The sequence below is a fragment of the Jiella pacifica genome (assembly GCF_010500815.1).
Taxonomy (GTDB): domain Bacteria; phylum Pseudomonadota; class Alphaproteobacteria; order Rhizobiales; family Rhizobiaceae; genus Jiella; species Jiella pacifica.
In genome coordinates, this window is record NZ_JAAAMG010000011.1 from 1 (window position 1) to 114331 (window position 114331).

Annotated in this window: 101 protein-coding genes, 1 tRNA gene, 1 pseudogene, 1 riboswitch and 1 other annotated feature (1 of these 105 cut by a window edge); of the genes and pseudogenes, 48 read left to right on the forward strand and 55 right to left on the reverse strand. The window is 66.1% G+C overall.

What is annotated here, in order from left to right; all coding sequences use genetic code 11:
* Window positions 1–120, forward strand: a pseudogene (locus GTK09_RS14095) (IS481 family transposase); the annotation flags it as partial.
* Window positions 121–189: 69 nt separating this feature from the next.
* On the opposite strand, the gene GTK09_RS14100 reads toward GTK09_RS14095, so the two are convergent.
* The 3 genes from GTK09_RS14100 to GTK09_RS14110 form a co-directional block, all read right to left on the reverse strand.
* Window positions 190–1056, reverse strand: coding sequence for a hypothetical protein (locus GTK09_RS14100; RefSeq protein WP_163463816.1), 867 nt, complete (start codon window positions 1054–1056; stop codon window positions 190–192).
* A gap of 182 nt (window positions 1057–1238) precedes the next feature.
* Window positions 1239–1826, reverse strand: a complete 588-nt coding sequence (locus GTK09_RS14105; protein ID WP_163463817.1) for a PDDEXK family nuclease — start codon at window positions 1824–1826, stop codon at window positions 1239–1241.
* 259 nt (window positions 1827–2085) lie between these two features.
* Entirely contained in the window at window positions 2086–3759 is a 1674-nt protein-coding gene (locus tag GTK09_RS14110) for an NAD+ synthase (RefSeq protein ID WP_163463818.1), read from the reverse strand.
* Between the two features lie 126 nt (window positions 3760–3885).
* Here GTK09_RS14110 and GTK09_RS14115 point away from each other — a divergent pair, with 126 nt between their 5' ends.
* Together GTK09_RS14115 and GTK09_RS14120 are read left to right on the forward strand one after the other, a co-directional pair.
* Complete coding sequence (locus tag GTK09_RS14115; RefSeq protein ID WP_163463819.1) at window positions 3886–4449, forward strand: DUF1003 domain-containing protein; 564 nt, start codon at window positions 3886–3888, stop codon at window positions 4447–4449.
* 165 nt (window positions 4450–4614) lie between these two features.
* A complete protein-coding gene (locus GTK09_RS14120) occupies window positions 4615–5301 on the forward strand; it encodes a DedA family protein (RefSeq protein WP_163463820.1) in 687 nt (228 codons plus the stop codon).
* Here the strand turns inward: GTK09_RS14120 and GTK09_RS14125 are convergent.
* The 5 genes from GTK09_RS14125 to GTK09_RS14145 all read right to left on the reverse strand — a co-directional run bounded on the left by GTK09_RS14125 (window position 5258) and on the right by GTK09_RS14145 (window position 10104).
* Window positions 5258–5842 (reverse strand): hemerythrin domain-containing protein, encoded by a 585-nt coding sequence (locus GTK09_RS14125; protein ID WP_163463821.1) that lies wholly within the window; start codon window positions 5840–5842, stop codon window positions 5258–5260. The two genes, GTK09_RS14120 and GTK09_RS14125, sit on opposite strands and share 44 nt — an antisense overlap.
* 59 nt (window positions 5843–5901) lie before the next feature.
* Window positions 5902–6702 (reverse strand): DODA-type extradiol aromatic ring-opening family dioxygenase, encoded by an 801-nt coding sequence (locus GTK09_RS14130; protein ID WP_163463822.1) that lies wholly within the window; start codon window positions 6700–6702, stop codon window positions 5902–5904.
* Between the two features lie 125 nt (window positions 6703–6827).
* Window positions 6828–8207, reverse strand: coding sequence for a class II 3-deoxy-7-phosphoheptulonate synthase (locus tag GTK09_RS14135; RefSeq protein WP_163463823.1), 1380 nt, complete (start codon window positions 8205–8207; stop codon window positions 6828–6830).
* 225 nt (window positions 8208–8432) lie between these two features.
* A complete protein-coding gene (locus GTK09_RS14140; RefSeq protein ID WP_163463824.1) occupies window positions 8433–9242 on the reverse strand; it encodes a transglutaminase-like domain-containing protein in 810 nt (269 codons plus the stop codon).
* Window positions 9243–9462: 220 nt separating this feature from the next.
* Window positions 9463–10104 (reverse strand): gamma-glutamylcyclotransferase family protein, encoded by a 642-nt coding sequence (locus GTK09_RS14145; protein WP_163463825.1) that lies wholly within the window; start codon window positions 10102–10104, stop codon window positions 9463–9465.
* 226 nt (window positions 10105–10330) lie between these two features.
* Here GTK09_RS14145 and GTK09_RS14150 point away from each other — a divergent pair, with 226 nt between their 5' ends.
* Entirely contained in the window at window positions 10331–11245 is a 915-nt protein-coding gene (locus tag GTK09_RS14150) for an alpha/beta hydrolase family protein (RefSeq protein ID WP_163463826.1), read from the forward strand.
* Between the two features lie 73 nt (window positions 11246–11318).
* On the opposite strand, the gene GTK09_RS14155 is transcribed toward GTK09_RS14150, so the two are convergent.
* Window positions 11319–12311, reverse strand: a complete 993-nt coding sequence (locus GTK09_RS14155; protein WP_163463827.1) for a DMT family transporter — start codon at window positions 12309–12311, stop codon at window positions 11319–11321.
* A 48-nt stretch (window positions 12312–12359) separates the two neighbouring features.
* On the opposite strand from GTK09_RS14155, the gene GTK09_RS14160 reads away from it, so the two are divergent.
* Together GTK09_RS14160 and GTK09_RS14165 are read left to right on the forward strand one after the other, a co-directional pair.
* Window positions 12360–13277, forward strand: a complete 918-nt coding sequence (locus GTK09_RS14160) for a LysR substrate-binding domain-containing protein (RefSeq protein ID WP_163463828.1) — start codon at window positions 12360–12362, stop codon at window positions 13275–13277.
* Window positions 13278–13786: 509 nt separating this feature from the next.
* Window positions 13787–15250: a DUF2778 domain-containing protein gene (locus GTK09_RS14165; protein ID WP_246217910.1), complete on the forward strand. Its 1464-nt coding sequence runs from the start codon at window positions 13787–13789 to the stop codon at window positions 15248–15250.
* Window positions 15251–15564: 314 nt separating this feature from the next.
* On the opposite strand, the gene gor is transcribed toward GTK09_RS14165, so the two are convergent.
* From gor to wrbA, 4 genes are all read right to left on the reverse strand, one after another.
* Window positions 15565–16953: a glutathione-disulfide reductase gene (gene gor, locus GTK09_RS14170; protein ID WP_163463829.1), complete on the reverse strand. Its 1389-nt coding sequence runs from the start codon at window positions 16951–16953 to the stop codon at window positions 15565–15567.
* Between the two features lie 283 nt (window positions 16954–17236).
* Window positions 17237–17824, reverse strand: coding sequence for a DUF2059 domain-containing protein (locus GTK09_RS14175; protein ID WP_163463830.1), 588 nt, complete (start codon window positions 17822–17824; stop codon window positions 17237–17239).
* A 202-nt stretch (window positions 17825–18026) separates the two neighbouring features.
* Entirely contained in the window at window positions 18027–18722 is a 696-nt protein-coding gene (gene rpiA / locus GTK09_RS14180) for a ribose-5-phosphate isomerase RpiA (RefSeq protein ID WP_163463831.1), read from the reverse strand.
* Between the two features lie 173 nt (window positions 18723–18895).
* Window positions 18896–19495 (reverse strand): NAD(P)H:quinone oxidoreductase, encoded by a 600-nt coding sequence (wrbA, locus tag GTK09_RS14185; protein ID WP_163463832.1) that lies wholly within the window; start codon window positions 19493–19495, stop codon window positions 18896–18898.
* Between the two features lie 230 nt (window positions 19496–19725).
* Between wrbA and GTK09_RS14190 the strand changes: the two genes are divergently transcribed.
* Entirely contained in the window at window positions 19726–20475 is a 750-nt protein-coding gene (locus GTK09_RS14190; RefSeq protein ID WP_246217911.1) for a competence/damage-inducible protein A, read from the forward strand.
* 23 nt (window positions 20476–20498) lie between these two features.
* On the opposite strand, the gene GTK09_RS14195 is transcribed toward GTK09_RS14190, so the two are convergent.
* Entirely contained in the window at window positions 20499–21122 is a 624-nt protein-coding gene (locus GTK09_RS14195) for a TetR/AcrR family transcriptional regulator (RefSeq protein WP_163463833.1), read from the reverse strand.
* A gap of 71 nt (window positions 21123–21193) precedes the next feature.
* Between GTK09_RS14195 and bdcA the strand changes: the two genes are divergently transcribed.
* Entirely contained in the window at window positions 21194–21907 is a 714-nt protein-coding gene (gene bdcA / locus GTK09_RS14200) for an SDR family oxidoreductase (RefSeq protein ID WP_163463834.1), read from the forward strand.
* A gap of 100 nt (window positions 21908–22007) precedes the next feature.
* Here bdcA and GTK09_RS14205 read toward each other — a convergent pair whose 3' ends face one another.
* A complete protein-coding gene (locus tag GTK09_RS14205; RefSeq protein ID WP_163463835.1) occupies window positions 22008–22391 on the reverse strand; it encodes a DoxX family protein in 384 nt (127 codons plus the stop codon).
* Window positions 22392–22615: 224 nt separating this feature from the next.
* Here GTK09_RS14205 and gpt point away from each other — a divergent pair, with 224 nt between their 5' ends.
* Window positions 22616–23116 (forward strand): xanthine phosphoribosyltransferase, encoded by a 501-nt coding sequence (gene gpt / locus GTK09_RS14210; protein ID WP_163463959.1) that lies wholly within the window; start codon window positions 22616–22618, stop codon window positions 23114–23116.
* Between the two features lie 64 nt (window positions 23117–23180).
* Here gpt and GTK09_RS14215 read toward each other — a convergent pair whose 3' ends face one another.
* Window positions 23181–24317 carry a sensor histidine kinase gene (locus GTK09_RS14215; RefSeq protein ID WP_163463836.1) on the reverse strand — a complete coding sequence of 379 codons (1137 nt, stop codon included), beginning with the start codon at window positions 24315–24317 and terminating at the stop codon, window positions 23181–23183.
* A 518-nt stretch (window positions 24318–24835) separates the two neighbouring features.
* Between GTK09_RS14215 and GTK09_RS14220 the strand changes: the two genes are divergently transcribed.
* Window positions 24836–28747 carry a vitamin B12-dependent ribonucleotide reductase gene (locus GTK09_RS14220; RefSeq protein ID WP_163463960.1) on the forward strand — a complete coding sequence of 1304 codons (3912 nt, stop codon included), beginning with the start codon at window positions 24836–24838 and terminating at the stop codon, window positions 28745–28747.
* A 381-nt stretch (window positions 28748–29128) separates the two neighbouring features.
* On the opposite strand, the gene GTK09_RS14225 is transcribed toward GTK09_RS14220, so the two are convergent.
* From GTK09_RS14225 to GTK09_RS14255, 7 genes are read right to left on the reverse strand one after another with little or no spacing between them, the layout of a single operon-like run.
* Window positions 29129–30256: a protein-glutamate methylesterase/protein-glutamine glutaminase gene (locus tag GTK09_RS14225; protein WP_163463837.1), complete on the reverse strand. Its 1128-nt coding sequence runs from the start codon at window positions 30254–30256 to the stop codon at window positions 29129–29131.
* Between the two features lie 12 nt (window positions 30257–30268).
* Window positions 30269–31129 (reverse strand): CheR family methyltransferase, encoded by an 861-nt coding sequence (locus GTK09_RS14230; RefSeq protein ID WP_163463838.1) that lies wholly within the window; start codon window positions 31127–31129, stop codon window positions 30269–30271.
* 46 nt (window positions 31130–31175) lie between these two features.
* Complete coding sequence (locus tag GTK09_RS14235) at window positions 31176–31646, reverse strand: chemotaxis protein CheW (RefSeq protein WP_163463839.1); 471 nt, start codon at window positions 31644–31646, stop codon at window positions 31176–31178.
* A gap of 11 nt (window positions 31647–31657) precedes the next feature.
* Window positions 31658–33355: a methyl-accepting chemotaxis protein gene (locus GTK09_RS14240; RefSeq protein WP_163463840.1), complete on the reverse strand. Its 1698-nt coding sequence runs from the start codon at window positions 33353–33355 to the stop codon at window positions 31658–31660.
* A gap of 22 nt (window positions 33356–33377) precedes the next feature.
* Window positions 33378–33857, reverse strand: a complete 480-nt coding sequence (locus GTK09_RS14245) for a chemotaxis protein CheW (RefSeq protein WP_376768005.1) — start codon at window positions 33855–33857, stop codon at window positions 33378–33380.
* Window positions 33854–35809, reverse strand: a complete 1956-nt coding sequence (locus GTK09_RS14250; RefSeq protein ID WP_163463841.1) for a chemotaxis protein CheA — start codon at window positions 35807–35809, stop codon at window positions 33854–33856. The genes GTK09_RS14245 and GTK09_RS14250 overlap by 4 nt, the downstream gene beginning before the upstream one ends.
* On the reverse strand, window positions 35806–36153 hold the full coding sequence (locus tag GTK09_RS14255) for a response regulator (RefSeq protein WP_246217912.1): 348 nt from the start codon (window positions 36151–36153) through the stop codon (window positions 35806–35808). The genes GTK09_RS14250 and GTK09_RS14255 overlap by 4 nt, the downstream gene beginning before the upstream one ends.
* A gap of 303 nt (window positions 36154–36456) precedes the next feature.
* On the opposite strand from GTK09_RS14255, the gene GTK09_RS27805 reads away from it, so the two are divergent.
* On the forward strand, window positions 36457–36741 hold the full coding sequence (locus tag GTK09_RS27805; RefSeq protein ID WP_281353374.1) for a transposase: 285 nt from the start codon (window positions 36457–36459) through the stop codon (window positions 36739–36741).
* 210 nt (window positions 36742–36951) lie between these two features.
* On the forward strand, window positions 36952–37437 hold the full coding sequence (locus GTK09_RS14265) for a cupin domain-containing protein (RefSeq protein WP_163463843.1): 486 nt from the start codon (window positions 36952–36954) through the stop codon (window positions 37435–37437).
* 48 nt (window positions 37438–37485) lie between these two features.
* Here the strand turns inward: GTK09_RS14265 and GTK09_RS14270 are convergent, their stop codons facing one another.
* The 3 genes from GTK09_RS14270 to GTK09_RS14280 form a co-directional block, all read right to left on the reverse strand.
* Window positions 37486–37956, reverse strand: a complete 471-nt coding sequence (locus tag GTK09_RS14270) for a ribonuclease toxin HepT-like protein (RefSeq protein ID WP_163463844.1) — start codon at window positions 37954–37956, stop codon at window positions 37486–37488.
* Window positions 37953–38279: a nucleotidyltransferase family protein gene (locus GTK09_RS14275; RefSeq protein ID WP_163463845.1), complete on the reverse strand. Its 327-nt coding sequence runs from the start codon at window positions 38277–38279 to the stop codon at window positions 37953–37955. Before GTK09_RS14275 ends, GTK09_RS14270 begins: the two co-directional genes overlap by 4 nt.
* Window positions 38280–38354: 75 nt before the next feature.
* Window positions 38355–39371 (reverse strand): LLM class flavin-dependent oxidoreductase, encoded by a 1017-nt coding sequence (locus tag GTK09_RS14280; protein WP_163463846.1) that lies wholly within the window; start codon window positions 39369–39371, stop codon window positions 38355–38357.
* A gap of 189 nt (window positions 39372–39560) precedes the next feature.
* Window positions 39561–39613 (forward strand) — a sequence feature (sul1 is cis-regulatory element that is thought to sense ions involved in sulfur or methionine metabolism; They are found in Alphaproteobacteria).
* A gap of 58 nt (window positions 39614–39671) precedes the next feature.
* Between GTK09_RS14280 and GTK09_RS14285 the strand changes: the two genes are divergently transcribed.
* The 4 genes from GTK09_RS14285 to GTK09_RS14300 all read left to right on the forward strand — a co-directional run bounded on the left by GTK09_RS14285 (window position 39672) and on the right by GTK09_RS14300 (window position 44394).
* Window positions 39672–41153 carry a SulP family inorganic anion transporter gene (locus GTK09_RS14285; RefSeq protein ID WP_163463847.1) on the forward strand — a complete coding sequence of 494 codons (1482 nt, stop codon included), beginning with the start codon at window positions 39672–39674 and terminating at the stop codon, window positions 41151–41153.
* Window positions 41154–41163: 10 nt separating this feature from the next.
* The gene (locus GTK09_RS14290) at window positions 41164–42018 is read left to right on the forward strand and encodes a universal stress protein (RefSeq protein WP_163463848.1); all 855 of its coding nucleotides are present in this window, start codon (window positions 41164–41166) and stop codon (window positions 42016–42018) included.
* A gap of 118 nt (window positions 42019–42136) precedes the next feature.
* Window positions 42137–42880, forward strand: coding sequence for a TSUP family transporter (locus tag GTK09_RS14295; protein WP_163463849.1), 744 nt, complete (start codon window positions 42137–42139; stop codon window positions 42878–42880).
* Window positions 42881–42909: 29 nt separating this feature from the next.
* Window positions 42910–44394, forward strand: a complete 1485-nt coding sequence (locus tag GTK09_RS14300) for a cobyric acid synthase (protein ID WP_163463850.1) — start codon at window positions 42910–42912, stop codon at window positions 44392–44394.
* A 96-nt stretch (window positions 44395–44490) separates the two neighbouring features.
* Here GTK09_RS14300 and rcdA read toward each other — a convergent pair whose 3' ends face one another.
* Window positions 44491–45012 (reverse strand): protease adaptor protein RcdA, encoded by a 522-nt coding sequence (gene rcdA, locus GTK09_RS14305; RefSeq protein WP_163463851.1) that lies wholly within the window; start codon window positions 45010–45012, stop codon window positions 44491–44493.
* A 400-nt stretch (window positions 45013–45412) separates the two neighbouring features.
* Here rcdA and GTK09_RS14310 point away from each other — a divergent pair, with 400 nt between their 5' ends.
* Both GTK09_RS14310 and GTK09_RS14315 read left to right on the forward strand, forming a co-directional pair.
* Entirely contained in the window at window positions 45413–46420 is a 1008-nt protein-coding gene (locus GTK09_RS14310; RefSeq protein WP_163463852.1) for an NAD(P)H-quinone oxidoreductase, read from the forward strand.
* A 393-nt stretch (window positions 46421–46813) separates the two neighbouring features.
* On the forward strand, window positions 46814–47521 hold the full coding sequence (locus GTK09_RS14315) for a DUF1013 domain-containing protein (RefSeq protein ID WP_163463853.1): 708 nt from the start codon (window positions 46814–46816) through the stop codon (window positions 47519–47521).
* A gap of 136 nt (window positions 47522–47657) precedes the next feature.
* Here the strand turns inward: GTK09_RS14315 and GTK09_RS14320 are convergent, their stop codons facing one another.
* The 3 genes from GTK09_RS14320 to GTK09_RS14330 form a co-directional block, all read right to left on the reverse strand.
* Window positions 47658–48584 (reverse strand): cytochrome c, encoded by a 927-nt coding sequence (locus tag GTK09_RS14320; protein ID WP_163463854.1) that lies wholly within the window; start codon window positions 48582–48584, stop codon window positions 47658–47660.
* Between the two features lie 167 nt (window positions 48585–48751).
* Window positions 48752–48910 (reverse strand): DUF3309 family protein, encoded by a 159-nt coding sequence (locus GTK09_RS14325; RefSeq protein WP_163463855.1) that lies wholly within the window; start codon window positions 48908–48910, stop codon window positions 48752–48754.
* A gap of 105 nt (window positions 48911–49015) precedes the next feature.
* Window positions 49016–49189 carry a DUF3309 family protein gene (locus GTK09_RS14330; protein WP_163463856.1) on the reverse strand — a complete coding sequence of 58 codons (174 nt, stop codon included), beginning with the start codon at window positions 49187–49189 and terminating at the stop codon, window positions 49016–49018.
* A gap of 194 nt (window positions 49190–49383) precedes the next feature.
* Between GTK09_RS14330 and GTK09_RS14335 the strand changes: the two genes are divergently transcribed.
* From GTK09_RS14335 to GTK09_RS14360, 6 genes are all read left to right on the forward strand, one after another.
* Window positions 49384–49869, forward strand: coding sequence for a MarR family winged helix-turn-helix transcriptional regulator (locus GTK09_RS14335; protein ID WP_163463857.1), 486 nt, complete (start codon window positions 49384–49386; stop codon window positions 49867–49869).
* Complete coding sequence (locus GTK09_RS14340) at window positions 49869–51947, forward strand: FUSC family protein (protein WP_163463858.1); 2079 nt, start codon at window positions 49869–49871, stop codon at window positions 51945–51947. The genes GTK09_RS14335 and GTK09_RS14340 overlap by 1 nt, the downstream gene beginning before the upstream one ends.
* A 9-nt stretch (window positions 51948–51956) precedes the next feature.
* Window positions 51957–52166 (forward strand): DUF1656 domain-containing protein, encoded by a 210-nt coding sequence (locus tag GTK09_RS14345; protein WP_163463859.1) that lies wholly within the window; start codon window positions 51957–51959, stop codon window positions 52164–52166.
* Window positions 52151–53113 carry an efflux RND transporter periplasmic adaptor subunit gene (locus GTK09_RS14350; protein WP_163463860.1) on the forward strand — a complete coding sequence of 321 codons (963 nt, stop codon included), beginning with the start codon at window positions 52151–52153 and terminating at the stop codon, window positions 53111–53113. The genes GTK09_RS14345 and GTK09_RS14350 overlap by 16 nt, the downstream gene beginning before the upstream one ends.
* Window positions 53114–53277: 164 nt before the next feature.
* Complete coding sequence (gene ispG, locus GTK09_RS14355) at window positions 53278–54546, forward strand: flavodoxin-dependent (E)-4-hydroxy-3-methylbut-2-enyl-diphosphate synthase (RefSeq protein ID WP_163463861.1); 1269 nt, start codon at window positions 53278–53280, stop codon at window positions 54544–54546.
* A gap of 77 nt (window positions 54547–54623) precedes the next feature.
* Window positions 54624–55577 carry a lytic transglycosylase domain-containing protein gene (locus GTK09_RS14360; RefSeq protein WP_376768006.1) on the forward strand — a complete coding sequence of 318 codons (954 nt, stop codon included), beginning with the start codon at window positions 54624–54626 and terminating at the stop codon, window positions 55575–55577.
* Window positions 55578–55707: 130 nt separating this feature from the next.
* Here the strand turns inward: GTK09_RS14360 and GTK09_RS14365 are convergent, their stop codons facing one another.
* The 5 genes from GTK09_RS14365 to rfbC form a co-directional block, all read right to left on the reverse strand.
* Window positions 55708–59523, reverse strand: a complete 3816-nt coding sequence (locus GTK09_RS14365; RefSeq protein WP_163463863.1) for a glycosyltransferase — start codon at window positions 59521–59523, stop codon at window positions 55708–55710.
* A gap of 127 nt (window positions 59524–59650) precedes the next feature.
* Window positions 59651–62083 carry a glycosyltransferase gene (locus GTK09_RS14370; RefSeq protein ID WP_163463864.1) on the reverse strand — a complete coding sequence of 811 codons (2433 nt, stop codon included), beginning with the start codon at window positions 62081–62083 and terminating at the stop codon, window positions 59651–59653.
* A gap of 86 nt (window positions 62084–62169) precedes the next feature.
* Window positions 62170–63051 (reverse strand): dTDP-4-dehydrorhamnose reductase, encoded by an 882-nt coding sequence (gene rfbD, locus GTK09_RS14375; protein ID WP_163463865.1) that lies wholly within the window; start codon window positions 63049–63051, stop codon window positions 62170–62172.
* A 26-nt stretch (window positions 63052–63077) separates the two neighbouring features.
* On the reverse strand, window positions 63078–64130 hold the full coding sequence (rfbB, locus tag GTK09_RS14380) for a dTDP-glucose 4,6-dehydratase (RefSeq protein WP_163463866.1): 1053 nt from the start codon (window positions 64128–64130) through the stop codon (window positions 63078–63080).
* Window positions 64131–64138: 8 nt separating this feature from the next.
* Entirely contained in the window at window positions 64139–64705 is a 567-nt protein-coding gene (gene rfbC / locus GTK09_RS14385) for a dTDP-4-dehydrorhamnose 3,5-epimerase (RefSeq protein WP_203561039.1), read from the reverse strand.
* A 132-nt stretch (window positions 64706–64837) separates the two neighbouring features.
* Between rfbC and rfbA the strand changes: the two genes are divergently transcribed.
* Together rfbA and GTK09_RS14395 are read left to right on the forward strand one after the other, a co-directional pair.
* Entirely contained in the window at window positions 64838–65710 is an 873-nt protein-coding gene (gene rfbA, locus GTK09_RS14390; protein WP_163463867.1) for a glucose-1-phosphate thymidylyltransferase RfbA, read from the forward strand.
* 247 nt (window positions 65711–65957) lie between these two features.
* Window positions 65958–66869: a formate/nitrite transporter family protein gene (locus GTK09_RS14395; protein ID WP_163463868.1), complete on the forward strand. Its 912-nt coding sequence runs from the start codon at window positions 65958–65960 to the stop codon at window positions 66867–66869.
* Window positions 66870–67141: 272 nt separating this feature from the next.
* Here the strand turns inward: GTK09_RS14395 and eno are convergent, their stop codons facing one another.
* The 8 genes from eno to tpiA form a co-directional block, all read right to left on the reverse strand.
* Window positions 67142–68416: a phosphopyruvate hydratase gene (gene eno / locus GTK09_RS14400; protein WP_163463869.1), complete on the reverse strand. Its 1275-nt coding sequence runs from the start codon at window positions 68414–68416 to the stop codon at window positions 67142–67144.
* A 191-nt stretch (window positions 68417–68607) separates the two neighbouring features.
* Complete coding sequence (locus tag GTK09_RS14405) at window positions 68608–68931, reverse strand: protealysin inhibitor emfourin (RefSeq protein WP_163463870.1); 324 nt, start codon at window positions 68929–68931, stop codon at window positions 68608–68610.
* A 149-nt stretch (window positions 68932–69080) separates the two neighbouring features.
* Window positions 69081–70184, reverse strand: a complete 1104-nt coding sequence (locus GTK09_RS14410; protein WP_203561041.1) for a M4 family metallopeptidase — start codon at window positions 70182–70184, stop codon at window positions 69081–69083.
* Between the two features lie 178 nt (window positions 70185–70362).
* The gene (kdsA, locus tag GTK09_RS14415; RefSeq protein ID WP_163463871.1) at window positions 70363–71190 is read right to left on the reverse strand and encodes a 3-deoxy-8-phosphooctulonate synthase; all 828 of its coding nucleotides are present in this window, start codon (window positions 71188–71190) and stop codon (window positions 70363–70365) included.
* Window positions 71187–72023 (reverse strand): VOC family protein, encoded by an 837-nt coding sequence (locus GTK09_RS14420; protein ID WP_163463872.1) that lies wholly within the window; start codon window positions 72021–72023, stop codon window positions 71187–71189. The genes kdsA and GTK09_RS14420 overlap by 4 nt, the downstream gene beginning before the upstream one ends.
* A gap of 53 nt (window positions 72024–72076) precedes the next feature.
* A complete protein-coding gene (pyrG, locus tag GTK09_RS14425; protein WP_163463873.1) occupies window positions 72077–73705 on the reverse strand; it encodes a CTP synthase in 1629 nt (542 codons plus the stop codon).
* A 234-nt stretch (window positions 73706–73939) separates the two neighbouring features.
* Window positions 73940–74812, reverse strand: a complete 873-nt coding sequence (secG, locus tag GTK09_RS28020; protein WP_312869865.1) for a preprotein translocase subunit SecG — start codon at window positions 74810–74812, stop codon at window positions 73940–73942.
* 80 nt (window positions 74813–74892) lie between these two features.
* Window positions 74893–75654, reverse strand: coding sequence for a triose-phosphate isomerase (tpiA, locus tag GTK09_RS14435; protein ID WP_163463874.1), 762 nt, complete (start codon window positions 75652–75654; stop codon window positions 74893–74895).
* A 318-nt stretch (window positions 75655–75972) separates the two neighbouring features.
* Between tpiA and GTK09_RS14440 the strand changes: the two genes are divergently transcribed.
* From GTK09_RS14440 to lexA, 6 genes are all read left to right on the forward strand, one after another.
* A complete protein-coding gene (locus GTK09_RS14440) occupies window positions 75973–77859 on the forward strand; it encodes a peptidylprolyl isomerase (protein WP_163463875.1) in 1887 nt (628 codons plus the stop codon).
* Window positions 77856–78887, forward strand: coding sequence for an anthranilate phosphoribosyltransferase (trpD, locus tag GTK09_RS14445; RefSeq protein WP_163463876.1), 1032 nt, complete (start codon window positions 77856–77858; stop codon window positions 78885–78887). The genes GTK09_RS14440 and trpD overlap by 4 nt, the downstream gene beginning before the upstream one ends.
* Window positions 78884–79708, forward strand: a complete 825-nt coding sequence (gene trpC, locus GTK09_RS14450; protein WP_163463877.1) for an indole-3-glycerol phosphate synthase TrpC — start codon at window positions 78884–78886, stop codon at window positions 79706–79708. The genes trpD and trpC overlap by 4 nt, the downstream gene beginning before the upstream one ends.
* The gene (gene moaC / locus GTK09_RS14455) at window positions 79705–80217 is read left to right on the forward strand and encodes a cyclic pyranopterin monophosphate synthase MoaC (RefSeq protein ID WP_163463878.1); all 513 of its coding nucleotides are present in this window, start codon (window positions 79705–79707) and stop codon (window positions 80215–80217) included. The genes trpC and moaC overlap by 4 nt, the downstream gene beginning before the upstream one ends.
* Window positions 80214–81425 (forward strand): molybdopterin molybdotransferase MoeA, encoded by a 1212-nt coding sequence (locus tag GTK09_RS14460; RefSeq protein ID WP_163463879.1) that lies wholly within the window; start codon window positions 80214–80216, stop codon window positions 81423–81425. The genes moaC and GTK09_RS14460 overlap by 4 nt, the downstream gene beginning before the upstream one ends.
* A 103-nt stretch (window positions 81426–81528) precedes the next feature.
* Entirely contained in the window at window positions 81529–82290 is a 762-nt protein-coding gene (gene lexA, locus GTK09_RS14465) for a transcriptional repressor LexA (RefSeq protein ID WP_163463880.1), read from the forward strand.
* On the opposite strand, the gene GTK09_RS14470 is transcribed toward lexA, so the two are convergent.
* Complete coding sequence (locus tag GTK09_RS14470; RefSeq protein WP_163463881.1) at window positions 82247–84685, reverse strand: ComEC/Rec2 family competence protein; 2439 nt, start codon at window positions 84683–84685, stop codon at window positions 82247–82249. The genes lexA and GTK09_RS14470 overlap by 44 nt on opposite strands.
* Window positions 84686–84797: 112 nt before the next feature.
* On the opposite strand from GTK09_RS14470, the gene gltX reads away from it, so the two are divergent.
* The 6 genes from gltX (at window position 84798) to tolA (ending at window position 91628) form a co-directional block, all read left to right on the forward strand.
* The gene (gltX, locus tag GTK09_RS14475; RefSeq protein ID WP_163463882.1) at window positions 84798–86222 is read left to right on the forward strand and encodes a glutamate--tRNA ligase; all 1425 of its coding nucleotides are present in this window, start codon (window positions 84798–84800) and stop codon (window positions 86220–86222) included.
* A 141-nt stretch (window positions 86223–86363) separates the two neighbouring features.
* Entirely contained in the window at window positions 86364–87656 is a 1293-nt protein-coding gene (gltA, locus tag GTK09_RS14480) for a citrate synthase (RefSeq protein ID WP_163463883.1), read from the forward strand.
* A 121-nt stretch (window positions 87657–87777) separates the two neighbouring features.
* Window positions 87778–88398, forward strand: coding sequence for a glutathione S-transferase family protein (locus GTK09_RS14485; RefSeq protein WP_163463884.1), 621 nt, complete (start codon window positions 87778–87780; stop codon window positions 88396–88398).
* Between the two features lie 521 nt (window positions 88399–88919).
* Complete coding sequence (gene exbB, locus GTK09_RS14490; RefSeq protein WP_246217914.1) at window positions 88920–90083, forward strand: tonB-system energizer ExbB; 1164 nt, start codon at window positions 88920–88922, stop codon at window positions 90081–90083.
* Between the two features lie 5 nt (window positions 90084–90088).
* Window positions 90089–90568 carry a TonB system transport protein ExbD gene (gene exbD / locus GTK09_RS14495; protein WP_163463885.1) on the forward strand — a complete coding sequence of 160 codons (480 nt, stop codon included), beginning with the start codon at window positions 90089–90091 and terminating at the stop codon, window positions 90566–90568.
* 7 nt (window positions 90569–90575) lie between these two features.
* Window positions 90576–91628 carry a cell envelope integrity protein TolA gene (tolA, locus tag GTK09_RS14500; protein WP_163463886.1) on the forward strand — a complete coding sequence of 351 codons (1053 nt, stop codon included), beginning with the start codon at window positions 90576–90578 and terminating at the stop codon, window positions 91626–91628.
* Window positions 91629–92077: 449 nt separating this feature from the next.
* Here tolA and GTK09_RS14505 read toward each other — a convergent pair whose 3' ends face one another.
* The 6 genes from GTK09_RS14505 to GTK09_RS14530 form a co-directional block, all read right to left on the reverse strand.
* The gene (locus GTK09_RS14505) at window positions 92078–92668 is read right to left on the reverse strand and encodes a MerR family transcriptional regulator (RefSeq protein WP_163463887.1); all 591 of its coding nucleotides are present in this window, start codon (window positions 92666–92668) and stop codon (window positions 92078–92080) included.
* A 36-nt stretch (window positions 92669–92704) separates the two neighbouring features.
* Complete coding sequence (locus GTK09_RS14510; protein ID WP_163463888.1) at window positions 92705–93052, reverse strand: integration host factor subunit alpha; 348 nt, start codon at window positions 93050–93052, stop codon at window positions 92705–92707.
* Between the two features lie 106 nt (window positions 93053–93158).
* Entirely contained in the window at window positions 93159–94139 is a 981-nt protein-coding gene (locus GTK09_RS14515) for a beta-ketoacyl-ACP synthase III (RefSeq protein WP_163463889.1), read from the reverse strand.
* Complete coding sequence (plsX, locus tag GTK09_RS14520; RefSeq protein ID WP_281353376.1) at window positions 94136–95209, reverse strand: phosphate acyltransferase PlsX; 1074 nt, start codon at window positions 95207–95209, stop codon at window positions 94136–94138. The genes GTK09_RS14515 and plsX overlap by 4 nt, the downstream gene beginning before the upstream one ends.
* Before the next feature lie 93 nt (window positions 95210–95302).
* On the reverse strand, window positions 95303–95884 hold the full coding sequence (locus GTK09_RS14525; RefSeq protein WP_163463891.1) for a YceD family protein: 582 nt from the start codon (window positions 95882–95884) through the stop codon (window positions 95303–95305).
* Between the two features lie 17 nt (window positions 95885–95901).
* Window positions 95902–96360 (reverse strand): ubiquinol-cytochrome C chaperone family protein, encoded by a 459-nt coding sequence (locus GTK09_RS14530; protein WP_312869867.1) that lies wholly within the window; start codon window positions 96358–96360, stop codon window positions 95902–95904.
* 185 nt (window positions 96361–96545) lie between these two features.
* Between GTK09_RS14530 and GTK09_RS14535 the strand changes: the two genes are divergently transcribed.
* A complete protein-coding gene (locus tag GTK09_RS14535; protein WP_163463965.1) occupies window positions 96546–97079 on the forward strand; it encodes an outer membrane protein assembly factor BamE in 534 nt (177 codons plus the stop codon).
* A gap of 251 nt (window positions 97080–97330) precedes the next feature.
* Here GTK09_RS14535 and GTK09_RS14540 read toward each other — a convergent pair whose 3' ends face one another.
* The 3 genes from GTK09_RS14540 to GTK09_RS14550 form a co-directional block, all read right to left on the reverse strand.
* Entirely contained in the window at window positions 97331–98449 is a 1119-nt protein-coding gene (locus GTK09_RS14540) for an anhydro-N-acetylmuramic acid kinase (RefSeq protein ID WP_163463893.1), read from the reverse strand.
* 87 nt (window positions 98450–98536) lie between these two features.
* A complete protein-coding gene (locus tag GTK09_RS14545) occupies window positions 98537–100333 on the reverse strand; it encodes a TRAP transporter permease (RefSeq protein ID WP_163463894.1) in 1797 nt (598 codons plus the stop codon).
* A gap of 152 nt (window positions 100334–100485) precedes the next feature.
* On the reverse strand, window positions 100486–101448 hold the full coding sequence (locus tag GTK09_RS14550; protein WP_163463895.1) for a TAXI family TRAP transporter solute-binding subunit: 963 nt from the start codon (window positions 101446–101448) through the stop codon (window positions 100486–100488).
* A 309-nt stretch (window positions 101449–101757) separates the two neighbouring features.
* Between GTK09_RS14550 and GTK09_RS14555 the strand changes: the two genes are divergently transcribed.
* The 4 genes from GTK09_RS14555 to GTK09_RS14565 all read left to right on the forward strand — a co-directional run bounded on the left by GTK09_RS14555 (window position 101758) and on the right by GTK09_RS14565 (window position 105575).
* Window positions 101758–101834: transfer RNA gene (locus GTK09_RS14555), tRNA-Arg, on the forward strand.
* Window positions 101835–102189: 355 nt separating this feature from the next.
* Window positions 102190–102463, forward strand: a riboswitch (cobalamin riboswitch).
* A 210-nt stretch (window positions 102464–102673) separates the two neighbouring features.
* On the forward strand, window positions 102674–103693 hold the full coding sequence (locus GTK09_RS27475; RefSeq protein WP_246217915.1) for an ABC transporter substrate-binding protein: 1020 nt from the start codon (window positions 102674–102676) through the stop codon (window positions 103691–103693).
* The gene (locus GTK09_RS14560) at window positions 103690–104733 is read left to right on the forward strand and encodes a FecCD family ABC transporter permease (protein WP_312869869.1); all 1044 of its coding nucleotides are present in this window, start codon (window positions 103690–103692) and stop codon (window positions 104731–104733) included. The genes GTK09_RS27475 and GTK09_RS14560 overlap by 4 nt, the downstream gene beginning before the upstream one ends.
* Window positions 104730–105575 (forward strand): ABC transporter ATP-binding protein, encoded by an 846-nt coding sequence (locus tag GTK09_RS14565; RefSeq protein ID WP_163463897.1) that lies wholly within the window; start codon window positions 104730–104732, stop codon window positions 105573–105575. Before GTK09_RS14560 ends, GTK09_RS14565 begins: the two co-directional genes overlap by 4 nt.
* On the opposite strand, the gene GTK09_RS14570 is transcribed toward GTK09_RS14565, so the two are convergent.
* On the reverse strand, window positions 105572–106054 hold the full coding sequence (locus GTK09_RS14570; RefSeq protein ID WP_203561042.1) for an Lrp/AsnC family transcriptional regulator: 483 nt from the start codon (window positions 106052–106054) through the stop codon (window positions 105572–105574). The two genes, GTK09_RS14565 and GTK09_RS14570, sit on opposite strands and share 4 nt — an antisense overlap.
* Before the next feature lie 161 nt (window positions 106055–106215).
* On the opposite strand from GTK09_RS14570, the gene GTK09_RS14575 reads away from it, so the two are divergent.
* Window positions 106216–108549 (forward strand): thiamine pyrophosphate-binding protein, encoded by a 2334-nt coding sequence (locus GTK09_RS14575; RefSeq protein ID WP_246217926.1) that lies wholly within the window; start codon window positions 106216–106218, stop codon window positions 108547–108549.
* A 28-nt stretch (window positions 108550–108577) separates the two neighbouring features.
* Here GTK09_RS14575 and GTK09_RS14580 read toward each other — a convergent pair whose 3' ends face one another.
* Complete coding sequence (locus tag GTK09_RS14580; protein ID WP_246217917.1) at window positions 108578–109396, reverse strand: IclR family transcriptional regulator; 819 nt, start codon at window positions 109394–109396, stop codon at window positions 108578–108580.
* 148 nt (window positions 109397–109544) lie between these two features.
* Here GTK09_RS14580 and GTK09_RS14585 point away from each other — a divergent pair, with 148 nt between their 5' ends.
* The 4 genes from GTK09_RS14585 to GTK09_RS14600 all read left to right on the forward strand — a co-directional run.
* On the forward strand, window positions 109545–111056 hold the full coding sequence (locus GTK09_RS14585) for an ABC transporter substrate-binding protein (protein ID WP_163463900.1): 1512 nt from the start codon (window positions 109545–109547) through the stop codon (window positions 111054–111056).
* Between the two features lie 169 nt (window positions 111057–111225).
* The gene (locus tag GTK09_RS14590; RefSeq protein WP_163463901.1) at window positions 111226–112143 is read left to right on the forward strand and encodes an ABC transporter permease; all 918 of its coding nucleotides are present in this window, start codon (window positions 111226–111228) and stop codon (window positions 112141–112143) included.
* A gap of 2 nt (window positions 112144–112145) precedes the next feature.
* Window positions 112146–113042 (forward strand): ABC transporter permease, encoded by an 897-nt coding sequence (locus GTK09_RS14595; RefSeq protein ID WP_163463902.1) that lies wholly within the window; start codon window positions 112146–112148, stop codon window positions 113040–113042.
* Window positions 113042–114331: the 5' portion of a dipeptide ABC transporter ATP-binding protein gene (locus tag GTK09_RS14600; protein ID WP_163463903.1), read on the forward strand. 378 nt of this gene lie beyond the right edge of the window; 1290 of the gene's 1668 nt are visible here — the first part of the coding sequence; its start codon is at window positions 113042–113044; the stop codon falls past the right edge of the window. The genes GTK09_RS14595 and GTK09_RS14600 overlap by 1 nt, the downstream gene beginning before the upstream one ends.

Here is a 114331-nt window from a genome sequence, read left to right on the forward strand (position 1 = left end):
CAGGCCGATCTCGACGCCTGGCTCGTCCACTACAACACCGAACGCCCGCACCTCGGCTACCGCAACATGGGCCGTAGGCCAGTCGAAACCGTCATGTCATTCGTCAGTCAAGAAGCTTAAGTGGACATGTTGCCAGAGCGACGCTATCGGAAGCAAAAGCCACTGTCTTGATAGTTTTCGACGAGCTGATTAGCGAAGATCGGCAATCTCAATCACTTTGATCCCAAAGCTGTTTTGCAGCGTACGCAGGTGAGGGGGGAATCGCCGGCCGACAACGAGCAGCACATCGCTCGTATATCGAGAGCTAGTAAGGCCCCGCTCCGCTTCCATCACAGCGCGGTATTTCACACATTGGAAAAGACCACGAGTTAGATCAATGTCGTTCGAAACGCTAGACTTCACCTCGACAGCGATCAATCGCCGTAGAGATTTGAAGAGCACATCGATCCTGTCACCTGAGGGCAGTGGCGCCTCCTTGGTCGCGCGTGCAGTTAGAGGGAGGTCGATCAAACCTGGATTTACCACAATCCGATCTTTCAATCTCCGGTGTTCTTCGCCTTCGCCGCCGCCGCCGCCTCGTCCTGTTTTTGCTCTATCGACAATATCGCGAGCCTTGGAGGTAGCAGGCGCCAGCCCGCAGGCCTCAATTACATCTCCCCAATACGGGTACGCGTAGACCTCATGCCAGTACGCATCAAGATAAGCCCGCTTCATTGCGAGGGAGAGTTTGCGATATTCGCCCATTCTATCAGAAAGAAAGGCTTCGAACCCCTGCCCTGGAAGGCGGCGGTGCTGGTTGATCACCAATGATTGGATGTGCGGTATATCGCTCCAACCTTGTTTGCGCGACAGTTCGTCTAGCGTTGTTCCAATGCTACCGAGCACATAGTTAAGATTTCGCGGGTTGGGCATTCCCAGCTCGGCCGCAAGCGCCTCATAGTAGATCGGCTGGCGCGATTCGGCTTGCCTTACGAGGATGGGCAGTGCTTTTCGCGCATGTGATTGGTAGGACTTGCTACCAAACATATTATCGCATTGCGATGAAGTTTCCGTCACGGAATTGACCTCGAACTTGATGGCTTGTCCGCCGCGTTCATGAGAAACTGTTTACGTATAGAGCCCACTTTCGATATTCTTCGGTTGAAACGGATTCTGCTAGCACCACTCGCCGTTAGATATTATCGTTAGACAAAGGCGCTAACTTGCGGGATGTTAGAAGCGATGGGGAATAGCGGCATCTATTCCCAGCGCGCGGCAGCGGCTGCGGCGTAGGCAGCCTCGATGTGTGGCAGCATCAGCGGCACTCGGTCATGCGTTGTGACCACACCAGGACCGCCGACCATGAACGTTCTGCGAAAGCCCCCGCCAACGGCATTGGCTTGAAGCCAGTACACACCCTCGTCCCGCCGATCCTGAAGAAAACAGTATCTATTTTCCGGATCGGACAAGATCGTCGCAATTGGGACCTCAACATGCCATTGCTCAAGCGTAAGGATATTAGGCGGCTCGAAGCTAGGAGCACCAGCCGCAAGCCATACCCGCTGCCCGGGACGATCAGCGGCAAGAGTGCGGGCTCTCACACACTCTGCACTAACGATCGCATCGTTTGCCGCCTTCACTTCAAAATAAGCATCGAACTCGGGAAGGTAAAAATCCGGCAAGTAGCTCTCGCCACTTGACAAATTAATGCGACCACCTTCGTAAATGAAGGTTACATCAAGCACTGCAAAGAAGATTGCCCAGCGCGCCTCAGTCCGTGAACGATAGAACATCCCGTCGACTAACGTTTCTATGGAATCTATGCTCCGTCCGGGTGGTAATGTCATACCTATTTATCCTTGATCTACAGGATTCTCGTCTAGTTCAAAATCATTATACAACTCGCCGCCAAAATACTTCCGAGATCTTACTTGCGGCGAACATTCCTGGAACCGCCCCCCATGCGGCACGCCAACATCTTATACTGAAGACAGGCCACACAGCACTAGCAGCTACACCTTCTCTTTGCATCAATTTTTTCAGCTTTCGACAATTTTACATGTCACCCTGGATCCGAAAGACGATCCGCGGGCGCCTGCAATATCCTCAAGCCCCCTCCCGAAACCGATTCGTAATCGGATACCTCCGATCGCGCCCGAAATTCTTCCGCGTCACCTTCGTCCCCGGGGCCGACTGCCGCCGCTTGTACTCCGCGATGTAGAGGAGCCGCTCGATGTGGGCGACGGTGTCCCGGTCGAAGCCGCGCGCCACCAGCTCGTCCACCCCGCCGTCATGCTCGACGAGATGTTCGAGGATGGCGTCCAACTCATCGTAGGGCGGCAGCGAATCCTCGTCCTTCTGGCCCTCGCGCAGTTCCGCCGAGGGCGGCTTGGTGATGATCCGTTCGGGCACGACCTCGCCTGACGGGCCGAGGAGGCCCTCCGGCAGGTTCTCGTTGCGCCAGCGGGCGAGGCGGAAGACTTCCGTCTTGTAGAGGTCCTTGATCGGGTTGAAGCCGCCGTTCATGTCGCCGTAGAGCGTCGCGTAGCCGACGCTCATCTCGCTCTTGTTGCCGGTCGTCACCACCATCGCGCCGAGCTTGTTGGAGATCGCCATCAGGATGACGCCGCGGGCGCGGCTCTGGAGGTTTTCTTCGGTGATGCCCGAGGGCGTGCCCTCGAACATCGGGCCGAGCGCCGCCAGGAAGCCCTCGACGGGTTCGGCGATCGGCACGATGTCGTAGCGCACGCCGAGGGCCTTCGCGCAGGCCGCAGCATCTTCGAGGGAGGTCTCGGCGGTGTAGCGATAGGGCAGCATGATGCAGTGGACGCGGCTGGCGCCGAGCGCGTCGACGGCGAGCGCCGCGCAGATCGCCGAGTCGATGCCGCCCGAAAGCCCGAGCACCACCGAGCGGAAGCCGTTCTTGTCGACATAGTCGGCAAGGCCGAGGACAAGGGCGCGCCACATCGCCTCGTCCTCGCCGGGGATCGTCGAGACCCGGCCACCCTCGCAGCGCCAGACGCCGTCCGCCCGCACCCAGTCGGTGACGTAGACGCCGGTGCGGAACTGCGGCAGCTGGAAGGCGAGGCTGCGGTCGGCATGAAAGGCGAAGGACGCGCCGTCGAACAGAAGCTCGTCCTGGCCGCCAATCATGTTGGCATAGACCATCGGCAGATCGGTCTCGATCACCTGTCGCAATACGACCTGGTGCCGGACGTCGAGCTTGCCGCGATAGAAGGGCGAGCCGTTCGGCACCAGCAGGATTTCCGCCCCCGATTCGGCCAGCGTCTCGCAGACGCCGAGATCGCCCCAGACGTCCTCGCAGACCGGAATGCCGAGCCTGAGCCCGCGAAAATTCACCGGCCCCGGCATGGGGCCGGCCTGGAACACGCGCTTTTCGTCGAATTCGCCGTAATTCGGCAGGTCGACCTTCGAGCGCCAGGTGACGATCTCGCCGCCATCGAGGATGGCGACGGCGTTGAACAGCCCCTCTTCGGTCCGCAGCGGACAGCCGATGACGACGCCCGGCCCACCGTCGGCGGTGTCCTGCGCCAAGTCTTCCACCGCCGCCATGCAGGCGGCGACGAAGGCCGGCTTCAGGACGAGATCCTCCGGCGGATAGCCGGCGATGAACAGCTCGGTGAAGAGCACGAGATCGGCGCCGGCCTCTGCGGCCTCGGCGCGGGCCTTCCTTGCCAGCACGAGGTTGCCGTCGATGTCGCCCACGGCCGGATCGAGCTGCGCCACCGCGAGCTTGAGGCGATCGTTCAACTCGGGCATCGGACACCTCCTCGGCAACGCGCCGATTGTCTATGACTGCTGGCGGTTCAAAAGCCCGCCCGCCGCCAGATAGCAAGAGCCGATGCGGCTATCGCGGCCACGAGCGGCATGGAGAGGGATAAGATCATGGCGACCCATTCTTCCCACGACAGCGCCGAGCGCTGGTTCGGCCGCCCGGCCGACAGCCTGCCGCCGCGCGAGCGGCGCGTTCTGGAAATGATCGGGCTGCGCCGGCCGATCTCGACGGAGCTGAAGCCGCGCGGCATCGAAGCCGCCGGGCTGGGAGACCGGATCGCCGACAGGATCGCCGTGATCGGCGGCTCCTGGGGCTTCATCCTGTCGTTCCTCGCCTTCCTCGTCGTCTGGTCGGTGGTCAACACGCTGCTTTTAAAAAGCGCCGCCTTCGATCCCTATCCCTACATCTTCCTCAACCTCGTCCTGTCGATGCTGGCGGCGATCCAGGCGCCGATCATCATGATGTCGCAGAACCGGGCGGCAGCGCGCGACCGCCGCGAGGCCAGCCGCGACTACGAGGTCAATCTCAAGGCGGAGATCGAGATCCTCGGCCTGCACGACAAGCTCGATCGCCTCAAGTACCTTGAAATCTCCGACACGAGACGCCTTTTAGCGGAGATCGCCGAGCGGCTGGAGCGGATTGAACGGCGCGGCGGCGGGGATGATCCGGCTTGACGGTGCGGCGGTCCGGCGTCACAGCGCCCGTGAGCGGCTCATGCTGCCACTTTCTTGTGCCGCAAAGTTCTGAGACAAGGCGGTTTCGGAACGGCCCGCGGGTGCCGCGGTTGTTGGGTGCACCTGTCGCCTCGGGCGATGAATGCCAGTGGATACGGAGAAGACGTGTACGAAATCCTGTCCCTGATCGCGCAATTCGGCCCGGTCATCGTTTTGGCGGGTACGTTTTTCGAGGGCGAGGTCTTCGCCATCATCGGCGGGTTCCTGGCCTATCGCGGCTCCTACCCGTTCGAGATGATGATCGGGCTCGCCTTTGCCGGCTCGTTCTTCGGCGACCTCGCGGTCTTCCTGTTCGCCCGCTTCTCCTCGAACCACCGCTGGGTGCGGATCTGGCGGGAAAAGCCCCGCTTTGCCAAGGCCCTGGAGCTGGTCGAGCGCTATCAGGCCTATTTCGTCATCGTGAACCGCTACGTCTACGGCCTGCGGATGCCGGGACTCGTGGCGCTCGGCATGTCGCGCATCTCGCTGACGCGCTTCCTCATCCTCAATTTCTTCGGCGCAGCCCTGTGGGCCGGCATCTTCACGACGATCGGCTATGTCTTCGGCTATTCGATCTGGTCGGTCTTCGCCAATCTCCAGGTGTTCGAACAGGGGGCAATGGTCGTCCTCGGCATCTGCGCGGTGCTTCTGACGGGCTATCTCGGCTGGCGCCAGTGGGGCCCGCTGCTGGTCGCCTGGTGGCGCCGCCGGCGCGCGGGCGAGGAAGCACAGGAAGAGCGGCAGGGAATGCTGGGCCCGGTTCGCGTCGTCAACCCAGGGCGGCCTCTCCGCGATCGAGGATCAGAGGAATGATCAGGTCCTCCTCGTCGCCGAGATGGCGGACGAGCCGGCGAATCAATCGCTCGCTCGCGCTCTGATAGGCGTCCCGCGTCCGCCGCACGGCGTCGGAGGCCTCCCCGCCCTCCCCCATCGCCGCCAGAAAGCCGTTCGCCGTCGCCGCGACGCGTTCCAGATCGTGATGGATCGTGACGTGGTCGGCGTCGAGCAGGTCGAAGCCCCGGGCGAGTCGTGGCTCGGCTGCCTGATAGGTGGGGAAATAATAGCTGTCCTCGATCTGGTGATGGCCCTGCAATTCCTGGAGGAAGAAGCTCAGCCGCGGCACGAACCAGCGCTTGAAGGGTTCGATCGGGACCTCACCTTCCCGCTCCTGCCGCAGAGCCTCCGCCAAGGCCTGGCCGAGCTCGCGGAACATGTCGTGCCGCGACAGCCAGAAGCGCGCCGTGCCCTCGATGTTCGGGTGGCCCTGCCAGGTCTCGCGTGGATATTTCGCCAGGAGAAGCTTCAGGTCTTCGGGCAGGCCGGGCCTTGCATCGATGTCGAAGGAAACGTCCATGCGGTCCTTTCGTCGGTCTTTCGAGGATTGGAGGGTGCCCTGCCGGTCCGGCGAACGACTCACGCCGCCTGTCTGAAGGCGAAGGCCTCCATGGCGAGAACGCCGCAGTCCCGGCTTCGATGCAGCATCGCCGCCGCGGCCCCTTCCCCGGCGGCCCCGAGCGCGACGTAGAGCGGCATCAGATGCTCGTCGGTCGGATGGTTCTCGCGGGCATAGGGCGCCTTTTCGCGATAGTCGAGCAGGGCGTCCACGTCCCCCGCCTCCAGCCGCTCGCCCATCCAGTCGGCGAAGCCATCGACCCATACCGGCACCTCGGCCTCTCGCCGGCCGGCGCGAAGGTTCGGAAAGGCCTCGCGCAGATTGTGGGTCAGCGAGCCGGAGCCGACGACGAGGACGTCCCGGCCCGGCAGGCCGTCCAAGGCGCGGCCGAGCCGGTGATGATAGGCGGCATCCTTCGTCGGATCGATCGAGACCTCGACGACCGGGATGTCGGCCAGCGGATAGGCCAGGAGCAGCGGCACCCAGGCGCCATGGTCGAACCCGCGGTTCCGCGCCACCGTCGCCGGAAAGCCCGCCGAAGCCAACGCGGCGACGATGTCCCCCGCCAACGCCGGATCGCCGGGGGCGGCATAGCGCATGGCATAGAGTTCTTTGGCAAACCCGCCGAAATCGTAAATCGTCTCGGGCCGCTCGTCGCCGGTGACGGAGACCCTACCCTTCGCCTCGAAATGAGCGCTCGCGACCACGATCGCCCGGGGCCGCGGCAGGCTCCCCGCCATTTGCCGGAGAAACGCCGTCGCCGGCGTCTCGGCAATGGCGATGTCGGGCGAGCCGTGGGAGATGAACAGCGTCGGCAGCATCGGCGGATCCTTCGAAGGAACGAGTTCCCGCAGGATATGCGTTGCCGGCGATGGCGTCAGGCCCGTGGGGCCCGACGCATCGTTCACCGTTTTCCGTCGTCATCCGCCCCTGCGGAGACGATCGCTCAGCCGGCCGCCTTGACCTTCTCCTGCGTCGCCGCGTGGTCCTTCTTCAGGAGCTCGGCAACGAGAAAGGCCAGTTCCAGTGCCTGATTGGCGTTGAGCCGCGGGTCGCAGTGGGTGTGGTAGCGGTCCGACAGGTCCTCGGCGAGGATCGGACGGGCGCCGCCGGTGCATTCGGTGACGTCCTTGCCGGTCATCTCGATGTGGATACCGCCCGGATGCGTCCCCTCGGCCCGGTGCACGGCGAAGAACGCTTCCACCTCGGCGAGGATCCGCTCGAAGGGGCGGGTCTTGTAGTGGTTGAGCGTGATCGTGTTGCCATGCATCGGGTCGCAGGACCAGACGACCTTCTTGCCCTCGCGCTCGACCGCGCGGATCAGCTTCGGCAGGCATTCCTCGACCCGCTCGTGGCCGAAGCGGGTGATCAGCGTCAGCCGGCCGGCCTTGTTCTCCGGGTTCAGCCGGTCAATCAGGCGGATCAGGTCGTCCGGGTCGGAACTCGGCCCGCATTTCAGGCCGAGCGGGTTCTTGATCCCCCGGCAGAATTCGACGTGGGCGTGGTCGAGCTGGCGGGTGCGGTCGCCGATCCAGATCATGTGGCCGGAGGTCGAATACCAGTCGCCGGAGGTCGAATCGACGCGGGTCATCGCCTCCTCGTAGCCGAGCAGCAGCGCCTCGTGACTGGTGAAGAAATCGGTCTCGCGCAGCGAGGGATGGTTCTCCGCATCGATGCCGATCGCCCGCATGAAGGCCATGGTCTCGGAGATCTTGTCGGCGAGCGCGCCGTAGCGTTCGGCCTCCGGGCTGCCGGCGAGATAGCCGAGCATCCACTGGTGGACGTTGTCGAGATTGGCGTATCCGCCCTGGGCGAAGGCGCGCAGCAGGTTCAGCGTCGCCGCCGACTGCCGGTAGGCCTCGATCTGCCGTTCCGGATTGGGGATGCGCGAGGCGGCGTCGAACTCGATGCCGTTGACGATGTCGCCGCGATAGGAGGGCAGGCTCTGCCCATCCTTGGTCTCGGTGTCGGAGGAACGCGGCTTGGCGAACTGCCCGGCGATGCGGCCGACCTTCACCACCGGCTGGGCACCGGCAAAGGTGAGCACGATCGCCATCTGCAGGAAGGCGCGGAAGAAGTCGCGGATGTTGTCCGCGCCGTGCTCGGCGAAGCTCTCGGCGCAATCGCCGCCCTGGAGGAGGAACGCGCGGCCGTTTGCGACTTCGGCCAAAGAGCGCGTCAGCTTGCGCGCCTCACCGGCAAAAACCAGTGGCGGAAAGCTCGCCAGCCGCTTCTCCGTTTCGGCGAGCGCAACCGGGTCCGGATAGTCGGGCATCTGCATCACGGGCTTCGCGCGCCAGCTCGATGGTGTCCAATCCTTCGCCATTGCAATCTCTCCTGACCGGGCCAGCCGGTCACTACTCGCCTCGGGTTGTCGTGGGTTTTACCGGTGGGTCGGCCGCCAATTGGGTCCGATCCTTCCGCTGGCGGGCGTTTAAGCACTTCTTGACGAGTTTGTCATCATGGGCGGCGCGAGACGCACCCTTCGCCATCAGGCGGCGGCTGAAAGAATGCGCAGCGGAGCTGCGACGACCCTGGAGATCCGCTGAGATCAGCCTCTGATCTCGTCGGTCCAGACCTCGAATCCTGTCAGCGTGTTCTCGCCGAAGGTATGGGTCAGCGGGACGTCGGCGGCGTCGCGTCCTTGGGCGATCAGGATACGGCCGATTCGCGGCTCGTTGTTGCGCGGATCGAAGGTCCACCAGCGCCCGCCGAGATAGACCTCCATCCAGGCGGCGAAATCCATTGCCCCGAACGGCGGCGTCTGGCCGATGTCGCTGATGTATCCCGTGCAATAGCGGGTCGGGATGTTCATCGCCCGGCAGAAGGCGACGGCGAGATGGGTGAAGTCGCGGCAGACGCCGCGGCCTTCCGAATAGGCCTCGGCGGCGGTCTTGGTCGGGCGCGAATGTTCGTAGCCGAAGGTGATGTGGTTGTGGACGAAGTCGCAGATCGCCTGAACCCGCGCCCATCCCTCCGGCGTCTGGCCGAACAGCCGCCAGGCCTCGTTCGACAGGAGATCGCTCTCGCAGTAGCGGCTCGGCAAGAGGAACAGGATGGTCTCCGCCGGCAGGTCCTCGACCCGGTGCTGCATGGCGCCGAAACCCTGCTCGTCGACGAGGCCACTGTCCTGGATCACCGTGTCGGTGCCCATGACGAAGGTGCCGGCCGGGGCGACGAGGCGGTTGCACCAGTTGCCGAAGCTGTCGCGATAGCTCTCGATCGGCACGTGCGGGCTGGCCTGCAGATGATCCGGCCGCTCCAGCTGTCCGACCCTTGAATAGTGGACGTTGAGGATGACGATCATCGGCGTCGGCGCGGGGAATTCGTAAGTCAGCCGGCAACCCAGGTGAATGCGCATCTCGGCCATGCTTTCTCGGGTCGTCGACCCGTATCGAGGGCAGCCGCCCGGCTTGCCATCGCGGCCGGTGGCGGCCGTCCTGGGGCAATGCCGCGCGAAAGCGTATCACCCACCATGACAGAACGAAGTGCGAATGACGATAGAGCCTTCGTCACAAGCCTTGGTGGCCGACGAGACATCCCCAAGCGCCGGAACGAGGCGCAGACGCCGCGGCCAGCCCTCAGGGCGCGAAGGTCCGGACCCCGCGTCCTGCCACCAGGCGGTCGAACAGTTCGGCCTCGCCTCCTTCCAGCGCCACCGGCCGCGGATAGAGCGGCGCGGCGCGGTCGGCGAGGAGCCGGGTTTCGAAGCCGTGGGTTTCCTCGACGAAGCGGCTCAGCCCGCCGTCGCCATAGAGCATCCGAAATCCCTGCATCACCGCGTCGAGATAGCTCTGCAGGATCGCCGACTGCCGGTCCTCGGCCGTCGCGGTCCCCGCATCCGCCTCGTAGATATAGACCGGAATCCCCGTCAGCGGTGGATTCTCGATCGTCAGGCGGGACGGATCGACGATCCGCCTGGCATAGCCGGCCTCGCGCTCGTCGACGGCCGGCAGGTGTTCGGCGAGATCGTAGACGACGACGCCGTGGACGCCGGCGCCGTCGTCGGGTTTCACCGACAGAAGCGACATCTCCTCGTTCGCCCCCCGCGGCAGCCAGAACCGGCGCCAGCCCGCCGCCTCGGCCCGCCGAATGCCGAGAAACTTGGTGCGCAGCGTCCGCGGATTGACCAGCGAGCCGTAGCCGAAATAGGCGACGACGCGATTCTGGGCCGCGAGATCGGCGAGCTCTGGGTGGTCCTCGTGGAAGACGTCGTTCTGCATGTCCGGCCTCACTCGATGCTGCCGCAGCGCCTTTCCTCGAGAGGGTGGCTGCGGCGAAGATCGGACGCGTCCTAGCAAAGCCGCGCGATCGAGGCGAGCTTGCCGATGCCTCGGCATCCTGCGATCCGCTGCCGCGTCCCGGTCCGCCGGCTGTCCACCGCCCTCGCGCCTCGTCGCGGAGATGGCGTCATGTTGACTCGCACGTAAGCGTCGCCACCTTGCCGCCATGGCGGACTTCTCCCCTCTTCCGAACAAGGCTGCTTCCGACGCCTTCTTCCCGGTCAGCCGGCGCGAACTGACGGTCGAGGCCGGCGACGGCGTCACCCTTCCCGCCACCCTGTTCCAGGGCGAGGGCCGGGGCCCGGCCGTCCTTGTCTCCGCGGCGGCCGCGGTCGAGCGGCGCTTCTACCGTGCCTTTGCGACCCATCTCGTCGAACAGGGCGCCAGGGCGGTGCTCACCTACGACTATCGCGGCGTCGGCGAGGCGGCCAAGGCTTCGAAGGCCCGGACGTTCCGCATGAAGGACTGGGGCGTGATCGACCTTCCGGCCGCCCTCGGCCGGCTCGAAGCCGAGGCCGGGAAAGGCCCGGTCGTCGGCATCGGCCATTCCTTCGGCGGCGTCGCCCTCGGCCTGTCCGGCGCCTCGGCCCGGTTTACGCGCTATTGCCTCGTCGCCGCGATGAACGGCTATTTCCGCCGGACGGCAGAGCCGCTCAGCGTCTTTGCCCGGATGAACTTCGCCGGCGTCCCTGCCACCCGCCTGTTCGGACACGTTCCGGCGAGCGTCGGCCTCGGCACGGCCCTGACCGGTTCGATCTTCCGGGATTGGGCGCGCTGGTGCCGCAGGCCGGACTTCCTGTTCTCCGATCCCGAGGTTCCCGAGGCGGAACGGTTTTCCGACGTTCGCATCCCGCTGATGTCGATCGCCTTGACCGACGACCGCTGGGGGACCCGCGAGGCCGTGGCGAAGATGCTGGAGCGCTTCTCCAACGCCGAGATCGCCGAGGTCTGGCTTTCGCCCGAAGAGGCCGGCCGGCCGATCGGCCACATGGGCTATTTTCGCCGCGAGGTGCGCAGGACGTTGTGGCCCGTCGCCACGAAGTACCTGCTCGAAGCGGAGACACCGAGCGCCGGTCCCTGAGAGGGCCCAAGTCGGCGAAGCCGGCCGATCGCAGCGCTCGCACCGCCGCGAAGGTCGCCGTCAAGGTCGATCATCATAGCGTCGCCCCGCTGCCACGACCTGTCCCTGTCCGCGCCGCCGGGCGCCAGACCGCCACCGCGCCGGAGACGGCGATCAGGACGATGCCTGCCGATCCGGCGAGATCTGGCCACGTGCCGAAGAACGATGCGCTCCAGGCCGCGGCGAAGGCGAGATAGGCGTTGTCGAAGACGCCGACCACCGGCGTCGGCGCGATCTGATAGGCCCTCGCGACGGCGGTGGCGATCACCACCATGAAGAGCCCCAGAAGGACGATCATCCCCCATTCCGCCATGCCGAGGGGCAGCCACACGGCGGTGAGAAAAGACGGGCTGCCATGCGCGGCGGCCGCAGGCCCGAAAACGGCTAGGACGGCCAGAGCCGCGGCGGCGGTCAGCACCAGGACGAGGTGCAGGTTCAGTGCCATCGCGAAGGCCTCCTCGGCGGCGCAGCGGCTGCGGGTGACGATGGCCGCGAGCGCGTAGCAGGCGGCGGAGACGAAGGGCAGAAGCGCCGTCGGCGAAAGATCGGCGACGTCCGGCCGAAGCATGAGGAGGATGCCGACGAAGCCCAGCCCCACCGCCAACCAGCCACGGCGCCCGAACGGATCGTCCAGGAACCAGGCCGAAAACAGCGCCATCATCAACGGCGCAGTGTAGAGCGCCGCCGCCGCCGTCGGCAGGGGCGTGTCCGCCAGGGCGACGTAGCAGCAGCCCCACATGGAAGCCAGCAGCAGGCTGCGAAGCGTTACCCACCCCAGCCGTCTCGGCCTGAAGCGGCTCCCCCCGACGAAGGGCAGGAGGGCCGCAAGCGCCAGGGCTGCAACGACGGAGCGCAGAAGGATCAGTTGCGCCAGCGCCAGTCGGTCGCTCCACAGCTTCACCAGCGCGTCCGACAAGGACAGCAGCATCACCGCGCCGAGGATCGCCGCGATGCCGGCAATGGTTGCCTGGCGGCCGGAGGAAGCGAAGACGGGGGGCTTGGCGCCACTGGAGAACATGGGTGCCATTCATCATCGCATCGATCCATGGCACAAACGGCTTCTCGTCGATTTTGCATGACCGGAGGTTATGGATTGTCCCACCGTCCGCTGCCGCCCCTCGCCACCCTTCGCCCCTTCGAGGCGGCGGCGCGGCACGAGAGCTTCACGCTGGCCGCAGGCGAACTCGGCCTCACCCAGGCGGCCGTCAGCAAGCAGATCCGCCTCCTCGAGGCCGATCTCGGCACCAGACTGTTCGAGCGGCGCAACCGCGGCGTCTTCCTCACCGAGGCCGGTCGGCGCTTCGGCCGCACGGTCTCGTCGGCCTTCGGCGACGTGGCGGCCGATGCTGCCCGTCTGCGCGGCACTTCCCGCGCCGGCGAGGTCGTCCTGTTCTGCCAGCTTTGCGAGGCCTTCTACTGGCTGATGCCGCGGCTCTCGGGGTTTCATGCCCGCCATCCGGACATCGCCTTGCGGCTTCAGTCCTCGGTCCGGCCGCTGACGGAGACCTCCGAGCCCTTCGACGTGGCGATCCAGACGACGGGCCGGGCCGCCGGCGCCCATCCCCTCGCCTTCGCCGCGCGCGACACCGTGTTCCCCGTCTGCGCGCCGAATCTTCTCGGCGAGGCGACCCCGCCGCTGCCCCTGGCCGCGCTCGGCCGCTATCCGCTCCTCTCGCACCGGGTGGTGCCGCAGGACTGGCTCGACTGGGAGGACTTCTTCGCCCTCGCGGGCTCGCCGCGCCCATCGGCGGCGGGGATGAGGACCTTCGACAGCTATCCGATCGTCCTCCAGGCGGCGCTGGGCGGACATGGCGTCGCTCTCGGCTGGGCCCGCACCGTCGAGCAACTTCTCGAAAGCGGCGCGCTCATCCGGCCGTGCCGGGAAGCCGTCGAGCGGCCACAGGAACTCGGTGTCTATCTCGATCCCGCCTCTTCGAAACGGCCGGAAACACGCGCGCTCGTCGACTGGCTGCACGACCGGCTCGGTGATTGAGCCACGGTCGGCGACAATCGACGGCCGATCGGACAAATTTGCATCATCTGCCGCAATTATGCCGCCTCCGCCGGGTTACTCTTCTTGACAGTTGCTGGAGGGGTTCAGCCAACGCACCGGAATCGATCGCCGAATAGCGGTCGGCAGCGGAACGTCCGCCTTCGCATGCTGCAGCTTCGGGCGCATTTTCGGGCCACCGCAGGGCGGGCCGGAATTGGCGGATGTCACCGCGGCATCCTTCCGAAGGAGCCGCGTCGACGAAACGTGGTGAAGGAAATATCAGCGGGCGAAACGAATTGGTTACCACGTTTCGCCGATGATGAATGAACGACTGGCGGGCCGGTTCTAGAGACCGGCTCCGGGCAAAGGGGTCCCTCGCCGGTCGTCGTCACGAAACGGAATGGGGGAAGCGGTTGACCGCGGAACGCTTTGAGGGGACGCGCCCGAGTGGGCTCGTGCGCATGTCGCGCAACGCCCGACGCCGTGCTTTTTGGGTCGGCGCGGTGGCGATGTCGGTGACGCTGGGCGTTGCGGTCGTGGAAGCGCCGCAACTCGCCTCGTCCGATTCCGGCGACGGGTCTTCGCGGGGCGGCGTCGCCGCTGCCCGGCCTGCGCCGATGCCGCTGGCGGCCGAAGGCAACGCTCACCCTGTCCCGCTCGCCGCGGGGCTGCGCTCGCATGTGGCCGAAGAGGACCGCACCTCCCGCCTCTTTTCCCGAACGCTCGTCGCCACGACCGCCGTCGGCTGGCGCGCCGGCCACGAGCCGGCAGAGCGCGGCGGGCGAGTTTTTCACCCGTCTGAGCAGGTCGCCCAGCGTGACGGCGCGGATGCTTCCCGCAGCGCCGCGGGCGCGTTCGCCGTCGCGGCCCTGACCGTGCCCCGTCCCGAAGCATCGAAGACGATCTTCCGCTCGATCCCGGAGAGCCTCGAAACCGAGGTGGCGGCCGAAGCCCAACCGGCGAAGCCTGCGGCACGCCCGGCCGCCAAGGCGGCGGAGGGTTCGAGCCACGACGCCCTCGCCCGGCTCGCATCCTTCGATCCGAACCCCGCCGCGCGGCAAGGTCTCGAAGACACGGCGCTCGCCGCCTACCAGTCCGCCGACGTTCCCCGTCCATCCCTGCGCCCCGAAGTCGAAGCCGCCGCCGCCGTCGAAGCGAATGCCGAGGCAACGCTGGACGAGCCCGTCCGGGAGGCCATCGCCGCCGCCATCCCCTTGCCGGCGGCCCGCCCCGAGACGGCGGCCGGGCAGGAAGTGCGGGTCGCGAGCCTCGAGCCGACCGATGGCCCCGGCCCGCTCGGCACGGTCACCGAAGAAATGACGGCGCTCGCCGTCCCGCTGCCGGAGCGGCGCCCCGCCTATCAGCCGCCGGTCGTCGCGACGCCGCAGAGGCAGCCCGAGCCGGTCCAGCAGCCCGCCCAGCGGGCGGCCCCGCAGCGCGCCCCGGCCGTCGCCAGCACCCGGCCGACGTCGCCGGGCGACCGCGACGGCAGTGGCATCGGCGGCTTCTTCGAAAAGCTCTTCAAGGGCGGCGGCTCGGCCAAGCTTCCCCCCGCCCATCTCGGCGTCGCCGTCTACGACATCTCCGCCCAGACGGTCTATCTGCCCGGCGACGGCAAGCTGGAGGCCCATTCCGGCCTCGGCCACATGCAGGACAACCCGCGCTACGTCGCCCAGAAGATGCGCGGGCCGACACCGCCCAACGTCTATAACCTGCGGATGCGCGAGGCGCTGTTCCACGGCGTCGAGGCCATCCGCCTCCTGCCGGCGGACGGGCGCAAGAAATACAACCGCGACGGTCTCCTCGCCCACTCCTACATGTATGTCGGCGGCGGCGATCGCTCCCAGTCGAACGGCTGCGTCGTGTTCAAGAACTACGACCGCTTCCTGGCAGCCTTCAAGCGCGGTCACGTCAAGAAGATGATCGTCGTGCCGAGCCTCGACGAACTGCCGACCTATATGGCGGCCCTGTAGAGAGAAGGCCTCCGATCCCGCCAACTTTCAGGCGGTCGGCGAGGCACCTCCAGCTGTGGCCAGACGCAGCTGCCATTGACCCGAACTATCCGCCTTCAAGCAGCGGAACGGCAACGCCCTCGGCGTTGCCGCCGACAGGATTGAATCGGCCAGGCAGATTCGCAAACGACGCCTGCTGCGCCCACAGAGCATGATCCCGAAAAACGGGAACCGGTTTTCTAAAAAAGATCATGCGCAAACAGAAAGATAGAGCGCGATGATGAGCAGAGCTCATCTGATCCCGCTCTGACGCGGTGGGCCGAACGGCAATCCGTTCAGACCCTTTCGCCGCCCTTCACCCGATAGCTCGGCGTGTACATCGTGACGAGCTCCTCGGCCGCGGTCGGGTGGACGGCCATGGTCGCGTCGAAGGCGTCCTTGGTCAGTCCCGCCTTGACGGTGACGGCGAGGATCTGGGCGAGTTCGCCGGCATCGTGGCCGAGGACGTGGGCGCCGAGAACGCGGCGGCTCTTGGCGTCGACGACGAGCTTCATCAGCATCCGCCCATCGCGGCCCGAAAGCGTGTTCTTCATCGGCCGGAAGGCGGCGCGGTAGATCTCGATCTCGTCGAAGCGCTCCGCTGCGACGCATTCGGTCAGACCGACGACGCCGAGTTCCGGCTGCGAGAACACCGCCGTCGCGATGGTGTCGTAGTCGGGCTTGGTCGGCCTGTCGTGATAGATGGTCTCGATCAGGCACATCGCCTCGTGGATCGCCACCGGCGTCAGCTGCACGCGATGAGTGACGTCGCCGATAGCGTAGATGTTTTCCGCGCTGGTGCGGGAATAGTCGTCGACCTTGATCGCGCCACGCGCGTCGAGCGCGACGCCGGCCGCCTCACAGCCGAGGTTTTCGGTGTTGGCCGTCCGGCCGATCGCCAGCATCACCTGGTCGACGACGAAGACCTCGCCGCTCTTGGCGGTCGCCGCCAGCGTCCCGTCGCCGCGCATGTCGACGCGCTCGAAGGTGTCGCAGCAGTGGACGCGCAGGCCCTTCTTGTCCATCGCCTGATGCAGCTCGTGGCGCAGGTCGTCGTCGAAGCCCTGGAGGATTTCCTTGCCGCGATAGACCAGCGTCGTGTCGACCCCGAGGCCATGGAAGATGTTGGCGAATTCCACCGCGATGTAGCCGCCGCCGAGGACGGCGATGCGCTTCGGCAGTTCCTTCAGATGAAAGGCTTCCTCCGAGGTGATGCAATGCTCGGCGCCCGGCATCGCCGGGTGGCGGTTGGGCCGTCCGCCGGTGGCGATGATGATCTTGTCGGCGGTGACGCGCCGGCCATCCTCGATCAGCCGGATCTCGTGCGGCCCTTCGAGCACCGCCCGATCGGCGAAGATCTCGGCACCGGCCTTGTTCACGTTGGACTGATAGATGCCTTCGAGCCGCTCGATCTCGGCGTCCTTCGCGGCGATCAGCTTCGGCCAGTCGAAGCGGGTCTCGCCGACGGTCCAGCCGTAGCCTTGCGCATCCTCGAAGGCTTCGGCGAACTGCGAGGCGTAGACGAAGAGCTTCTTGGGCACGCAGCCGCGAATGACGCAGGTGCCGCCGAAGCGATATTCCTCGGCGATCGCCACCTTCTTGCCGAGCGACGCGGCGACGCGGGCGGCCCTGACGCCGCCGGAGCCGCCGCCGATGACGAAGAGATCGTAGTCATATGCGCTCATGGCACGCCTCGCTTGATCATCCGGCGGACATTCTTTCCGCGAAAAGCCCGCGTCCTCGGTAAATCCCGCCCCTCGAACCCGAGAGCCGGCACCGGCTATTACGATGCTCCGCCGCGAAACGTTTCGCGGCTGGACGATGGCGGCGCGTGCGCGGCGTCACTCTGCGACGGGAGCGCGGCATCACGACCCGACGAGCCGCCTGCCTTCATGCCCTTTCATCGGGCACCGGTCTTGCCGGTGGATCAGCCGTGCTGCGGACTGGCGCCGCCTCGTGCCGAACGGGTCAGTTCTGACCGGCAGGAGCACCTTCCGTCGGCGCTTGCGGCGGCTGCCCGCCATTCATCTGCCGGAATCCGTCGAAGGCGGCTTGGCGCAGGTCGCGGACGATCCCGCGGCTCCAAAGTTCGGCGGCCTGGAGCATGTTGCGCGTCGCCTGCGGCCCCTGCGCGAGAAGCTTCTTGCCCGCTTCGGAATCGTAGAAGCCGGCGATCTGGTTCAACTCGTCTTCGCTGAACAGCCGGGCGTAGATCCGCGCCACTTCCGTCTCGAGGTCGGCGCGGCGCGGTGCGAGGTTCACGGCCGCATCGTCGACCAGATCGGAGATCTTGGTTTCCATGTCGGGTCGGTTGGCGATCAGCTCCGACTTGATTTGGGTCGCGGCATTGAGAAGGATTTCGTCGAACTGGTCGGTGGCGTGGATCGCCGCCACGGCGGCACGCGCCGCCTGCAGGTGGCTCTCGCTGATGTCTTCGCCGGACTGGGTGGCGGGCTGGGCCTCGCCGGACTGTTGGGCCGAGACGGCAGCGGGGCAAAGGAAAATCGCGGCGACGGCGGCAAACGCGCTGCGGCGCATCGACTGGCTGAAGATCATCGGTTGATTGACTCCATTGGTTGATCTGCGCCCGGAGCAAACGTTTCGTCCGCCACGGCCGACGCCCCGCTTGCCTTGCGAAGCCCGGCGAAACGTCGTTCGAGCCTTCGCCAGCGACCTAGCGGCTCAGGCCGAACCGCGCAAGGCGCATCGGAAGGCGTCTCCCCCGTCCGCTCCGGACCTGCCCCAGGTTCCCGTCGTCTTACGCCTTGAGGTGGCGCACGCCATTCGCCGTCGCCACCAGGGCGTCCTTCGAAAGGCCGAGGAACAGGCCGTGTTCCACGACCCCGGGCACGTCGTGGAGCGCGCGCGACAGCGCTTCTGGATCGGGAATGCGGCCAAAGGATGCATCGAGGATCAAATGGCCGCTGTCGGTGATGAAAGGCTCCTCGCCGCTGCGCCGCAGCGTCAGATCGCAGGTGAGGCCGAGGCCCTTCGCCTTCTCCTGGATCGCCAGATAGGTGGCGATCATGCCGAAGCCGTTGATCTCGATCGGCAACGGAAAGGCGCCGAGCGTGTCGACCAGCTTGGTCTCGTCGGCGATCACGATCATCCGTTTGGCGGCGGCCGCGACGATCTTTTCGCGCAAGAGCGCGCCGCCGCCGCCCTTGATCAGCCGCAGTTGCGGGTCGATCTCGTCGGCGCCGTCGATGGAGAGATCGAGTTTCGGCATCGTCTCGAGCGTCGCGGTGGGGATCGCAAGTTCCTGGCACAGCCGCAGGGTCCGCTCGGACGTCGGAACACCGGTCACCTTCATTCCGGCGCGAACCTTCGGGGCCAGCGCCCGGACGAACGCCTCGGCCGTCGTTCCCGTCCCGATGCCGAGCAGCATGCCGTCCTCGACGAAGGCGAGCGCCGCCTCTCCCGCCGCGCGCTTCAATTGCTCGATGTCCGCCATGCCGCAAGTTCCTCTGCCGTTCCGTTCCTTCGTCTAGCAGCCCCGTCGCCGTGCCGATAGGTCACGGAGCCCTTTCGGCGGGCCGTGGCACGGAAAAGGCCGCCTTGAGGGCGGCCTTTGAGACTGCCTGGCACGGCGCAGTCCTGCCGCCGGGAGCGGCCCGGAAAGATCGCTCAGCCGGCGATCCTGGCGGCCATTTCGGCGATGTGCTTGCCCTGGAAGCGGGCGCCGCCGAGCTCGATTTCGCTCGGCATGCGCGAGCCGTCGCCAGCGGCGATGGTCGTCGCGCCGTAGGGCGAACCGCCGGCGATCTCGTCGAGGGTCATCTGCCCGGCATAGGCATAGGGCAGCCCGACGATCATCAGGCCGTGATGCAGCAGCGTCTTGTGGACGGACAGCAGCGTCGCCTCGTTGCCGCCGTGCTGGGTCGCCGAGGAAGCGAAGGCGCCGCCGACCTTGCCGACGAGGGCACCCTTCGCCCAGAGCGGCCCGGTGCGGTCCCAGAAGGCCTGCATCTGCGAGGACATGTTGCCGTAGCGGGTGGGAACGCCGACGATGATCGCGTCGTAATTCGGCAGATCCTCGACCTCGCAGACCGGATAGGGGTGATCGGTCTTGAAATGGGCCGCCTGGACGACCTCGGCCGGCGCCGTCTCGGGCACCCGCTTGATGTCGACGCTCGCGCCAGCGCTTTCGGCGCCTTCGGCGACGGCCTTTGCCATGGTCTCGATGTGGCCGTAGCTGGAATAATAGAGGACGAGAACCTTCGCCATCGCTGAAGCTCCTTTCGCGGTTCGATACCCCGACCATTCGGGGGCTGCAGGGACGACATAGGCGACCCCGGCCGATCTGGCTTGAAGAATTCCCGCGACGCACCGTCACGTGTCGCGCGACAATGGGGCCGAGGGAGCACGTCGTGCGTCGATTGGGTCCGAGGCGCCCCCTTGCTTTCCGGCGGGGTCTCACACTTATTCTGGACGATGTCCCGCAGGAGAAGACTGAAATGCCGCGTGAACCTGTCACGGCCGCGATGCTTGCCATTGGCGACGAACTTCTGTCCGGCCGGACGAAGGACAAGAACATCGGCCATCTCGCCGACGTCATGACGCTCGCCGGCATCGACCTGAAGGAAGTACGCATCGTCGGCGACGAGCCGCACATGATCGCCGACACGCTGAACACGCTCAGGCGCAGCTACGATCTGGTCTTCACCTCCGGCGGCATTGGGCCGACCCATGACGACATCACCGCGGACGCGGTCGCCGCGGCCTTCGGGCTCCAGGTCATCGAACATCCCGAGGCCGTGGCGCGGCTCGAGGCCAACTACGCGTCCCGCGGAATGGAATTCACGCCGGCGCGCCGGCGGATGAGCCGCACGCCGCAGGGCGCCAGCCTGATCGACAACCCCGTCTCCGTCGCGCCCGGCTTTCGCCTCGACAACGTCTTCGTCATGGCCGGCGTACCGTCCGTCTTCCAGGCGATGCTGGCGAGCGTCTTGCCGACGCTGCCGGTCGGCGAGCCGTTGAAGAGCCTCGCCCTCGCCTGTCCCTTCGGCGAAGGCGACATCGGCGATCCTCTGCGACAGATCGCCAAGGAGCATCCGAACGTCGTGATCGGCTCCTATCCGAAATTCGACGGGACGCGCTATTCGACCGAGATCGTCATCCGGTCACGGGACGATGGCGCGATCACGGCGGCGGCCGGTGCCGTGGAAGCCATGCTGGTCGAGACCGAACGAGCCAAGGCCGGCTGAAGCTTCTAGGGGCGGGCCCCGGCTCACACGGGTTTGTCGTTCTCCACCGGCCCGGATGTCTCCAGCCGCTGCCGCGCGCCCTCGGCGAGGATTTTCGCGCTTTCCCGCAAGGTGGCCTCGTCGACGCCGTCGCGCGCCGCGGCGGAGATCCCCGCGATGCCCAGCATGACGAAATCGGCGAGCGTCTCCGCCTCGCCGGGAGCGAACGCGGTGATCCGATCGGCAACGGTGTCGCGCATCTCGCGCCGCACCCGCGCCGTCATGTCGCTGACGGCCGGGTCGGAGCAATTGATCGTGCCCTCCATCACCAGGCAGGCCCGGCCACCCCGATCCCGTGCATAGAGTTCCGCCGCCTTTTCGAACACCGCCGCGATCGCCCGGGCGACGTCTGCCTCGCCGGTGAAACTGTCGACAAGTTGATGTCCGGTCGTGGAAATAGACAGTTCGACAGCGCGTTCGAACAAATCTCGCTTCGCCCCGAAGGCCGCATAGAGGCTCGGCGGCTTGAGGCCGGTGGCGTCGCAGAGTTCTGCGATGGTGACCGCGTCGTAGCCCTTTTGCCGAAACAGATCCGTCGCCGCCGCCAACGCCGTCTCGGCGCAGAAGGCGCGTGGGCGGCCCCGTCCGATTTTTTTTGTATTAGACACTACAATAATCCTTGCACTCCCAGTCTCGCCATATATGTATCGCTCGCTAAATAAAACAGCGGAGACAGTTCATGACTACCCTTTCGGGCAAGAAGGCTCTCGTCCTCGGCGGCAGCCGCGGCATCGGAGCGGCCGTCGTCGAACGGCTGCAGGCCGACGGCGCCGATACGCGCTTCACTTATGCCGGATCCGAAGCGGCCGCGCACGCCCTCGCGGAGAAGACCGGGGCGGCGGCGATCCGGGCGGACTCCGCCGACCGCGGCCAGACGATAGCGACCGTGGAGGCAGCGGGTCCGCTCGACATTCTGGTGATCAATGCTGGTGTCGGCCTTCTCGGCGATCCGCTGGAGCATGAGCCCGACGCCATCGACCGGATGCTCGACGTCAATGTCCGCAGCCCCTACCACGCGATCGTCACCGCGGCTCGAACCATGAACCGCGGCGGCCGGATCGTCGTGATCGGCTCGGTCAACGGCGACCGCATGCCGTTTGCCGGTGGCGCCGGCTACGCCATGACCAAGTCTGCGCTGCAGGGCATGGCGCGGGGCTTTGCCCGCGATTTCGGCGCGCGCGAGATCACCGTCAACGTCGTCCAGCCGGGCCCGGTCGATACAGACATGAACCCGGCGGAGGGCCCGATGAAGGATCTGATGCACTCGTTCATGGCGATCAAGCGGCACGCCAAGCCGGCGGAAATCGCCGGGATGGTCGCCTATCTCGTCGGGCCGGAGGCGGCGATGGTCACCGGTGCGATGCACACGATCGACGGCGGCTTCGGCGCCTGACATATTTCGAGCGGCGGCGCATCAGCGCCGCCGCTCGTATGGCCGTCGACACCGGCATTGCCTCGGGTCGCGGATTGGGCGAGCCGCGAGGCCGTGCGCATTATCCCCTTCTCGCAGCGTCTGCGCTGAACGCGCCCGCGCCGGCAAAGACGAGGAACAGAAAGATGAAGCAGTAGAGGATCGCCGAATCGCCGCCGTTGTTCACCGGAAAGAAGTTCTGCGGCGCATGGGCCATCCAGTAGGCCACGGCCATCTCGCCCGAGGCGATGAAGGCGGCGATGCGGGTGAACAGGCCGATGACGATGAGAAGGCCGGCGACGATCTCGATCAGCCCCGCGACGCCCGAAAGCGACATCAGCTGGGCGCCCGCCATGGCACCGTCCGGGAAGCCGAGCAGCTTCTGGGTGCCGTGCTCCATGAAGATGAGCCCGGTGACGATGCGCAGCAGCGCGAGGGCGTAGGGCTGGTAGCGATCGAGAGTCATGTGTCCGGGTTCCCTGGGGTTTCGAATGCGCGGCGACCCATAGCCGGCCAAACCCTTTCTTTTCAGTAAAGTCGGGTTGACGAACGGTTTTCCTTTGCAGCCGCTTGTACACCCCTCGGGAGGGCCAGATGCGGCTTCATGCCAGAGGGCCGAAGCTTGCACTCACTGGCACATTCGATCTATCGGAGCGCTTCAATTTCGAGATGGATGGAAAGAGGCTGGCGATGTCGATGGTGGAAAAGTCGTTTCCGGTCTCCTGGGACCAGTTCCACCGCGATGCGCGCGCCCTCGCCTGGCGCCTCGCCGGGCTGCGGCAGGAGGAGTGGCGGGCGATCGTCTGCATCACCCGCGGCGGACTGGTGCCGGCGGCGATCGTCTCCCGCGAACTCGGCATTCGGCTGATCGAGACGGTCTGCGTCGCCTCTTATCACGAATACAGCGAACAGGGGGAGCTGAAGGTGCTGAAGGAGATCAGCCCGGAGCTCCTGGCCGACGATGGCGACGGCGTCTTGATCGTCGACGACCTCACCGATACCGGCAAGACCGCTGGCGTGGTCCGAGCGATGCTGCCGAAAGCCCACTTTGCCGCCGTCTACGCCAAGCCGAAGGGCCGTCCGATGGTCGATACATTCGTCACCGAGGTCAGCCAGGACACCTGGATCTTCTTTCCCTGGGATCTCGGCCTGAGCTTCCAGGCGCCGATCGGGCGGGGTACCGAGGGCTGACATCGCTTCATGCTCGAAGCAGCGGGCAGGACATCAATGGCCCCTGCACCTGCCCCCGTCCGGGCTAGGCCGGCACGTCCGCCAGCCTCACGGTGGCGGTGAACGAAAACCCACCCGGGGTCAGTTCGCGGGCCATTTCGCCGCGCATCTGCCTGAGGACGAGGGTTTCGAGCAGCTCGGTGCCGAAGCCGAGTTGACCCGCCGTCTGTGCAGCGTCCGGAGGCGCACCGCCGCCGAACCATTCCTCCCACCGAAACGTCATCGCCGTCCGCCCGTCCCGCAGGGCCTTCTGCCAGCGAACCGCCACTCCGCCCTTCACCTGCGGCGCCAGGGCGCCATGCTTGGTCGCGTTGGTGGCCAGTTCGTGGACGACCATCGCGACGGAGATGGCGTCGTCCTTGCCGATGAGAACTTCGGGCCCGTCGATCCAGACATTCGTGCCGATGCCGAAATGCTGCAATTCGGCCGTGACGATATCGGCGAACAGCGCTCCCTTGCCGTCCCGGTCGGCCAGCAGCGACTGCGTCTTGGCGAGCGAGGCGACGCGTTCGAGAAGATCGTTGCGGATCTCCGATGCGCTCTGGCCCTCGCGCACCGACAAAAGGATGAGCGCCTGGACCGAAGACAGGGAGTTCTTGATCCGATGCTCCATCTCGCGGGACACCAGGAAGGCCCGCTGCTCCAGGTGCTTTCGCTGCTTGACCTCCTGCCGGAATGCCAATTCCCCGGCAAGAACCGCCCGAAACTCTTCGAGCTGCAGCCGGTCGGCCTCGGTCCATCGGCGGGGCGCTCTGTCGAAGACGCAGAAGGCCCCTGCGGTCGAGCCGTCGGGCAAGCCCACGGGCACCCCGAGAAAGGCCCCGATCTCCAGCGAGCGTGAAAACGCGCTCCCGGCGAAGCGTGGATCGGCTCGAACGTCGTCGACCGAAAGTGTCAGCTCCGTCTCGATGACGTGCCGGAAAAGGGCCCCCTCCCCGGCGATGAGGCGCAGGCCGTCGGGACTTGCCGCGTCGGCGCGCGGCGGAAGCCCGGTCTCGCTCTTGAGGATCTGGCGATCGCCGTCGACGATGACGACGAAGCTGCCGGAAACGCCGAGCATGCGCGCCGCCAACCGGGTCACGCGGTCGATCGCTTCCTCCGGCCCGGCCGCCACCAGATCGGCGACGGAGAGTCTCCACGTCGAATGCTCAGGCCGAGACAAACACGGTCCTTCCAAAGATCCGGCAATCGACGAACGGGCACCGGCTTCTCATACGGTGCGCGCCGCCATGCTGTTCGGGCGTTCGCAATGCGAATTGCCTAAATTTCAAGGTAAGATGCTCGGCCGCTGGTTTACAAGGCCTGGCGCAGGCCGTGCGGCAGTTTGTACACACTTTGTCCCGGGTGTTCCTGCAAAGATGTCACCGCCGCGACATTGACCGTCCGAACAGACTCACCCTACCCTCGACAGTCCAAACGCAAGCTGGCCGGAGCGGTTATCCCCAGCACCGAGCGCCCGCCGGTGAATCCCGTTGATAACTCATGTGATTCGATAAAACCGGACATATTAAGCTTCGCGAAACCCTCTCGATCCACTATATATGGGGTTGCGCGACACCGGCACCACAAGATGCGGTCGGCGGCGCGAATCCAGCGAACAGCGTGCGAATCGTCCGTCAACGGATGCGAGGGTCGTGCGCGGCACTTTACGACAGCCAATCGAGGACGGGTTTTATGGGCATGAAGTTCGAGCGCCGCTACACCAAGGCCGGCGAAAGCCCCTACGCTCAGGTCGCCTTTCGCAAGGCGACGAGCGAGATCAAGAACCCGGACGGTTCGGTCGTCTTCCGGCTGGAGGGGATCGACGTCCCCGAGCAGTTCAGTCAGGTGGCCTCGGACATCCTGGCGCAGAAATATTTCCGCAAGGCGGGCGTGCCGGCGAAGCTGAGGCGAGTCGAGGAGCACGACGTCCCCTCCTTCCTCTGGCGCTCGATCGCCGACGAAAAGGCCCTCGCCAAGCTTCCCGAGGATGAGCGCTATGGCTCGGAGATGGACGGGCGCCAGGTCTTCGACCGCCTCGCCGGCACCTGGACCTATTGGGGCTGGAAGGGCGGCTACTTTGAAACGGAGGAGGACGCCTCCGCCTTCCGCGACGAACTCGTCTACATGCTCGCCACCCAGAAGGTCGCGCCGAACTCGCCCCAGTGGTTCAACACCGGCCTCCACTGGGCCTATGGCATCGACGGCCCGAGCCAGGGCCACTACTATGTCGACTACCGCTCCGGCCAGCTGACCCGCTCGGCGACGTCGTACGAGCACCCGCAGCCCCACGCCTGCTTCATCCAGTCCGTCGCCGACGACCTCGTCAATGACGGCGGCATCATGGATCTGTGGGTGCGCGAGGCGCGGCTGTTCAAATACGGCTCCGGCACCGGCTCGAACTTCTCCTTCCTGCGCGGCGAGGGCGAGAAGCTCGCCGGCGGCGGCAAGTCGTCAGGCCTGATGAGCTTCCTGAAGATCGGCGACCGGGCGGCGGGCGCCATCAAATCCGGCGGCACGACGCGGCGCGCGGCCAAGATGGTCGTCGTCGACATCGACCATCCCGACATCGAAGCCTACATCAACTGGAAGGTCCGCGAGGAAGAGAAGGTCGCCGCCCTCGTCACCGGTTCGAAGACCGTCGCCAAGCACATGAAGGCGATCCTGTCGGCCTGCGTGAACTGCGAAGGGTCGGGCGACGACTGCTTCGACCCGATGAAGAACCCGGCGCTGAAGCGCGCCGTCAAGGACGCCAAGAAGGCGCAGGTGCCGGAGAACTACGCCAAGCGCGTGATCCAGTTCGCGCGTCAGGGCTACACCCAGATCGAATTCCCGGTCTACGACACCGACTGGGATTCGGAAGCCTATCTCACCGTATCCGGCCAGAACTCCAACAACTCCGTCTCGCTCACCGACGACTTCCTGCGCGCCGTCGAGAACGACGAGGAGTGGAACCTCATCCGCCGCACCGACGGCAAGGTCCACAAGACCGTGAAGGCCCGCGAGTTGTGGGAGCAGATCGGCTATGCCGCCTGGGCCTCCGCCGATCCGGGCCTGCACTTCAACACCACGATGAACGATTGGCACACCTGCCCCGAGGCCGGCTCGATCCGCGCGTCGAACCCGTGCTCGGAATACATGTTTCTCGACGACACGGCCTGCAATCTCGCCTCGCTGAACCTCATCCAGTTCCAGGAGAGCGTGAAGGGCGAGGCCGGCAAGGAGGGCCAGGAAGTCAGGCGCTTCGATACCGCGGCCTTCGAGCATGCAGTGCGGATCTGGACCGTCGTCCTCGAGATCTCGGTCCTGATGGCGCAGTTCCCCTCCAAGGAGATCGCCCAGCGCTCCTACGACTACCGCACCCTCGGCCTCGGCTTCGCCAATATCGGCGGCCTGCTGATGATGTCGGGCATTCCGTACGACTCCAAGGAAGGCCGCGCGATCTGCGGTGCCATCTCGGCGCTGATGACCGGCGTCGCCTACAAGACCTCGGCCGAGATGGCCGGCGTCCTGTCGCCCTTCCCGGACTACGAGCGCAACGCCGAAGCGATGCTGCGCGTCATGCGCAACCATGCCCGCGCCGCCCATGGCATCGCCAATGGCTACGAGGCGCTGGCCGTCGATCCGGTGCCGCTCGACCACGCCTCGCTGAAGGACAAGCGCCTGTCCGGCCGCGCCAAGGTCGCCTGGACGGAGGCCGTCGAGCTCGGCTCCAAGAACGGCTTCCGCAACGCCCAGGTCTCCGTCATCGCGCCCACCGGCACGATCGGCCTGGTCATGGACTGCGACACCACCGGCATCGAGCCCGACTTCGCGCTGGTGAAGTTCAAGAAGCTCGCCGGTGGCGGCTACTTCAAGATCATCAACCGCGCGGTGCCCGACGCCCTGCGCACGCTTGGATACTCGGAAAGCCAGATCGCCGAGATCGAGGCTTACGCGGTCGGTCACGGCAATCTCAACCAGGCGCCGGCGATCAACCCCTCCTCGCTGAAGGCCAAGGGCTTCACCGACGAGATCATCGCGACGCTGAACGCCGCCATGGTCTCGGCCTTCGACATCAAGTTCGTCTTCAACAAGTTCACGCTGGGCGAGGCGTTCTGCAAGGACGTCCTCGGCTTCACCGACGAACAGCTGAACGACTTCACCTTCGAGATGCTGCCGGCGCTGGGCTTTTCGCGCAAGGACATCGACGCCGCCAACATCCATGTCTGCGGTGCGATGACCCTCGAGGGAGCACCGTTCCTGAAAGAAGAGCACCTGCCGGTGTTCGACTGCGCCAATCCCTGCGGGCGGATCGGCAAGCGCTATCTCTCGGTCGACAGCCACATCCGCATGATGGCGGCGGCGCAGCCCTTCATCTCGGGGGCGATCTCCAAGACCATCAACATGCCGAACGATGCGACGGTGGAAGATTGCACCGCGGCCTACATGCTGTCCTGGAAACTGGCGCTGAAGGCCAACGCGCTCTACCGCGACGGCTCGAAGCTCTCCCAGCCGCTCAACGCCTCGCTGATCGCCGACGATGAAGACGAGGACGAGACCATCGAGGAGGTCGCCGCCGCTCTGATGGCCTCGCCGCCCGCTGCCCAGGCGACGCAGGTCGCCGAGCGGATCGTCGAGCGCATCGTCGAAAAGGTCATCCGGGATCGTGAGAAGCTGCCGAACCGGCGCAAGGGCTACACCCAGAAGGCCATCGTCGGCGGTCACAAGGTCTATCTCAGGACCGGCGAGTTCGACGACGGCCGCCTCGGCGAGATCTTTATCGACATGCACAAGGAGGGCGCCGCCTTCCGCGCGATGATGAACAACTTCGCCATCGCCATCTCGCTCGGCCTGCAGTTCGGCGTGCCGCTGGAGGAATATGTCGACGCCTTCACCTTCACCCGATTCGAGCCGGCGGGCATGGTGCAGGGCAACGAGGCGATCAAGAACGCCACCTCGATCCTCGACTACGTCTTCCGCGAGCTGGCAGTCTCCTATCTCGACCGCCACGACCTCGCCCATGTCCAGCCGGAGGATTTCGGCGCCTCGTCGATCGGCCGCGGGGTCGCCGGCGACAAGCCGGCGCCGCTGCCGATCTCGTCGGGCATGGTGCGCGGCCAGACGGCGAAGTTCCGCCTCGTCTCCTCGGCCGAGCCCCAGGGATCGGCGAAGGTCGAAGCGCCGGCGAAGCCCACCCCGGTGACCGCCGCCGCCCGCCCGGCGGCTGCCAACGCCCCGGTGAAGGCGGCCAGCCCGGCGGCCCAACCGACCGCCGCCCGCTCGGGCGCCACGGTGACGGCCCTCGGCGGCAGCCAGGCCACCGCGTTCAAGCGCAACTACGAGGCCGCCCCGGCCGCCCTCGACATCGAGCCGCTCGACACCCCGGCCCCCGTCTCAGACACCTCGCCGGCGCAGGGCCTCTTCGACCAGCCGCTCGCCTACGAGGCGACGCCCAAGGACAACGCCAACGTCTCGGAAGCCCCCAAGGCCACCAGCGCCGAGCGCCGGTCGATCGCGATGATGAAGGGCTACACGGGCGAAAGCTGCTCGGAATGCGGCAACTTCACCATGGTGAGGAACGGCACGTGTCTGAAATGCGACACCTGTGGATCGACGAGCGGGTGTAGCTGAGGGCCATTGCAATGAACGGCAGCGCCCGTGTGGAGAACACCACACGGGCGCTGCCAAAAGAACAAAACGCGATGATGATACTCCAAAGACACGACCTGCGGGCTTGATGGCATTCGTACGCAGTAGGGAGTGTTGGTACCGCGGCGAAAAGCGCTTCTCCTGAACCCGACCGATAGCAGAGCCGCTGAGGCATGGATCCCCGACCCTGCGGGCCGAGGATGACGAAGCGTCAGGGGCGCTGCCACTCGCAGGCGCTCCCCTGCCGCGATGCCTCCGGCACGGCCGCCCTCTCTCCCCATTGTGGGAGAGAAAGTCATTCCCAGGAATTGGGCCGAGCGAAGGCGCTTCGTTGCGCCGCAGCAGGCGCGGCGGCGGCACGCGTCAGGAAAGCTTCGTGCGATGCGGCTTGACGAGCGACAGCAGCTCGGCGCCGATCCGGCCGAGCGGCAGGATCTGCCCGGCCCCGCCGCGGTCGATCGCTTCCTTCGGCATGCCGAACACCACAGAGGTCTCCTCGTTCTGTGCGATGGTGCGCCCGCCCGCCTGCCGGATCTCCAGGAGGCCGCGGGCGCCGTCGTCGCCCATGCCGGTCAGGATCGCCGCGACGACGTTCGGACCGCCGCGTTGCGCAGCGGATCGAAACAGGACGTCGACCGACGGGCGATGGCGGCAGACGGGCGGCCCGTCGACGACGGCCACGGAATATCGGCTGCCGGCCCGGCGCAGCATCATGTGGTGGTTGCCCGGCGCGATCAGCACCTGCCCCGGAAGGGCGAGATCGCCGTCGCGTGCCTCGGCGACCCGCGGCGCGCAGAGACCGTCGAGCCGGCGGGCAAAGGCCTCGATGAACCCCTCTGGCATGTGCTGGACGACGAGTGTCGCCGGACAGTCGGCCGGCAGCGTGGTGAGAACCGTCGCCAGCGCCTCCGTGCCGCCGGTCGAGGCGCCGAGGCATATGACGGCCTCGGTCGATGGAGTGGCCAGCTTCAGCTTCTCCGCCCGCTCCGGCGAGATCGCCGGGATGAGGATGTAGGCGAGGTTCTTGGCCTCCACGGACAGCGTCACTGGCCGCGGCTTGCGGGAACGGACACGGGCGTGCGCGGCCGCCTTGGCGACGTCGCAGATGGTCATCGCCGACTCGCGCAGATGTTGCGCGGTGTGAACCTTCGGCTTGGTGATCACGTCCACGGCGCCGGCCGCGAGCGCCTGCATCATCATGTCGGATCCCTCTTCGGTCAGGCCCGAGCAGATGACGACCGGGATCGGCCGCTGGGCCATGATCTTCTTGAGGAAGGTCAGCCCGTCCATCTTCGGCATCTCGATGTCGAGGAAGATCACGTCGGGGATCTCGGCCCGGATCATTCCGGCAGCGGCATAGGCATCGGGCGCCGAGCCCATGACCGCGATCTCCGGATCACCCGCGAGGATGGCGCCGAGAACCGTCCGGACCGAAGGGGAATCGTCGACGATCAGGACGCGGATCTTCGCGCGGCTGCGACCGTTCGCCATCTTCGTTTCCCCCTACTGCTTCTGAAAGACGCCCGATGCGACCTGGCGGACCGGACCCTCCCGAACGATCATCGATTCGGAATGCCCGACGACCAGGAACCCTCCCGGCCGGACATGGCCCAGGAGACGCTGGACGACGGCTTCCTGGTCGGCCTTGTCGAAGTAGATCAGGACGTTGCGCAGAAATACGATGTCCACGTCCCGGTCGTAGGGATAGCTCTCGTCCATGAGGTTCATGCGCTCGAAGAGCACGCGCCTGCGGATCGCCGGAGCGATGCGGACCTGATCGCCCCGCTCCGGGCCGCGACCTCTGAGGATATATCGCTCGGCCAGGCGCTGCGGCACCGGAGCGATGGCGCCGAGCGGATAGATCGCCTCGCGGGCCGTCTTGAGGACCGAGGTCGAGATGTCGGTCCCGAGAATGGCGTAGCGAAACAACCGGCCGCGATCGATCATGTCCTGCAGGATCATCGCGATCGAATAGGCCTCGGCTCCGTTCGAGCTTGCCGCGCTCCAGATCTTCAGGGTGGGCCGCTCCTGCCTGCGGCGCTGCAGGAGCTCCGGAACCAGTTGCCGTTCCATGAGAACGAGGTGTTCGTCCTCGCGAAAGAAGTCGGTCTTGTTGGTGGTGATGGCGTCGATGATGTGCACCATCTCGCCTTCCAGACCGCCTTCGTCGAAGAGGTGCCGGCAATAGGCCGAGAAGCTGCTCTCGCCGATCTGCCGGAACCGCTTGCGCAGCCGGCTCTCGACCATCAGGCGCTTCTGGACCGTCAGCCTGATCCCGATCGTCTCCCCGACGAGAGCGGAGATCCGATCGAAATCGGCGGCCGCGAGATGATCGTGGCCGGTGTTCGAGGCAAGGGTGCCCATGGGGATCTGCTTTCTGTATCGTCGGGAAGAGCCGGAGCGGCCGCCGTCAGGCGGCGATCGCTCCCTGGGCGCTGTCGACCGCGTCAAACAGCCGATCGACGTCGAAGACCGTCACGAAGGCGCCGTTGCGCCGGCCGATGCCGGTGATCGCCCCCGCGTTCCAGTTGCCGGCACCGATCTCGGGAGGCGCCTCCAGCGCCCCCTCGTCGAGAGACGTCACCTCGAAGACCCGGTCGGTCTTCAGGCCGAAGACCGTCTCCCGGCTTCGGCGCATGATCGTGAGGACGACGATGCGGGTGTTCGTCGTGTCCGTCGTCTCCTCCAATCCGAGCAGACGCCGCGCGTCGACCACGGGAACGCTCGCCCCGCGGACGTCGATCATGCCGAGGAGTTCGGCAGGGCTGCGCGGCAGCCTCGAGATCGGCGCGAGATCCAGGATCTCCCGGACCCGGCCGACCGGTGCGGCGAAGAGATCCTCCGCCACACCGAAAGTGAGATACTGGACGATCTGGTTCATGATCGCCCCTATCAGGCAGCCGAACGGCGGGAGAATTCTCCGTCGAGATCGTCGCCGGCCTCGTGCATGTCGAGATCGAAGCCGCCGCCCTTGCCGTGCATCCGCTCCGACATCTTGCGCAGGGCCCGTTCGGCTTCCGGGGTCACCTTGGACTTCGTCCGGGTACCCGTCTTGGCCGCGGGGACCGCTTTCGAAGCGCTGCGGGTCGACGGGGCGCCGTCATCCAGCTTGAAATAGCTGATGGCGCCGGCCAACTGCTCGGCCTGGCTCGCCAGTTCCTCGGCGGTCGAGGACATTTCCTCGGCGGCCGCGGTGTTCTGCTGGGTGACCTTGTCGAGCTGCTGGATGGCGGAATTGACCTGCCCGGCACCGACCGTCTGCTCGCTGCTGGAGGAGGAAATCTCCTCGACGAGCTTTGCCGTGCTCTGGATGTCGGGAACGAGCTTGGCGAGCATGTCGCCGGCCTGCTGCGCCGCTCTGACCGTGTTGCCGGACAGGCCGGAGATCTCGGTCGCTGCCGCCTGGCTGCGCTCGGCGAGTTTGCGCACCTCGGAGGCGACGACCGCAAAGCCGCGGCCGTGCTCGCCGGCCCGTGCGGCTTCGACCGCTGCATTGAGGGCGAGGAGATCGGTCTGGCGGGCGATTTCCTGCACCACCATGATCTTTTCGGCGATGGTCTTCATGGCCGCGACGGCACCCGCGACGGCTTCGCCGCTGGCGATGGCGTCGGTCGCCGAACGCTTGGCGATGGCTTCGGTCTGGGCGGCGTTGTCGGCGCTCTGCTTGATGTTGGCGGCCATCTGTTCCATCGACGCCGAAACTTCTTCGGTGGAGGAGGCCTGCTCCGTCGCACCCTGCGAAAGCTGCTCGGCCGTCGCCGACATCTCCTCTGAGCCAGACGCGACGTTGCGGGATGCCGAGGCGACGTCGCCGACGACCTCACGCAGCTTCTCGACCATGCGGTTCAGCGTCACGAGAACGTCGGAAATCTCGTCGTTCGACTTCACCGCGGCCATCGTCCGCAGATCGCCGCCAGCCACGGTCTCGGCGAGCTGCTGCGCATTTCGCAGGCCGCGGGAGATCGACAGGATGATCCACAGAGCAGCCAGCGCCGCGAAGACGACCGAGCCGATCAGGATGCCGAAAACGAGGTTTCTGGCAAACATGTAGAGGTCGGTGTTGGCTTGGTTGGCCTCGTCGAGCTGCTGGTTGTTGAAAGCGACGATCTTGGCGAGAGCCGCCGCCGCCTCCTGCCGGGAGGCGCGTCCTGCACCGGTCGACATTGCGAAGGCCTGCTCGTTCTGGTTCAGAAGCGCCAGCCGCAGGATCTCGCCGTGATCGACCATGTATTTGTCGAAGGCTGCGGTGAAGGCATCGACCATCGGCTTGCCCTGCTCGGACGACAAGTCCCGCAGCTCCGCTGCGTCCTCGCGGATGGCGGCGATGTTCTTACTCATCTCCGTGGTGAGGGTTTTCATGTCCTCATCGCCGGTGGTCAGGATCAGATCGCTTTCCTGGCGGCCGAGGCGGGTGTTCTGGACGCTGATGGCGTTGGCGATCTGGATCCGGGCGACGTTGCCCTTCACGGCATAATCGAAGGACTCGTTCAGCTTCGACAGATTGTCGGTGGCGATCAACATGCCGCCGGCCGACAGAGCGATGACGACGACGAAGGTCGCGGCCAGCTTGAGCTTCAGGGTCAGTCTCATGGGTCTTGCCTTTCGTTGGATCTTAAGCCGCTGCGGCGTCGAGGCCGGCTTCGATGCGGAAGATGCGTTGCATGTCGGGGATGATGACGAAGCCGTCGCCCCGCTTGCCGATGCTGCGGATGAAGGCGGGCGGCCAGCGCATGCCGACCGCCGGAACCGCCTCCATCGAACCGGCGTCGATTTCGGTGACCTCGTGGACCTTGTCCGCCAGGATGCCCGCAACCAACGGTTCGCCGTCGAGCTCGAATTCGACGACGACGATGCGGGTGTCCTGGTCCGTCGGCGGTCGCTGCATGCCGAAGACGACCCTGAGGTCCGCCAGCGGCACGACGGTGCCGCGCACGTTGATGAGGCCGCCGACGAAATCCGGCGCGTTCGGGACCCGGGTGATCGGCACCGTATCGAGGATCTCGCGGACGCTCGTCGCCTCCAGGGCGAAGATCTCGTCCTGAAGCCGGATGGTCAGGGCATGCATGACGGTCTTCTCCGATTTTGCGGTCACGCCGCCCTCGCCAGCACGTCGTCGCGCCGGGTTTCTTCGAGCTTCTGTCCGAAGCCGACGAGGTTCATGACGTCGAGAATGAGGGCGACGGTGCCGTCGCCGAGAATGGTCGCGCCCGAAAAGGTCTTCAGGGTCGAGTGCAGCCGCGACAGTTGCTTGATGACGGTCTGGTTGTTGCCGATGATCTGATCGACGACGAGCCCGATGCGGATCTGGCCGGACGAGACGATCACCACCTTCTGGTAGACGTCCGCCTCGCCGTCGGCATGGAAGAGATCGCGCAGCCGCATGAAGGGAACCAGTTCCCCGCGCACGTCGAGGAAGCTGCGCCCGCGCATCTCGCCGGCATTCTTCGGCAGTTCGATGCACTCCTCGACCGCGGCCAGCGGGATCGTGTAGCGACCGGACCCGACCCGGACGAGCAGCCCGTCGATGATCGCCAGCGTCAGCGGCAGCCGCAGGGTGACCTCGGTGCCGTAACCGGGCTCGCTGGCAAGGTCGACGGAGCCGCGCAGCCCCTCGATCGTGCCCTTGACGACGTCCATGCCGACGCCGCGCCCGGACAGGGAGGTGACGGATCGGGACGTGGAGAAGCCGGCCTCGAAGATCAGGCGATTGACGTCCGCCTCCCCAAGCACCGCGCCCGGAGCGATCAACCCGCTCGCCTCGGCCTTGGCGCGGATGCGCGCCGTGTCGAGACCGGCGCCGTCGTCGGCGATGGTGACGGCGACTTCCGCCCCGCGATGGGCCGCCGAGAGCCGCAGCGTCGCCGTGTCGCCTTTCCCGCTCGCCCGTCGCTCCGCGCTTGGCTCGATGCCGTGGTCCATGGCGTTGCGGATGAGATGGACCAAGGGGTCGGCAAGCTGCTCGATGACGGTCTTGTCGAGTTCGGTCTCCTCGCCGCTCGTCACCAGGGTCACCTGCTTGCCGAGGTCCCGCGAGAGATCGTGGACGAGGCGGCGGAAGCGGCCGAACAGCGTCCCGATCGGCACCATCCGCGTGCCCATCGTGGTGTCACGCAGACTGGAAGTCAGCCGTTCGATGTCCTCCGCGATGCTGACCAGAGCCGGATCGTGCCGGCTGACGGCGAGCTGGCTGAGGCGCGCCTGGGCGATGACGAGCTCGCCCACCCGGTCCATCAGCTCGTCCAGCCGCTCGGCCGGAACCCGCAGGGTCGCCGTCTTGTCCTTCTGTGCCGAACTGGAGGCATCGCTCTCCGGCTCGCACCGCAGGACTTCGCTCGCCCTGGCAGCTTGCGGGGGTGCTTCCTCGGCAGTGGCATTTTCTTGCTTGCCGCCGTCGCTCCGCTCGATCGTCAGTTCCATATCGTCGCGGATGAACAGGAACACGTCCTCGATCGCCGGCAGCTCGACCGCTCCATCGATTCTGACGGCCCAGCCGAGATAGAGGAAGTCGGGGTCGATCTCGCCGACCGGAGCGACTGGCACCGACCGGTCGAGGATCTCGCAGGCGCCGAGGGACTGCATCTCCGCGAAGAGGAGCTTGGGATTGGTGCCATGAATCAATGCATTGTCCGGCAGGCGAAAGCTCACCAACCAGTCGGATCCGTTCGGAGCCGGAGCCGATATCGCCTCTGCCAGCGCTCGGAGTATCGCGGCACCTTTTTGGGGATCGACGGCAGACTCGTCCGCGATCAGCGCGGCGACATGATCCTTGGCCCGAAGGGCCGCGGCGACGAGAGGCGCCGTCGCGGCAGCTTCGCCTTTGCGGACCTTGTCGAACGCGGTTTCGAAGTCGTGGATGAAGGAAGAGACCGCCGTGAAGCCGAACATTGCGCCCGACCCCTTCAGCGTGTGGAGCGCCCGGAACGCCGAGGACACGAGGTCGCCGTCGTCAGGACGCTTCTCGAGGTCGAGGAGCGACTGTTCGAGGATCTCCAGAAGGCCTGCCGCCTCGTGCCTGAAAGTCTCGGCTGGATCGGTGCTGGTCATGCGCTCGCCACCGTCCGGACCTCGGCGAGAAGCTGATCCGGCTGTAAGGGCTTCACCATCCGCCCGGTGGCGCCTGCTTGCTTGGCCTGTTCTTTGACCGCGGCGCTCGGGTCCGTCGTGAGAAAAACGATGGGCACACCGCTTGCCGTCTCGGCGCGGTACTTCCGGATGAAGGTCAGTCCGTCCATGACCGGCATGTTCAGGTCGATGGCGACGGCGTGGACCTTGTTTGCAAGCGCCTTGGTCAGCGCCTCGGACCCGTCAGCGGCTTCGAGACCCTGGCAGCCGGCGCTTTTCAGCGTCAGCCCGACGACCTGCCGTGCCGAGGGCGAGTCGTCGATCATGAGAATGCTCTTGGGCATGCTTGGCCTTTCGATGAGGGAGGGAAACATGCCACTGCTTCGTGCATGCAGATGCCCCTTTGGTGTCCCCAAAGGGATAAGCAGTAGAATCGGAAGTGAAGCAGACAGTCAGCAAGACGGGATAGATCGACGAATGCGATCTATTTTCAGTGACAATTTACCGTTGAGCCGATTAACACATCATGAAACGACATCTTCGAGCCGATAAATCTAAATTCGTGAATTAATGTATTTATGAAAGACAAACTATATGTACTTTTTGCTTTACATATCGAATTTCGATGCATGGAACGCAATCGAACTGTCCGCCCGTTCATTTCGAGCCGGCTGAGAAAAAGGGCTGTTCGTAGGCGCTCCGAACGCGGCCGCAACGCGCTGCCCGCGCACGCAACCTTCGATCGCAACCACCGCGTCTTCTCGAACGTGAAGCGCTGGGCGCTCGGCACCTTCCACGGCTTCCGCGAGAAGCACATGGACGCCTCCCTTGACGCGTTCGTCTTCCGCTGGAACCGAAGGCGCTCGCTCCTGTCGGTGTCTATCAGCGCGGGGTTTCGGCGCCGATCGGCGTGATGGTCGTCGAACATTTTGAGGCTGGCAGGGTCGACATGCGCCGCCGATTGACACTCGAACGGAAGCCTTGAGAGGCTAAGCGCGGCAGCCGGGGCGGAGCGTTGCGGCAAGGGGAAAGGACGCGCCCTCTTCCGGAACGATGCGCAAGGCTTTTGCCGAAGCTCGCTTGGGGATACGATCAGCGCGTTACCGCCCGACGAGGAGGCCTCGATGACCGACCACAGCCACGCCGACGAACCCCGCTGGAAACACGATGGCGTGCGCGTCATCAAGGGGGACAAGCTGGACGCCAACACCGCCCAGACCCCGGGCATGTTCCGCCAGGCGGCGATCAACCACGCCCGGGTCGGCGCCCAGAAGATCTGGGCCGGGACGGTGACGATCGCGCCGGACGCCAAGACCGGCGTGCACCATCACGGCGAGCTGGAAAGCGTCATCTTCGTCCTGCGCGGCAAGGCCCGGATGCGCTGGGGCGAGCGGCTGGAATTCGTCGCCGAGGCGGAGCCCGGCGACTTCATCTTCGTGCCGCCCTTCGTGCCCCATCAGGAGATCAACGCCGATCCCGGCGCGCCGCTCGAATGCGTGCTGGTGCGCTCCGACAACGAGGCGGTGGTGGTCAACATCACCGATGTCGATCCGGTCGAAAAGCCCGAGGCGGTCTATTGGGTCGATCCGATCCACAAGCATCCGGAGTGAGCGATCAGCCGCCCTCGGAGCCGTCCCTCAACCCGTTCGTGACCTAAGTCATGCCGGGTCGATCGTATCACGAAACGTCTCGATTTCGCTCTCCAGCCGATCCGCAAGCCTCCGACCTGCGGCCACTGCGTTGCCCGCATCCGAGACCCTGAAATTGTTGTAGTTCTTTCGGGCAACATGGCGGAACCTGCGCGTTTCATCGATCGCCTCGGCGAGATCCGCCGTGATGATCGCCGGCCGCCGCCCGGGAAACTCGCGAGCCACGCGCCTGATGAGATCAGCGTGATAGCTCGGCCCCGAAGGCTTCTCCTCGCTCAGAATATCGAGGATGCGCTCCAGAGCGCCTTCGAGCGAGGTGTGGCCGGACTGCATGGCCTGCAAGAAGGCCATGCGATTGCGATAAGGGTCGAAGCCGTTTCCCTCGAGGTTCCCGGCCTCGTAGAGCCTGCACGCCATGTTGAAATGATGCGCCGCGCTTCGGATGTCGTCCGATACGTCGAGCCAGCGCGCATCCCTCATGAGACCACCGTTCCTTCCGCCTCGATTCGCGAACGGAACCTGCCCTCCGTCATCGATAGAGGAAGGATGTCGCAAGGCAGCCGATGGCGATTGCAGGCCGCTTCGGCGAGACGCCACGCCTCCCCTTCGGCCGCAGATGGAAAATCGAGAATGAGGTCGACGTCGCTGTCATAGCGCATTGCCCCCCGTGCCGCCGATCCGTACAGAATGTATCGACCGCCAAGACGCCGGGCATGGTCGCCCAGTTCCGCGACAACCGCGGCAACCGCCACTGATCGGCGCGCCGCTTCCTCGCTCTTTCGCTCCGCAACGGTGACGATCATCCGCGACCTCTTCTGCCGTCGATCTCAGGGCGGCTCCTATAAATAAGCCCAGCACCGTGGAAGCGCCACCATCCCTCACCGCCAGCCCATCGCCGGCGCGACATGCGTCAGGATCGCCTCGATCACATGGGCGTTGTAGGCGACGCCGAGTTGGTTCGGCACGGTCAGGAGCAGCGTGTCGGCCTCGGCGATTGCCTCGTCGCCTTTCAGCTCCTCGACAAGCCTGTCGGGCTCTGCAGCGTAGGAGCGCCCGAAGATCGCCCGCATATTGTCGATGACGCCGATCTGGTCGCCATCCTTGCCGCGGCCGAAATAGGCCCGGTCCTCGTTGCTCACCAGTGGGAAGATCGAGCGCGAGACCGAGACGCGCGGCTCGCGCTGATGGCCGGCCGCCGCGAAGGCCTCGCGGTAGCGGCGGATCTGTTTCGCCTGCTGGACGTGGAACGGCTCGCCGGTCTCGTCCTCCTTCAGGGTCGAACTCTGCAGATTCATGCCCCGCTCAGCCGCCCAGACTGCCGTGGCGTTGGAGGCCGAGCCCCACCAGATCCGCTCGCGCAGCCCTTCCGAATAGGGCTCGATGCGCAGGAGCCCCGGCGGGTTGGGAAACATCGGCCGCGGGCTCGGCTTGGCGAAGCCCTCGCCCTTCAGGACGTCGAGGAACACCTCGGCATGCCGCCGTCCCATGTCGGCGTCGCTCTCGCCTTCGGCGGGCGCATAGCCGAAATGGCGCCAGCCCTCGATCACCTGCTCGGGCGAGCCGCGCGAGATGCCGAGTTGCAGCCGCCCGCCGGAGATGAGGTCCGCCGCGCCCGCGTCCTCGGCCATGTAGAGCGGGTTTTCGTAGCGCATGTCGATGACGCCGGTGCCGATCTCGATGCGGCTCGTCTTCGCGCCGACGGCGGCGAGCAGCGGAAACGGCGATGCCAGCTGGCGGGCGAAATGGTGGACGCGAAAATAGGCGCCGTCGGCGCCGAGTTCCTCGGCCGCGACGGCGAGATCGATCGACTGCAGCAGCGTGTCGGCGGCCGACTGCGTCCCCGATCGCGGCGACGGCGTCCAATGCCCGAAGGAGAGAAAGCCGATCTTCTTCATGGTGATGGTCCCCAATGCGTCTTCGCAGAAGTCTTCGGATCGATGCAGGACTTCGGACTGCCGGGCGCCGGCGTCAAGCAGGTCGGGGCGTGCCGGATGGTGACGGCCTGTTCGCCGATTGCGCCGAATGGCGGCGGTAAAGTCTGCGCCCTTGATCTCGCAGCTGCGAAATGGCATCAGCAGCTGACGCAAGGACCCATTCGATTGGGTGGCTACGCCGGGCGCCCATCCCCCGGCCAACTCCAGACCGCCTCGTCCCATCCGATGGGCGATCCGATTTTCCCGCGTGATCATAAAAACATGAACCTTGAAACACTCCGCCACGAGTGGTTCGGCAACGTGCGTGGAGACCTGCTCTCCGGCCTCGTCGTCGCCCTCGCGCTGATTCCCGAAGCCATCGCCTTTTCCATCATCGCCGGCGTCGATCCGAAGATCGGCCTCTACGCGTCCTTCTCGATCGCCGTCCTCATCGCCTTCGTCGGCGGCCGGCCCGGCATGATTTCCGCCGCGACGGCAGCGACCGCCGTGCTGATGGTCACGCTGGTGCGCGAGCACGGCCTCCAATATCTCCTCGCGGCTACGGTGCTCGCCGGGCTTCTGCAGATCGCCGCCGGGTTCCTGAAGCTCGGCAACGCCATGCAGTTCGTCTCGCGCTCGGTGATGACGGGCTTCGTCAACGCCCTGGCGATCCTGATCTTCATGGCGCAGGTGCCCGAACTGATCGGCGTGCCGTCGATGACCTATGTGATGGTCGCCCTCGGCCTTGCCATCATCTACCTCTTTCCGCGCATCACCACGGCCGTTCCCTCGCCGCTGATCGCCATCCTCGTCGTCACGGCGATCTCGCTCGCCTTCGGCATGGATCTGCGGGTCGTCGGCGACATGGGCGAGCTACCCTCGGAACTGCCGGTGTTCCTGCTGCCCGACGTGCCGTTCAACCTCGAGACGCTGTTGATCATCCTGCCCTATTCAGCGGGCGTCGCTGCGGTTGGCCTGTTGGAATCCCTGATGACGGCGCAGATCGTCGACGATCTGACCGACACCGGGTCCGACAAGAACCGCGAATGTGTCGGCCAAGGCATCGCCAACACCGTTACCGGCTTCTTCGGCGGCATGGCCGGCTGCGCGATGATCGGCCAGTCGATGATCAACGTGAAGTCCGGCGGGCGCGGGCGTCTGTCGACCTTCGCCGCCGGCATCTTCCTGTTGTTCCTCATTCTCGTCCTCGGCGATTTCGTCGCCATCATCCCGATGGCGGCGCTCGTCGCGGTGATGATCATGGTGTCGATCGGCACCTTCTCCTGGTCGTCGATCGTCAATCTGCGCAGCAATCCCCGCCGCTCGTCGGTCGTCATGCTGGCGACGGTGGTGACGGTGGTCTGGACGCACAATCTGGCGATCGGCGTCCTCGTCGGCGTCATGCTGTCGGGTGTCTTCTTCGCCTCGAAGGTGGCGCAGATCTTCCGGGTCACCTCGACGCTCTCCGAGGACGGGCTGACCCGGACCTACCGCGTCGAAGGCCAGGTCTTCTTTGCCTCATCGGACAGGTTCGCCTCGGCCTTCGACTTCAAGGAAGCGGTCGAAAAGGTCGTCATCGACGTCACGTCGGCCCATATCTGGGATCTGTCGGGGGTCGCGGCGCTCGATCGAGCCGTGCTGAAGTTCCGCCGCGAGGGCGCCGAAGTGGAGCTGAAGGGTCTCAACGAGGCGAGCGCGACGATCGTCGACCGGCTGGCGATCCACGACAAGCCGGGCGCGCTCGACCAGCTCTCGGCGCATTAGGGAGGCGAAGATGACCAGAATTTTGGCCTGCGTGGACGGATCGACCTATGCCGAAAGCGTCTGCGATCATGCCGCATGGGCGGCGGAGCGGCTCGGCGTGCCGGTCGATCTCGTCCATGCCCTCGGCCGTCGGGAGACGTCGAGCCGGGCGATCGATTTTTCCGGCAATCTGGAATTCGGCGAGCGCGAAGCGCTTCTCGCCGAATTGTCGGAGCTCGACGAGAAGAAGTCGAAGGTGTCGGTCCGGCGCGGCCGGCTGCTGCTCGATCAGGCGGGGGCCCGCGTGAAGGAACGCGGCGCAGCCAAGGTCGAAAAGCATCTGCGCAACGGCGACGTCGCCGATGCGATCTCCGACATGGAGGCCGAGGCGCGCCTCGTCGTCATCGGCAAGCGCGGCGAGGCCGCCGATTTCGCCAAGGGCCATCTCGGCTCCAATCTGGAGCGGGTGATCCGGGCAAGCTCCAAGCCGGTGCTGGTCGCCTCGCGCGCCTTCCGGCCGATCCGGCGCTTCCTGGTGGCCTTCGACGGCGGCCGCAGTTCGGGCACGATCGTCGAGAAGCTGGCGGCGAGCCCTCTGCTGACGGGCGTTCCGTGCAAACTCTTCATGGTCGGCGAGCCGACGGGCGACGCCGGCGAGCGCCTTGGCGAGGCCCAGCGACAGCTCAAGGCGGCCGGCTACGAGGTGACGGTGAAGACGGCGAGCGGCGATGCCGACGAGCGGATCGCCAAGCGCGTCGGTCAGGACGGGATCGATCTTCTGGTGATGGGCGCCTACGGCCATTCGCGCATCCGCCGGCTCATCGTCGGCAGCACCACGACGCAGATCATCCAGTCCTGCGCCATCCCCGTTCTAGTCATTCGCTGAGGCGCACGGAGACCTTGCGGCCTCGGTGCGGAGGAACGCCCCGAAGCTGCAGTGCCGTTTCGATTGAGCTTCGGTCACCCCGCGTGCTAGGGGCGGTTTCCCTTCGAAACCGGCACCCATGACAATCGATATCATCCTCTTTCTCGTCGCCGCGGCCTTCCTCGCCGGCTATGTCGACGCGGTGGCCGGCGGCGGCGGGCTGATCACCATTCCCGCATTGCTTCTCGCGGGCCTCGACCCGCTGACGGCGCTCGGCACCAACAAGGTGCAGTCGCTGTTCGGCTCGGGCTCGGCGACGATCGCCTATGCCGCAAAGGGGCACATGAACCTCAGGGAACAGGCGCCGGTGGCCGTCCTGTCCTTTGCCGGCGCGTGTCTCGGCGCGCTCGGGGCGCGGATCCTGCCGACGGAGATTCTCGAAACCGGCCTGCCCTTCCTCTTGATCGCCGTCGCGCTGTTCTTCGCGCTCAAACCCGGCATGTCCGACATCGACGCGGAACGGCGCCTCTCGCCGGCAGTCTTCGCCTTCACGCTGGTGCCGCTGATCGGCGCCTATGACGGGCTGTTCGGGCCCGGCACCGGCTCGTTCTTCATGCTGGCCTTCGTCGCTCTCGCCGGCTACGGCGTCCTCAAGGCGACGGCGCATACGAAGCTCCTCAACTTCGCCTCCAATCTCGGCGGCTTCGCCGTCTTCGCGCTCGCCGGTTCGGTGATCTGGAAGCTCGGCCTGATGATGGGCGTCGCACAATTCGTCGGCGCAAGGCTCGGCGCGATGACGGCCATGCGCTTCGGCGCGAGGTTCATCCGCCCGCTGCTCGTCGTCGTCTGCCTGGCGCTGGCCATCAAGCTCCTCTGGCAGTAGGCCGGGGAGCACAGAAGAGGGAGCGGCCCATGGGCAGGACACCGGCGATCATGCTGCAGGGGACAGGGTCCGACGTCGGCAAGTCGGTGCTCGTCGCCGGCCTCTGCCGGCTGTTTGCTAATCGCGGCCTCGCCGTGCGCCCGTTCAAACCGCAGAACATGTCGAACAACGCCGCCGTCGCGATGATCCCCGGCTCGGGGGAATTCGGCGAGATCGGCCGGGCGCAATGGCTGCAGGCGCTGGCCTGCCGGATCCCGCCGACCACCGACATGAACCCGGTGCTGCTCAAGCCGCAGTCGGAGACCGGCAGCCAGATCGTCGTGGCCGGCAAGGTGGCGGGCGCCGCCAAGGGCCGCGAATATCAGGCGCTGAAGGCGCGGTTTCTCGACACGGTGCTCGCAAGCTTCGAGCGGCTGTCGGGCGAGGCCGATCTCGTCGTCGTCGAGGGCGCCGGCTCGGCCGCCGAGATCAACCTGCGCCAGAACGACATCGCCAATATGGGCTTTGCGACGGCCGCGAATGTCCCGGTGATCCTCGTCGGCGACATCGACCGCGGCGGCGTCATCGCCTCGCTCGTCGGCACCCACGCGATCCTGCCGGAGAGCGACCGGGCGATGGTGAAGGCCTATCTGATCAACCGCTTTCGCGGCGACCCGTCGTTGTTCGACGAAGGACTGACCGCGATCACCCGCTTCACCGGCTGGGAAAGTCTCGGCGTCGTCCCACATCTTGCCGCCGCAGCCCGCCTGCCGGCGGAAGATTCCGTCGCACTGGAGCGGCCCGGTGTTGCCGCCACGAAAACGGCGCGGCTGAAGGTCGCGGTGCCGGTCATCGGCCGGATCGCCAATTTCGACGATCTCGATCCCCTGAAGGCCGAGCCCGACATCGCGGTCGTCTTCGTGCGTCCCGGCGAGCGGCTGCCCGAGGGAGCCAAGCTCGTCGTTCTGCCGGGATCGAAGTCGACCATCGGCGACCTTGCAACCCTCAGGGCGAACGGCTGGGACCGCGACATTGCCGCCCATGTCGCCCGCGGCGGTCATGTCGTCGGCCTTTGCGGCGGCTACCAGATGCTCGGCAACACGGTGCGGGACCCGGACGGGATCGAGGGCGAGGAGCGCGCGGCGGAGGGGCTCGGGCTGCTCGACGTCGAGACGGTCATGCAACCGGAAAAGACCGTTCGCCCCGGCCGGGCAACGACGCCGGGCGGACTCTCGCTCGAAGGCTACGAGATCCATCTGGGCAAGACGAGCGGGCCGGACTGCGCGCGTCCGGTGGCGATCTTGGATGGCGCGCCGGATGGGGCGACGTCGCGTGACGGGCACATCTCGGGCACCTATCTCCACGGCCTGTTCGGGGCCGACGAATTCCGCCGGGCGTTCCTCGCGCGGTTCGGGGTCGCCGGCGGGGAGACCGGATACGGTCAGTCCGTGGAGGCGGCGCTCGACGAGATCGCGGACGCTCTCGAACGGGTCATCGATGTTGAACGGCTGATGGCGATCGCGGCGGGGCGATGAGCGCTGCATATGTCCGCAGCGGGACGGACCGAGGATATGAAGGCGTCAAAGACGCCCACCCTCGGCCACAATGCATGCTGCAGCCGAATTTCGCCCTCAGCCGTGGAACGCCGTCTTCAAAAGGTCGATCTGCTGGCCGACCGGGTTGTTCGCCTCGGTTCCAGGCTCGTCGGGGCCGCCGGTTCCATAGATTTCCCGGTCGAGCATGGCGATGCGCCGTTCGAGCTTGATCGCCCGTTCGACGAGGTCGCGGAAGCGCTCCGGCAGTTGGCCATATTGCGGCGACTCCTTTGCCGAGCCGAGACCTTCCAGGCGCACCTTGACCTTTTCAGCCTCGACCTGGCTGCGCGACATGTCGCCCTGATTGGCCGCGCGTTGCAGCAGCAGCCATGAGGCGACCTGCATCAGACGCGTGGTCAATCGCATCGATTCGGCGGCATAGAGCGTCGCACCCGCCCGGTCGAGACGCTTCGCCTCGGCCCGGCCCTCGCCGTCGAGATAGCCGGCCGTCTCGTCGACCATCGCCATGCCCTCGTTGAAGAGCGGCTGAAACGATCGCGAGAACGCCAGGTGCTCGGCGAGCTTGACGGTCCGGTCGTCTTCACGCGAATCTGTCATCTGAGGTGCCATCGCCTAGCGCCAACTCCTGCCTGCCTGCCGGATGAATCACAACGAAGGCAACATGTAATGCCTTGTCGCCGGGCCAAAGTGCTGCGGCTTGGCCGCCGAAGCAAGCCATGCCGGTAGCTTTTCCTTAACCTCGGTTAATACCCACAATCCGGGCGCAGGGCAAAAAAAAGAGCCGTTGGAAAACGGCTCTCAGGAGTTTCAACAGGGAGGCGTCAGACGGTGCGGAAAACCGCGCCGCCTATCCAGCGAACTGGACTGAATTCAGTGATACCTTCGAAACCTTACCCAGCCCTTAACGGCAGCTTCTCATCGCAAGAATTCCTCTACCTTTGGTTCGGCGGGCCGGGATTTGAGGCTTGAAGGCAAGCGAGACGAAAGAGGATCGGACATGGTGGCGGACCGTGAAATGCGCGTTGTGGAAATCGGCGAGCCAGGCGGACCAGAGGCGCTGCGCATCGCCAAGCGCGACGTGCCGACACCGGGCGAAGGTGAGATCCTGATCGAAGTCGGTGCCGCGGGCGTCAACCGGCCCGACGTCATGCAGCGCCAGGGCCTTTACCCCCCGCCCCCCGGCGCCCCCGAATGGCCCGGCCTGGAAGTCGCGGGCCGCGTCGCGAGGCTCGGCGACGGGGCAACGCGTTTTTCCGAAGGCGATCGGGTCATGGCCCTCGTTGCCGGCGGCGGCTACGCCGACTTCGTCGTGGTGGCAGAAGCCAACGCCCTGATGGTGCCCACGGCGCTGAGCCTCGTCGAAGCAGCCGGCTTTCCGGAGACCTTCTTCACCGTCTGGCACAACGTCTTCCAGCGCGGCGGCCTGAAGGCCGGCGAGACGTTCCTCGTCCATGGCGGAACGTCGGGTATCGGCACGACGGCGATCCAGCTGGCTCATGCCTTCGGAGCGAGAGTCTTCGCGACGGCCGGCAGCGACGACAAGTGCCGCGCCGCCGAACGGCTCGGCGCGGACGGCTGCATCAACTACAAGGACGCCGACTTCGTCGCAGCGTTGAAGGAGGCGACCGGCGGCAAGGGCATCGACATTACCCTCGACATGATCGGGGGGGACTACGCCGCCCGCAACGTCGAAGTGGCGGCGGAAGATGGCAGGATCGTCCAGATCGCAGTCCAGAAAGGTGCCAAGGCCGAAATCGACCTGTTCAAGATCATGCGCAAGCGGCTGACGCTCACCGGCTCGACGCTGCGCAACCGGCCGGTCGAATTCAAGGCACAAATCGCCGAGGAACTCTCCACGCACGTCCTGCCTTTGATCGAGAGCGGCAAGGTCAAGCCGCTGATCGACCGGACCTACCCGTTGGGAGCGGCAGCCGATGCCCACCGACACATGGACGACGACCATATCGGCAAGATCGTCCTGACCACCGGGCGCGGCGACGCCTAGCGTTTCGACCGGCGCAATTCGCCCTCTGCCGACGAGACGACTTCTCTCGTGCCGCCGCCTCGTGGCGCCGTATCCGAAATGGTGCCACGAGACCGGTCGGCCGGCCGCGTCGCCATGGTGAGGGTCATCCTCGTGCTGCTCGCAATGCCGAAGCGCGAGACGCGCGGAGCCTTCGACATCGGCTTCGAAGCGTCTCGGTATTCGTGCTCTCCAGGCTGTCGGTTCTCGTCACTTGCATGTGAATCGATGCAGGAACGTGGACTTGGGATGCGTCGCCCCGTCTTTTCCTTGCGCTGACATCGTGAACGATTTATATCGAACGCGATTTCCCGGACATCCTGAGATGATCCACGGCCTGCCCTCCCCGGACAGGCGAACAGGAGGATTTTATCCATGGCCCAGCAATTGTTGATGCCGAAGGCGACCGCCGTCTGGCTGGTCGACAATACCTCGCTCTCCTTCGAGCAGATCGCCGACTTCTGCACCATGCACCCGCTCGAGGTGAAGGCGATTGCCGACGGAGAATCCGCGCAGGGCATCAAGGGCCTCGATCCGATCATGACCGGCCAGCTTAATCGCGACGAGATCGAGCGCGGCGAGAAGGACATCAAGCACAAGCTGAAGCTGGCGCCGCCGAAGGTCCGGGTGCCCGAATCGAAGCGCAAGGGCCCGCGCTACACGCCGGTTTCCAAGCGCCAGGACCGGCCGAACGCCATCCTCTGGCTGGTGCGCAACCATCCCGAACTCAAGGACGCGCAGATCTCGCGTCTCGTCGGCACGACCAAGAACACCATCGAGCAGATCCGCGAACGCACCCACTGGAACTCGGCCAATCTGACGCCGATGGACCCGGTCACCCTCGGCCTCTGCTCGCAGATCGATCTCGATCTGGAGGTCGAGAAGGCGACGCGGGACATGCCGCCGCGCGCCGAGGACCTCGCCGAGGAAGAGCGCCTTCTCTCCGCCGCTCAGACCCAGAACTGGTCGCCGCTGGAGCGCTCGTCCAACGAAGACGACGAAATCGACGAGGCCGCGGTCTTCGCCAAGCTCTCCTCCATGCGCCGCGAGGAGCCGGAAGAGGACGAGGACGACCGGCGCTGAGCCTCGCTCACGCCATCCACCGAGCCTTTGCCGGCAGCGATTTTCAGCGCCGCGTCCATAAAAGTGGGCGCGGCGTTCTGGTTTCTCGGAAGCTGCGAAGCGGCTTGGCTGCGCTTCGCTGCGTGCCGCCCGTCTCTTATTCTCCGCCCCCCGGAGGCACGGCCTTCAGATAGGCGGCGATCGCCTCGCGGTCGCTCGCGGGCAGCTTGGCGATGTTTTCCTGCACCTCGACCATCGAACCGCCGACCGAATCGAAGTCCGGAGTGAAGCCGCTTTCCAGATAATAGGCGATGTCCTCGGCCGACCACGAGCCGATGCCGGCCTTCGACGGCGTGATGTTCGGGACGTTGCCCTTCCCCTCGGGGTTGGGTGCACCGGCAAGCCACTGGTCCGTCTGGAGACCGCCCGCCCCCCAGAAGCTGCGGGGCGTGTGGCATTCGCCGCAATGGCCGGGGCCCTCGACGAGATACTGGCCGGCACGGGCCACTTCCGGGGCATCCTGCGGCAGGTCGATCGCCGGCGAGCCGTCACCGAGGAACACCAGTTTCCACAGCCCGAGCGCCGGTCGGATGTTGAAGGGAAAGTCGAGCTCGTTTGCCGGCGCCACGCCCTTGACCGGCGGCAACGTCTTCAGGAAGGCCCAAAGGTCGGCAACGTCCTGCTTCGTCATTCGGACATAGGAGGTGTAGGGGAAGGCCGGGTAGAGGTGCCGGCCTTCGGGGTCGACGCCGCGCTGCAGGGCGTCGGCGAAGTCGGCAAGGCTCCAGCGCCCGATCCCGTCTTCCTCATCCGGCGAAATGTTGGGTGCGTGGAACGTGCCGAAGCGGGTGGGCAGCGGGTCGCCACCGGCCAGCTTCAGCCGCTCCTCGCCCTTCGCCTTCGAGGGCGCGTGGCAGGAGACGCAGCCGCCGGCCCAGAAGAGGCGCTCGCCGCGTGTCGCCTCGCCGCTGCCTTCGGCGGCGATCTGCTCTGCATCGAGCCGGTCGGGCCTGGCGAGGGCGTAGAGCGCAGCGGCGGCGACCAACACGACGATGATCAGGGAGATCAGGATTTTCTTCAGCATCGCAACGCCTCTTACCCGGCCCGCTCAAAGCCGGCGGGGGAGGATTGCGGGGCCGGGCGCGAACCGTCAAGCCGGCTGAAGCTCGTCCCGGCGCTCCGGGCGGCGGGTCGCGACCGGCCGCAGAGCCGGCCGCCGCCGAGACTGGCGGCGCGCCGGTCGGCTTATCGTCAGATGCGGCCGAGCAGGAGAAGGATCAGCACCACCACCAGCACGAGGCCGAGGATGCCGGAGGGACCGTAGCCCCAGCCTCCCGAATATCCCCATGTCGGCAGCGCGCCGACGAGGAGCAGGATGACGATGATGAGGAGGATCGTACCGAGGCTCATGGCGCGTTTCCTTCGCCGTTGTTGTGATGCCTCACAAACCGTTGAACGAGAATTGCGTTCCCTTCGGCTCCATCGGCTTGGTTAACATTTCGCCACGACTTGGACTCATGCCGGCCCGAATCCTCCGATCGCCACGAAGACCGCGATCATCACGAAGATGATCCCGAGGACGAGCGTCGGCCGATACCCCCACTGCCGGGAATAGGGCCATGTCGGCATCGCGGCGATCAGCGCCAGAAAGACGATGACAACGACGATCGGGCCATATCCCACGTCCATTTGCACTCTCCCGTTTTTTGATCCGCCCGCCTGCGGCCGAGCTGCGGATGGGCACACCCAATCCACGGGCGTCGCAACACGCGGCATGCCGCGTCCGCGGCCATTCCGTCAACGATATGGGCGACACACCGTTCGCATCCATTCCTCGAGTTTAATAGTTGCATCCTATTAAGTAGCATCCTATTAATTTGGCTATGACACAGGATGCATCGCTCCAGTTCGACCTGACGACCAATCTTTTGAGGATCGGCCGGATCTGGCGCAAACACGTACGCGCCCATATCGACGCCCATGGAATCTCGGAGGCCTGCGCCCATCCGCTGGTGGCGATCGGCCGCCTCGGCGACGGCGTGCGCCAGGGCCCGGTGGCCGAGGAGGTCGGCATGGAGGGCCCGTCTCTCGTCCGGCTTCTCGACCAGCTATGCGAATGCGGCCTCGTCGAGCGACGCGAAGACCCGGCCGATCGCCGCGCCAAGACGCTGTGGCTGACCGAGCGTGGCCGCAACGTGATGGCCAGCATCGAGGCCGATCTGGTCGCCTTGCGAGCCCAGGTTCTGGACACCGTTCCGCGGGAGGACATCGAGGCGACGCTTCGCGTCTTCGCCGCCTTCAAGGCCTATCAGCCACCGTTGGGGGAGGACGACTCGGGGGCGACGGGAAAACTCGAAGAGACGCCCTGATGTCAGCCCTTCCCCTGCCCAGCGGGCGGGAGTGGATCTTCGCGGCGAAGACCTTCGCCGCGTCCATGCTCGCCCTCTACATCGCGCTCGCCGCCGGTCTGCCTCGACCCTATTGGGCGATGGCGACGGTGTTCATCGTCGCCAATCCGCTTGCCGGCGCGACCCGCTCGAAGGCGCTCTACCGGGCGCTCGGAACGGTGTTCGGCGCCTCCGCGGCGGTGTTCTTCACGCCGCTCTTCGTCGGCGAGCCGATCGTCCTCAGTGCCGTCGTCGCCATCTGGACGGGCGGCATGCTGTTCGTCTCCTTCCTCGACCGCTCGCCACGCTCCTACATGCTGATGCTGTCGGGCTACACGCTGCCGCTGATCGCCCTGCCGACGGTGGGCGATCCTTCGACGGTCTTCGACGTTGCCTTGGCGCGGTCCGAGGAGATCATCCTCGGCATCACCTGCACCAGCCTCGTCAGCGCTCTCGTCCTGCCCCAGAGCCTCGGGGCGGTCGTGGCGGGCCGCGTCGACGGCTGGCTGGGCGATGCGGGCTCGTGGATCCGCGACGTGCTCGGCGGCAACGGCGATGCGCGGCTCGGCGAGACGATGAAGCTCGCGCCGGACCTCCGGGCCGTCGACCAGTTGATCGGACAGTTGCGCTACGACCCGGAGATGGCGGCCGTCGTGCGCAGCGCCCGCGAACTGCGCGGCCGGCTGGTGATGCTGCCGGCGCTCCTGTCCTCCCTCGCCGACCGCCTGGCCGCGATCAGCAACGAGACCGGAAGGCTGCCGCCGGAGCTCGAGGTCCTGTGCTGGGAACTCGACGCCTGGGTGGCGAGCAGGGGCGAAGCCCATCGCAACGGCAGCCGACGGCTCGCAGGCCGGATTGCCGACCTTCGCAATCGCTCCGCGGGGGGCGGCGACTGGAACGCGCTACTGCGCCACAGCGCCTTGGCGCGACTTTCGGAGGTCGTCGATCTGTGGAGCGACTGCGTCACGTTGAAAACACAGATCCTCGCCGGACGCAGGGCCGAGCGGCGGCCGTCCCTGCGGCTCGCCAACGTCGCCGCCGAGGTGCCGCATTACGACCACGGCATGATGGCCTTTGCCGCCGGCTCGGCGATCCTCTGCCTGTTCTGCGCCTCGCTGATCTGGATCTATTCGGGCTGGGACCAGGGCGCCGGTTTCGTGCTCATCGCAGCGGTCGCCGGCGCGTTCTTCGCATCGCTCGACAACCCGCTGCCGCAACTCAAGCAGATGGCCGTCCTGACGACGCTCGGTTGCATCGTCGCCGGCATCTACGTTTTCGGCGTCCTGCCGCAGGTCACCACCTTCACCGGGCTCGTCGTCGTCTTCGCCCCGGTCTATCTCGCTCTGCCGATCCTCATCGCCCGGCCGAAGACGATGTTCATCGGGCTGCTCCTCGCGGTCAACAGTGCGACGCTGATGACGCTGCAGGAGGTCTATGCAGCGGATTTCACCCTCTTCGTCAACGGCGCGATCGCCGCCGTCCTCGGCGTGGTCTTCGTCATCGTCTGGACGATCCTGACGCGGCCATTCGGCTCGGCGCTGGCGGCCCGGCGTCTCGAAGCCCAGGGGTGGAGCGAAATCGCCTCGCTAGCCGACGGGAGAAGCCGGGCTGCCGCGCCGGTCTTCGCCGGCCGCTTCTTCGACCGGCTCGGCCAACTCGTGCCACGCCTCGGCCCCGATGCGGCGGACAAGAGCGCCGAAGCTTTCGCGGAAATGCGCGTCGGCCTCAACGTTCTCGACCTCAGGGAGGCCGTCAGGCGGCTGCAAGGGCCGCAAAAGGCCGAAGTGGCGGCGGTGCTTTCCGGTGTCGCCCGGCTCTTTCGGCAAAAGGCCGCGGATGCGTCGACGGCTTCGGCCGAGGCCGATCTTCTCGCGCATATCGACGCGGCGCTCGGCGCCTTCGGCGAACCTGCCGCCGGGCCGGGCGACGGGCGACGGGCGCTGCAGGCGCTGATCGGACTCAGGCGGGCGCTTTACGCCGCCGCGCCGCCGCCCTCCCCGCCCGACCGGCCGGCTCTCGCGCGGCCTGTCGAAGCCGACTTCGCCATCGCGGCGGAATAGGAGTTTCAAATGATCGGTGATTTCTCGATCTTCGGGGTCTTCGTCCCGAGGCTCCTCGTCCTGCTTCTCGCATCCTATGGGGTGCTCTTGCTTCTCAAGAAGGTCCTCGCCCGCCTCGGCGTCTATCGCCTCGTCTGGCATCCGGCGCTGTTCGACCTCTCGATCTTCATCATCCTCGCCGCCACGGCGGCGAACGTCGCTGAATGGTATCCGTCATGATCGCCCGCTTTTCCCGGCTGCTCAAAGCCGCTTTCACCCTCACCCTCTTCGCCGTCGCGCTCGCCGTCGGCTGGAATTTCTGGCAGGGCTACATGCAGACGCCATGGACCCGCGACGGGCACGTGCGCGCCGACGTCGTCTCCATCGCCCCGGACGTCGCGGGTCCGGTCGCGGCGGTGCTGGTCTCCGACAACCAGACGGTCGAGAAGGGCGACGTCCTCGTGCGCATCGACCCGGAGCGGTTCCAGATCGCTCTCGACCTCGCCGACGCCACGCTGAAGGACCGGTCGGCCTCTCTCGACCAGGCCAGGCGCGACGCCGAGCGCTACCACCGGCTGAAGAACGGCCCGGCGGTCTCCCAACAGAATATCGAGCAGGCGGATCTCGCCGTCGAGCAGGCCTCTGCCGCCTATGACGAGGCGAAGGCGAACCGGGACCTCGCCGCCCTCAATCTGGCTCGGACCGAGGTGCGCGCGCCGGTCAACGGCGTGGTCAGCAATCTGTCGCTCAATCCCGGCGACTACGTCTCGAGCGGCGCCGGCGTCCTGGCGCTGATCGACACCGACACGCTGAGGGTCGAGGGTTATTTCGAGGAGAACCAGTTGCCGCGGATCGCCGTCGGCGATGCAGTCTCCGTCGAACTGATGGGGCACCCGCAAACGCTGCGCGGCCATGTCGAAAGCATCGCCGCCGGCATCGAGGACCGCGAGCGCACCAATGGCTCGAACCTCCTCGCTAACGTCACGCCGACCTTCTCCTGGGTGCGGCTGGCCCAGCGCGTGCCGGTGCGCGTCGCACTCGACGACGTGCCGGCGGGAACGCGGCTCGTCGCCGGACTGACCGCCACCGTCAGCGTCCATCCGCGCCGTGGCGGCGGCGCTCCCGCCGACGCCTCCGCCGCAGAGCCCGCGACGGCGCGGCCTGCCGCGGTCGAACCGGCCGGTTGATCGGGCCGTTGGGCAACCAGCTCTCCTCCCGCCCGCTTCGCCCGTTGCGGCAAGATCGCGCCGTCACGGTTCCGTCACGCCCGCCGGCGAGAATTGACAAGCGGTGGGGAACGCGCCACCTCGAAGCCGATGCTTTTGATTTTCCTCCGACGAGGACCGACGCGATGACCATCCAGACGCCGATCGACGCCATCGAGGCAGACCCAGCGCCGCGGCGCGCGACCGTCGGCGTCGATGTCGGCGGAGTGCTGGTCGGCGGCGGCGCGCCGGTGGTCGTGCAGTCGATGACCAACACCGACACTGCCGATATCGACGCCACCGTCGCGCAGGTCGCTGCGCTGTCGAAGGCCGGCTCGGAAATCGTCCGCATCACCGTCGACCGGGACGAATCCGCCGCGGCCGTTCCGAAGGTGCGCGAGCGGCTGGAGCGCCTGGGCATGAACGTGCCTTTGGTCGGCGACTTCCACTATATCGGCCACAAGCTTCTCGCCGATCACCCGGCCTGCGCCGAGGCCCTGGCGAAATATCGCATCAATCCCGGGAACGTCGGCTTCAGGGACAAGCGGGACAAGCAGTTCTCCGACATCGTGGAAATGGCGATCCGCTACGACAAGCCGGTGCGCATCGGCGTCAACTGGGGCTCGCTCGACCAGGAACTGCTGACCCGGCTGATGGACGCCAACAACGCCTCGCCCAAGCCCCGTTCGGCGCGGGCCGTGACGCGCGAGGCGATCATCCAGTCGGCGCTGCTCTCGGCCGCTCTCGCCGAGGAGATCGGCCTGCCGAAGACCAAGATCATCCTGTCGGCCAAGGTCAGCCAGGTGCAGGACCTCATCGCCGTCTATCGCGACCTGTCGCGCCGCACCGATCATGCCCTGCATCTCGGCCTCACCGAGGCGGGCATGGGCTCGAAGGGCATCGTCGCCTCCTCCGCCGCCATGGGCATCCTGCTCCAGGACGGCATCGGCGACACGATCCGCGTCTCGCTGACGCCGGAGCCGGGCGGCGATCGCACCAAGGAGGTGCAGGTCGCCCAGGAATTGCTGCAGACGATGGGCTTTCGACAGTTCATCCCCGTCGTCGCCGCCTGCCCCGGCTGCGGCCGAACCACCTCGACGGTGTTCCAGGAACTCGCCGAGAAGATCCAGAACGACATCCGTGTCAACATGCCGGTGTGGCGGGAAAAATATCCGGGCGTCGAGGCGCTGAACGTCGCGGTGATGGGCTGCATCGTCAACGGTCCCGGCGAATCCAAGCACGCCGACATCGGCATCTCGCTCCCAGGCACCGGCGAGACGCCCGCAGCCCCCGTATTCGTCGACGGCAAGAAGTCGGTGACGCTGCGCGGGCCGAACATCGCCGCGGAGTTCCAGGCGATGGTCGCCGACTACATCGAGCGGCGGTTCGGCCAAGGGCGCAGCGCTGCCGAATGAGGGCATCGCGAACCGTCCCTGGTCCGGGTGTCGCCGATTGCGGCGACGCAGCATCGCTTCCAGGGGCGTCACGCGCTGTGTTGCGGCTCCTTCTCTCGCTTGCCATCGTGCTCGGCGCGGCACCTCTCGCGGCAGCGGACCCACCACGGACGACCGAGAATGCCGCGATCGCCATGCCGGCCCTTGCCTATCCGCCTTCGCCGCCGCGTTTCGGCGCGACCGACGCGATGTCCGGCGCCGCCGAGGCCAAGGATGACGACGAGCCGCCGGTGCGACGCATCTGCCGCCTGATCGCCGAAAACGCCGATGCCGTCGGCATGCCCCCCTCCTTCTTCGCCCGGCTGATCTGGAAGGAGAGCCGTTTCGATGCGGAAGCGCGCTCGCCGGTGGGCGCACAGGGCATCGCCCAGTTCATGCCCTACACCGCTGCCGAGCGCGGCCTATCCGATCCCTACGACAGCGCCGAGGCGATCCGCCATTCGGCGCTCTATCTCGCAGATCTCAGATCCGAACTCGGCAATTGGGGCCTCGCCGCCGCCGCCTACAATGGCGGGATCAACCGGGTGAAGCGCTGGATCGCCATCGGCGGTCGGTTGCCTTCCGAAACGGAAGACTACGTCGCCGCGATCACCTTCCGCCCCGCCGTCTGGTTCCAGGAAGACGGTCGCGAGATCGAGCCCCGACCGCTCGAAGAAGACAAGGAGTTCGGCCAGTCCTGCGAGCGGCTGCCGATCATCGAGAGCCGCTCCGTCTTCGCCTCGCTCGATACGGGAGCGCCGATGAAGCCGTGGGGCGTCCAGATCGCCGGCAACCCCAGCCAATCCGTGGCGATGGCGATGTTTCGACGGGTGCAGTCGCAGGTCCCGAAGCTGCTCGGCGGCAAGGCGCCGCTGGTCCTGCGCGAACGGGCGCCGGGCCTTGGACGCATCTGGGCCGTGCGCATCGGCGCCGACAGCCGGGCGGAGGCGAATCAGTTCTGCATCAAGCTGAAGGGCGCCGGAGCCTCCTGCATCGTGATGAAGAACCGCTGACACCACCCAGCAAGAACGCAGGCGGACACGTTCCGGGGAGCACGCCGCGGTCTGCCAATCCAGGCCGAGGCCGAAGGCTCCCCGAACGTCGCGATGCGAAACCCGCAAGCATCGGGGATGCCTCTTCAAATCAGTCCGACAGGACTTCCCGCAGTCGGTTCGCATCGATGCTGGAAATTTCGGAGGCCGGCTCAGGGTCCGCCTTCATCTGCTGCTCGAGATCGTCCGAGCCGACTCCGCCCCGCGCGGCCAGAATTTCTTCATAGATCCCGATCAGATCTTCCGCCTGATCCGACGCTTGGCGCATGTTCACGCTCGCTGCGGGCGACTTCAGATAACGCCGCGGATCGCGGTCGATCTCCTGCAGCGCCTTCATCAGGCCCTCCGGGCTGGAAACGTCGATCCTGAAGCCGTTCTGGCCTTCGACGACGTCCTCTCCGATCGCCCCCCGGTCCGAGGCGATCACCCAGCAGCCGCACATCAGTGCTTCTCGGGTCACCAGGCCGTAGGCTTCCGGCCACACCGAAGGCGCGACGAGCACGTCGAATTCGGCATAGAGCTCGGCCACCTTGCTCTGCGGCACCTTCGGGCGGATGTCGAGTTCGGTCGTGCCGAGCCGGCCTTGGCGGCGGGTTCCCGCGGCCATGGCGTGATCGATGAAGACGAAGCGCAGGTTCTTGAACTCTCCGCTCAAGAGAGCCCGCTGAATCAAATGATAGCCCTTGTGCCTCGCCAGCCCACCGATGAAGCCGAGGCGAACCTTGCCGTCGGGCGAGGGAATGCGCGGCGCCGGGATGATATCCGAGCCGCCGTTCGGCACCGCCACGGCGTTGTGGACGCCGGCGCTGCGATAGACCTCGGCGAAGGCTTCCGAGACCGCCATCACTTTCTCCGCTCCGAGCAGACATTCGCGCAGTTGCATGCGCGTCGAGAACTGTTCGGGCGGTATCCGGCCGAGCTGCGACGCAGGATTGGCGTGGTCGTAGAGAACGATCTGGTCGTCCTTGCCGAGCAGGAACTGCTCGTCGGAAATCCACCAGCCGTCATGGGCCGTCACCACGTAGGGGATGCCACGGCGCCGCGCTTCGAGCACCACCGCCGCCGTCAGCCGCTGGATGCAATGGAAGTGGATGATGTCGGGCTGGCAGACGTCGAGATAGTCGCTGAAGACCTTCGCCATCTTCTCGTCGTAGACGATCCGGTCGATATCCGGCAGATCCGGCGTGGTGACGCCGACGACACGGACCCCGTCCGCAGCGTGACTGGAGACCTTATAGGCTTCGCTGCCACCTTCGATGGAGCAGAACACCTCGAAGGCGAATTCGTCCGAATGGTTTGCGGCGAAATGCCTGACATTGTCGTGGACGACGCGCGTCGCGCCACCGAGCGCCTGGGGCGGATAGAAGACGTTGACGACGAGGACGCGCTTGCGCTTGTCCGGCGCCGGCAGACTCGCCGAGCGAATGATCTCGGTGATGTTCTTGGCCATGGCCGGGATGCCGTATTGCTTCAGCGCCTTTTCCCGCGCCTTCGCACCGATGGCAGCCCGCAACTCCGGCTGCCGGATGAGCCGGTCGAGTGCTTCGGTCCATTCCTTCGGGGTGCGGGCAATGATCCCGTCGACGCCGTCCTCGATCACCTCCTCGTAGAGCGCCGTGTCGCTGACGATCGACGGGATCCCGAGCATCGCCGCTTCCAGCCACTTGATCTCGCTCTTCACGTCGGTCGTGGCCGCAGGCTTCAGAACGGCGAGATTGATATCTGCGGCAGAAAGCGCCGACCAGAACTGATGGACGTCCCAAACCGGCGGCAACATCACCAGGTTGTCCGGGTATTCGCCGAGCTTCTTGCCCGGCGTCATATAGCCGGCAAGGACGATGGAGACCTTGTCGCCGTACTTCCTGGCCATGGCGACGAGCGCCGGCTCGACCAATTCCTGGAAGTCCTGCTTGTGGGCCTTCGTCCCCGATCCGTAGAAGATCGTGACCTGCTCCTTGGTCTGCACCATCGTATGGCCGACATGCTGGGCGTGCGGGCTGTGCAGCGCATTCGCGTGGACGAAAGTGGGCTTGTCCGCGCCCGCCACCCCTTGAACGTACCGGACCAGGGGCTTGGTGGAGACCAGCGCGTTCTCGCAATATTTCAGGGCTGAGCGGAACAACGGCACGCCAAGCGCCAGACCGTCATGTTCTTTCTGGGTAAACTGGGCGTCGTAGGATTCAAGCGCCGGCGGAAAGTACTCCGAATCGAATATGAGGTCGTCGACCTCATAGAATGTCGCGCATCCGACTTCGCGCGCCTTCTCGATCGCGCGGATCATCTCGTAATAGGACGGCACCCGGAAAAAGATCACGGCGTCGAAGCAATGGACCTTTTCGAGGAACCGGTCGAGGTTGTCCTTGAAATCGAACGACTCCACGACGAAGCCGGCCGCCTTCAGCTGTTCGATCTTCTGGTCGATCCGGTAGAAGCGGCATTGGGGCAGATCGAAATTGCCCATCAGTGCGACCGTGCGGACGTAGCGCTTTTCCGCCGTGCTCTCCGGACGCAGCAGTTCGTGGATGGCGTCGCAATCGCTTTCGATCCGACGCTGGGCCTCGGCAAGACGCCCGTCGCTCGCCTCGGCATTGGCGAGCAGCCAGGACGACGTCAGGAACCGCGGCGCGAGATCGTGGAAGCGACGCCTCAGCCCGAGATCGGCCGGAAAGCGTTCGATGCCGTCCTTCAATGTCTTGAGGGCCGCAAACTGATCACCGACCTGTTCGGCGCAATGCGCCAGATTGATGTAGGTCCAGATGTTCGAATCGCTGGTCTGGGTCAGCCTCTCATAGATTTCCGCAGCCTCGAGGTAGCATTTGCGACGCAGCAGGCAGTCGGCATAGTGGCGCAGCGCCGGCGCGAAGTCCGGCACCCGCTGCAGGATCTTCTGATAGGCGGTCAGCGCCTGGTCGTCCTTGCCCTCCAACACGAGGCGGTCCGCGATCAGAACAAGCAGCGGCGCGTGGCGCGTCTCGATCGCGACCGGCGTGGCGTTGTTCACCATCACCTCGTTCATCAGCAGACCGAACCGATCGACGTATCTGCTCGTGGCGTCCGATCCTGCGAAAGACGGAAGTTCGAGCGACGGCAGCCCCCGCACGCCCGGGCCGAGCAGACTCTCGAGCCACAGCCGCCGGTTCGGCCAGTGATTTGCCGCGATCCCTTCCTTCAGGTAATGGCGATAGATGTCCGAGGGCGCCGGCGAGGTGACTTCCTTGGCATAGGTCTCGACATAGAAGCTCGGCTCGAAGTCGTAGCCTTCCCGGATGGTCGCGACGTCGTCGATTCCCACCGATACGAAATGCTTCAGCGCGGCTTCCTTATCGAAGCTCTTTTGGCGCGCGCGCAATGATTTGCTTGAGTAATAATAGTATTCCGCGTCAAACTTGCTCAGCAAGGCCGGGCTGATGTCGCTGGAAAGAAGCCGCTGCTCCAAGGGGCCGGTCGGGCTTGACCCCGCCGGAGCGGCCAGCAGCGCCACCGGCTTGAGCGGCGCGTCCCTGCCGTGACGCTCCCGATGATATTGGACGATTTCCTCTTCGCTCGGGATCGGCGCCGCGATTGCTCGCAGTTCCTCCGCCACGTGAGGCGACGAGGGGTCGATCATGTAGGCTTCGCGATAGGCTGCGACGGCTTCGGTGCGCTTGCCCTGGATCTTCAGGGCGTGGCCGAGTTGCAGATGCGTGTCGGCCTTGTCGCCGCGCAGCTTGAGCGCCCGCCGGTAGGCGTCCTCCGCCCGAGACGCGAAGCCCTGCTCCTTCAGGGCGTGACCGTACTGGACCCACACCGATTCGAGCTTCGGATTGCGGCGCAGGGCTTCCCCGTAGGCTTTCTGGGCATCGTGCCAGCGGCGCTCGGCATTCGCCTTGTCGCCGGCCTTGATCAGCGGGCGCGCACCGCTCAGCAACGTCGCGGTCTTCGACAGTGCGCTCCACTCGCCGTTGGGCCGCCGCTCGCCCGATCCATCTTGCCGCGGCTTGAAAGGACGAAGCAGACGATCGAACGAGGAAGAAGAACCCTTGGTCATAAATCCACTACTCACAGGCTACGGTCGATTTGGCGCTCTCGGTGCCGGCCCGCCGCGCGCGGGAGGTGAGCCGAATGAACTCGAGGGCACGTTGCGGGGCGGGAAACGAGATCAATCTATATGGTAACGTAGCGTCAATCCATATCGGACTGATCGTGGGATCGCGAGAGAATACTTCGGCTCCCCAACGGGTTTCGACGAGGGCTCTCTCTCGTCCGCCACGTGCGGCGCGCTCGGCATCGAGGTGATCGAGGCCGCGCGATTTCGATTCGTAGTGCAGCAACGTCACGTCCGGCGACCAGAGTATGTCTCGGCCCGCTGCGCGCAACCGCAGGCACAGGTCGATGTCGCTGTAGCCGATCGGAAGCCCGATCGCATCGAACCCGTCCAGTTCGAGGAAATCGGCCCGGCGCAGTGCCATGAAAGCCCCCGTCACCGCGCCGACGCGTCGCGTCTTCGACCAGCGTCCGGACGGGCCCGGGGCATCGCGGGCTTCGAAGAGGCCGTCATGGATGACTGACCCCTTCCAGCCGAACAGGACCCCGGCATGTTGCATCGTCTCGTCCGGATAAAGCAGTTTGGCGCCGACCGCACCGACACTGTCGCGCGCCAGGAGGCCACGAAGCATTTCGTCCCAGGCGGAGCTTAGCATTCGCATGTCGTCGTTGGCGAACACTAAGATCGGCGTATCGCTCGTCGCCGCAGCCAGATTGTTGATATGCGACCAGTTGAACGGCCCGTCGTCCCGCAAGATGCGCACGCCCTTGCGGCCGGCGAGCGCTTCGAGGCCACCGAGATCCGATCTCGCCGTCGTGGCGTTGTCGACGATCAGGATGCGCAAAGCTTCGGGACGGCTCGCCTTGGCGAACAGGCTGTCGACGAAGCCGGCGCAGTCTTCGGCGTTGTCGCGGGTGGGAACGATGACGGTGATCTGTTCGCGCGGCAAGCCGGCCTGCCATTCGAGATGCAGCGGCTCGCCATCCGTCCCGCCCGACACCGCGACGCGCTCGCGAAGGCCGCAAAGCCGCAGATGTCGCTCGACCGCCTGGCGATGGTCCGGCAGGGCGTTCCGCCGGGCGATATTGCGGGCGTTCTCATCGCCCTCGAAGGCCACGAGCGGATAAGGGACGTGGCCGGGCGAAGCGTCGGCCCGCACAGCGGCGAGCAGGAGAGCCGACGGCTTTGGCAGTGGCGCAGCGTCGTCTCCGTCGAGGTCGAGACGGTCGAAGGTCGCCTTTCGCACCGCGATGGCCTCGCCCCAGCTGTTCTCCTGAAGCAGCATCTCGGGATCGAGCCCGCCGCGGGCCTCGAAGCTGGAGGGCTCTCCCTCGCCCGGCACCACCCATTCTTCGTCGAAGGTCAAGACGTCGGCCTGGCTCCCGGCAAAACCGGCGGCCAACCAGGCCAGACAGTGCCGATGCATCGCCGCGCCGGGTGGGAGGAAGACGACGGCATCCGTTTCAACCTCCCGGACGAGGTCGAGGACCGCCGTTCGGCCGGATCCTTCGCGTGCGGCCGGAACCGCTTCGAGGCGGTCATCCGTGCGGGCGAGCCTTTCGACAGCGACGAGAAGCGTCGGCTCGACGTTGAGGACCACAGCCCGCCAGCGCGTCGCCGACTGGCCGACGATGGAGGCGAGGAGGCGGTGCAGGGCGCTCGCGTCGAGACCACTTGCATCTGCGACAACGAACAGATGCGGCAATTCAGAGGGAAGATCGAGCGAGGCCGGCGACGGGACGTCGAAGATCTGGCGGAAGTGACGATAGGCCTTGGCGGGAAAAGCGGTCAGGCTCGAGATATCGGGAAGCGCGGCGCCGATCTCGGCCAGCTTGCGACGCATCGCCTCGATCTCGGCAGCCATGGAAAGCATCGTCTCGAGGCCGTGGCCCGTCGTTTGCGCGGAGATGCCGCGCAGCTGCTCGTCGACATCCCCGGCCTGGACGAGTTCCCAGCTCGCATGGCGGTTCGCGGGGTCCAGGGCGAGAACCCGTCGATAGGCCGCCAGGGCCTCCGACCGGCGGCCGGCCAGTTTCAGCGCGTGCCCGACCTGCAAATGGATGTCCGCATCGTCGGGACGATCCTCAAGTGCGCTTTCATACCAGCGCAATGCTGCGTCGAGGACGCCGGCGTCCTTATACATGTTGCCGCATTGAACCTTGAGATTCGTCCGGCCCGGATCGATTCTCAGCGCGGCCTCATAGGCGTGCGCCGCACTGACAGAATCGCCTGCGTCCCTCAGCTTGTCGGCGCGCAGGACATGGGGGGCGGCCCGTCCCCTCGCCGCCAGCCAACGGACGGGATTGGCGCCAAATGTCGTGGCCGCGCCTTTCAGGGCCGGCCCGTCCGCTCGATCACGACGGTCGTCCTTCGTGCCGACCGGACGCATGGTGGACGCCGAACGAACGATCCGTCGCAGGGGCGGCATGAGACGTCCGAACATCAAGTCGGAATTCCTTCAAACGAACTCGCAAGACCGATCGGTTCCCCCCCGTCCCGGTCGGCAACACTTCAAACCATGCCGCGATGTCAGCTTGCCCCGTCCAGCGCCACGAGGCAGCGATCGATGCCGCTCTGCCAGGGTGGCAGGTCATGCCGAAACACCGCTTGAAACTTCCGCGTATCGAGCCGGGAGTTCGACGGCCGTTGGGCCGGCGTCGGATAGTCGGCGGTGGGGATGGGCTCGACGGCGGCGGACGCCCCACCTCGGCTCTTCGAGCGCTCGAAGATCGCCTCGGCGAAGCCCGCCCAGGTGGTCTCTCCCCCGGCCACCATATGATAGACCCCCGACCATGCCCCGTCCGGCTCGGCCAAGGCATGTTCGCAGACGGCCAGAACCCCGGCCGCGATGTCCGGCCCGTAGGTCGGCGTCCCGTGTTGGTCCGCGACCACCCTGAGGACGTCGCGGTCCTTGCCGACCCGCAACATGGTCTTGAGAAAATTGTTGCCGTAGGGGCTGAAGACCCATGCTGTGCGAAGCACCACCGCCTTCGGATTGGCCGCCAGCACGCGCTTTTCCCCCTCCAGCTTGCTGGCGCCGTAGACGCCCGTCGGTCCGGTCTCGTCGGTCTCGACATAGGGGGCGTCCTTGTCGCCCGAAAAGACGTAGTCGGTAGAGATGTGGACGATCGGAATGGCTGCCGCAGCCGCAGCGGCGGCGACGTTCTCGGCCCCGGCCGCATTCACTGCATAGGCTGCCTCGCGATCGCTCTCGGCCTTGTCGACAGCCGTATAGGCCGCCGGATTGACGACGACGTCAGGCCGGACCTTCGCGATCGCGGCGTCGATCGAGGCGCGATCCGTCAGATCGAGCTCCGGCCGACCGAGACAGACGACCTCCCGCCCTTCATCGGCAAGATCGGCGAGACAACGGGCGACTTGGCCGTCGCGGCCGGTTACCAGGATACGCATCGTCGGACCTCTTCGCTCATCAAGCCTCAGGCCTTGCCGAGACGTTGGCCGGAATAGCGCTCGCGCAAGGGGCGCCACCAGGCTTCGTTGTCGAGGAACCAGGCGATCGTCTTTTCCAGGCCGGTGTCGAACGTCTCCTCGGCCTTCCAGCCGAGCTCTTCCTCGAGCCGCGTCGCGTCGATGGCATAGCGCAGGTCGTGGCCGGGGCGGTCGGTGACGAAGGCGATCTGCTCGCGCCGGCTGCGGCCGTCGTCGCGCGGCGCCAGGCGGTCGAGCGTATCGCAGATGGTATGGACGACATCGAGATTGGACCGCTCGTTGCGCCCGCCGACATTGTAGGAGCGGCCCGGCTCACCGCCCGTCGCGATCATCTCGAGCGCCCGCGCGTGGTCCTCGACATACAGCCAGTCGCGGACGTTCTCGCCGCGTCCGTAGACCGGCAGGTCGTTGCCATGCAGCCCGTTGAGGATCATCAGCGGAATGAGCTTCTCCGGAAAATGGTACGGCCCGTAGTTGTTCGAGCAATTGGAAAGGACGACCGGCAGCTTGTAGGTATGGTGCCAGGCCATGGCGAGGTGATCGGACGCAGCTTTCGACGCCGAATAAGGCGAAGACGGGGCGTAGGGCGTTTCCTCGGTGAACAGGCCGCCCTCGAGCGGCAGGTCGCCATAGACCTCGTCGGTCGAGACATGGTGGAAGCGGAACGCGTCGCGTCGCTCGCCGGCCAGCTCCGACCAGTAGCTGCGCACCGCCTCCAGGAGGTCGAAGGTGCCGACCACGTTGGTCTGGATGAACTCGCCCGGCCCGTCGATCGACCGGTCGACATGGCTTTCGGCCGCCAGATGCATGACCACGTCGATCTCGTTGTCGCGCAGGAGCTGCCCGATCGCCTCGCGGTCGCGGATGTCGACCCTGGCGAACTGGTAGCGCGGATCGTTGGAGATCGGCTCCAGCGAGGCGAGATTGGCCGCATAGGTGAGCTTGTCGACGTTGACGACGCTGTGGCCGGTGTTGCGGATGAGATGGCGGCAGACCGCCGACCCGATGAAGCCGGCGCCGCCGGTGACGAGAAACTTCATGGGGCGCCTCAAGCCTCGTACGTGAAGATGACCGGCGTCTCTGAGAGTGTCGGGGCGACCTTGTCCTTGTCCGAAAGGATCGGCGCCTCGCCGCCCAGCGGCCATTCGACGCCGATCTCGGGGTCGTCCCATCGGATACCGCGGTCGTGCTCGCCGGAATAGGGTGCCGAGACCTTGTAGAAGACCTCCGTATCCGGCTCGAGGGTGAGGAAGCCGTGGGCAAAGCCCTTCGGCACGAGGATCTGGTTGAAGGCCCTGGCCGAAACCTCGAGGGCCACCCACTGGCCGAAGGTGGGCGAGCCGTGACGGATGTCGACGGCGACGTCGAGGATCGCTCCCTTGAGCACCCGCACCAGCTTGTCCTGGGCAAAGGGCGGCGTCTGGTAATGCAGCCCGCGGAGCGTGAACCTCGCGGCCGAGAAGGACTGATTGTCCTGGACGAAGGGCATCGAGACGCCGGCATCGGTGAAACGCTGGGCGTTGTAGGTCTCGCTGAAGAATCCGCGGTCGTCACCGAACTTTCGCGGCTTGATCTCCAGCACTTCGGGAATGGCAAGAGGCGTGACTTCCAGCATGACGATCCTTCTCGGGACGGCTTGAAGCTTGGGTCCGGCATCACCGGGCACGGGCGAACGCTACGCCATTGTGGCGCTCGACGCGGGGATATATTAAGCCGATCTCATCGGCAATCACGAATGGAGATCATCGTGAAAGGCATCATCCTGGCCGGCGGCAGCGGCACACGGCTTCATCCCATGACGCTGACGGCATCGAAGCAGCTGCTTCCGGTCTATGACAAGCCGATGATCTACTATCCGCTTTCGACCCTGATGCTTGCCGGCATCCGCGAGATCCTCCTGATCTCGACGCCGCACGATCTGCCCCGCTTCAAGGCCCTGCTCGGCGACGGCAGCCGCATCGGTCTGAAGCTCGACTATGCCGAACAGCCGAGCCCCGACGGCCTGGCCCAAGCCTATCTCATCGGCGAGGAATTCATCGCCGGCGAGCCGTCGGCCCTCATTCTCGGCGACAACCTGTTCTACGGCCACGGCATGCCCTCGCTGATGCAGCGCAGCATCAAGCGGGAGAACGGCGCGACGGTCTTCGCCTATCACGTCCAGGATCCGGACCGTTACGGCGTCGTCTCCTTCGACGGCGACTTCCGCGCCACCTCGATCGAGGAAAAGCCGCAGAACCCGAAGTCCAACTGGGCGGTGACGGGGCTCTATTTCTACGACGGCCGGGCGTCGGAATTCGCCCGCGCCCTGAAGCCCTCGCCCCGCGGCGAACTCGAGATCACCGACCTCAACCGCGTCTATCTGGAGGAAGGAACGCTCGAGGTCTCGCGCATGGGGCGCGGCTATGCCTGGCTCGACACCGGCACGCCGGATTCTCTCCTCGAAGCGGCCGAGTTCGTCCGCACGCTCGAACATCGCCAGGGCTTCAAGATCGCCTGCATCGAGGAGATCGCCTTCGAAATGGGCCTGATCGGCCGCGATCAGCTGATGACGCTCGGCAAGGAACTCGGCAAGAGCAGCTACGGCCAGTACATCCAGCGGATGGCGCGCACCGAGCGCTGATCCTTCATCGGACCCGGCCGACCCGAGCCGCCGAGAGCTGCGCCCGGGCGGCTGTTGGCGATACGCCGCCGCTTCCCGCCGCCTCCTGGAGCGGTGGAGCGCGCCATCACGTCTCAGTCATGGAGCCCGGATTCTCGCCGCCGAGGGGAGATCGCCGAGGATCGGCCTTTATATCCCATCGGCCATGCACGGTTTTCGGGGCGCGAGATCCGTGCAAGGCCCATTTTCCGAGGACAAGGCCAGCCGCATGGATGCACCGAACACCGATCTCAAGAAGCGCCACGAAGGCAACCCGCGCAGACATTCGAACGACGTCACCGAGCGGCGCATCGAGGAAGAAGGCTCGACGCTGACGGCGACGGAGCTGAGCGAGATCGAGCGCCGGCTGAGCCTCAGGCCCCTCGCGATCTACGAGTTGGTGCGCCAGGAGGGCGAGGACGAGCTGACGCGCCCGACGTCCAGCCTTTGGTGGTCGGGACTGGCGGCCGGCCTCTCCATCGGTTTTTCGGTGTTCACCCAGGCGGTGCTGCGCGCCTATCTGCCGGACACGCCGTGGCGTCCGCTGATCGAATGCTGGGGCTATTCGGTCGGCTTTCTCATCGTCATTCTCGGCCGCCAGCAGCTGTTTACCGAAATCACGCTGACGGCGACGCTGCCGGTGCTGGCCCGGCCCAAGTGGATCGGGGTGAAGGCGCTGATCCGGCTGTGGTCCGTCGTCTTTGTCGCCAATATGGTGGGCACGGCGGTCTACGGCGCCGGCATCGCCTTCGACGTCCTCGACACGCCCGACATCACCGCCGCGGCCCTGGCGATCTCCCGCGAAGCCATGGAAGCGGGACCTTGGTCGACGCTTCTGCGCGGCATCGTCGCCGGCTGGCTGATCGCCACCGTCGTCTGGGTGCTTCCCTCGGCGCAGAATTCCGGCTTCCTCGTCATCGCGCTCCTGACCTATCTGATCGCGCTGTTCCACCTGTCCCACATCGTGGCGGGATCGGTCGAGGCGATGGCACTGATGTTTTCCGGCGAGCTCATGCCGCATCACGCGATCTGGACGTTCTACCTGCCGGCGCTTACCGGCAACATCCTCGGAGGCTCGGCACTGTTCGCGCTGATCAGCTACGGTCAGGTCGCGCCGGAGCTCGATCGGCGGGGAAATTGAGGCGGATGCAGACGAACGGGCCCCTCGGCCGGACGCACGACGGCAAAGGAGCCCCTCATCCTGAGGCGCTCGCACGCTTGTCGAGCGGGCGAGCCTCGAAGGACGAGGGGCGCCCGGCACTTCCCCTTCAACGGGCAGATATGCATAGCTTGCGAGCTACTGCCGCAGGCCGGCGGCAATAGCCATGCGACGCCCCTCGCCCTTCGAGGCTCAGCCGGCTGCAACAGCCGGCCGAGCACCTCAGGATGAGGGGCGCGGAGAGGCTTGCGCCGTTACCCCCGCAGGATCGAGCGGCCGGCGAAGACCGCCTGATCGCCGAGTTCTTCCTCGATGCGGAGCAGCTGGTTGTACTTGGCGAGCCGGTCGGAGCGGGCGAGCGAGCCGGTCTTGATCTGCCCGCAAGTCGTCGCGACGGCGAGATCGGCGATGGTCGAATCCTCGGTCTCGCCGGAGCGGTGGGACATCACCGCGGTGTAGCCGGCGCGGTGCGCGACCGAGACGGCGTCGAGGGTCTCCGACAAAGTGCCGATCTGGTTGACCTTCACCAGGATCGAATTGGCGACGCCCTTTTTGATGCCTTCCCGCAGGCGCTCGGAATTGGTGACGAAGAGATCGTCGCCGACCAGCTGCACCTTGGAGCCGATCTGGTCGGTCAGCGCCTTCCAACCCTCCCAGTCGTCCTCGGCCATGCCGTCCTCGATCGAGATGATCGGATAGGTGGCGGCGAGCTCGCCGTAATAGGCGGCCATGTCGGCGGGAGAGAGCTCGCGCCCCTCGCCCTCAAGGTCGTAGACGCCGCCCCTGAAGAATTCGGTCGAGGCCGGATCGAGGGCGATGGCGATCTCTTCGCCCGGCTTGTAGCCGGCCTTCTCGATGGCTTTCACGACGAAGTCGAGGGCTTCCTTGGCCGAGCCGAGATTGGGAGCGAAGCCACCCTCGTCGCCGACATTGGTGTTGTGGCCGGCGTCTTTCAGCATCTTCTTCAGCGTGTGGAACACTTCCGCGCCCCAGCGCAGCGCTTCCGAGAAGCGATCCGCACCGACCGGCATGATCATGAATTCCTGGAAATCGATCGGATTGTCGGCATGAGCGCCGCCATTGATGATGTTCATCATCGGCACCGGCAGGACATGGGCCGAGGCGCCGCCGACATAGCGATAGAGCGGCAGGCCGGAGGCATCCGCCGCCGCCTTGGCCACGGCCAGCGAGACGCCGAGAATGGCGTTGGCGCCGAGGCGGGACTTGTTCTTCGTCCCATCGATCTCGCACAGGGCGGAATCGATGCGGATCTGGTCCTCCGCCTCGAAGCCGGCGATCTCCTCCAGAATCTCGCCATTGACGAAGTCGACCGCCTTCTGGACGCCCTTGCCCATGTAGCGCGACCCGCCGTCGCGCAGCTCGACCGCCTCATGCGCGCCGGTGGAGGCGCCGGAGGGAACCGCCGCGCGGCCCATCGAGCCGTCTTCGAGAACGACGTCGACCTCGACGGTCGGATTGCCCCGGCTGTCGAGAATCTCGCGGCCGATGATGTCGATGATGGCTGTCATGGGGTGCTGTCCTCGCAAATGCGGTTGGCGTGAAGCAATTCAGCCAGCTTCTAGCGCGCACCTGGGAGGATGAACAGACGGACCTTCACCTGTTTGCCTTACCTTCCGTGCCAAACCTTCCGTGCCAATGCACGACAATCTCCCTGTGGCAGTAAGCCCAGGGCAAGCGGGACTGGCATCGGCAGATCAGACTACATCTCGTCCATCAGGTCGATCAGCTCCGCAGGGAGCACGCTCTCCTCGAGCCGATAGCGATGCACCTCTCCGGCATCGTCCGTAACCGTTATCGCGTAATTGAACCGATCGACTGACGTGTCCGGAGCGCCTGATTTCTCAAGTCGCTTGAGCTTCGGCGGCTCGAAGGCGCGACACACCCTCTCTTGTAATGGGGGCGGCAGAGATGACACGTCGACGGTCTTGTTGATGCCTGCGGCAGGAATCCCCGCAAAGCCCCCAGACGTCGCTATTTTGACTATCATCAGAGCGCATCCCGCCATATTGAGCACGGACGGCATGTAGGAAATATCACTCCGAATTCCAAAAGGCGGAGATACAATTTCATGCACCGCCGAACAATAGCGCTATCCGGCAGCGCTATCCGGCTGTGGAGGAACCGAGGCGGTCCGGTGACCGTCGGTGCCTCCCGCCAGTAGGCCTGATCATGTCAGACCGAGATGCCTACGAGTTTCCACGCACGTCTCAGAAATACAAATTCCAGGCTTCTCACGCCGTACAACCCGGTTGCGGCTTCCATGGTCTCGGCGGCCCAGTCCGCGAAACTCGCGAATGGATTGTTGAGGCTCTGGAGCGCCGCATACCAGATATGTCCCGGCGCGCCCCACGCATTCCCGCCCAGCAGGACGGAGAAAAGGTAGAACGCGTGGTTGGGGATACCAGAGTTGATATGCACCCCGCCATTGTCTTCCGACGTGTTGACGAAGAGGTCCATGTGATAGGGCTGAGGATCCTGGCCCAACTGGCCGTCGGAATAGGCCGTGCCGGGCGCGCGCATGCTTCTGAGGGCGGCGCCGTTGATCCCGGGCCCCAAAATGCCCTTCCCGATCAGCCAATCTGCCTCATGCGCGCTTTGTCCGATGTTCCGTTGCACAGCGAGAGCACCGAAGACATCCGCAAAACTCTCGTTCAACGCCCCTGACTGACCCTGATAGGTCAAGCCGCCGCTGAACCCCACGACGCCGTGCGACATTTCGTGGGCGACAACCGACAGTTCCAGAAAGTTTCGGAAGATGACCCCGTCCCCGTCGCCATAGACCATCTGGGAGCCATTCCAGAACGCATTATTGAAATCGCGTCGATGATGGACCGTGGCCTTGAGCGGCAGCCCCTTGCCGTCCAGCGAATTGCGATTGAATTCGTCACTGTACAAATCGAAGACGATCTTGGCGTTGTCATAGGCCGCGTCGACCGCCGCATCGCCGGTCGCCGGACTCCCCTCCGATCGAACCGGCTTACCGGGAAGTGCGGCTTTGTTTTCGCCGTCGTATATTTCTCTATGGAGGTCGTGCAGGCCGGCGGGCGCTGACATTGCTGCCGCTACGAAAGCTCCAGGCAACGCCTTCCCCGGAACCATGACCGTGCCGGCATCCTCGGACCGGCTTTCCCTAAATTTCTCTGACTGATCGAGAAGTGACCGGGCCATCTTCGCGACTTCGCCACCCGCCCGGATCGAGAGGACACGCAGCATATGCGGCGGAATGATGCACTGGAGCGGATCATGCCTGCACGTACAACCTTGGACGCGAAACATTTCGACCTCCCGGCCTCGCAAGAAGACCTGCTTCTTCCTTTCCCGCTATTTTCTTACCATAGGTCATTATCGATTACAATCAGGACGCGCGATACGCCGGCCGGCCATCGTCGATGGAGCGCGGCCAGTTCCTTTCGTTCCGCTCTGCTCAAGCAATGCAAGCCCGATCAGTGGGATTTCAAAGTGCCTTCGTCAGCGCATCCAGCGCCTGCAGCCGCTTCAGCATCTCCGCCATCTGGTCCAGCGGCACCATGTTCGGCCCGTCGGAGGGCGCGTTGTCCGGGTCCTCGTGGGTTTCGACGAACAGCCCCGCGACCCCCACCGCCACCGCTGCCCGCGCCAGCGTCTCGACGAAGCGGCGCTCGCCGCCCGACGAGCCGCCCTGCCCGCCCGGCTGCTGCACCGAGTGGGTGGCATCGAAGACCACCGGCAGGCCGGTCTCGGCCATGATCGGCAAGGCGCGAAAGTCGGAAACGAGCGTGTTGTAGCCGAAGGAGACGCCGCGCTCGGTGAGAAGAACGTTGGGATTGCCGCTCTCGGTCACCTTGGCGGCGACGTTCTTCATGTCCCACGGCGCGAGGAACTGGCCCTTCTTGATGTTGATCACCCGGCCGGTCTTGGCGGCGGCGATCAGAAGGTCGGTCTGGCGGCAGAGGAAGGCGGGGATCTGCAGGACGTCGCAGACGGCGCCGACCTCGCGGGCCTGCTCCTCGGTGTGGATATCCGTCAGCGTCGGCAGATCGAAGGTCTCGGCAACCTCCTGGAACACCGGCAGCGCATCGGCCAGCCCGATGCCGCGCTTGCCGTTGAGGCTGGTGCGGTTGGCCTTGTCGAAGCTCGCCTTGAAGACATAGGGAATGCCGAGATCGGCGGTGATCCGCTTCATCTTTTCGGCGATCATCACCGCATGATCGCGGCTCTCCATCTGGCACGGGCCGGCGATCAGCGCGAAGGGCGCGGCGTTGGAGAAGGAGGCGGATTTGGCGGAGACGGTGTGCGCGGTCATGGGCGGTCCTCGATGAAGCGGATGGTGCCGTGGCCATTCGGGCAGTCGACGGCGACACCATCGCCTCTTTCAGAATAGACGATCCCCTGCCCTTGCCAGAAGTCTTTTGCGAAAGCGAGGTCGGCGACCGTGACGGTGAAGCTGGCGATCGCCAGCGGGCTCGCCCCGCCGGACGCGACATCCAGCCGACCGCCATCCAGCGCAATCGTAAACGAACCCTCGCCATTCGCCTGGACCTCGCCGTCGGCGACGGCAGCGAGATAGTCGTGAAAATCCTGCGGATCAGGCGCTTCAATTGTCACTGCGACGATACCCGTCGCACCGTTCGGATGGGCGACCAGCGCCGAGCGATCCGGCTGCACCTCGTGCCGCGCCTCGCAATAGAAGAAGCTCGGCGCATCGGCCGAGTGGATCGCGGCGAAGGAAAGGCGAAACGACAGCTGCGTCGTGCCGCCGTCCGGCAGGCGCATGGCCCGCTCGAAATGGACGAGGCCGTCTTCGCCGACTTCCTCCTCCAGAAGCTGCTCGCGATCGGCGAGCGCGTCACCGGAGCGGAAGGCGAGTGCCGAGAGCGCCGGCCGGTCAGCGAGATCCCGCACCGCCGCGTCGCGCTCGACGAAGAGATGACCGGCGTCTCTGGCCGCGCCATAGGCTGCCTGATCGACGACAGCAAGCGGCTCGATGAACCGCCCGTCGGCCAGGAAGATGCAGGCATTGCCCGTGCCGAAGGGATGAACCGCGTCCGGCGCCACGACAAAACCGAGGCGCTCGAACCAATTGCGCGCCGCCGCCAGCGCATCGAAGGGCATCACCAGATGATCGATCGAACGCATCGGCCTCTCCAGTCGGTTCGAGCGGCATCCCGCGACGCTCGTTTCGATCGCCGTCAGACCAGCCGCGACTGCTCCAGCGCCGCCGCGACGAAGCTCGCGAACAGCGGATGTGGCTCGAAGGGGCGGGACTTCAGCTCGGGATGGTACTGGACGCCGATGAACCATGGATGGTCGGAGAGTTCCACCGTCTCAGGCAGCAACCCGTCCGGCGACATGCCGGCGAAGATCATGCCGGCCTCTTCGAGTGCCGGGCGATAGTCGCGATTGACCTCGTAGCGGTGGCGGTGGCGTTCCTCGATCTCGGTGTCGCCGTAGATATCGGCAATCTTCGAGCCGGCTTTGAGCGCTGCCTTATAGGCGCCGAGGCGCATGGTGCCGCCGAGGTCGCCCTTCGAGGCGCGGCGTTCCAGTTCGTTGCCCTTCAGCCATTCGGTCATCAGGCCGACGACGGGCTCGGGCGTCGCGCCGAATTCGGTCGAGCCGGCCTTGGCGATGCCGGCGAGCGAACGCGCCGCCTCGATCACCGCCATCTGCATGCCGAAGCAGATGCCGAAATAGGGAACGTTGCGTTCCCTGGCGAAACGGGCCGCATGGATCTTGCCCTCCGAGCCGCGCTCGCCGAAGCCGCCGGGCACGAGGATGCCGTTGACCCGTTCGAGATAGGGGGACGGATCCTCCTGCTCGAAGACTTCCGCCTCGATCCAGTCGAGCCGCACCCGCACCTTGTTGGCGATGCCGCCGTGATAGAGCGCCTCGATCAGCGATTTGTAGGCGTCTTTCAGACCGGTATATTTACCGACGATGGCGATGGTGACCTCGCCCTCGGGATTGCGGATGCCGTCGACCACCTGGTGCCAGCGCTGCAATTGCGGCTTGGGCGCCGGGTCGATGCCGAAGGCGGCGAGCACCTCGGTGTCGAGGCCCTCGTGATGATAGGCGATCGGCACGTCGTAGATCGTCGCGACGTCCAGCGCCTGGATCACCGCCGTCTCGCGGACGTTGCAGAAAAGGGAAAGCTTGCGGCGTTCCTCGGCTGGGATCGGCCGGTCGGCGCGCACCAGGAGGATGTCCGGCTGAATGCCGATGGCGCGTAGCTCGCGCACGGAATGCTGGGTGGGCTTCGTTTTCAGTTCGCCCGCCGTTGGAATATACGGCATCAGCGTCAGATGGACGTAGATCGCCCCGCCGCGCGGCAGGTCGTTGCCAAGCTGGCGAATCGCCTCGAAGAACGGCAGGCCCTCGATGTCGCCGACCGTGCCGCCGATCTCGCAGAGAACGAAATCGTACTCCTCGTTGCCGTCGAGGACGAATTCCTTGATTGCGTCGGTGACGTGGGGAATCACCTGGACGGTGGCGCCGAGATAGTCGCCGCGCCGCTCCTTGGCGATGATCTGCTGGTAGATCCGCCCGGTGGTGATGTTGTCCATCCGGTTGGCTGAACGCCCGGTGAAGCGCTCGTAGTGGCCGAGGTCGAGATCGGCCTCGGCCCCGTCGTCGGTGACGAAGACCTCGCCGTGCTGGGTCGGGCTCATGGTGCCCGGATCGACGTTGAGGTAGGGATCGAGCTTACGGAGCCGGACCCTGTAGCCGCGGGCCTGCAGAAGAGCACCCAGAGCCGACGAAGCGACGCCTTTCCCCAAAGAGGAAACCACGCCGCCGGTGATGAAGATGTATCGCGCCATGGGCCTTCCCGATAACCGCGCCAGCGCGATTCTGCCAGTCACAATTCGCGTCGATGAGCGATTGGCCGCTCGCGTCACAGTCCAAAATGGCAAGGTTCCGACCGGCGGCCCTCCCTGAAAGGGCGCCTTGCAAAGGCGTCGCAGCGCCTGCCACGGATGCCGGAAACCGAAAAAGGGGCGCCGGCAGGCGCCCCATCGTCACGTCCGATCCCGAACGAGATCTGCGAGCCGCGGTTATTGCGACGTCGATGATCCCGCCGCGGGAGCCTCGCCGGCCGGGGCAATCGCCTGGCCAGTGCCGGTGGGTGCCGCGTCGCTCGCGCCGTTGCCAGTCGGCGCGGGCGGCGTCGTCTCGGCGGGAGCCGTCTCTGCCGGCGCGCTGCTCTCGGCCGGCGCATCGGCCGGCGTCCCGGCCGAAGGCGCGGCGTCGCCCACCGTCGGCGCAGAGCCCGCGTCCGGACGGACGCTGCCGTCGTCGGAGCGCGTCGTCCCGGCGGGAGGTGCCTCGACCGGCGGAACCGTCGTCTCGTCGGCACCCTGCGGCGTATCGCCGGCGGGATTTGCGGGAACGGACTCGACGGCGGGCGCAGGCGTCGTCGCAGCCCCGTCGGCCGGTGTCGAGGCGGGCGAGGCCGCAGCCGGCGAATCGCTCGCCGCAGGAGCTGCGGGCTGCGCCGCACCGCCGGCGGCCGGCGTCTCGCTGCTCGGCTCGCTCGCCCCGTCGATCAACGACGGACTCGGCTCCTGTCCACTGCTCGCCGCGCCATCGGCCGGCGCAGCGTTCTCCGAACCCGGCAGACCGCCGAGTTGATCGAGCAGGCTGCGGTCTTCGCCGGTGGACTGGCCATTCTCGGCGGGCAACGTGTTGAGGATGTCCGTCGGCTGCGTCCCGTAGCGGGCCAGGATGCCGAGCGACAGCGACGTGACGAAGAAGCCCGCCGCGAGGATCGCGGTGGTGCGGGTGAGGGCGTTGGCCGCGCCGCGCGCCGACATGAGGCCGCCACCGCCGCCAATGCCGAGGGCTCCACCTTCCGACCGTTGCAATAGCACCACGATGACGAGCGCTACGACGATCATCAAGTGGATGATGATGAGAATGGTTTCCATCGAACTTTCGTTGAGGGTGTTCTAAGAGGAATTTTGCGCCTTCTACAGAAGGAAGCGCCGTATTCCAACCGGATTCCGCGTCAGTCCTTCGACGTCGGGCACGCCCGGCATATCGCGACGAAGTCTTCGCCCTTCAAGCTCGCCCCGCCGATGAGCGCGCCGTCGACATTGGCGACGGCGAGAAGTTCGGCCGCATTGTTCGGTTTCACCGAGCCGCCATAGAGCAGGCGAACGCCCCCCGCGACGCTGGAGCCGAAGCGCTCCGTCAGCTTTTGGCGCAGGAAGTCGTGGACCTCCTTCACGTCGCCGGTCGTCGCCGTCCGACCTGTGCCGATGGCCCAGACCGGCTCGTAGGCGACGACGGTGTTCCGTGCCGTCACGCCGTCGGGCAGCGAACCGGCGAGTTGGCGGGAGAGAACGTCCAGCGTCTCGCCGGCCTCGCGCTCCGCCTCGGTCTCGCCGATGCAGACGATCGCGGTGAGCCCGGCCCGCCAAGCCGCCAGCACCTTCGCCCGCACGGCCTCGTCGCTCTCGCCATGGATGGCGCGGCGTTCGGAGTGGCCGACGATGACGTAGGTTGCTCCGAGATCGGCCAGCATCTCGGCCGCCACGTCGCCGGTATAGGCACCTGAGGCTTCGGCGTGACAGTCCTGCCCGCCGATCGCCACCTTGCCGAACAAAAGGCCGGCGCTCGCCGAAAGCAGCGTGGCCGGGGGGCAGATCAAGAGGTCCCTGCCCTCTCCCGCCTCGGCGGCAGCTCCGGCGACGACCTCGAGTTCCGTGAGATGGCGCAGGAGGCCGTTCATCTTCCAGTTGCCGGCGATGAGTGGTCTGGGCGTCATGGGCCTTGATGTCCTCCCGGGGTCTCGTTTCCTGATTTCCACGCCGAGACCCGTCCGCGACGTTTTCGCCCGGCTCCCTCCGCGGCGCGACCATCGGGGATCACCCGGCGAAAATCAATCGCGGCGGATCGCTTGCGCCCCTTGCCGCCTCTTCACTAATAAGGCGGTGCGCGCGGCGCTCGCCGCCCGTGGAGCGAATTCGACGTACGGCCGGAGCATCCATCCGCGCGGCGGACCACACGTCGAAATCGAACCGCCAGGTCTGACAACGATGCGAAACGGCCCGAACGGGCCTGCCGCCAGGGAGGAAAGACGACGATGCTCGAAACCATGCGCAGGAGCGTTTCCGGCTGGACGGCGAAGATTCTCCTCGGCCTCCTGGTCCTGAGCTTCGCGGTCTGGGGTATCGGCTCGTCCTTCACCGGCGGCCTGTCGCGCACGGTGATTTCGGCCGGCGAGACCGAGGTGACCCCCACCGAATATGCCTTCGCGTATTCGCAGGCGGTGAACCGCATCTCCCAGCAGATCGGCCGCCGGATCACCACTCAGGAGGCCGCGACCTTCGGCATCGACCAGAGCGTCACCAGCCAGCTGATCGCCGGCGCCGTCCTCGACGAGCAGAGCCGCAAGCTCGGCCTCGGCGTGTCGGACGAAAGGCTGGCGCGGGTAATCGCCGAAGATCCCGCCTTTCATGACGGCAGCGGTAGCTTTTCGCGCTCGAATTTCCAGGCGATCCTCCGCAATGCCGGGATCAACGAGAACGACTACATCGCCCGCCAAATGAACGTCGCCCGACGCGGCCAGCTCGTCGACGCCGTCGCCAAGGATGCGGCGACGCCCCAGACCTTCCTGACGGCCCTAGGGCTCTACAATGGCGAGCGGCGGACAGTGGATTCCATGACGCTGACGGCGCCGGATGCGTCGAGCATCGGAGATCCGTCGGCGGACCAGCTGTCCAGCTATTTCGACGAGAACAAGGCCCGCTACGCCGCCCCCGAATACCGTTCGATCGCCTATGCCGAGGTGACGGCGCAGGCGTTGGCCGATCAGAAGACCGTCACCGACGCCGAGGTGAAGGCCGATTACGAGGCCCGTAAGGCGAACTACACGACGCCGGAGCGTCGCGCCGTCCAGCAGATCGTCTTTCCCGACAAGGCTGCCGCCGATGAAGCGAAGGCGAAGCTCGATGCGGGAACGAGCTTCGAAGACGTCGCGCGGGAAGCCGGGCGCACGCCAGCCGACATCGATCTCGGCACGGTGACCAAGGCAGCGATCCCCGCTCCGAAGGTCGCCGACGCGGCCTTCTCGCTTGGTGAAGGCGCGGTTTCCGACGTCGTCGAGGGCCGATTCGGCCCCGTGCTCCTGAGGGTCACGAAGATCGAGCCCGCCGGCGTCGAGCCGCTCGCCGAGGTCCAGGACCAGATCCGCAAGGATCTCGCTCTGGCCAGGGCCGCCGACGCCGTGGACGCCGCCTACACCGCCTATGAGGATGCCCGCGGCGGCGGCGCCACCTTTGCGGAGGCAGCGCAGCAGGCGGCGATCCCGGTCAAGAAAGTCGCCGCTGTCGATCGCAACGGCAACGGCCCGGACGGCGAACCCGTGGACCTGCCGCAAAAGTCCGACCTTCTCGCCGCCGCCTTCGAAAGCGAGCCGGGGATGGATGCGCTTCCGGTCAACGTCGATCCGAACGGCTACGTCTTCTACGACGTCGCCAGCATCGACCCCGCCCACGATCGCACGCTCGACGCGGTGCGCGACAGGGTGGTCGCCGACTGGAAGGGCGAACGGGCGAGCGAACAGCTCGACGAGCGGGCCGCGGCGCTCGAAAAGGAGGTCGAAGGCGGCAAGTCGATTGCCGACGTCGCCAGGGAAGCAGGGGTCGAGGCGCGGACCGCCTACGGAATCACACGCCAGTCGGGCGTCGCCGAACTCGGTCGGTCCGGCGCCGAGGCAGCCTTTTCCGGCCCCAGCGGCGACGTCGTCACCGCGCCCGGCAGCGAGCCTGCGACGCGGCTGGTGATGAAGGTCGTGGAGGTCTCGCCTCCGGCCGATCCGGCGAGCAACGTCAGCTCGGCCCAGCGCCAGCAGATGGCCGGCATGCTGGAGAACGATCTCTACCAGTCCTACGTGACCCTCCTGCAGAACGAATATCCGGTGCGCGTCAATCCGGACACGCTCGAACAGGCGAAGGCGCTGGCGCGATGAGCCAGACGCTGAAGCCCTTCATCGCCAAAGCCGCCGACGGCCGCGCCCTGACCCGGGAGGAGGCGACCAGCGCCTTCCAGGTGATGATGAGCGGCGAGGCGACGCCCTCGCAGATCGGCGGGCTCTTGATGGCGCTGCGGGTGCGCGGCGAGAGCGTCGACGAACTGACCGGCGCCGTCTCCGTCATGCGGGCCCACATGGCTCGCGTCCTCGCCCCGGAGGGGGCGATCGACATCGTCGGCACCGGCGGCGACCATGCCGGCACCTTCAACATCTCGACCTGTTCGGCCTTCGTCCTCGCAGGCTGCGGCCTCGTCGTCGCCAAGCACGGCAATCGGGCGCTGTCGTCGAAATCCGGCTCGGCCGACGTGCTTGCGGCCCTCGGCATCGACGTCGACCTCAAGCCCGAGCAGATCGGCCGCGCCATCGCCGAGGCCGGGCTCGGCTTCATGTTCGCCCCGACGCATCACGCAGCGATGCGCTTCGTCGGCCCCTCGCGCGTCGAACTCGGCACCCGGACGATCTTCAACCTCCTCGGTCCGCTCGCCAATCCGGCCAGCGTCAAGAAGCTGCTGGTCGGGGTGTTCGCGCCGCAGTGGCTGCGGCCGATCGCCGAGACGCTGATGGCGCTGGGCACCGAGGCCGCCTGGGTCGTCCATGGCGACGGCCTCGACGAGATGACGCCGACCGGCACGACCCACGTCGTCCAGCTGAAGGACGGCGTCATCAGCGAGTTCACCGTCGACCCCGAAGAAGCCGGTGTCGAACGCTGGACGCTCGCCGATCTGAAGGGCGGCGACGGCACCTACAATGCTGCGGCCCTCAAGTCGGTCCTGAAGGGCGAGCCCGGCGCCTATCGCGACACCGTTCTCCTCAACGCAGCCGGCGCGCTGGTGATGGCGGGGGCCGCCCAGGATCTCCGCGCCGGCGTCGCCATTGCGGCCGAGGCGATCGACACCGGCAAGGCGCTGGATGCGCTGCAGCGGCTCGCCAAGGCGACGCAGGCCCTCGGCAAGGACAACAGATGACCGACATTCTCGCCAAGATCCGCGACTACAAGCTCGAGGAGATCGCCGCGGCCAAGGCGAAGACACCGCTGGCCGAACTGGACGCGCGGATCGCCGATGCCGAGCCGCCCCGCGGCTTTCTCGCCGCGATCGCCCGCAAGGTCGGGGCCGGCGATCTGGCGCTGATCGCCGAGATCAAGAAGGCGAGCCCTTCGAAGGGCCTGATCCGCGAGGACTTCGACCCGCCCGCTCTCGCTCTTGCTTATGCGGAAGGCGGCGCGACCTGCCTCTCCGTCCTCACCGACGAGCCGTCCTTCAAGGGAAAGCCCGAATATCTCGGGCAGGCCCGGGCGGCGACCGGCCTGCCGGTGCTGCGCAAGGATTTCCTCTACGATCCCTATCAGGTCGCCGAAGCGCGGGCCTGGGGCGCCGACGCCATCCTGATCATCATGGCAGCCGTCTCCGACGATGTCGCGCTTGCGCTGGAAGAGGCGGCGGGACGCTACGGCCTCGACGTGCTGGTCGAGGTCCATGACGAGGAAGAGACCGAGCGGGCCCTCGGCCTGTCATCACCGCTGATCGGCATCAACAACCGCAATCTCAAGACCTTCGAGACCACCCTCGAAACCGCCGAGCGGCTCGCCCGGCTCGTCCCGGACGATCGCATCGTCGTCGGCGAGAGCGGCATCTTCACCCATGCCGATTGTCTCAGGCTGGCCGAGCACGGCATCCGCAGCTTCCTCGTCGGCGAGAGCCTGATGCGCCAGGAAGACGTCGCAGACGCGACGCGGGTCCTCCTCGGCGGCCCCCGCGAGGCCCTCGTCGGTATGGACGGACGATGAGCAAAGACCCCGCCGGACACGGACCGCACCTCACCCATCTCGACGCCTCCGGCAAGGCCGCGATGGTCGACGTCGGGGACAAGGCCGAGAGCGAGCGAATCGCCGAGGCCGAGGGCGTCGTTCTGATGCAGCCGGAGACGCTCGCTTTGATCGAGGGGGGAGAAACGAAGAAGGGTGACGTGATCGGCGTGGCGCGGATCGCCGGCATCATGGCGGCCAAGCGCACGCACGAACTGATCCCGCTCTGCCACGCCTTGATGCTGTCGAAGATCGCCGTCGAGATCACGCCGGAACCGGCGCTCCCCGGCCTGCGGGTCACCGCGACGGCCAAGCTCACCGGCCGCACCGGCGTCGAGATGGAAGCGCTGACGGCCGTCTCCGTCGCCTGCCTGACCATCTACGACATGGCCAAAGCGGTCGACCGGACGATGGAGATCACCGGGATCAGGCTTCTTGCAAAATCCGGCGGACGCTCGGGGGATTTTCGCAGAGAGGCCGGCGAAAAATGAGTCTGATCTCCGTCGAAGACGCCCATGAGCGGCTGCTGGGCGCGGCAGAGCCGGTTCGACGCTCGGTCCTCGTGCCATTGCGGGAGGCCGCTGGCCGCGTCCTCGCTGAGGACGTTCTGGCCAAGAGAACCCAGCCCGGCTTCGACGCATCGGCGATGGACGGCTACGCACTTCGCGCCGAGGACGCGCAGGCACCCTTCCAGCCGTTGCGGGTCATCGGCGAATCGGCTGCCGGCAGGGCCTTCGAGGGCAAGATCGCACCCGGCGAGGCCGCCCGCATCTTCACCGGCGCGCCTGTACCGGAAGGCGCCGATGCGATCCTCATCCAGGAAGATGCCGAACGGACCGGCGACGGCGCGCTGATCGCGAAGGAGCAAGTCTCTGCGGGCCAGCACATCCGCCCGGCCGGCGTCGACTTTTCCGCCGGGACCGTGCTGCTTGCCAAGGGAACGCTGCTTTCCCCCGGCGCCGTCGCGCTCGCCGCGAGCGGCGGCCATGCGCAGATCCTCGTGCTCGACCGGCCGAAAGTCGCGGTCCTTGCGACCGGCGATGAACTGGTGCCTCCCGGCGCCGACGTCGGCCCCTCTCAGATCGTCGCCTCGAACGGCTACGGGGTCGCCGCCCTCGTCGAGGCCGCCGGCGGAATGGTGATCGACTGCGGCATCGCCTCTGACGACGAAGAGGAAATCACCGGCCATCTCGACCGGGCGCTTGCCGAAGGTTGCGACTGCTTCGTCACAATTGGCGGCGCCTCGGTCGGCGACCACGACCTCATCGGCAAGGTCTTCGACGCCAAGCAGGCGGAGATGGCGTTTCTGAAGGTCGCCATGCGCCCGGGCAAGCCGCTGATGGCCGCCCAGATCGGAAAGATGCGCCTCGTCGGCCTGCCCGGCAATCCGGCCTCGTCGATGGTGGCGGCGACGCTGTTCCTTGCCCCCCTCGTCCGGCGCCTCGCAGGCCGGCCGGACAGGCCGCTGACCCGGGCCGCCATCCTTGGATCGGATGTTCCGGAAAACGGCACTCGGACGGACTTCATGCGCTCACGGACCGAGATCGCGGCCGACGGAACGGTCTTCGTCACGCCGCTTGCGCGGCAGGATTCCTCGCTTCTGTCCATCTATGCGGCGGCCGACGCGCTGCTCATGCGACCGCCCTACGCCCCTCCGGCTCGCGCCGGCGAGAGCTGCCGTATCGTCGATCTCTCCTGACGATGCCCGCGATGGGCGGAAATGCGCCACATTTGGAAAAGGGACTTGCGGAACACAACTAGAACAGATAGGTTTGTTCAGGTTTTGTTTTTAGAGGTCCCCCATGCTCACGCGCAAACAGCACGACCTTTTGTTGTTCATCCACGAACGGCTGAAGGAGAGCGGGGTGCCTCCTTCCTTCGATGAGATGAAGGACGCGCTGGAGCTCCGGTCGAAATCCGGCATCCACCGCCTGATCACCGCACTGGAAGAGCGCGGCTTCATCCGCAGGCTGCCAAACCGGGCCCGGGCCCTCGAAGTGCTGAAGCTGCCGGATTCGATCCGCAATGCCCGCCCCGCCGCAGGCGCCAAGTCCGGCTTCACGCCGAGCGTCATCGACGGCGGCGTGCGGGCGGACGCGGAGGAAAGACCGGCGGCGGCCGCTGCACCGCGTCGCCCGGCCACTGTCGCCGCGCCGCGGCAGGCCCAGGTTTCGGGCGATCGCGCGGTGGCGGTTCCCGTCATGGGGCGAATCGCCGCCGGCGTACCGATCTCTGCGATCCAGACCAATACCCATTCGATCCAGGTCCCGCCGGAAATGCTCGGCACGGGCGAGCATTTCGCCCTCGACGTCAAGGGCGACTCGATGGTCGAGGCCGGCATCCTCGACGGCGACACGGTGGTCATTCGCCGGATCGACACGGCCTCGCCGGGCGACATCGTCGTCGCCCTCGTCGACGACGAGGAAGCGACGCTGAAGCGCTTTCGCCGCCGGGGCGACACGATCGCGCTGGAAGCGGCCAATCCCGCCTACGAAACCCGCATCTTCGGCGCCGATCGGGTCAAGGTGCAGGGCCGGCTGGTCGGGCTGATCCGGCGGTACTGAGACCTGCGCCCGAGTTGCCGGGCGGGTGAAGGGTTGAAGCCGGAGTCTCTTCCGCCGCAGCCGGCTTCTTCCAATATTCCGGCCATGGTGCCAGGCGGTGCCGGTTCCACGGTTGCGGATCGGCGGGCACCGATGCGACGAGGATCGGGCGGCCGGTCTGGGCATCGCGGGAAAAAGCGAGCGAGCCCGTCCGGCGCAGCGTCCGCAAGGTGACGAGCGTGGCGCCGGAACGACATTGTTCAAGGCGGATTGCCCGGGCGACGATGGCGATGTCGCCGCCGTCGCAAGCCTCGCCCGTCCGCTGGTAGTCGCTGGTCCAGACGACGCGAAGGCCGTCGCGGGTCTGGAAGCGGCAGAAGTCGGTGTCGCAGGGCGGCGCGATCCGCGCAGGCGTGGATGATGCGGTCGCAGTCAGGCCGTGGCCATCGAGCATCGGGCCACTGCCGAAGCTGCGCTCCCACTGGTCGGCGACGAAGCGGTTGCGGCGTGCGCCGAGATAGCCGATGGCGCCGTCGGCGCCGAAGGTCGCGATGGTCTTGCCGTCCTCGTAGACGAGAAGCTGCGGCAATGGGCTGGCCTCGCGGATCATCAAGAGGCCAAGGACGGCCAAGGGTACGGCGCTCAGGCGCAGGCGGCTCGCAAACAGCGATGCGGCAAACAGCGCCGCGGTGAGGAGGACGACGCCCATGCCGGCGATCGGTCCGGTGCCGCGGTCCGGCAGGACGCCGTAGAGCCATTCGGAGACGATGAGCACGAGGTCGACGCCCCGGCCCATCAGGTAGAACGCCCAGGCATCGAGACCGAAGGGCATCAACAGCGAGCCGACGAGGCCCAGCGGCATGATCAGGAAGGTGAAGAGCGGCAGGGTCAGGACATTGGCGACGAGGCCGAAGGGAGCGACGCGGTGGAAGTGATAGGCGGCATAGGGCGCAGTCGCCGCGCCGGCGATGATCGAACTCGCGACGATGCCGAACACGGTGCCGGCGGCGAGCCGCAGGAGCCTGACGGCGAAGGGGCGCGGCGTCGGCGGAGCCTTTTTCCCCTGCCAGCGCGCCAGGGCGCCGTATCCCGCGACGAGCGCGAGCGTCGCGGCAAAGCTCATCTGGAAGCTCGCCGTCGTCACCATGTGCGGTGCGATGACGACGACGATGAGGGCGGCGATCGAGACGTTGCGGATCGTCAGGGCCGGCCGATCGGCGATGACCGCGGCGAGCATCACCGCCAGCATGACGAAGGCGCGCTGGGTGGCGACATTGCCGCCGGACAGGAGAAGATAAAGCGCGGCAACGACGAGAGCCGCGACGGCGGCGGCCTTCTTCACCGGGTATTCGAGCGCGAGGCCCGGGACGAGCGCCAGGGCGGAGCGGATGACCAGCAGGGCCGAGCCGGCGACGATCGCGAGATGCAGGCCGGAGATCGACAGGACATGGGCGAGGCCGACGCCCCGCAGCCAGGTCTCGGCGTTGTCCGAGATGCCCGCCCTCTCGCCGGTAACGAGGGCGGCGGCGATGGCCCCCGCCTCGCCCCCGCCGGCCGCCTCGGTAATCCGCTCGGTCATCGTGCCGCGAAGCCGTTCGAGGTCGAGCAAAAGAGCTTCGACGAAACCGGGCGGCGGCGGAGGCGAAAGCCCGTCGGTGGGAGCATCGTCGGGCGCGCCGAGGGAGAAGCCGATCGCCCCGACGCCGTCGAAGAAGGGCTGATAGGCGAAGTCATGGCGCCCCGGCGCCGCCGGCCCTGAGGGCGGGCCGATCCGCACGAGGCCGTAATAGGGATCGCCGGGAAATTTTCGGGCGTGTTTGGCGCCGACCAGTATCCTGGCCCGCTGCGGCGGCCGCGAAAGGACGGGGCGGACGGTGCCGGTGATTTCGACGACGTAGCGCATCCGGCCCTTTTCGTCGCGGGAGACCGAGAGCACCGTGCCGGCGATGCGCGTCGTCGCCGTGCCGGATATGATGGTCGTCTCGGATCGTCCGGCGACGCCGATGGAAATGAGGACGCCTGCAAGGAGCCCCGCCAGCGCCAGGAGAAGGGCCCGTCGCACCGGCAAGGCGGCGGCGCGAAGGGCGAAAGCGGTGAACACCACAGCGGCGCCGATCGTCGCCCACACGTTCGGGCGCCAGTCGAGGGCGAAGACTGCCGCTGCGCCGGCTATCAGCGAGACCGGAAGGATGTGAAAGCCGGAGCGACGCGCAGCCTCGATCGCGAACTGGCGAACGAACCAAGATGCCGCCGCATCGCGCCAGGTCGCCCGGCCCCGCCACGCGCCGCCGCCGTCGTCCGCGCCGTCGCCGTCACTCGACCCGCCCGGCGCGCGCAGCAGACGCAACAGCCGGCCCACGGCTTCCGCAAGCTCCGCCGGGCGCTGCCGCCCTTCCCTCAATGGCGCCTGCGGCAACGGCCGTTCCGCCTCTTCTTGCACCTCGACGTGCCTATGCTACACAGCCGGCGCATGAAAGCGACGCCCGCGATGCGTCGCCTTGCGTAATTTCTGAAGGACTGGAGCCACAATGGCGGACGCCGTCGTCACCCGCTTTGCCCCCTCCCCGACCGGTTTCCTCCATATCGGCGGTGCCCGCACGGCACTGTTCAACTGGCTCTATGCCCGCGCCAAGGGCGGCAAGATGCTGCTTCGGATCGAGGACACCGACCGCGCCCGCTCGACCGAGCCGGCGGTCCAGGCGATCATCGAGGGGCTCGACTGGCTCGGACTGTCGGCGGACGAGCCGCCGGTGTCGCAGTTCGAGCGCGCACCCCGCCACCGCGAGGTGGTCGAGGAGATGATCGCAAGGGGCTCCGCCTATCGCTGCTACACCACCCAGGCCGAACTCGAAGAGCTGCGGGAGAAGGCCCGTGCAGACAAGCAACCGCCATCCGTCGCGACACGGCTGTGGCGCGACCGTGATCCGGCAGAGGCGCCAGAAGGCGTTCCCGCGGTCGTCCGCCTGCGCGCGCCGCTCGAGGGCGAGACGATCGTCCGCGACGAGGTGCAGGGCGACGTGCGGTTCGCCAACAAGGATCTCGACGATCTCGTGCTTCTGCGCTCGGACGGCTCCCCCACCTACATGCTCGCCGTCGTCGTCGACGACCACGACATGGGCGTCACCCACATCATCCGCGGCGACGACCACCTGACGAATGCCGGCCGCCAGACGCTGATCTACAAGGCGATGGGCTGGGACGTGCCGGTGATGGCGCATATCCCGCTGATCCACGGGCCGGACGGAGCCAAGCTGTCGAAGCGCCACGGTGCGCTGGGGGTCGAGGCCTACCGGGAGATGGGCTATCTGCCGGTGGCGCTTCGCAACTATCTCGTCAAGCTCGGCTGGGCCCATGGCGACGACGAGATCATCTCGCCCGAGCAGATGATCGCATGGTTCGATCTGCCGCAGATCAACAAGGGCGCGGCGCGCTTCGACTTCAAGAAGCTCGAGGCGATCAACGGCCACTGGATCCGGGCAAGCAGCGACGCGGACCTCGTCGAGATGCTGATGGACAGCCGCGACGTGCTGCCGAACGGGGCGATTCTGAACAGCGCCGACGAAGCAACGACGCGCTCACAGCTGACAGCCGCGATGCCGGGGCTGAAGGAGCGCGCCAAGACCCTGATCGAGCTCGCCGACGGCGCCGCCTTCCTCTTCGCCAAGCGCCCGCTTCCGCTCGAGGAGAAGGCCGAGACGATCCTTGCCGAGGGTGGTCGCAAGGTTGTCGCCGATCTCCTGCCGCTTTTCGAGGCAACCGAATCGTGGACCGTGGAAGCGCTGGAAGAGATCGTCCGCGACTATGCGACGCGCAGCGAAATCAAACTCGGCAAGGCGGCGCAACCGCTTCGCGCTGCGCTGACCGGGCGCAGCACCTCGCCCGGCGTCTTTGACGTCCTGGCGGTTCTCGGAAGAGAGGAAAGCCTGGCCCGGCTGAAGGATCAGGCGGGCTGACCAGCCGCCCGTCATATTGCGCCGCACCAGGCTTCGGCGCATAACTTGTCGTGCTCCAGCCTTTGGAGTAGGCAGGACGTGGCTGAAACGTGTGCGCTGCGAAAAACGCATTCGTGGCCGCGATTCATGAAAGGACGACGCATGACAGAAGAGTCGGCGAAACTCAATTTCGGATCGACGGAAGCCGGTCTGGCGATGCGTAGCGGCACTCTCGGTCCGGACGTGATCGACGTCACCACCCTCTACAAGCAGGGCGGCGTATTCACCTATGATCCCGGGTTTTCATCGACGGCGTCCTGCGAATCCAAGATCACCTACATCGACGGCGACGAGGGCATCCTACTCCATCGCGGCTACCCGATCGACCAGTTGGCCGAACGCGGCGACTATCTCGAGACCTGCTACCTGCTGCTGTATGGCGAGTTGCCGACCCAGCGCGAAAAGGACGACTTCGTCTACCGGGTCACGCGGCACACGATGATCCACGAGCAGATGAGCCGCTTCTTCACCGGCTTCCGCCGCGACGCCCATCCGATGGCCGTCATGTGCGGCTCGGTCGGCGCACTCTCCGCCTTCTATCACGATTCGACCGACATCGCCGATCCGCACCAGCGGATGGTGGCAAGCCTTCGCATGGTCGCCAAGATGCCGACGATCGCAGCGATGGCCTACAAGTACCACGTCGGGCAGCCCTTCGTTTACCCGCGCAACGACCTATCCTACGCCGAGAACTTCCTGCACATGTGCTTTGCCGTTCCCTGCGAGCCTTACCGGATCAATCCGGTGCTCGCCCGGGCGATGGACAAGATCTTCATTCTGCATGCCGACCACGAGCAGAACGCCTCGACCTCGACGGTGCGTCTCGCCGGCTCGTCGGGCGCCAACCCCTTCGCCTGCGTCGCGGCCGGCATCGCCTGCCTGTGGGGACCCGCCCATGGCGGCGCCAACGAGGCGGCGCTCAACATGCTGATGGAGATCGGCTCGAAGGACCGCATCCCGGAGTTCATCGCCAGGGCCAAGGACAAGAACGATCCGTTCCGCCTGATGGGCTTCGGCCACCGGGTCTACAAGAACTACGATCCGCGCGCCAAGATCATGCAGCAGACTTGTCACGAGGTGCTCGACGAGCTCGGCATCAAGGACGATCCGCTGCTCGAGGTGGCGATGGAACTGGAGCGCATTGCGCTCACGGATGAGTACTTCATCGAGAAGAAGCTCTATCCGAACGTCGACTTCTACTCCGGCATCACGCTGAAGGCGCTGGGCTTCCCGACCACGATGTTCACGGTGCTCTTCGCCGTGGCTCGCACCGTCGGCTGGATCGCCCAGTGGAAGGAGATGATCGAGGATCCGCATCAGCGCATCGGCCGGCCGCGGCAGCTCTACACCGGCGCGCCGCTGCGCGACTATGTCTCGCCAGAGGAGCGCGGCTGATCGCCTTTCCGGCCGACGCGACTATCTCTGGACCACATGATGACGGGCCTCGCCGACAAGCGGGGCCCGATCGTTCGAGTGGCGGTCCGATCGTCGCGATCGGCAAGGAAAGAGCTCGCGCATGATGAAGATCTGGGGCCGGAACAACTCCACCAACGTCCGCAAGGCGCTCTGGTGCGCTGAGGAACTCGGCCTGTCCTACGAGCGGATGGACGCAGGCGGCAGCTTCGGCGTCGTCGATACCGCCGAATATCGGTCGCTCAATCCCAACGGCCGCGTTCCGACGCTACAGGATGGCGATCTGACGCTGTGGGAATCGAACGCCATCGTCCGCTATCTCGCGATGGCGTACGGCGCCGCGCCGTTCGCGCCGACCGATCCCGTGGCGTGGGCCTCCGCGGACAAGTGGATGGACTGGACCTCGACGACGCTCGGCGGCCCTTTCCGCGACGTGTTCTGGAACACCCTGCGGATGACGCCCGAGACCCGCGACGAGGTTGCGCTGGCCAGCGGTCTCGAAGCCTGCGGGAAGCTTCTCGCCATTCCCGAGGCCGAACTCGGCAAGACGCCCTTTCTCTCCGGCGACGATTTCGGCTTCGGCGACATTCCGCTCGGCTGCGTCGCCTATGGCTGGTTCGAGATGCCCATCACCCGCCCCGAGTTTCCGAACCTTTCCGCATGGTACGAGCGGCTGAAACAGCGACCGGCCTATCGCAAGGGCGTGATGACGCCGCTGACCTGAGGCGGCGGCGAGTACGGCCTCGGGCACGGAACAAGGCCGGGAGTGGAGTGGGTCGGCACTGCCGGGGCATGGCCCGTGGTGCATATGCTTCGCGATCTCCGGCGGCAAGCGCAGGACCGCCTGCGCCGCCTCGCTTCTGAGCTTCGGTCCTCGGGGGGGGACCAGACCTTCTGGAAGACTGAAGGCGCATCCCGAAAGCACAAGAGCCCCGACTGGGAGGCGCGATCCGCGCGGAACTCCCGGTTCGGCCGCGATGCGGGTCGGTTCCAAGGCCGGCCGACAATACCGGTTTTCCTTTTTAGATTGGAATTACTCAAAACTACTCGCCGCTCACTGCGCTGAACGGGTTGGATGGGCGCCGGTTTCTTGCCGCAGCCGAGAATTTGAAACTGCGAATCACGCAGCATAAGTTGACGTGTGTGATCATGTTTCCATAAAGGAGGCACGAGGAACGGGAGCGGCCAGCGGGTTCGAACGCTGGCGGCCCTCGTTCGCCAACTTCCAGGGACGATCGGTCCACCATGCGTTTCAGTTCAGCCAATCTCCTCCGGCCAACGGCGATGCTTTTCCTCGCCCTGTCCCTGTCGGCCCATGGCGGCCTGGCCGTGGCGCAGGAGCCTGCTTCGCCGACGCCCGGCGCCGAGGCACCATCTCAGACGCAGGGCCGCGTGGTTCCTGGGGAATCGGGCGCCCCGCGAGCGAACGCGCCCGAGACCCCGGCCCCCGCGGAGGCGGCACCGGCCGACGCTGCGGCCGAGGACGCCGGCCCGGCGGCCCCAGCCGGCAATGCCGATTCGCCCGCCGCCAGCGCCTCGCCCGCGCAAGATACGCCATCGAACGGTGTTGCCGCCGCGCCGGGAAGCGTTCCGGCAGGCAACGGCGAAGCCGCCTCGACCGGCGGCGAACGAGCCGCCGGCAGCCCTGCATCGGGCGGCGAGCCCGTCCTGTTTCAGGAGCCGCGCGACGCCAAGCTGCCCCACGACCTGTCGCCCTGGGGCATGTTCATGGCGGCGGATTGGGTGGTGAAGGGCGTGATGATCGCGCTCGCCCTCGCCTCCCTCGCCACCTGGACGATCCTGCTCGTCAAAGGCTTCGAGGTGTTCGGTGCCAAGTGGCGCGCGCGGTCGGGCGTCAAGCGCCTGGCAAGGGCCGATTCGCTCGAAGCGGCGATCGGCGACGAGAGGAACGCCGCGCGCTGGCGCGGGCCGGTGGGCGCCCTCGCCCGCTCCGCCGCCCATGAGTGGCGGCGCTCCGGCGAGCTTTCGGCCGAAGGTGTCAAGGAACGCGTCGCCATGGCGCTCGGCCGGATCGAGGCGAACGCCTCCCGCTCGCTCAACCGCGGCACCGGCATTCTCGCCACCGTCGGCTCGATCGCCCCCTTCGTCGGCCTGTTCGGCACGGTCTGGGGCATCATGAATTCCTTCATCGGCATCAGCGAGGCGAACACCACCAACCTTGCCGTCGTCGCCCCGGGCATCGCCGAGGCGCTGCTGGCCACCGCCATCGGCCTCGTCGCGGCGATCCCGGCCGTCGTCGTCTACAACGTCTTCGCCCGCTCGATCGCCGGTTACCGGGCGATCCTGTCCGACGCCTCGGCGCTGGTGCTGCAGCATCTTTCGCGCGATCTCGAGCGCCGGACGGCCTCCCGCCACGGCGCCGTGCCGCTCGCCCAGGCCGCGGAGTAGAGGCCATGGCGGTGAAGCTCGGTGGCGAAGAAGAAGACGGCGGCGAGGTCTCCGAGATCAACGTCACGCCGTTCATCGACGTGATGCTGGTCCTGTTGATCATCTTCATGGTGGCCGCGCCCCTCTCGACGGTCGACGTGCCGGTCGACCTGCCGACGTCGAACGCGCCGCCACAGGAGCGGCCGGACGAACCGGTCTATCTCACCATCCAGGAGGATCTGTCGCTGAATCTCGGCGAGGCGCGGATTTCGCGCGAGGAGCTGGCGAGCCGCCTCGACGCGCTCACCGAACAGAACCGCGACGAGCGCATCTTCCTTCGGGCCGATGGGTCCGTTCCCTATTCCGACATCATGGAGGTCATGAACGCGCTGAGGAGCGCCGGTTACCTCAAGATCGGTCTGGTCGGCCTCGAGGATCCGGCGCGGGCGGAACCGGCCGCCTCCCCGCCAGCCGCCGACCCCGCACCGAGCGGCACCGGACGGTAGACCCGATATGGCGCGCCGAACACGACAGCCATCGACCCCAAATCCTTTCGCCGGGCATTCCCGCAGCCGGAGCGGCGAACGCTGGCTGATCGCCGGTCTCGTCGTGCTCGTCGCCCATGGCGGGGCGGCCTACGCACTGATGACGAACGTGCCGGAGGTGCCGCCCCAGGGCGCTCAGGAGGCCGTGCTGATCGAGCTCGCGCCGCCTCCGGAATCGCCGGATTCGCAGGCCGTTGCGGATGCGGCCCCGGCACCGGAGACCGTCGATACCCCGGATCCGGCGCCCTCCGAGACCGAGGTGCCCGAAACCGCCGCGCCTCCAGAGCCGGAACCGGAGCCCGCCCCGAAAGCGGAACCCGTTCAACCGCCGGAGCCAGAGCCGCAACCCGAGCCGGAGACCGTTCAGCCGCCGGAGCAGGAGCAGCCGACGCCGGAGGAGGCCGCGCCGCCGGAGCCCGAACCCATTCCCGAACAGGAGGAAACGCCGCCTCCACCGCCGGACGCGGTTCCTCTCCCCGAGCCTTCCCCGGAACCCGAGGAGCCGGCGGAGCCCGACACCGCTGCCCTTCCCCTGGACGTACCGCTTCCGACCGCGCGGCCGACCCCGCCGCGGCCGGTCCGCGAGGCGGTCAAAGAAAAGCCGAAGGAGACGAAGCGGGCCGCGCCGCGCCGCGCCGAAGCCAAGAAGCCGGCGCCGAAGCGCGAGCAGGCCCGCCAGCGCCGCTCCGCGCAGCCATCTGTCGCATCGCGCGGCCAGACGCAGCGGCAGGCCTCGCAAGGCGCCAGCGTGTCGCGCGCGGCTCTCGCCCGCTGGCAGTCGCAGGTCCAGGCGCGGCTGAACCGCTACAGCCGCAGCTTCTCAGGGCGTGGCTCGGGGACGACGCGGATCGCCTTCTCGATGGACGGCAACGGCCGCGTCACCAGCGTGCGCGTTTCCGGATCGAGCGGGAATTCGACGCTCGACGGCCTGGCCGTGCAGCTGGTGCGGCGGGCGAGCCCCTTCCCCGCCCCACCCTCCGGGAACCGCGTATCGCTGACGGTCCCGGTGCGGATCCGCTGAGGGCGGCGGATCGAGCGGCCGAGCTGCAATTGCATGGCAGCAGCGGACTGACTTCGAGATGCGACATCACCAGCTCACGAGCCCGCCGAAGAGGCTTCCCCATCATCGCCTTCGCAACGAGGCAGGCCGATCCCGGCGCGTGATGGTCCTCGAAGACGATGGCCGTCATCGGTCAGCCATGGGGTAGCCAGTGCCTTCGTCCGCATGGTCTCGCACCAGATCGGCCTGCGCCCTATCGCACCTGCCGATGGTTTTGCGCAGCGCGCTCGGACGGTTCCGGCGTCCCCCTTACGGCGCGAAGGGTGTCGCGACAGAGCGGTCTCTGAGAGGCGGGAACATGGCCTGAGCGGCTGGTCTCCGACCCGAATGGCCTGCCGGAGGAAACCGGCGATCAAGCAGCAATGACAGGCGGCACCGTTCGACGATGAGCCGGAGCTGAGCGGCGACCTTCAGCGCACCTGATCGAGCAGCCGCTTGCATTCCAGGAGATCGAGCAGCACCTGATCGAGGATCTCGACGCTGTCGCGCGGCAGGCGGAGTTCCTCGCCGGCGTCGCGTTCGCGCCGCAGGAAGCCGCCGAGGGCACGGGGGCGCGCACGGGCCGCCGGTCGCGCGTCGTCCGCCTGGACGGCCGGTCCGACCGCCGCAACCGTCTGGGGTTCGGGATGGATGAGGTCGAGATCGTCGACCTCGGCCGCGGGGGCTTCCTCGACGTCCGGCCCTTCCTGGCTCGCCGATGCGGCGAGATCGTCGAGGCCGGCGAGATCGCCGGAGCCGATCGCCATGACGAAGCGGCTGCCGTTTTCCTTCAAGAGGCGTTGCACGCCCTTGATGGTGAAGCCTTTGACGTAAAGCAGGTAGCGAATGCCGCGCAGAAGCTCGACGTCGTCGGGCCGGTAATAGCGGCGACCGCCGCCGCGCTTGAGCGGCCGGATCTGAGCGAAACGCGATTCCCAGAAACGCAGCACGTGCTGCGGCAGGTCGAGCTCTTCGGCGACTTCGGAGATCGTCCGAAACGCGTCCTCACCCTTGTCGGACATCAACCCAGCACCGGAACTTCAGACCTTCTTCGCAACCTATTCGGCGGCGCGCATGAGTTCCAGACCGGAACCGGATTCCGCGCGCTTGCTGTGAGCTTCGAGGATGCGGTCCTTGAGGACGTTGGAGGGCTTGAAGACGGCGACGCGGCGCGGCGAGATCGGCACTTCCTCACCGGTCTTCGGATTGCGGCCGACACGTTCGTTCTTGTCGCGCACCAGGAACGACCCGAAGGAGGAAACCTTCACCGACTCGCCCTTGGCGATGGTCGAACAGATCTCCTCGAGCACCATCTCGACGAGCTGCGCCGACTCGGTCCGGGACAGGCCGATCTTCCGGAAGACCGCTTCGGCGAGATCGGCCCTGGTGAGTGTCCTGTCCCCCATCCTCGTCCCCTGATCTTCTGGTGAAAAGCCTCGCGGCCGAATGGCCCCGCATTGCCGCTTACTTTTTCGTTACTTTACTGAAACCGCCATATGAATCAAGCGCTATCTACCAACGGACCAGCACGGCGCCCCAGGTGAACCCGCCGCCCATCGCCTCCAGGAGGACGAGATCGCCGGGCTTGATACGACCATCCTTGACGGCGGTGTCGATGGCAAGGGGAATCGACGCGGCCGAGGTATTGCCGTGACGGTCGACGGTGATGACCACCTTGTCGATGTCGATGCCCAGTTTCTTCGCCGATGCGTCGATGATCCGGCGGTTCGCCTGATGGGGGACGAACCAGTCGATGTCGGCCGGGCCGACATTGGCGGCCGCGAAGCAGGCTTCGATCACGTCCGTGATCATGCCGACGGCATGCTTGAACACCTCGCGGCCCTGCATGCGCAGATGCCCGACGGTGCCCGTCGTCGAGGGTCCGCCGTCGACATAGAGCTTTTCCCTGTGGGAGCCGTCCGAACGCAGCTTGGAGACGAGGATGCCCCGACCGGACGTCTCGTCGCCGTCCGGCACGCCCTCCAGCACCACGGCGCCGGCGCCGTCGCCGAAGAGGACGCAGGTCGAGCGGTCTTCCCAGTCGAGGATGCGCGAGAAGGTCTCCGCGCCGATGACGAGGGCGCGCCTTGCCTGGCCGCTCTTCAGATACATGTCGGCCGTCGTCAGCGCATAGAGGAAGCCGCTGCACACCGCATGGACGTCGAAGGCAAAGCCGGCCGAGATACCGAGCCGGTTCTGCACATGCACGGCGGAGGCCGGGAAGGTGTTGTCCGGCGTCGCCGTGGCCAGCACGATGAGATCGATGTCGGTGGCAACGAGGCCGGCGGCCTCCAGGGCGCGGCGCGCAGCGGCCTCGGCGAGCGACACGGTCGTCTCGCCTTCCCCGGCGATGTGGCGTTGCTCGATGCCGGTACGCTGCCGGATCCACTCGTCAGAGGTCTCGACGACGCCGGTGAAATCCTGGTTGCGCATGATCCTCGCCGGCAGCGCCGAGCCGGTGCCGCGCACGACGGATACGATTTTCTCACTCATGGAACGATGCTTTCGGAAACGCTCGCCGCCTCCTCGGAAATGCGGCGATGATAGCTGGCGAGGTCGGCCTCGATCTTCTCGCGAAGCCCCGTGCGCGCCATGGTATGGGCAAGGTCGATCGCCGCGGCGATCCCCCCGGCGTCGGCGCCGCCATGGCTCTTGATGACGATGCCGTTGAGGCCGAGGAAGACGCCGCCATTGACCTTGCTCGGATCCATCTTGTCGCGCAACCGGTCGAAGGCGCTCTTGGCAAGGATATACCCCGCGCGGGCGAGCCACGTCCGCGACATCGCGGCACGAAGATAGGCGGCGATCTGTCGGGCGGTGCCCTCGGCGGTCTTCAGGGCGATGTTGCCGGTGAATCCCTCGGTGACGACGACGTCCACCGTGCCCTGGCCAAGATCGTCGCCCTCGACGAAGCCGTGATAATCGATCCCCGGCAGCGGCGTCTCCTTCAACAACCGGCCCGCCTCGCGGATCTCGTCCTGGCCCTTCACCTCCTCGACGCCGATGTTGAGGAGGCCGACGGTCGGCCGCTCGATGCCGAAAAGCGTCCGTGCCATGGCGCCGCCCATCATCGAAAAATCGATCAGCTGCTGGGCGTCGGCTCCGATCGTCGCGCCGACGTCGAGCACGATGCTTTCGCCCTTCAGCGTCGGCCAGATCGCCGCGATCGCCGGCCGCTCGATGTTGGCCATGGTGCGCAGGCAGAACTTTGCCATCGCCATCAAGGCGCCGGTGTTGCCGGCCGAGACGGCGACGTCGGCTTCGCCGGTCTTCACGGCGTCGATCGTGCGCCACATCGACGACTTGTAGCGGCCCTGCCGCAGCGCCTGGGACGGCTTGTCGTCCATGCGCACGGAAAGATCGCAATGGTGGAAGACCGATGCCGCCCGCAACTTCGGAAAACGATCCAGCACCGGCTCGACCGCAGCCTGTTCGCCATAGAGGATGAAGCGCGCGTCCGGCCGGCGCTCGAGAGCCAGGGCCGCGCCCGCAATCACCACCTCTGGCCCGTGATCGCCGCCCATGGCGTCGAGCGAAATCGTAATGCCGGATTTTGAGGTCAACGCGTTCTCGCTTCTTTTCGCCGGCGCCCCAGAGCCTGCCGGCGCGGCGCGAAAATATCGAATTCGCGCCCACTTACAACCGGCCATGTGGCCTCAGTCCTCGCCATCGCCCCTGCTCCGGGAGATTTTCGCAAGGGCCGCAAAGGGCGAAATCTCACCGCCATCGTCTTGTTCCGGCGTCGCCTGCTCGACCGGCTGGCCGCCATAGCCTTCGCCGGGGCGACGCGGATAGGGATCGAGCGCCAGCGTCAGGGCTTCGAACAAGCGCTCCCCGAGATCGATCCTGTCTCCCGAAAAGGTCTCCGGCGGGTCGTCGGCCTCGGGATCGACGAAGATTTCGCCGGCCGCGTCGATCGACGGATCGACCGCCCGTCGGCCGCCCCTGACGAAGGTCGCCTCGAACGGCTCGTCGATCGTCTGCTTCACCGGATCCAGCGTGACGACGCTCTTCTGGACGACGACGGCATGGAGCCGTCCGGTGACACGCGCGCCGTCCTTGCGGAAGGGCCGGGCGACGAGATCGGCGCGAAGGGACGCGACGCTTTCGATGCCCAGCGCCGCGGCAACGCGGGCGCATTCGGCCGGGCTGGCCGAAAAATCGATCCGCCCGCCGTCCCGTGAAAGGGCCCCGACCTGAAGCGACAGATCAAGGGGCGACGTCCGGTCCCCGTCCATGGTTCGATCTCCGAAATTCAATTTCCGCAATTGAGGGAGCCCGACAGGATGTCGTCGGTCGAAACCGCTCCCAGCCTATCGCCGGTCTCCTGCATGTAGGTCGCCAGCGCCGCCGCCGCATCGGTGGCGGCATCGTCGCCGATCGCGCGGCCTTTCAGCGCGGTGGCGAGCGCCGCGGCGGGATCTTCGCTGCCGAACGCCCCGTCATAGACCCTGACCCGCTCGTAGAAGACGCCGGCCAGCTTGCGCATGCGCTTGGGCACCGACTGGTCGCCGACGCCGAGTTCGCGGATCGAGGTGTCGACGTCGGTGACGAAGCGGTCGACGACCTCCTGGGCGACCGGCTCGAGCCGCGCCTCGCCGCGGCAACGGCGCAGAAACAGGAAGACATGGATCGCCAGCGCCTCGAAGCGGCCCGAAAACGTATCGGCGATGCCGCAGCGCTCGTAGAGCTTCGGCTGGCGGGTCTCTGCCACCAGGCTCTGGTACAAATCCTCGACGATCGCGCGATTTCGGCGTGCGATCCTCCAACGATGAAACATTGTCGATCCGCGGTTGGTCGCCTGAGCCGAGGCGGTGCCACAGCTTCGGCGCGATTGCAACGGCGCGCGAGGTGGATTACCAACGCCTCGGAGGCGTGTGGCGCGGTTGCCGCCTCGATATGGCCGCGGAAGACGGGCATTCAAGGAAACGATCGTTCGGCTGGACCGGGAGAAGACAAAGCGTGCCCAAGAAGACTCGCCTGACGCTGGCCTTCGCCCTCGGGGCGGCAGCGCTTTCCGTTTCGACCCTGTCGGCCTGCACCACCCAAGAGGTCCTCAACCAGGGCTACATCGTCGACCCGAAATCCCTCGAGCTGGTTCCGCCGGGCTCGTCCAAGGAGCAGGTTCTCCTCGCCCTCGGCTCGCCCTCCACCAAGGCGACCTTCGACAACGAGGTGTTCTACTACATCTCGCAGAAGCGGGTGCGGCCAGTCGCCTTCCTGCAGCCCCGCCTCGTCGATCAGCGCATCCTCGCGGTCTATTTCGACAAGGACAGCCGCGTCGAGCGCATCGCCGACTACGGCCTGAAGGACGGCAGGGTCTTCGATTTCATCTCCCGCACCACGCCGACCGGCGGCAAGGACGCGAACTTCCTCGGCCAGGTCCTCAGCGACACCGTCTCGGACAACGGCGGCCCGACGAGCCTGTTCTAATCTGGAGAGGGGCTTCACGGGGCGGACCGATTTGCCTTGCGCGGTGTCAATCGTCTCTGTCGCGGCCCTACACCCCTCCGCCTGCCGGCATCTCCCCCACAAGGGGGAGATCGATCGCGCGGAAGGCCATCGCCAATCGTCGACGTAAGCGAACGTGGAAGCGCCGACGACGAAGCTGCCGATCTCCCTCCTTGCGGGGGAGATGCCCGGCAGGGCAGCGGGAGGTTCCCCGCCGCTCCGTCTGAGCCTCTTCAAGAACGGTTGACGACACCGCCGGTCATCGGCTGCGGCACACCGGTCGTCAGGGGAAAGCTGATCGGCAGACCGGCGAGGCGGCGCATGGCGAGATGGGCGAAGCACTCCGCCTCGACCGCGTCGCCCCTGAGGCCGACGGCATCCGCATCGACGACGGCGACGCCGGCCCGCGTTTCGATCGCCGCCATGATCGCCGGGTTGCGCCGGCCGCCGCCACAGACGATCAGCCTTTCGGGCCGCACCGGCAACAGGTCGAGCGCCTTGCCGACGGCGCCGGCCGTGAACGCCGTCAGGGTCGCAGCACCGTCCGCGAGCGACAGGCCCCCCGCCATCGCCATCTTGAAGCTGAAGCGATCGAGCGACTTCGGATAGGGCTTGGCGAGCCAGGGATGGTCCAGCAGCCGCGCCAGCCGCGCTTCGTCCACCCTGCCGGCCAGAGCCAGCCGTCCGTCGCGGTCCATCGCGCCGGCGCCGTGAGCCTTGATCCAGTCGTTGATCGGCGCGTTGGCCGGGCCGGTGTCGAAAGCGATCAGCCGCTCGCCGTCGAAGTGGGTGAGATTGGCGACGCCGCCGAGATTGAGGATCGCGGTCTCGGACCCCGCCCCGATCCGTTCCAGCATCGCCCGGTGATAGATCGGCGACAGCGGCGCCCCCTGCCCGCCGGCCGCGACGTCCGCCGAGCGGAAATCGTGGACGACGGTGATGCCGAGCATGCTCGCCATCAGCGCCCCGTCGCCGAGCTGGCGCGTGCGGCCGGGAATGCCGGCTTCGGGCGGGCGATGCAGAACGGTCTGGCCGTGGAAGCCGACGGCCGCGACATCCGCGCGCGGCAGGCCGTTGCGCTCGCAGAACTCCGCCACCGCCTCGGCCTGCGCCTCGCTCAAACGCCGTTCGGCCCGCGCGAAACTCTCCGGCTCGTCACCCTCGAACTGCCAGTCGAGCGCGTCCTTCACCGCTGCTTCGATCAGCGGCGTGACGGCGGCCTCGTAAGGCACCAGTTCGTACGGCCCGAACTCCCCGATCGTCTTGCCGTCGGTGCGGATGGCCGCGACGTCGATGTGGCCGTCGAGCACGGTTCCGGTCATCAGGCCGATCGCCCATCGACTGTCGGTCATGATTGGCTTTCCTTCTTGGCGGCGGGGCCGGCCTGCCGCGATCGAACGTGAGTCCAAAGGCTGGCGCCTGGGCTCCCGTCCCCGATCCTAGAACGGCGACGGCAGCAGGCAAACCACGAAGCCGAGGGCCCCGAGGATCATGCGCTTCGCCGGCCCGGCGGTCGAGATGAGGCCGAAGGAGAGGAACCACAGGCCGGCGGCGATCTGCAGGAAGGCCGCACCCGCCGCGAGCGGCCGGTCGGCGAGATGAATGATCGCCGGGTTGGCGATCATCGCCAGCGGAATGACGTAGAGCCCGACCCCGAGGCGCATGGCCGAGCCGGCGACCTTCAGCCAGTTCTCGCCGGCCATGCCGGCGGCGATGAACACCGCCCCGCAGACCGGCGGCGTGATGGTCGACAGCAGCGCGAACCAGAAGACGAAGAGATGGGCGAGCAGCGGCTCGATGCCGAGGCGCTGCAGGGCCGGTCCGGCGACTGTCACGCAGATGACGTAGGCGGCCGTCGTCGGCACCTCCATGCCGAGCAGGATGCAGGCGAGCGCGGTCAGGAGCAGCGCGGGAACCAGCGATTCGCCGGCGAGCGCCAGGATCGCCGAGGTCACCTTCACGCCGAGGCCGGTCATGCCGAGGACGCCGACGACGATCGACGCGCAGATGATGATGGCGGCGATCACCGCGATCTGGCGCCCGGCCTCCAGCGCCGCCGTCCCCGCGCGTTCGAGGAAGCGGCGAATCGAAAAGGAGAAGGTGGCATCGAAGAACAAGAGCAGCGCCGCCGAAAGGATGGCGAGGCAGGCGGCATATTGCGGCGTCAGCCCCGCCCCGAACATTGCATAGAGAAGAATGCTGAAGGGAACCAGGAAGAACAGCGTGGTGATCAGGACGATGCGCGGCTTCGGCCGATCCGCTTCGGCGACGGATGCGAGATCGTAGCGTCGGGCGAAGAGATCGATGCCGATCCACACCGTCAGGAAGTAGAGGATGGCTGCCGGCAACGCCGCGACGATGATGTCGCCATAGGGCGTGCCGGTGAGTTCGACCATGACGAAGGCGCCGGCCCCCATCAAAGGCGGCATGATCTGCCCGCCGGAGGAGGCGACCGCCTCGACCGCCCCGGCCAGGGCCTTCGGATAGCCGAGCCGCTTCATCGCCGGAATGGTCACCGCGCCGGTCGAGGCGACATTGGCCGAGGCCGAGCCAGAGATCGACCCGAACATCGCCGACGAGAGCACCGAAACCTTGCCCGCACCGCCTCTGAGGCGTCCGGCGGCGGCGGCGGCGAGATTCATGAAACCTTGTCCGGCCTCGCCGGCATTCAGCACCGCGCCGAGAATGACGAAGATCGCGACGATGCCGACAGAAACACCGGTCAACGAGCCCCAGAGGCCACCCTCGGTGATCGTCATCGTGCCGAGGAAGCTCTCGACCGGAAAGCCGGGATGGCCGTATTCGCCGGGAACGTACTGGCCGAACAGTCCGTAGGCGAGGCAGGCGGCGGCGACGAGCGGCAGCGGCCAGCCGATCGCCCGGCGCGCCGCCTCCAGCGCCACGACGACGAGCGAGACGGCAACAGTGATCTGGAACGGCGTGTCGAGATAGCCGTACTGATCGGACAGCGCGTCGGCATTGAGGGCTACGTAGAGGCAGCAGAACTCCCCGACGAGAAGGAAGATCCAGCCGGTCACGAGCTGGAGACGCGACCGACCGATGAAGACGAACAGCCAGGGCAGCGCCAGCGCCATGTGCAGCGGCCGGGCGAAGAGCGCCGGAACGAGGCCGGAAAAGACCAGCGCCAGATGAAAGAAGATGGAGAGGAGCCCGAGGCCCTGCCAAAGGAGGAGCGGGCGCGCCGGCTCCTCGGCTGCGGTGGTCGAAAGGCTCATGGGGATCGTCCGGGGGAAAAGGGTCGGCGGCGGGGAACTCGACCGCGACGCCTCGTTGGGGGCAGACCGCCGGGCCGCGAAGGGGGACGGCGGTGCCCCCTCCGGCAGTCCTCGGCATCTTGCGGCGGAACGCCTGCTCCGCCGATGAGACGTTACTTCAGGGCTGCGGGCACCGAGACGCCGGCTTCCTCGTAATAGCGCAGGGCGCCGGGATGGAGCTTCACCTCGCCCTCGCCGAGAAGCTCCGGATCGACGGCCTTCCACCAGCGTGATTCGCCGGAGAGCTCGGCCTTTTCCTCCCAGAAGGTCTTGGTGAGCAGATAGGCAGTGTCCTCGCTCATCGCCGTCGTGGCGAAGGCGAAGACCGGCAGCGAGGTGGTGACCGTGTCCACGTCGACCCCGGCATAGGTGCCGGCGGGAATCACCTGGCGGCTGCGGCCGGTCTTTTCCACCTGATCGTCGTCGAGGGACAGGAGCGCGATCGATCCGCCGGCGGCCGCCTCGATGACGTTCGGGGCGGGAAACGAGCCGGCGGTGACGAAGCCTTCGATCTGGCCGTTCTTCAACGCGTCGGCGGCATTGCCGAGTTCGGCGTCGGCGACGGTCACCTTGTCCTTCAGGCCGAAGAGATCGAGATACTTCTCGCCCTCGGTGGCGCCGAAGCTGCCCTTGCCGAGAAGGATGGTCTTGCCTTGAAGATCGGCGAGGTTCTTCGCATCGCTGCCGCCGGCGACGACGAAATGCATGGTGAGAGAGGGAATCGGAAACAGCGCGCGGATGTCGGCAAAGCGGGGATTGGGCCGCTTGGCGAAGGGGCCTGTCCCGGCCGCGGCCGATGAAACCAGCCCGGGCGGGGCAGTGAACACGTAGTTCCCCGGTCGCGCCGCCGCTTCCATGACGTTCTGCACCGAGCCCTGACTTTCCTCGACGGTGAGGATCGCCGCCCCGTCCGTGCCGGCCTTCACCGCATTGGCGAGCTCGACGCCCATCTGATAATAGGACGTGCCGCTCTTGGCCGACTTGTAGGCGATGCGCTCCTCGGCATTGGCAGAGGATGCGGCGCCGGCAAGGATGGCGAATACGCCCGCCAGCGCGGTGATCTTGATCTTCTTCACGGATTTCCTCCCCTCGCGCCCGGCCCTTCGCTCGTTCGATCCGCCCGGCGTCGTTTCGCTCGATGCCACCTGTCTCGGCGGCGGCGAGGACCATGTCAATCCTCGCCTTTCCGCGTCGGCAACGACCGCTGCGGCCGAACCCGTCGCGGCGAAGGTCGATCGGCCGGCAGCCCGCGCCGGCAGCCCCGGCCGAGGCGCGGACGAGAAAGATTGCAGATCGATGACGAAAGGGTGCTTGCAATCGGCGCTGCGAGCGGCTACCTAGCCCGCCAACGAGGAAAGCCGATCGGCTCGTTTCTCGCTTCGAGTGCGCCCGTAGCTCAGCTGGATAGAGCACCAGACTACGAATCTGGGGGTCAGAGGTTCGAATCCTTTCGGGCGCACCATTCTTTCAATGACTTAGCAATGCTCCGCAGACCAGACCTGTTGATCAGTCTGCGCAAATCGCCTCCTCGATGTGGAGAGTGGCCTCGTCGCGGCGCGTCGCACGCTAAGGTGCCATTCGGCGAGGCATATTGGTTCTGACTCATATCCGATGCAGTTGAGGAGCGGGCTGGCGATTTCTGAAGGCGGTCGCCTTTGAATCGGCGTGGGGTCTCGAAGCCGATTTGTGCGGTAAACTGCTGATCTCGGTGGAAGGCATGGGTCGCTTCCGCGTGACGGGCGAGCCCGGTCATGTGGGGCCGCATGTCGAAGTCCGCGCGCTCGCCCCCTGCTTGCTTGACCTGATTGTCAGCTGCGCATAATCCTGATGCCGACGGTTCCCCGACCATCGACATGGCGGGGATTAAAAGGGAACACGGTGAGGACGACCCAATCGGGGCCGAAACCGTGGCTGCCCCCGCAACTGTAAGCGGATGCCGATCGTCCCCGCGATGCTCTTTTGGGCATTGCGGCGGGTTCCGGGCCACCGGAGCCATGCCACTGTGACGGGCCCTAAGGGTTTTGCATGGGAAGGCAGACGAAAGGCGCGACCTCCGCGAGCCAGGAGACCTGCCGTCATATGTTCAATCCACTCTCGAGCGGGGATGCTCGAAAAGGATATCCATGACGGTCAATCGACTGCGCTCCGGCGCGAGTGCCTTCTTTCCATCGATGAGCCGGCCACTGGGCTTCAGCCCGGAACGATAGCCCTTTCGCCCTCGCACGATCCTTCCATCATCAGGCAGGGACGGCGTCGCTCGTCGACGCGTCGTTTCCTTGCCGGCTCTTCGAGGTGCGATTCATGTCGTCTTTCCGCCGTCACTGCGGCCTTGCCGCCATCGGCTTCGTTCTTGCTTTTGGCTCGACTGCGGCACGAGCGACCGATTACCCGCTGTCTCTCGACAATTGCGGGATTGCGCTGAGCTTCGAAAAGGCGCCTGAGCGGGTCGTCTCGATCGGCCAGAGCATGACCGAGATCATGTATCTCCTCGGCCTGTCCGACCGGGTCGCCGGCACCGCCCTTTGGGTCGCGCCGGTGCTTCCGCAGTTCGAGGAGGTGAACGAGGAGGTCAAGAGGCTCGCCGACAACGATCCGAGCTTCGAAAGCGTCGTCGCCGAGCGGCCCGATCTCGTCACCACTCAGTTCGAGGGGCAGGTCGGCCCGCATGGCGTCGTCGCGACCCGCGAACAGTTCGCCGATCTCGAGATCCCGGTCTACACCTCGCCTGCCGACTGCGTCGGCAAGGACAATTCGAACGGCGGCGACGGCCTTCGCACGAATCCCTTCTCGATGGACCTCGTCTATGAGGAAGTGAGCGATCTGGCCCGGATCTTCGACGTCGAAGAGCGCGGTGCCGCCCTGATCGCCGATCTGAAGGCACGGGAACAGGCGGCTGAGGAGAAGATCGCCGGGCTCGACGGCGACGTCTCGGCCGTCTTCTGGTTCTCCAGCGCCGATCTCGATATCGACCCCTACGTTGCGGGCCAGAGCGGCGCACCCGGCGCCATGATGAAGACGCTGGGCGTGAAGAACGTCATCGACAGCGAGGAGGAATGGCCGACGGTCGGATGGGAGACCATCGCCCGCGCCAACCCGACCATCATCGTGATCGGAAAGATGGATCGCCGCCGCTTTCCCGCCGACGACATCGCCGTCAAGCAGCAGTTCCTCAAAGAGGATCCGGTCGTCAGCTTGATGACGGCCGTCAGGAAGGGCCGCGTGATCGTAATGGACGCCCAGGCGATGAACCCGACGATCCGGACGATCTCCGGCCTCGAAGTCCTCGCCGATGCTTTGGTCAAGGCAGGCCTCGTCCAGTGACCCCCTTTGCCAGCGCCTCGCTGCGGGGCCTTGCCGTCGGCGCCGTCTGCCTGACGCTTCTCGTCGCCGCGCTCCTCTTCGGCGCGGCGATCGGCGAGACGCGCATCCCCCTGGAGACGGTCGCAAGAACGGTTGCATCGCACCTGCGGGGCGGCGTTCACGGGATCGATCCGATCGATGCCGGCATCGTCTGGAACTACCGCCTGTCGCGGGCGGTGGTGGCGGCCGCCTGCGGGGCGGCGCTCGCCGTCTCCGGCGTCGTCCTGCAATCGCTGCTGCGCAATCCGCTCGCCGACCCCTATCTCCTCGGCATCTCCGCCGGTGCCTCCTATGGCGCCGTCTCGGTCGCCATCCTTGGGCTCGGCGGCGGGTTCCTGTCGCTTTCGGTCGGGGCGCTCGGCGGCGCGCTTCTCGCCTTCGGCTTCGTCGTCGTCCTCGCCTTTCTCTCCGGGCGGGGCCCGACCGCCATCATCCTCGCCGGCATCGCCGGATCGCAGCTCTTCAACGCCCTCACCTCCTTCGTCGTCACCAAGTCGGCGACGGCCGACGAGGCGCGGGGCATCATGTTCTGGCTGCTCGGCAATCTTTCCGGCGTGCGCTGGCCGGACGCCTGGCTGGCGGTTCCGGTGGCGCTCTTCGGACTGACGGTCTGCCTCCTCCATTCGCGAGCCCTCGACGCATTCGCCTTCGGCACCCATGCGGCTGCGGCTCTCGGCATTGCCGTGCGCCGGGTGCAGGTGGTGATGATCGGCACGACGGCGCTGATGACCGCCGTCATGGTGTCGCTCGTCGGCTCGATCGGCTTCGTCGGTCTTGTGATCCCCCATGCCGCCCGGCTGATCGTCGGCGTGCGCCATGGCATCCTCCTGCCGACGGCAGCCCTCGTCGGCGCGGTCTTCCTCATCGGCGCCGACGTCCTGTCGCGCACCATCATCGCCGGCCAGGTCCTGCCGATCGGCGTGATGACGGCGCTGTTCGGCGCGCCCGCCTTCGCCCTCATACTCGTCCATCGCCCGGCGCAAACGGGGGGTGGGCGATGAGCCGGCTTGTCGCAAAGGGTCTGACGCGGCGCGCCGGCGGGCGGGCGATCGTCGACGGCGTGTCGCTCGAGCTCGTCGAGGGCGAGTTCCTCGCGCTCGTCGGACCGAACGGCTCGGGCAAATCGACGCTGATCTCGATGCTGGCGGGGCTGAAGCGGCCGCATGCGGGCGATGTGCGGCTCGGCGGGGCTCGTCTCGACAAGACCCCACGGCGCGACGTCGCCCGCGCCATCGCCGTCGTCGAGCAGCAGGCCGAGACCGGCGAGCGGCTGACGGCACGAGAAGTGGTGGCCCTCGGCCGCACGCCCCATCTCGGGGCCTTGTCCCCCTGGGGCGAAGAGGATGAAGCAGCGGTCGAGGCGGCGCTGGCCGCCGTCGACATGCTGCGCTTTGCCGATCGCGACTGGCACTCGCTGTCCGGCGGCGAACGCCAGCGATTGCACATCGCCCGGGCGCTCGCCCAGGAGCCGGGCATCGTCATTCTCGACGAGCCGACGAACCATCTCGACATCGAGCACCAGCTGGCGATCCTGGCGCTGGTCAAGGCGCGACGGATGACGGTCCTCGCCGCACTCCACGACCTCAACCACGCCGCCCTCTTCGCCGACCGGATCGCCGTCATGGATCAGGGCCGCCTCGTCGCGCTGGGCCGGCCGGGCGAAGTCCTGACGCCGGAGCGCATCGCCACGACCTTCAAGGTCGCGGCGATGATCGAGACGGCAGCGGACGGCGGCTGCCACATCCGCTTCATGCCCCTGCCCCACGGCTCCCAGCCTCCCAGCCGGCTGCCCGAAAGGCACGACAAGCCACGCGTGATCAACCTTCTTCACGGACGAGTCTAGAAGGTTCGCGAAAGGCTCGATTTCACCCGCCGCAATGGGATGGAGGACTCGATCCCCGCTACGCCTTCGATTTTGGTCAGGCGCCCGACGAGAAACGCTTCGAATTCGCGCATCGAGCGAGTGACGACGCGCAGGAGATAGTCGCGATTGCCGGTCATCAGCCAGCAGTCGGACACTTCCGGCAGCCGCTTGATCGCCGTCTCGAACGTCGACAGTGCATGATCGATCTGCCGATCGAGCTTGACCGAGACGAAAACCGCAACCTGAAAACCGAGCGCTTCCTCATCGATCAGGGCCGCGTAGCCCGTGATGATCCCAGCCTGCTCGAGCCGTTTGACCCTCCGCGCGATCGGCGTCGGGCTGAGGCCGATCTTTTCGCTCAACGCCTGAATGGACATGCGGCCATCAGCCAGGAACGCCCGGAGAATCTGGAGGTCGACCGCATCGATTTGAGAGGATTCAGACACGATTGCACCCATTTGCAGCGATTACCAACAATATCACTCTCAGTCATAGCGAAAAAAGCCAGAAACCGCGCGCTCGTCACCACTATGCTGCATCGCGTATGTTTGGGGAGGAAAGCTTGGCTTCGATAGATCTGACGACGATCGAGCGCCGCCTGTTGTGGCTCTCGCATTGGATGATCCACCACGCCAACCACCTTCGGCCGAAGGTGGACGGCATCAAGGTCGGCGGTCATCAGGCGTCATGCGCCTCCATGGTGCAGATCATCACCGCTCTCTACTTCTCGGCTCTGAAGCCGGAGGATCGCGTCGCGGTCAAGCCCCATGCCTCCCCTGTCTTCCATGCCATGCAGTATCTGATGGGGTTGCAGACGCGCGAGGCACTGGAAGCGTTTCGCGGGTTCGGCGGGGCGCAGAGCTACCCCAGCCGCACCAAGGACATCGACGACGTGGATTTCTCCACCGGCTCGGTCGGGCTTGGCGTGGCGATCACCAGCTTCGCCTCGATCGTCCAGGATTACATCACCGCCAAGACCTGGGGCGCCGACGTGCCGCTCGGGCGCATGGTCGCCTTGGTCGGCGACGCCGAACTCGACGAGGGGAACGTCTACGAAGCCTTGCAGGAGGGGTGGAAGAACGACCTTCGCAACTGCTGGTGGATCATCGACTACAATCGCCAATCCCTCGACGGCATCGTGCGTGAAGGCCTGTTCTCACGAATCGAGAAGATTTTCGCCGTCTTCGGCTGGGATGTCGTGCGGATCAAGCACGGCGCCCTGCAGAGAGCTGCGTTCGCGGAGCCGGGTGGCGCCAAGCTGCGCGATTGGATCGATTCGTGCCCGAACCAGGACTATTCCGCCCTGACCTTCATGGGAGGCGCGGTCTGGCGCGGGCGATTGATGAACGATCTCGGCGATCAGGGCGACGTTTCGGCGCTGATCGACCGGCGCAGCGACGACGAACTCGCCGACCTGATGGAAAATCTCGGCGGCAACTGCGTCACGACCATGGCCGAGACGTTCGCCGCGCACGACCATGAACGCCCGACCTGCTTCCTCGCCTACACCATCAAGGGCTGGGGCACGCCGATCGCCGGCCACAAGGACAATCACGGCGGCCTGATGACCAACGCCCAGTTCGACGCCTGGCAGGACCATATGGGCGTTCCGGCGGGGCAGGAGTGGGATCCCTACGCCACGATCGAGGATGTCGAAGCCTTCAAGTCGTCCCTTGGCGAGGTGCCGTTCTTCGCCAAGGGGCGGCGACGGTTCAAGGATGACAAGCTGGCGGTCCCGCCCGTGACTTCGCCGAGCGACAAAAGGATCTCGACGCAAGCCGCCTTCGGCAAGATCCTCGATGATCTGAGCAAGGGTGACAGTGATCTCGCCCGGCGTATCGTCACCACCTCCCCAGACGTGACCGGTACCACCAATCTCGGCGCCTGGGTCAACCGGCGCAAGCTCTTCGCACGGGCGGAGATGGCAGACGCCTTCATCGAGCACAAGATTCCCTCGACGGCCAAGTGGAACTTCGCGCCCGACGGGCAGCATATCGAGCTCGGGATCGCCGAGATGAACCTTTTCCTGCTTCTCGGTGCGGCAGGGCTGTCCCATTCGCTGTTCGGCAGACGGCTGATCCCGATCGGCACGCTTTACGATCCCTTCGTGTGCCGCGGTCTGGATGCCCTGAACTACGCCTGCTATCAGGACGCCCGATTCATCGTCGTCGGCACGCCCTCGGGGGTCACCCTCGCCCCGGAAGGCGGCGCCCATCAGTCGATCGGCACGCCGCTGATCGGCATGAGCCAGGACGGCTTGTCGGCGTTCGAACCGGCCTTCGCCGACGAACTCGCCGTCATCATGGAGTGGGCCTTCGAATATCTGCAACGGGACGGCGATGTCGGTCTGGACGAGCGGACCTGGCTTCGCGACGAGACCGGGGGATCGGTGTATCTGCGGCTGACCACCAATCCCATCGAACAGCCAGGAAAACGGGTCGACGACGATTTCCGCCAAGGTGCCATCGACGGCGCCTACTGGCTGAAGAAGCCGGGACCGAACTGCGAGCTCGTGATCGCCTATCAGGGCGCGGTCGCCCCCGAGGCGATCAGCGCGGCCGGCGTCCTCGGAGAAGGCCGACGCGACATCGGCGTCCTCGCCGTCACCTCCGCCGATCGACTGAATGCCGGATGGCTCGCGGCCCAGCGGGCCAGGACGCGCGGCCAGCGGCAGGCCCTCTCCCATGTCGAGAGGCTGTTCGCGGATTTGCCGCGCCAATGCCACCTCGTCACGGTGATCGATGGACACCCGACAACGCTTTCCTGGCTCGGATCGGTCGCAGGTCATCGCACTCACCCGCTCGGCGTCGAACATTTCGGCCAGACCGGGACAATCGGCGATCTGTATCACCATTTCGCAATCGACGCCGCTGCGATCGTCGCAGCGGTCGACGGACTGACAGCAGGAAAACGGGTCGGCAACGGGCTCATGGCCCACACCGGCGCGTTCTGAGGCGGCAGCGCGAGCGTGGCTCGACGGGTCAAAAGACGTCGACGAGACGTGGGGCCTGGATCGAATTCGCCACTTCGATCAGCTTCGGCGCGATCGTGCGCCGGATCTGGTCCACGGACAGTTTGTGGCTCGAAAGCGAACACTGCACGCATGCCACCGGGCGCCGATCACCATCGAGGATCGGCGCCGCCACGGCGATCTCGTTCAACAAGTTTTGGCTGTCGGTCAGCGCGTAGCCGTCAAGCGCCGCCCGACCGATCTCGGCGGCGAGAAGCCCTCTGTCGACGACCGTTTTGGCGGTGCGCGCCTCGATCCGCCAATTGGCGATGGCGGCTTCTCGCTCGCTATCCGGCAAAGCCGAGATCATCGCCCGCCCACCGGCACTCGTTAGCGCCGAAACGCGCCGGCCAGGGATGGTGGCCCCGATGGAGGTCAGCTGGGTTGGAATTCGGATGATATAGACGATGTCTTGCCCGAAGAGACGCGCGCAATTCACCCGCTCGCCGAGGTCGCGGCTGAGCTCGATCAGTTTCGGCATGGCAAGCGGCACCAGCGCATCCGACCACAGATAGGCGCTGCCGAACTCCAGCATCCTCAGCGTCGGACGATAGCGTTTCGTTTCGCGGTTCTTCCCCAGATAGCCGGTGCGGTGGAGCGTATTGGTCAGGCGTTGAGCCGCACTCTTGTCGAGTCCGGCCAGGCTGGCGATCTCGCCAAGGCTGAGATCCGTTCGCCCCTCACCGAAAACCGCCAGGACCTTCAGGCCTTTCGCCAGAGAGGCGACGAACAGCGTATCCTGCTTGGCGGGCTCGCCGGACCTGCTCATTTCCCAATCAGATTCCGCCATTGAACACTTCCTCGCCAAAACGGCTTGACAGCTGCAGATTATAAAATACGCTGAGTGAAAATAACATACGAAGTATCATAATGTAATATAACCCACAAAGGCAAGGTGTCTCATGTCCCATCTGCGTATTGGTCAAAGGAAACCCACGATGCGTCTGGCGGGCCTTTCGTCGCTGGTCGCCGCGGCCCTTCTGGCCTCGACTTCGGCCTACGCCGGAAAGGCGGATGACACGTTGCACGTCGCCTTCACCAAGGAAGTCGAGAACGTCGATGTCTATTACACCACCGCCCGCGAAGGCTTGATCCTCAGCCATTCGATCTGGGACGGGCTGGTCCATCGAGATCCGGCTTCCGGCGACTATGTGGGAAACCTCGCGACCCAATGGCGCTGGGTCGACGACACCACCCTGGAGTTCGATCTGCGCGAAGGCGTCAAGTTCCACAATGGCGAGCCGTTCGATGCCGACGACGTGGTCGCGACGGTCAATTACGTTGTCGATCCCAAGAATGGCGTAAAGGCCCCAAAGAACGTCAACTGGATGAAGTCGGCCGAGAAGATCGACCAGTACAAGGTCCGCATACACCTCGCCGCACCGTTTCCCGCAGCGCTCGAATTCTTGTCGAGCGTCGTCCCGATGTATCCGAACGAGTACTACGCCAAGGTTGGTTCGACCGGCATGGCGAAGCAGCCGGTCGGCACCGGGCCCTACAAGGTCGAATCCGTCGAGCCCGGCCGTCACTTCGTCCTGAAGAAGAACGAAGACCATTTCGGCGGCCCGAAGGCCGACGCAGCCATCGAGACGGTCGACATCCGGACCATCCCGGAGATCAATACCCAGCTTGCCGAACTTGCGACGGGAGGGCTCGATCTCATCTGGGGCGTTCCAACCGACCAGGCCCAGATGCTCGACGCCCAGGGCGGTTTTAACGTGGTCAACGAAGAGACGATGCGCGTCGGCTACATGACCATGGATGCCGCCAAGCGGACGTCCGGCGATACGCCGATGGCGAACAAGAAGGTTCGCGAGGCGATCAATTACGCCATCGACCGCAAGGGCATCGTCGACGCCCTCGTTCAGGGGTCGTCGGAGGTGATCAACAGCGCCTGTTCGCCGATCCAGTTTGGCTGCGACCAGGATGTGAAGGTCTATGACTACGACCCTGAGAAGGCGAAGAAACTTCTTGAGGAGGCCGGTTATGGCGACGGCTTCTCGATCGAGTTCTATGCGTATCGCGATCGGCCCTACGCCGAGGCCCTGATGAACAATCTGGCCGCCGTGGGCATCAGGACCAACCTCAACTTCCTGCAATACGCGGCCTTGGCCGACAAGGTTCGCCAGGATGGCATTCCCCTCGGGTTCATGACTTGGGGCTCGAACTCCATTGCAGACGTTTCGGCCATCTTGCCCGAATTCTTCGGCGGCGGCGGCCAGGACCAGTCCCGGGACGAAGAGGTCCAGAAGGCGATCGTGAGCGGCGACACGTCGATCGACAAGGACGCCCGCGCGAAGAGCTACTCCAAGGCACTGAACCGGATCGCCGACGAAGCCTACTGGGTGCCCCTGTGGACCTATGGGGCCTACTACGCGATGTCGCAGGACACGAATTTCAAACCGACGTCCGACGAGATCGTCCGCTTCTTCGACGTGACGTGGAACTAGGCCTCGCCTCTACCCGGCGCAGCAGGAGCGAGACTTCTGCGCCGGGGCCCCTCGAGGCGAGGGTGCGCACCGCCGGCCCGCTGCTTTCGCGTGGGCGGGCCGCACGAAACCGCTTTGGCAAACACCACCTCGATCCCTTGGATCGACAGCCTCGATCGGGCGAACCGATATGATGAGATTCGTCTTGAGAAAGATCGTCATGGCCGTTCTGGTCGCACTGACGGTCTCGATCATCAGCTTCAGCCTTCTTTATCTCTCTGGCGATCCGGCCGTCGCCATGGCCGGAGAAAACGCCGACGACGCGGCGATCCAAGCGATCCGTGAAGGCTACGGATTCGATCGGCCGTTCATCGTCCAGTATGGTGACTGGCTGTTCAGCGCCCTGAGGGGCGACTTCGGCGAAAGTTATTATTTCCGGGTGCCGGTGAGCGAAGTCATCGCCGATCGCTTGCAGATCACCATGCTCCTCGGCCTCTTTTCGACCAGCTTCGCCCTGGTGGTCGCCATCCCGCTCGGGGTCGCCGCAGCGCTTTGGCCGAACTCGATCATCGACCGTGCGGCGCTTTTCCTCAGCGTCGTCGGACAGGCCATCCCGAGCTTCTGGTTCGGGCTGATCCTGATCGTCATCTTCGCCATCGACCTGCGGCTTCTGCCGGCGTCGGGCTCGGGGACCTGGGCGGGCTTCGTGCTGCCGACTGTCGTGCTCGGCTACTACGCCACGCCCGCCATCATGCGCCTCACCCGCACCGGCATGCTGGAGGTGCTGTCCGCTGACTACGTCCGCACCGCCCGCGCCAAGGGGCTTCCCGCCCCCAATATCGTCTTCAAGCACGCGTTGCGCAACGCCATCATCCCGGTCGTGAGCCTCGCCGCGGTCCAGATGGGGTTCATGCTCGGTGGGTCCGTGGTGGTGGAATCGGTCTTTGCGCTCCACGGCGCGGGATATCTCGCTTGGGAATCGATTTCCCGGAACGATCTGCCGACGATGCAGGCCTTGGTCCTGATCTTCTCGATGTTCTACATCGCGTTCACCATCCTTGCCGACGTCGTGAATGCCTGGCTCGATCCGCGTCTGAGGGTATCCTGATCATGAGCGCCACGGCTTCCGCGCCCCTCTCCGGCAAAGCCCGTCTCACGCCCCGCCAGCGCTTTTGGCATCGAGCCCGACATCACCGCGGGTTCGTCTTCGGCGCCGTCGTACTGGCGACCATCGTCGCCGTCGCGATCTTTGCGCCGCTGATCGCACCGCACGATCCCTATCTTCAAGTCCTGTCCGATCGGATGCAGCCGCCGGTGTTTCTCGGCGGCACCTGGCATCACCCGCTCGGCACCGATGCCCTCGGTCGGGATTATCTGTCCCGCCTGCTCTACGGCGCCCGCATATCGCTGCTGATCGGCCTCGTCGCCGCGACGATCTCGGCCGTCATCGGCACCACGCTCGGTATTCTTGCCGGCTATTTCGGCGGCCGTGTCGATACGGTCGTGACCTTCCTCATCAATGTGCGCCTCGCCCTTCCGGTGGTGCTGGTGGCGCTCGCCGTGGTTGCGCTTCTCGGCGGCTCGCTCACGGTCGTCGTCTCGGTGCTCGGCCTCCTCTTGTGGGACCGCTTCGCCGTGGTGCTGCGAAGCGCGACGCGGCAGGTGCGGACCATCGAATACGTCGCGGCGGCAGAAGTTCTCGGCGCCAGCCTGCCGCGCATCCTCTACAAGGACATCCTGCCGAACATCGCGAACCATCTGATCGTCATCGCCACCCTGGAAATGGCGCATGCCATCATTCTGGAAGCCGCGCTGTCCTTCCTCGGTCTCGGCGTTCAGCCGCCACTTCCCTCCTGGGGCCTGATGATTTCGGAAGGCAAGGCGATGCTCCTCTTCCAGAGCTGGCTGATCACCATTCCCGGCGTCGCCCTGTTTCTTCTGGTCCTGGCGATCAACATGTTCGGTGACGGCATCCGCGACGTGACCACGCCCGAAGGACGCGACTGATGGCCGACGATCCCAGCAAAAACGATCCGATCCTCTCCATCCGCGACCTGACTGTGGCTCTGCCCGAGGGCGGCGACCGGCCGTACGCCGTCGAAGGGCTCTCTCTCGAGGTTCGGCCGCGCGAGATCGTGTGCATCGTCGGCGAGAGCGGATCGGGAAAGTCGATCACCGCCTTCACGACCATGGGACTGTTGCCCGGCGCACTTCGCCCCACCGGCGGAGAGCTGCGGTTCGAGGGACGTGACCTTCTGGCAATACGGCGCAAGGAGCATGCGGCCCTGCGCGGCAAGAAGATCGCGATGGTGTTTCAGGAGCCGATGTCGGCGTTGAACCCCTGCTACATGGTCGGCGACCAGATCGTGGAAGTCTTCGCAACGCACACGGCGCTGTCCAAAGCCGAGCGGAAAGCGAAAACCCTCGCTCTGATGGACGAGGTGAAACTGCCCGATCCCGAGCGGATCTATCGCAGCTATCCGCACCAGCTCTCGGGGGGACAGCGACAGCGACAGCGCATCGTCATCGCGATCGCGCTCGCCCTCGATCCACGTCTTCTCATCGCCGACGAGCCCACGACGGCGCTCGACGTGACCACGCAGGCTCAGATCCTCCATCTGTTTGGCCAGCTGCGCGAGAACCACGACGCCGGCATCCTGTTCGTCACCCATAACTTCGATGTCGTTGCCGAAATCGCCGACCGCGTCGTGGTGATGGAAAAGGGCAAGATCGTCGAGGAAGGGCCTGTCGGCGACGTCCTGAACCGCCCGCAGCATCCCTATACCCGGCTTCTCATTTCGGCCGTGCCGAAACGCCACCCTTCCCCGCGTGATGAGGTTTCCGGAAAAGCCATCGCCCTCAAGGTGGAGGGGCTGGAGAAGTCGTTCCGGTTGCCCGGCACCATGTTCAGGGAGGGGACGTCCATCAAGGCGGTGGCCCCGGCGAGCTTTGCCGTTCGCGAGAACGAGACGCTCGGCATCGTGGGAGAAAGCGGATCGGGCAAGTCGACGCTCGTTCGCTGCCTCATCCGGCTGATCGAACCCAATCACGGTTCGGTCGAGATCGGCGGCGTGGACGTCGCGCGTCTCGACAAGCGGGCCTTTCGCATTCACCGAAAGGACATCCAGATCATCTTCCAGGATCCCTATGGCTCGCTCAACCCGCGCCGCACGGTGGGTGACCAGTTGATCGAGGGGCCGGTCAATTTCGGGGTGCCGCGCGAAACCGCCATCCAGCGCGCCCGCGAACTGATGCGGATCGTGCGCATGGACGAGGATGCGGTCCAGCGTTACCCG

Bases quoted from the DNA above. Each gene is read 5' to 3' on its own strand.
- GTK09_RS14105 (WP_163463817.1), bottom strand. From the start codon at position 1,826: ATGACATTACCACCCGGACGGAGCATAGATTCCATAGAAACGTTAGTC.
- GTK09_RS14110 (WP_163463818.1), bottom strand. From the start codon at position 3,759: ATGCCCGAGTTGAACGATCGCCTCAAGCTCGCGGTGGCGCAGCTCGAT.
- GTK09_RS14115 (WP_163463819.1), top strand. From the start codon at position 3,886: ATGGCGACCCATTCTTCCCACGACAGCGCCGAGCGCTGGTTCGGCCGC.
- GTK09_RS14125 (WP_163463821.1), bottom strand. From the start codon at position 5,842: ATGGACGTTTCCTTCGACATCGATGCAAGGCCCGGCCTGCCCGAAGAC.
- GTK09_RS14130 (WP_163463822.1), bottom strand. From the start codon at position 6,702: ATGCTGCCGACGCTGTTCATCTCCCACGGCTCGCCCGACATCGCCATT.
- GTK09_RS14135 (WP_163463823.1), bottom strand. From the start codon at position 8,207: ATGGCGAAGGATTGGACACCATCGAGCTGGCGCGCGAAGCCCGTGATG.
- GTK09_RS14140 (WP_163463824.1), bottom strand. From the start codon at position 9,242: ATGCGCATTCACCTGGGTTGCCGGCTGACTTACGAATTCCCCGCGCCG.
- GTK09_RS14145 (WP_163463825.1), bottom strand. From the start codon at position 10,104: ATGCAGAACGACGTCTTCCACGAGGACCACCCAGAGCTCGCCGATCTC.
- GTK09_RS14150 (WP_163463826.1), top strand. From the start codon at position 10,331: ATGGCGGACTTCTCCCCTCTTCCGAACAAGGCTGCTTCCGACGCCTTC.
- GTK09_RS14155 (WP_163463827.1), bottom strand. From the start codon at position 12,311: ATGGCACCCATGTTCTCCAGTGGCGCCAAGCCCCCCGTCTTCGCTTCC.
- GTK09_RS14160 (WP_163463828.1), top strand. From the start codon at position 12,360: ATGACCGGAGGTTATGGATTGTCCCACCGTCCGCTGCCGCCCCTCGCC.
- GTK09_RS14165 (WP_246217910.1), top strand. From the start codon at position 13,787: ATGTCGGTGACGCTGGGCGTTGCGGTCGTGGAAGCGCCGCAACTCGCC.
- gor (WP_163463829.1), bottom strand. From the start codon at position 16,953: ATGAGCGCATATGACTACGATCTCTTCGTCATCGGCGGCGGCTCCGGC.
- GTK09_RS14175 (WP_163463830.1), bottom strand. From the start codon at position 17,824: ATGATCTTCAGCCAGTCGATGCGCCGCAGCGCGTTTGCCGCCGTCGCC.
- rpiA (WP_163463831.1), bottom strand. From the start codon at position 18,722: ATGGCGGACATCGAGCAATTGAAGCGCGCGGCGGGAGAGGCGGCGCTC.
- wrbA (WP_163463832.1), bottom strand. From the start codon at position 19,495: ATGGCGAAGGTTCTCGTCCTCTATTATTCCAGCTACGGCCACATCGAG.
- GTK09_RS14190 (WP_246217911.1), top strand. From the start codon at position 19,726: ATGCCGCGTGAACCTGTCACGGCCGCGATGCTTGCCATTGGCGACGAA.
- bdcA (WP_163463834.1), top strand. From the start codon at position 21,194: ATGACTACCCTTTCGGGCAAGAAGGCTCTCGTCCTCGGCGGCAGCCGC.
- GTK09_RS14205 (WP_163463835.1), bottom strand. From the start codon at position 22,391: ATGACTCTCGATCGCTACCAGCCCTACGCCCTCGCGCTGCTGCGCATC.
- gpt (WP_163463959.1), top strand. From the start codon at position 22,616: ATGTCGATGGTGGAAAAGTCGTTTCCGGTCTCCTGGGACCAGTTCCAC.
- GTK09_RS14220 (WP_163463960.1), top strand. From the start codon at position 24,836: ATGAAGTTCGAGCGCCGCTACACCAAGGCCGGCGAAAGCCCCTACGCT.
- GTK09_RS14225 (WP_163463837.1), bottom strand. From the start codon at position 30,256: ATGGCGAACGGTCGCAGCCGCGCGAAGATCCGCGTCCTGATCGTCGAC.
- GTK09_RS14230 (WP_163463838.1), bottom strand. From the start codon at position 31,129: ATGGGCACCCTTGCCTCGAACACCGGCCACGATCATCTCGCGGCCGCC.
- GTK09_RS14235 (WP_163463839.1), bottom strand. From the start codon at position 31,646: ATGAACCAGATCGTCCAGTATCTCACTTTCGGTGTGGCGGAGGATCTC.
- GTK09_RS14240 (WP_163463840.1), bottom strand. From the start codon at position 33,355: ATGAGACTGACCCTGAAGCTCAAGCTGGCCGCGACCTTCGTCGTCGTC.
- GTK09_RS14250 (WP_163463841.1), bottom strand. From the start codon at position 35,809: ATGACCAGCACCGATCCAGCCGAGACTTTCAGGCACGAGGCGGCAGGC.
- GTK09_RS14255 (WP_246217912.1), bottom strand. From the start codon at position 36,153: ATGATCGACGACTCGCCCTCGGCACGGCAGGTCGTCGGGCTGACGCTG.
- GTK09_RS27805 (WP_281353374.1), top strand. From the start codon at position 36,457: ATGGAACGCAATCGAACTGTCCGCCCGTTCATTTCGAGCCGGCTGAGA.
- GTK09_RS14265 (WP_163463843.1), top strand. From the start codon at position 36,952: ATGACCGACCACAGCCACGCCGACGAACCCCGCTGGAAACACGATGGC.
- GTK09_RS14270 (WP_163463844.1), bottom strand. From the start codon at position 37,956: ATGAGGGATGCGCGCTGGCTCGACGTATCGGACGACATCCGAAGCGCG.
- GTK09_RS14275 (WP_163463845.1), bottom strand. From the start codon at position 38,279: ATGATCGTCACCGTTGCGGAGCGAAAGAGCGAGGAAGCGGCGCGCCGA.
- GTK09_RS14280 (WP_163463846.1), bottom strand. From the start codon at position 39,371: ATGAAGAAGATCGGCTTTCTCTCCTTCGGGCATTGGACGCCGTCGCCG.
- GTK09_RS14285 (WP_163463847.1), top strand. From the start codon at position 39,672: ATGAACCTTGAAACACTCCGCCACGAGTGGTTCGGCAACGTGCGTGGA.
- GTK09_RS14290 (WP_163463848.1), top strand. From the start codon at position 41,164: ATGACCAGAATTTTGGCCTGCGTGGACGGATCGACCTATGCCGAAAGC.
- GTK09_RS14295 (WP_163463849.1), top strand. From the start codon at position 42,137: ATGACAATCGATATCATCCTCTTTCTCGTCGCCGCGGCCTTCCTCGCC.
- GTK09_RS14300 (WP_163463850.1), top strand. From the start codon at position 42,910: ATGGGCAGGACACCGGCGATCATGCTGCAGGGGACAGGGTCCGACGTC.
- rcdA (WP_163463851.1), bottom strand. From the start codon at position 45,012: ATGACAGATTCGCGTGAAGACGACCGGACCGTCAAGCTCGCCGAGCAC.
- GTK09_RS14310 (WP_163463852.1), top strand. From the start codon at position 45,413: ATGGTGGCGGACCGTGAAATGCGCGTTGTGGAAATCGGCGAGCCAGGC.
- GTK09_RS14315 (WP_163463853.1), top strand. From the start codon at position 46,814: ATGGCCCAGCAATTGTTGATGCCGAAGGCGACCGCCGTCTGGCTGGTC.
- GTK09_RS14320 (WP_163463854.1), bottom strand. From the start codon at position 48,584: ATGCTGAAGAAAATCCTGATCTCCCTGATCATCGTCGTGTTGGTCGCC.
- GTK09_RS14325 (WP_163463855.1), bottom strand. From the start codon at position 48,910: ATGAGCCTCGGTACGATCCTCCTCATCATCGTCATCCTGCTCCTCGTC.
- GTK09_RS14330 (WP_163463856.1), bottom strand. From the start codon at position 49,189: ATGGACGTGGGATATGGCCCGATCGTCGTTGTCATCGTCTTTCTGGCG.
- GTK09_RS14335 (WP_163463857.1), top strand. From the start codon at position 49,384: ATGACACAGGATGCATCGCTCCAGTTCGACCTGACGACCAATCTTTTG.
- GTK09_RS14340 (WP_163463858.1), top strand. From the start codon at position 49,869: ATGTCAGCCCTTCCCCTGCCCAGCGGGCGGGAGTGGATCTTCGCGGCG.
- GTK09_RS14345 (WP_163463859.1), top strand. From the start codon at position 51,957: ATGATCGGTGATTTCTCGATCTTCGGGGTCTTCGTCCCGAGGCTCCTC.
- GTK09_RS14350 (WP_163463860.1), top strand. From the start codon at position 52,151: ATGGTATCCGTCATGATCGCCCGCTTTTCCCGGCTGCTCAAAGCCGCT.
- ispG (WP_163463861.1), top strand. From the start codon at position 53,278: ATGACCATCCAGACGCCGATCGACGCCATCGAGGCAGACCCAGCGCCG.
- GTK09_RS14370 (WP_163463864.1), bottom strand. From the start codon at position 62,083: ATGTTCGGACGTCTCATGCCGCCCCTGCGACGGATCGTTCGTTCGGCG.
- rfbD (WP_163463865.1), bottom strand. From the start codon at position 63,051: ATGCGTATCCTGGTAACCGGCCGCGACGGCCAAGTCGCCCGTTGTCTC.
- rfbB (WP_163463866.1), bottom strand. From the start codon at position 64,130: ATGAAGTTTCTCGTCACCGGCGGCGCCGGCTTCATCGGGTCGGCGGTC.
- rfbC (WP_203561039.1), bottom strand. From the start codon at position 64,705: ATGCTGGAAGTCACGCCTCTTGCCATTCCCGAAGTGCTGGAGATCAAG.
- GTK09_RS14395 (WP_163463868.1), top strand. From the start codon at position 65,958: ATGGATGCACCGAACACCGATCTCAAGAAGCGCCACGAAGGCAACCCG.
- eno (WP_163463869.1), bottom strand. From the start codon at position 68,416: ATGACAGCCATCATCGACATCATCGGCCGCGAGATTCTCGACAGCCGG.
- GTK09_RS14405 (WP_163463870.1), bottom strand. From the start codon at position 68,931: ATGCCGTCCGTGCTCAATATGGCGGGATGCGCTCTGATGATAGTCAAA.
- GTK09_RS14410 (WP_203561041.1), bottom strand. From the start codon at position 70,184: ATGTTTCGCGTCCAAGGTTGTACGTGCAGGCATGATCCGCTCCAGTGC.
- kdsA (WP_163463871.1), bottom strand. From the start codon at position 71,190: ATGACCGCGCACACCGTCTCCGCCAAATCCGCCTCCTTCTCCAACGCC.
- GTK09_RS14420 (WP_163463872.1), bottom strand. From the start codon at position 72,023: ATGCGTTCGATCGATCATCTGGTGATGCCCTTCGATGCGCTGGCGGCG.
- pyrG (WP_163463873.1), bottom strand. From the start codon at position 73,705: ATGGCGCGATACATCTTCATCACCGGCGGCGTGGTTTCCTCTTTGGGG.
- secG (WP_312869865.1), bottom strand. From the start codon at position 74,812: ATGGAAACCATTCTCATCATCATCCACTTGATGATCGTCGTAGCGCTC.
- tpiA (WP_163463874.1), bottom strand. From the start codon at position 75,654: ATGACGCCCAGACCACTCATCGCCGGCAACTGGAAGATGAACGGCCTC.
- GTK09_RS14440 (WP_163463875.1), top strand. From the start codon at position 75,973: ATGCTCGAAACCATGCGCAGGAGCGTTTCCGGCTGGACGGCGAAGATT.
- trpD (WP_163463876.1), top strand. From the start codon at position 77,856: ATGAGCCAGACGCTGAAGCCCTTCATCGCCAAAGCCGCCGACGGCCGC.
- trpC (WP_163463877.1), top strand. From the start codon at position 78,884: ATGACCGACATTCTCGCCAAGATCCGCGACTACAAGCTCGAGGAGATC.
- moaC (WP_163463878.1), top strand. From the start codon at position 79,705: ATGAGCAAAGACCCCGCCGGACACGGACCGCACCTCACCCATCTCGAC.
- GTK09_RS14460 (WP_163463879.1), top strand. From the start codon at position 80,214: ATGAGTCTGATCTCCGTCGAAGACGCCCATGAGCGGCTGCTGGGCGCG.
- lexA (WP_163463880.1), top strand. From the start codon at position 81,529: ATGCTCACGCGCAAACAGCACGACCTTTTGTTGTTCATCCACGAACGG.
- gltX (WP_163463882.1), top strand. From the start codon at position 84,798: ATGGCGGACGCCGTCGTCACCCGCTTTGCCCCCTCCCCGACCGGTTTC.
- gltA (WP_163463883.1), top strand. From the start codon at position 86,364: ATGACAGAAGAGTCGGCGAAACTCAATTTCGGATCGACGGAAGCCGGT.
- GTK09_RS14485 (WP_163463884.1), top strand. From the start codon at position 87,778: ATGATGAAGATCTGGGGCCGGAACAACTCCACCAACGTCCGCAAGGCG.
- exbB (WP_246217914.1), top strand. From the start codon at position 88,920: ATGCGTTTCAGTTCAGCCAATCTCCTCCGGCCAACGGCGATGCTTTTC.
- exbD (WP_163463885.1), top strand. From the start codon at position 90,089: ATGGCGGTGAAGCTCGGTGGCGAAGAAGAAGACGGCGGCGAGGTCTCC.
- tolA (WP_163463886.1), top strand. From the start codon at position 90,576: ATGGCGCGCCGAACACGACAGCCATCGACCCCAAATCCTTTCGCCGGG.
- GTK09_RS14505 (WP_163463887.1), bottom strand. From the start codon at position 92,668: ATGTCCGACAAGGGTGAGGACGCGTTTCGGACGATCTCCGAAGTCGCC.
- GTK09_RS14510 (WP_163463888.1), bottom strand. From the start codon at position 93,052: ATGGGGGACAGGACACTCACCAGGGCCGATCTCGCCGAAGCGGTCTTC.
- GTK09_RS14515 (WP_163463889.1), bottom strand. From the start codon at position 94,139: ATGAGTGAGAAAATCGTATCCGTCGTGCGCGGCACCGGCTCGGCGCTG.
- GTK09_RS14525 (WP_163463891.1), bottom strand. From the start codon at position 95,884: ATGGACGGGGACCGGACGTCGCCCCTTGATCTGTCGCTTCAGGTCGGG.
- GTK09_RS14535 (WP_163463965.1), top strand. From the start codon at position 96,546: ATGGCCGCGGAAGACGGGCATTCAAGGAAACGATCGTTCGGCTGGACC.
- GTK09_RS14540 (WP_163463893.1), bottom strand. From the start codon at position 98,449: ATGACCGACAGTCGATGGGCGATCGGCCTGATGACCGGAACCGTGCTC.
- GTK09_RS14545 (WP_163463894.1), bottom strand. From the start codon at position 100,333: ATGAGCCTTTCGACCACCGCAGCCGAGGAGCCGGCGCGCCCGCTCCTC.
- GTK09_RS27475 (WP_246217915.1), top strand. From the start codon at position 102,674: ATGTCGTCTTTCCGCCGTCACTGCGGCCTTGCCGCCATCGGCTTCGTT.
- GTK09_RS14565 (WP_163463897.1), top strand. From the start codon at position 104,730: ATGAGCCGGCTTGTCGCAAAGGGTCTGACGCGGCGCGCCGGCGGGCGG.
- GTK09_RS14570 (WP_203561042.1), bottom strand. From the start codon at position 106,054: ATGGGTGCAATCGTGTCTGAATCCTCTCAAATCGATGCGGTCGACCTC.
- GTK09_RS14575 (WP_246217926.1), top strand. From the start codon at position 106,216: ATGATCCACCACGCCAACCACCTTCGGCCGAAGGTGGACGGCATCAAG.
- GTK09_RS14580 (WP_246217917.1), bottom strand. From the start codon at position 109,396: ATGGCGGAATCTGATTGGGAAATGAGCAGGTCCGGCGAGCCCGCCAAG.
- GTK09_RS14585 (WP_163463900.1), top strand. From the start codon at position 109,545: ATGCGTCTGGCGGGCCTTTCGTCGCTGGTCGCCGCGGCCCTTCTGGCC.
- GTK09_RS14590 (WP_163463901.1), top strand. From the start codon at position 111,226: ATGATGAGATTCGTCTTGAGAAAGATCGTCATGGCCGTTCTGGTCGCA.
- GTK09_RS14595 (WP_163463902.1), top strand. From the start codon at position 112,146: ATGAGCGCCACGGCTTCCGCGCCCCTCTCCGGCAAAGCCCGTCTCACG.